Here is a 115,343-nt window from a genome sequence, read left to right on the forward strand (position 1 = left end):
CTGAGCAACGTTGATCTGCTGGTGATCGATGAGATCGGCGTGCAGACCGAATCGAAATACGAAAAAGTGATCATCAACCAGATCGTCGATCGCCGCTCTTCTTCCAAACGCCCAACCGGGATGCTGACCAACAGTAATATGGAAGAGATGACCAAGTTGCTGGGCGAACGCGTGATGGACCGTATGCGCCTGGGTAACAGTTTGTGGGTGATCTTCAACTGGGATAGCTACCGTAGCCGGGTAACAGGTAAAGAGTATTAATCCCCGTTTCTGGCGGTATACTGCGACACAATTCCACCTTGAGTAATGATGATGAAAACTGTTAAACATCTTCTGTGCTGTGCCATTGCCGCCAGCGCATTAATTTCCACCGGGGTGCATGCTGCGTCCTGGAAAGATGCGCTCTCCAGCGCCGCCAGCGAACTTGGCAACCAAAACAGCACGACACAGGAAGGCGGTTGGTCGCTCGCGTCATTAACTAACTTGCTTAGCAGCGGAAACCAGGCCTTAAGCGCAGATAACATGAACAATGCCGCAGGCATTCTGCAATACTGCGCGAAGCAAAAGCTGGCGTCGGTAACCGATGCCGAAAACATCAAGAACCAGGTGCTGGAAAAGCTGGGCCTGAACAGTGAAGAGCAAAAAGAAGACACCAACTATCTGGACGGCATTCAGGGTTTGCTGAAAACCAAAGATGGTCAGCAACTCAATCTGGATAACATCGGAACAACTCCGCTGGCAGAAAAGGTGAAAACCAAAGCCTGCGATCTGGTGTTAAAACAGGGGCTGAACTTCATTTCCTGAACCGCGAAACGCCGCGTTTTAGCTGTTACCCGGCTGACGCGGCTCTCTCCTGCCCTTTTCCCTGCTCCTGGACGGTTTTACCCCTGTTACACGGGAAGTGACCGTAATCAAAAAAGTCTGTTTATAAACTAATTCCTAACAACATCGCATTTTTTTGACACTAGAATTGCAGCAATATGGCGACGCCATTACATTGTGCTTCTCAAAAAGCTTAAACGTTGGCTAAACGGCCCGGTTTAGTGAGGATCGCCCGTTGTCAGAACTACTCTCTTTCGCCCTTTTTCTCGCCTCTGTGCTGATTTACGCATGGAAAGCGGGACGTAACACCTGGTGGTTTGCAGCCACGTTAACGGTGCTGGGGCTATTTGTCGTTTTAAATATCACCCTGTTTGCCAGCGACTATTTTACTGGCGATGGTATTAACGACGCGGTTCTCTATACCTTAACCAACAGCCTGACCGGTGCTGGCGTCAGCAAATACATTTTGCCGGGTATCGGCATTGTGCTGGGGCTGACAGCGGTGTTCGGTGCGCTGGGCTGGATCCTGCGCCGTCGTCGCCATCATCCGCACCATTTTGGTTACAGCCTGCTGGCGCTCTTACTGGCGCTGGGTTCGGTGGACGCCAGCCCGGCATTTCGTCAGATAACGGAACTGGTGAAATCCCAGTCACGCGACGGCGACCCGGACTTTGCGGCTTATTATAAAGAGCCGTCGAAAACTATCCCTGACCCGAAACTCAACCTGGTTTATATCTACGGCGAAAGTCTCGAGCGGACCTATTTTGATAACGAGGCTTTCCCGGATCTCACGCCTGAACTGGGCGCGTTGAAAAATGAAGGCCTGGATTTCAGCCACACGCAGCAGCTGCCGGGAACAGATTACACGATTGCGGGCATGGTGGCTTCTCAGTGCGGCATACCGCTGTTTGCCCCCTTTGAAGGCAACGCCTCCGCCTCTGTCTCCAGCTTCTTCCCGCAGAACATCTGTCTGGGAGATATCCTGAAAAACTCGGGTTATCAGAACTATTTCGTGCAGGGCGCGAATCTGCGTTTTGCCGGTAAAGATGTGTTCCTGAAGTCGCATGGCTTCGACCACTTATACGGCTCAGAAGAGCTGAAAAGCGTGGTAGCCGACCCGCACTATCGCAACGACTGGGGATTCTACGACGATACCGTTCTCGATGAAGCGTGGAAAAAGTTTGAAGAGCTTTCCCGCTCAGGTCAGCGATTCTCACTGTTTACCCTGACAGTCGATACCCATCACCCGGATGGTTTTATCTCTCGTACCTGTAACCGCAAAAAATATGATTTTGACGGTAAACCGAATCAGTCATTCAGCGCGGTAAGTTGCAGCCAGGAGAACATCGCGACGTTTATCAACAAAATCAAAGCGTCACCGTGGTTTAAAGATACCGTCATCGTCGTCTCTTCTGACCATTTAGCGATGAACAACACGGCGTGGAAATACCTCAATAAGCAGGATCGCAATAACCTGTTTTTTGTCATTCGTGGCGACAAGCCGCAGCAAGAGACGCTGGCAGTGAAGCGTAACACGATGGATAACGGCGCGACGGTGCTGGACATTCTCGGTGGCGATAACTATCTCGGACTTGGTCGTAGCAGTTTATCCGGGCAGTCGATGTCGGAAATCTTCCTCAATATCAAAGAGAAAACATTGGCGTGGAAGCCAGATATCATCCGCCTGTGGAAATTCCCTAAAGAGATGAAAGAGTTCACCATCGACCAGCAGAAAAACATGATTGCCTTCTCGGGTAGCCATTTCCGTTTGCCGCTGCTGTTGCGGGTTTCAGACAAACGCGTGGAACCGCTGCCGGAAAGCGAATACTCAGCACCGCTGCGTTTCCAGCTGGCCGATTTCGCTCCACGCGACAATTTCGTCTGGGTTGACCGTTGCTACAAGATGGCACAACTCTGGGCTCCGGAACTGGCACTTTCCACCGACTGGTGTGTCTCGCAAGGGCAGCTTGGCGGTCAGCAAATTGTTCAGCATGTTGACAAAACAACATGGCAGGGCAAAACGGCATTTAAAGATACGGTCATCGACATGGCGCGTTACAAAGGCAATGTCGATACGCTGAAGATTGTTGATAACGATATTCGCTACAAAGCCGACAGTTTCATCTTTAACGTCGCCGGTGCGCCAGAAGAGGTGAAACAGTTTAGCGGGATTTCCCGTCCGGAGTCGTGGGGCCGCTGGTCCAACGCGCAGCTGGGCGATGAAGTAAAAATCGAGTACAAGCATCCGCTGCCGAAGAAATTTGACCTGGTGATTACCGCCAAAGCATACGGCAATAACGCCAGCCGTCCTATTCCGGTACGCGTAGGCAATGAAGAAAAAACTCTTGTGCTGGGCAATGAAGTGACCACCACCACACTGCATTTCGATAACCCAACCGATGCCGACACACTGGTAATTGTGCCGCCGGAACCTGTCTCAACCAACGAAGGGAATATCCTCGGACACTCGCCGCGTAAGCTCGGGATCGGCATGGTGGAAATTAAAGTTGTGGAACGTGAAGGGTAATTTCTGACTGATGTGTAGGTCGCATAAGGTGCGACCTACACATCTTCTCCGGCCTACAAAACATCATTGAGAAACAGAAAAAAAACAGCGCCCAACACTTCCCCGGACGCTGCATGGCAACTTTAATAATCTCGCCTTATCAGAAAGTAATTACACCCTTAATCAACTCACGATTGTTAATCACATCACGCTCGTAGGTTTCTGCCAGCGTGGCGAACGGGTAGCGATGGGTTAACATCATGTCGGCAGTGATTTTCCCTTCCGCCATCAGTCGACCGACTTTAGCGAAATCTTCCGGCGTGGCGTTGCGGCTACCCATCATCGTCGTTTCTTTTTTATGGAATTCTGGATCGGAGAACTGCAACTCACCTTTAAACAGACCGACAAATACCACCGTGCCGCCGTGACGAATCAGATTCACGGTGTTATTCATCGCATGTTGATTACCTGTCGCGTCGATCACTTTCTGCGCCAGAGAACCACCAAACTGCGCCCGCAGCTGCGCGTCAAAATCTTCGGCTGATGGGTCCAGCACGGGCAACTCCAGACGCGTTGCCACATGTTCACGGCGCGCCGGACTGGTATCCGCCACCACCACCTGTGCGCCATCGGCTTTAGCGATTGCCGCCGCGCCCAGACCGATTGGCCCCGCCCCGACCACCAGCACCTGCTCGCCGGGAGCAATGGCTGCGCGACGTACCGCATGAGCGCTAATAGCGAAAGGTTCAATCAATGCTGCCGCCTGCGGGTCAATACCATCTGCGGGCAAAATGTTCGCCACCGGCACGCTCAAATACTCACTAAAACCGCCATCCTGATGCACGCCAATGACTGAAATTTTTTCACAGCAATTGGTACGCCCGCTTTTACACGCCGGGCATTGCTGACAGGCAACATAAGGGATCACCGCTACTTGCTGTCCATTTTTAAGATTTGCAATATTTTTACCCAGCCCAACAATCTCCCCACATATTTCATGGCCTAAAACCCGTGGATAACTAAAAAATGGTTGATTTCCACCCCAGGCATGAATATCGGTACCGCAAATCCCGACAGACTTAATTTTTATTAATGCTTCATTGTCACCCGGAATAGGTATCTCGCGTTGTTTCCAGACTAATTCTTTCGGCTGCTGGCAAATTAAAACATTCATCGTAGACATGATTCGGCTCTCCATTTTTTGTTGCCTTAGATATCAATGAAAATGAAAAATGGCAGCGGAACGGAAAATCTGTTTTGTGAAAACACACGCATAAAAATGTTTTAAATCGGGTTTTAATGGACTCACAAGGAGGAAAATATGAGTCGTTCACAAAATTTACGCCACAATGTGATTAACCAGGTCATTGATGATATGGCGCGGGGTCATATCCCTTCCCCACTTCCATCGCAAAGTGCGCTGGCGGAAATGTACAACATCAGCCGCACTACAGTGCGTCATATTCTCAGCCACTTACGCGAATGCGGCGTCTTAACGCAGGTTGGAAACGACTATGTGATTGCGCGTAAACCTGACCATGATGACGGTTTCGCCTGTACTACCGCTTCAATGAGTGAACAAAACAAAGTGTTTGAGCAGGCTTTTTTCACGATGATAAACCAGCGCCAGTTACGCCCTGGGGAAACTTTTTCTGAACTGCAACTGGCTCGGGCCGCGGGTGTCAGCCCGGTTGTAGTAAGAGAATATCTTTTAAAATTCGGCCGTTATAATCTTATTCAAAGCGAAAAGCGCGGCCAGTGGAGCATGAAGCAATTCGATCAATCCTACGCCGAGCAGCTGTTTGAACTACGCGAAATGCTCGAAACACATTCACTTCAGCACTTTCTCAACCTGCCTGATCATGATCCCCGCTGGCTGCAGGCGAAAACCATGCTCGAACGTCATCGGCTACTGCGTGACAACATCGGCAATAGCTTTCGCATGTTCTCGCAACTTGACAGAGATTTTCACTCCTTACTGCTTTCAGCTGCCGACAATATCTTTTTTGATCAATCTCTTGAGATCATCTCAGTCATCTTTCATTTTCACTATCAATGGGACGAAAGCGATCTTAAACAGCGCAATATCATTGCCGTCGATGAGCATATGACCATTCTCAGCGCTCTGATTTGCCGCAGTGACCTTGATGCCACCCTTGCGCTCCGTAACCATTTGAATTCAGCTAAACAATCAATGATTCGATCCATTAATGAGAACACGCGTTATGCTCATTAAGTACGGATTAAAAACAGCAAACTATTAGCGGGTGCACGGTTTTATCAAAAGATAAATACCGGGAAATTCCCGCTTACCTATGCTCACAATCAGTCGACTAAAAATGTTTTTGTGAGCGGTAGTAAAGTCCTAAAACTTTAACCTGCCGTTAATGTCAACCTTGCGTAATGCACAATTACGTAAACAATTAAAATTATAAATACAGGAGTCCGGCGTGGAAAAAGAAAATATCACCCTCGATCCGCGTTCTTCATTTACTCCATCTTCGTCGGCAGATATTCCCGTGCCACCAGATGGATTAGTTCAACGCAGTACCCGAATTAAACGCATTCAAACCACCGCCATGTTGTTATTATTTTTTGCGGCGGTAATCAATTATCTCGACCGCAGTTCGCTGTCGGTAGCAAATTTAACGATTCGTGAAGAATTGGGATTAAGTGCCACCGAAATCGGCGCTTTGCTCTCCGTGTTTTCACTCGCTTACGGGATTGCGCAACTTCCTTGCGGCCCACTATTGGATCGTAAAGGCCCACGCCTGATGCTGGGACTGGGGATGTTCTTCTGGTCACTGTTCCAGGCCATGTCTGGCATGGTGCACAGCTTTACGCAGTTCGTGTTGGTGCGTATCGGTATGGGGATTGGTGAAGCGCCGATGAACCCATGTGGCGTAAAAGTCATTAACGACTGGTTCAACATCAAAGAGCGCGGACGCCCGATGGGCTTCTTCAACGCAGCTTCTACCATTGGCGTTGCCGTAAGCCCACCGATTCTGGCGGCGATGATGCTGGTGATGGGCTGGCGTGGGATGTTTATTACCATTGGTGTGCTGGGGATTTTTCTCGCCATTGGCTGGTATATGCTCTATCGCAACCGCGAGCACGTAGAACTGACTGCCGTTGAACAAGCTTATCTCAATGCAGGTAGCGTCAATGCCCGCCGAGATCCGCTCAGTTTTGCCGAATGGCGCAGCCTGTTCCGTAACCGCACAATGTGGGGAATGATGCTCGGATTCAGTGGCATCAACTACACTGCGTGGCTGTATCTGGCCTGGCTTCCTGGTTACCTGCAAACAGCCTATAACCTGGATTTAAAAAGCACAGGGTTGATGGCGGCTATCCCTTTCCTGTTTGGGGCTGCCGGGATGCTGGTCAACGGTTACGTTACTGACTGGCTGGTCAAAGGGGGAATGGCTCCGATTAAAAGCCGTAAGATCTGCATTATTGCCGGGATGTTCTGTTCTGCCGCCTTTACGCTGGTCGTACCGCAAGCGACAACATCCATGACGGCGGTTCTGCTGATTGGCATGGCACTGTTCTGTATTCACTTTGCCGGAACATCCTGCTGGGGCTTGATCCACGTCGCAGTTGCTTCTCGCATGACGGCGTCGGTGGGCAGTATCCAGAACTTTGCCAGCTTCATCTGCGCCTCTTTTGCGCCGATCATTACTGGTTTTATTGTTGATACCACCCACTCATTCCGTCTGGCACTAATCATCTGCGGTTGCGTCACCGCAGCGGGAGCACTGGCGTACATCTTCCTGGTTCGTCAGCCGATCAACGACCCGCGTAAAGATTAAACTCCCTATGCCCGATAACATTTTGCTTATCGGGCATTTTTATGGCGATTAAAACGTTTCCCAGTTCTCCCCGCTATCTGCCACTGCCATTTTACGCGGCGTAGCTGGCGTCACGTTTTTTACCACAGCCGATGTTTCACGCTGCTGTTGCTGCTGTTGCTGAATCCGGAACACTGCCACAGCTTCGGTCAGGCGACTGGCCTGCTCTTCCAGCGCGGCGGCGGCAGCGGCAGATTCTTCCACCAGCGCAGCGTTCTGTTGAGTTACCCGGTCCATCTCAGCAACCGCTAAGCCAACCTGATCGATACCACGGCTCTGCTCATCAGAAGCAGAAGCAATTTCGCCCATAATGTCCGTCACGCGGGTCACGGCACTGACAATCTCCGCCATTGTTTCCCCTGCGCTTTCGACCAGCGTAGAGCCAACATCTACTTTCCCCACCGAGTCTTCAATCAGGCTTTTAATTTCACGAGCCGCCTGAGCGCTGCGCTGAGCCAGATTACGCACTTCACCCGCGACCACCGCAAAACCGCGCCCTTGCTCACCCGCGCGCGCTGCTTCAACCGCCGCGTTCAAAGCCAGAATATTGGTCTGGAAGGCAATGCCGTCAATTACGCTGATAATATCGGCGATTTTCTGCGAACTGGTGGAGATATCGCGCATGGTCTGTACTACGTTATCCACCACTTTGCCGCCGCGTTGCGCCGTTTCAGAAGCACTTAACGCCAGATGGCTGGCCTGACGCGCATTCTCGGCGTTCTGTTTCACCGTTGCGGTCAGTTGCTCCATGCTGGCTGCCGTCTCTTCCAGCGAAGCGGCCTGTTGCTCGGTGCGCGAAGAGAGATCGTTATTGCCGGTGGCGATTTCGCTGGCACCGCTATAGATGGCATTGGCCCCGTTGCGCACATCACCGACGGTACGCATCAGCTCTCCCTGCATATGGCGCAAACTCTCTGCCAGTTGCCCCATCTCATTAGAGCCATCCACCTCAATCGGTTTCACCAGATCGCCGCCTGCAATATGACGAATGCTGTCAATCAGGCGATTCATTGGCGCTACCAGCGAGGCTTTAATACCGAACCAGACGGCGAAGATGACCGCCAGTACGACGATCATCACGCCCACCAGAATCCACATCGCCTGGCTGTAGGAGGCATTGTTATCGCTGACGGCGATATCATAGAGCCGATCGTCTTGCTCCATGTAAGCCACATACTGCTTCTCGAAACCGTCCTGATATCCCTGGGTCGGCTGATCAAAGAACTCGTTGATTTTGCCTGCACCTAATAGTTGGATCAGCTCCGCCAGCGCATTGTGATAAATATCGTAATTACGTTTGATCTCTGCCGCTGCGGCGGTGCTCTGACGCGGGTCACGCGGCAACGCTTCGTAATCCGCCCAGTTTTTTTCCGCCTGTTTCAGCGAAATACTGGCACTCTGCATCAGCTCAGCAACGGTTGAACCGCTACCAATATTATTCTGATCCATCATGTAGCGGATACCCGCGCGGTTGAGGGTGTTACGCGTCTGCAACAACGCGACCCAGCTGCCATTCAGCGTGGATTGCTGCTGGCGAATGGTTTGTAAAACAGTGAAATTTTCTTTGTCATTCTTTAAGGCATTAAAGAACAGACCGCCTGATGTCAGTTGTAAAAGGCCAAAAACGGCCAAAACCAGCAGTAAGCTGGTCACAATTTTGATACGTTTTAACATGGTTTCTCTTTCCTGTGGACCGATGCAAGATTTTCGGCCTGGAAAGGAAAAACTTTATGAATATCCCGCGGAGATTACGCCGAGTAATTTTATTCACACTCTGAATTTAAAAAGCCATTATTTACATAAATTATTCACAATATAAATATGTGATATGAATCACATATTTATCGTCACTTAAACGACGCCTTTGCCGCTCAACCGCAAAACTGACCGCTTACATCCCTAAAATAACCACTCAGTTATTTACCTTACTTTACGCGCGCGTAACTCTGGCAACATCACTACAGGATAGCGGTCAATTTACCTCCTCAAACGCAACGCAAACCTAGAACGGCTTCGGCCAACTATTAATCAATACATGCCAGGTTTTACTATGGATACTAAAAAGATATTCAAGCACATACCCTGGGTGATTCTCGGAATCATCGGTGCATTCTGCCTCGCGGTAGTTGCATTACGTCGGGGGGAGCACGTCAGCGCCCTGTGGATCGTGGTCGCCTCTGTATCGGTGTATCTGGTGGCGTATCGCTACTACAGTCTGTACATCGCCCAGAAGGTGATGAAACTCGACCCCACGCGCGCGACGCCTGCGGTTATTAACAACGACGGTCTGAACTACGTTCCGACCAACCGTTACGTGTTGTTTGGTCACCACTTCGCCGCTATCGCCGGTGCTGGTCCGCTGGTGGGTCCGGTTCTCGCCGCGCAGATGGGCTACCTGCCTGGCACGCTGTGGCTGCTGGCGGGGGTCGTGCTGGCCGGTGCGGTTCAGGACTTTATGGTGCTGTTTATCTCCTCTCGCCGTAATGGCGCATCTCTTGGTGAGATGATCAAAGAAGAGATGGGACCAGTACCGGGGACTATCGCGCTGTTTGGCTGTTTCTTAATCATGATCATCATCCTCGCCGTCCTGGCGCTGATTGTGGTTAAAGCCCTGGCCGAAAGTCCGTGGGGTGTCTTCACCGTTTGCTCAACCGTACCGATTGCGCTGTTTATGGGTATCTACATGCGCTTTATTCGTCCGGGGCGTGTGGGTGAAGTCTCTGTCATTGGTATCGTGCTGCTGGTTGCCTCTATCTACTTCGGTGGCGTGATTGCTCACGATCCGTACTGGGGTCCGGCACTGACCTTTAAAGACACCACCATTACCTTCGCGCTGATTGGCTATGCGTTTGTTTCCGCACTGCTGCCGGTGTGGCTGATCCTCGCACCGCGCGACTATCTGGCAACCTTCCTGAAAATCGGCGTTATCGTCGGCCTGGCGCTGGGTATCGTGGTGCTGAACCCGGAACTGAAAATGCCTGCCATGACCCAGTACATTGACGGTACTGGCCCGCTGTGGAAAGGCGCTCTGTTCCCGTTCCTGTTCATCACCATCGCCTGTGGTGCGGTATCTGGCTTCCACGCGCTGATCTCTTCCGGTACGACGCCAAAACTGCTGGCTAATGAAACCGACGCGCGTTTCATCGGCTACGGCGCAATGCTGATGGAGTCCTTCGTGGCGATTATGGCGCTGGTTGCTGCGTCCATCATCGAACCGGGTCTTTACTTCGCGATGAACACCCCGCCTGCTGGCCTTGGCATCACCATGCCTAACCTGCATGAAATGGGTGGCGAGAACGCGCCGATCATCATGGCGCAGCTGAAAGACGTTACCGCACACGCGGCAGCGACCGTCAGCTCCTGGGGCTTCGTGATTTCGCCAGAGCAGATCCTGCAAACCGCGAAAGACATTGGTGAGCCTTCTGTCCTGAACCGTGCAGGTGGTGCGCCGACGCTGGCGGTAGGTATCGCTCACGTGTTCCACAAAGTGCTGCCGATGGCTGACATGGGCTTCTGGTATCACTTCGGTATTCTGTTCGAAGCACTGTTCATCCTGACCGCGCTGGATGCGGGTACCCGTTCTGGCCGCTTTATGCTGCAAGACCTGCTGGGTAACTTCATCCCGTTCCTGAAAAAAACCGACTCTCTGGTTGCCGGTATCATCGGTACTGCGGGCTGTGTGGGTCTGTGGGGCTACCTGCTGTATCAGGGCGTGGTCGATCCGCTGGGCGGCGTTAAGAGCCTGTGGCCGCTGTTCGGTATTTCCAACCAGATGCTGGCAGCCGTAGCGCTGGTACTGGGCACCGTTGTGCTGATTAAGATGAAGCGCACCCAATACATCTGGGTAACTGTTGTTCCGGCTGTATGGCTGCTTATCTGCACCACCTGGGCGCTGGGCCTGAAACTGTTCAGCACCAACCCGCAGATGGAAGGCTTCTTCTACATGGCAAGCCAGTACAAAGAGAAGATTGCTAACGGTACTGACCTGACGGCGCAGCAGATTGCCAACATGAACCACATCGTTGTGAACAACTACACCAACGCAGGTCTGAGTATTCTGTTCCTGATTGTGGTGTACAGCATCATCTTCTACGGTTTCAAAACCTGGCTTGCGGTGCGTAACAGCGACAAACGTACTGACAAAGAAACACCGTACGTTCCAATCCCGGAAGGCGGCGTGAAGATCTCTTCGCACCACTAACCGTGTTTAGCCCCGCTTCGGCGGGGCTTTGTTCTTATCAGAGTGAACTATGTTTGGTAACTTAGGACAGGCAAAAAAATATCTCGGCCAGGCGGCGAAGATGTTGATTGGCATTCCAGACTACGACAACTACGTCGAGCATATGAAGACCAACCATCCCGACAAGCCGTACATGAGCTATGAAGAATTCTTCCGCGAACGCCAGAACGCACGCTACGGCGGCGATGGTAAAGGCGGTATGCGCTGTTGTTAATGGAGAGAGCATGAACCCGATTGCAGTTACCCTACTCACCGGTTTTTTAGGCGCGGGCAAAACCACCCTGCTGCGCCATATTCTTAACGAACAACACGGCTACAAGATTGCCGTGATTGAAAACGAATTCGGCGAAGTCTCCGTTGATGATCAACTGATTGGCGACCGCGCCACGCAGATCAAAACGCTGACCAACGGCTGCATCTGCTGTTCGCGCTCCAACGAGCTGGAAGACGCACTACTCGACCTGCTGGATAATCTCGACAAGGGCAATATTCAGTTCGACCGTCTGGTCATTGAATGCACCGGCATGGCCGATCCCGGCCCGATTATTCAGACCTTTTTCTCCCATGAGATTTTATGCCAGCGCTACCTGCTGGACGGCGTGATTGCGCTGGTGGATGCGGTACATGCCGATGAGCAGATGAACCAGTTCACCATCGCCCAGTCCCAGGTTGGCTACGCCGACCGTATTCTGCTGACGAAAACCGACGTCGCAGGCGAAGCAGAGAAACTGCGTGAACGCCTGGCGCGCATCAACGCCCGCGCACCGGTCTACACCGTTACCCACGGCGATATCGACCTGGGCCTTCTGTTCAACACCAACGGTTTTATGCTGGAAGAAAACGTCGTCAGCACCAAACCGCGTTTCCACTTTATCGCGGACAAACAAAACGATATTTCGTCGATTGTGGTGGAACTGGATTACCCGGTAGATATCAGCGAAGTTTCCCGGGTGATGGAAAACCTGCTGCTGGAGTCGGCGGATAAACTACTGCGTTACAAAGGGATGCTATGGATTGACGGCGAACCTAACCGCCTGCTATTCCAGGGCGTCCAACGCCTCTACAGCGCCGACTGGGACCGCCCGTGGGGCGATGAAAAACCGCATAGCACGATGGTGTTTATCGGGATTCAGTTGCCGGAGGAAGAGATTCGGGCAGCGTTTGCGGGGTTGAGGAAGTAATTTTGGATGATGGCCGCCATGTGGCGGCCTGAATTATTTTTTGTTCTGATCGCGCAGCATCGCTTCACGTAAAATTGCGTTCAGGCGAGTTTGATAGCCTTTACCTGGTCGCTTCAACCATTCCATCACATCAGCATCAATACGCACCGAAGCCTGAGTTTTCAATGGCCGATAAAACTTACCGCGTTCGGCGTTAGACCATTGCTCATCGCTGGAAGGTGGGATATCACTGTAATCAATATCTTCGTCGGATTTATTCGCCAGCGCCTTCAGTTCGGCCTCATGCTGCACATCGAGTGTAGAGGAGGTCCCTCGTTTATGTTTAACCATGCTCATAGCGATTCCTCTCTTTACGATCTGCTTTTCGTGCACTGATGATTCGAATAATTTCATTTCCGCTTTCGAAACGGATGGTATGCGCAACCAGAATAACCACGATGCCGTAAACCAGGCCGATTGTCTGCCAGCGATACTCACCGTTTTCTATGCGTTCTTGCTGTGACAAATGTTGTGGATCATCAAACAATAACACCGCATCTTCAAAGCGGATGCCATGTTTCACCCGATTACTTTTGGCCTTGTTTTCATCCCATTCAAACTCCATTGGCATAATTGCCATCCCTAATTGTATATACAAAAATGTATCTACAATTATTCTGCAATTATAGCGTTGATGTTGGAAATAGCATCACGTTTCGAATAATCAACCATGAAATTGACAATGAGTAAGTTGGACTTGATTCATCCAATAGAATTTCTCGCCTGACATGGCACACTAAACACCTCGCTGTCGGGTAATGACTCCAACTTACTGATAGTGTTTTATGTTCAGATAATGCCCGATGACCTTGTCATGCAGCTCCACCGATTTTGAGAACGACAGTGACTTCCGTCCCAGCCTTGCCAGATGTTGTCTCAGATTCAGATTATGTCGCTCAATGCGCTGAGTGTAACGCTTGCTGATAACGTGCAGCTTTCCCTTCAGGCGTGATTCATACAGCGGCCAGCCATCCGTCATCTATACCACGACCTCAAAGGCCGACAGCAGGCTCAGAAGACGTTCCAGTGTGGCCAGAGTGCGTTCACCGAAGACGTGCGCCACAACCGTCCTCCGTATCCTGTCATACGCGTAAAACAGCCAGCGCTGACGTGATTTAGCACCGACGTAGCCCCACTGTTCGTCCATTTCAGCGCAGACAATCACATCACTGCCCGGTTGTATGCGCGAGGTTACCGACTGCGGCCTGAGTTTTTTAAGTGACGTAAAACCGTGTTGAGGCCAACGCCCATAATGCGTGCACTGGCGCGACATCCGACGCCATTCATGGCCATATCAATGATTTTCTGGTGCGTACCGGGCTGAGAGGCGGTGTAAGTGAACTGTAGTTGCCATGTTTTACGGCAATGAGAGCAGAGATAGCGCTGATGTCCGGCAGTGCTTTTGCCGTTACGCACCACGCCTTCAGTAGCGGAGCAGGAAGGACATCTGATGGAAATGGAAGCCACGCAAGCACCTTAAAATCACCATCATACACTAAATCAGTAAGTTGGCAGCATTACCCGGATTCCATAATGATTCCACGCCCCGTTATGACAAATCTGCCGCCGATCTTGCCTGGCAAAGGACACTGAAATGGTTTGATAAATATCTCTCCTGATAGGTTTATCTCTTACGGGATTACGTCTTAAACAAGCATGAAAAAATAGCGTGCGCAAAAGTCGTTCTTTGCCTAAAACATCGCTATATATGGCGATATATAGCGAATAAGGTGAACGATGAATAACCATTTTGGTAAAGGCTTAATGGCGGGATTAAAAGCAACGCATGCCGCCACGCTGTTTTTCCCGATGGCGTTGATTTTGTATGATTTTGCCGCGTACCTGTCGACGGACCTGATTCAGCCGGGGATCATTAATGTGGTCCGTGATTTTAATGCCGATGTCAGTCTGGCCCCGGCAGCCGTCAGTCTCTATCTCGCGGGCGGTATGGCGTTACAGTGGCTGCTGGGGCCGCTTTCCGACAGGATTGGCCGCAGGCCGGTGCTGATTACCGGGGCGCTAATATTTACCCTTGCCTGCGCTGCGACAATGTTCACAACGTCTATGACACAGTTTCTTATCGCGCGTGCAATTCAGGGCACCAGTATCTGTTTTATTGCCACCGTTGGTTATGTCACGGTGCAGGAGGCGTTCGGCCAGACAAAAGGGATCAGGTTGATGGCGATTATCACCTCCATCGTACTGATTGCGCCGATTATCGGCCCGCTTTCCGGCGCAGCTCTGATGCACTTTGTACACTGGAAAGTCCTTTTTGCCATCATTGCGATTATGGGTTTTATCTCATTTGTTGGCTTACTGCTGGCGATGCCAGAGACGGTGAAGCGCGGCGCGGTTTCATTTAGCGCCAAAAGCGTCTTGCGCGATTTTCGTAATGTCTTTTGCAATCGGCAGTTCCTCTTTGGTGCAGCAACCATCTCTTTAAGCTATATCCCAATGATGAGTTGGGTGGCTGTCTCGCCGGTGATCCTGATTGACGCAGGCGGCTTAACGACCTCGCAGTTCGCCTGGACACAGGTTCCGGTGTTCGGCGCGGTGATTGTCGCGAATGCCATCGTGGCGCGTTTCGTTAAAGATCCGACCGAACCGCGCTTTATCTGGCGTGCCGTACCCATTCAACTGGTTGGCCTCGCGCTGTTGATTATCGGCAATCTGCTGTCACCGCACGTATGGCTGTGGTCGGTGCTGGGCACCAGTTTGTATGCTTTCGGGATTGGTTTGATCTTCCCGACCTTATTCCGCTTTACGCTGTTTTCCAATAACTTACCGAAAGGGACCGTCTCCGCATCGCTGAATATGGTGATCCTGATGGTGATGTCTGTCTCGGTCGAAATCGGCCGGTGGCTGTGGTTTAACGGCGGTCGCTTGCCGTTTCATCTGTTAGCCGTCGTGGCGGGCGTTATCGTCGTTTTCACCCTGGCGGGATTGCTTAATCGCGTGCGCCAACATCAGGCTGCCGAGCTGGCAGAGGAGCAGTGATTTTTGCGCGATCCTGCCGTCAGGCTCTATTCTTAACGTTATGAATAAACTCATTGAACTCAGACGCGCCAAAATGTTGGCGCTCTCTTTACTGCTTATCGCCGCTGCTACCTTTGTCGTTACGCTGTTTTTGCCGCCCAATTTTTGGGTGAGCGGCGTGAAGGCGATTGCTGAAGCGGCGATGGTCGGCGCGCTGGCGGACTGGTTTGCGGTGGTGGCGCTGTTTCGCCGCGTGCCGATTCCGATCATTTCTCGCCATACGGCGATTATCCCGCGTAATAAAGACCGGATTGGCGAAAATCTCGGCCAGTTCGTGCAGGAAAAATTTCTTGATACTCAATCCCTGGTGGCATTGATTCGACGCCACGAACCGGCGTTGCTGATTGGCAACTGGTTTAGCCAGCCAGAAAACGCCCGCCGCGTTGGTCAGCATCTGTTGCAGATCATGAGCGGTTTTCTCGAACTTACCGATGATGCGCGTATTCAGCGCCTGCTTAAGCGCGCGGTCCATCGGGCGATTGATAAGGTCGATCTTTCCGGCACCAGTGCGTTGATGCTGGAGAGTATGACCAAAAACGATCGTCATCAGGTGCTGCTGGATACGCTGATCGCACAGTTGATCGCCCTTCTCCAGCGCGATAAATCGCGCAAGTTTATCGCCCAGCAAATTGTTCGCTGGCTGGAGAGCGAGCATCCACTGAAAGCCAAAATTCTCCCCACCGAATGGTTGGGCGAACATAGCGCGGAGTTGGTTTCTGACGCGGTGAATTCTTTGCTTGATGATATTAGTCGCGATCGTGCGCATCAGATCCGCCATGCGTTTGATCGCGCCACCTTCGCCCTGATCGACAAGCTGAAAAACGATCCGGAAATGGCAGCGCGAGCCGATGCCGTAAAAAGCTATCTGAAAGAAGATGAAGCTTTTAATCGCTATCTCAGTGAATTGTGGGGGGATTTACGGGAATGGCTGAAAGTGGATATCAACAGTGAAGATTCTCGTGTGAAAGAACGCATCGCACGAGCGGGTCAATGGTTTGGCGAAACGTTAATTGCCGATGATGCCTTGCGGGCGTCGTTAAATGGTCATCTTGAACAAGCCGCGCACCGCGTCGCGCCTGAGTTTTCCGCATTCCTGACGCGCCACATCAGCGATACGGTAAAAAGCTGGGATGCGCGGGATATGTCGCGGCAAATAGAGTTAAATATCGGCAAAGATCTGCAGTTTATTCGTGTCAACGGTACGCTGGTTGGCGGTTGTATTGGGCTAATTTTATATTTGCTGTCGCAGCTCCCGGCCTTGTTCCCCCTCGGCAATTTTTAGAAATCCATGAAAAACTAAGTGGCTAACCGCGAGAGAGATCAAATAAACCATACTAAAAGAATGGTAATAATGTGGCCTCTTTTCATTATCTCCCGTGGTACGGGGAAGGAAAATCATGTCACTTGTCACCGATCTACCCGCCATTTTCGATCAGTTCTCTGAAGCTCGCCAGACAGGCTTTCTCACCGTCATGGATCTCAAGGAGCGCGGCATTCCGCTGGTTGGCACTTACTGCACCTTTATGCCGCAAGAGATCCCGATGGCAGCCGGTGCGGTTGTGGTTTCGCTCTGTTCCACCTCTGATGAAACCATTGAAGAAGCGGAGAAAGATCTGCCGCGCAACCTCTGCCCGCTGATTAAAAGCAGCTACGGCTTCGGCAAAACCGATAAATGCCCCTACTTCTACTTTTCGGATCTGGTGGTCGGTGAAACCACCTGCGACGGCAAAAAGAAAATGTATGAATACATGGCGGAGTTTAAGCCTGTTCATGTGATGCAATTGCCCAACAGCGTTAAGGACGATGCCTCGCGTGCGTTATGGAAAGCCGAGATGCTGCGCTTGCAAAAAACGGTAGAAGAACGTTTTGGGCACGAGATTAGCGAAGATGCTCTGCGCGATGCCATTGCGCTGAAAAACCGCGAACGTCGCGCACTGGCTAATTTTTATCATCTTGGGCAGTTAAATCCTCCGGCGCTTAGCGGCAGCGACATTCTGAAAGTGGTTTACGGCGCAACCTTCCGGTTCGATAAAGAGGCGTTGATCAATGAACTGGATGCAATGACCGCCCGCGTTCGTCAGCAGTGGGAAGAAGGCCAGCGACTGGACCCGCGTCCGCGCATTTTAATCACCGGCTGCCCGATTGGCGGCGCAGCAGAAAAAGTGGTGCGCGCGATTGAAGAGAATGGCGGCTGGGTTGTCGGTTATGAAAACTGCACCGGGGCGAAAGCGACCGAGCAATGCGTGGCAGAAACGGGCGATGTCTACGACGCGCTGGCGGATAAATATCTGGCGATTGGCTGCTCCTGTGTTTCGCCGAACGATCAGCGCCTGAAAATGCTCAGCCAGATGGTGGAGGAATATCAGGTCGATGGCGTAGTTGATGTGATTTTGCAGGCGTGCCATACCTACGCGGTGGAATCGCTGGCGATTAAACGTCATGTGCGCCAGCAGCACAACATTCCTTATATCGCTATTGAAACAGACTACTCCACCTCGGATGTCGGGCAGCTCAGTACCCGTGTCGCGGCCTTTATTGAGATGCTGTAAGGAGTGGCAGTGGCATATTCGATTGGCATTGATTCCGGCTCAACCGCCACCAAAGGGATCTTACTGGCAGACGGCGTGATTACGCGCCGTTTCCTCGTTCCAACACCCTTTCGCCCGGCAACAGCAATTACTGAAGCCTGGGAAACTCTGCGCGAAGGGTTAGAAACAACGCCGTTTCTGACGCTCACCGGCTACGGACGGCAACTGGTGGATTTTGCCGATAAACAGGTGACGGAAATCTCCTGTCACGGGCTGGGCGCACGGTTTCTTGCGCCAGCAACGCGCGCAGTAATCGACATCGGTGGTCAGGACAGCAAAGTGATTCAGCTTGATGATGACGGTAACCTGTGCGATTTCCTGATGAATGACAAATGCGCGGCGGGCACCGGGCGTTTCCTGGAGGTGATCTCGCGCACGCTTGGCACCAACGTCGAACAGCTCGACAGCATTACCGAAAATGTCACGCCGCACGCCATCACGAGTATGTGCACAGTATTTGCCGAATCAGAAGTGATCAGCCTGCGCTCAGCGGGCGTCGCGCCAGAAGCGATTCTCGCCGGAGTGATTAACGCGATGGCGCGGCGGAGTGCCAATTTCATTGCTCGTCTCTCCTGTGAAGCGCCGATTCTGTTTACTGGTGGCGTTAGCCACTGTCAAAGGTTTACCCACATGCTGGAAAGCCATCTGGGAATGCCGGTACAAACTCACCCTGATGCGCAATTCGCTGGTGCAATTGGCGCGGCGGTGATCGGTCAGCGGCAGAGAAAACGCGCATGAAAGAGTATCTATTTTTATTTCACTCCACGGTCGGCGTCATACAAACCCGCAAGGCGTTGCAGGCAGCGGGCATGACTTTTCGCGTCAGCGATATTCCCCGTGATTTACGCGGCGGCTGCGGGTTATGCATTTGGCTGACCTGTCCGCCTGGCGAGGAAATTCAATGGGTGATCCCTGGGCATACGGAATCAGTTTATTGTCAGCAGGATGGTGGCTGGCGCTGCATTGCACATTACGGGATTTCTCCGCGTTAAGGATTCATTAAGATCGCTACGTATACTTCTCGATATCTTATTGATTTGCCTTAAAGGGATTACCGTGACAAAAAGTATTTCGTTAAGTAAACGCATCTTCGTTATTGTGATTCTTTTTGTCATTGTGGCAGTGTGTACTTTCTTCGTGCAATCTTGCGCCCGTAAAAGCAATCATGCAGCATCATTTCAGAATTACCACGCCACCATTGACGGCAAAGAAATTGCAGGCATAACGAATAATATCTCTTCGCTGACCTGGTCGGCACAAAGCAATACTCTTTTTAGCACTATCAACAAACCTGCCGCCATTGTTGAAATGACCACCAATGGTGATTTGATCCGCACAATTCCTCTGGATTTTGTTAAGGATCTCGAGACGATCGAATACATTGGCGATAATCAGTTTGTCATTAGCGATGAGCGCGATTATGCCATTTATGTGATTTCACTGACCCCAAACTCGGAAGTAAAAATCCTCAAAAAAATAAAAATCCCGCTGCAGGAATCCCCAACCAATTGCGGTTTTGAAGGATTGGCCTATTCTCGCCAGGATCACACTTTCTGGTTTTTTAAAGAGAAAAACCCGATTGAGGTCTACAAAGTTAACGGGCTATTAAGTAGCAATGAATTGCACATCAGCAAAGACAAGGCACTACAACGGCAATTTACTTTAGATGATGTGTCCGGCGCAGAATTTAACCAACAAAAAAATACGCTTCTGGTGCTGTCTCATGAATCTCGCGCACTCCAGGAAGTAACGCTGGTTGGCGAGGTTATCGGTGAAATGTCACTAACCAAAGGCAGTCGAGGTTTGTCGCATAACATCAAACAGGCCGAAGGGGTTGCGATGGATGCCTCTGGTAATATTTATATCGTTAGCGAACCAAATCGTTTTTATCGCTTTACCCCTCAATCATCGCATTAACAGGCTGGCATGCTTCACCTTTTTGTTATTAACTTGTTAACAACAAAAATGACAAACAAGGTTAAACATGCCTTCGTCCACGCATCCCGTAGAACGCTTTTCTTTCAGCACCGCGCTTTTCGGGATGCTGGTTCTGACCTTAGGTATGGGTTTAGGCCGCTTCCTTTATACGCCTATGTTGCCCGTCATGATGGCGGAAGGATCGTTTTCATTTAGCCAGCTCTCGTGGATTGCCAGCGGCAACTATGCGGGGTATCTGGCTGGCAGTCTGCTATTTTCTTTTGGCGCATTTCACCAGCCATCGCGCCTGCGCCCATTTCTGTTGGCTTCTGCCCTGGCGAGCGGGTTGTTGATCCTCGCAATGGCATGGTTGCCGCCATTTATTCTGGTGTTATTGATTCGCGTCCTGGCGGGTGTCGCCAGCGCCGGTATGCTGATTTTTGGTTCGACGCTGATTATGCAGCACACGCGCCATCCTTTTGTGCTGGCAGCTTTGTTTTCTGGCGTTGGCATTGGCATCGCACTGGGCAATGAATATGTTCTGGCAGGCCTGCATTTTGACCTCTCCTCGCAAACGTTATGGCAAGGCGCCGGGGCGCTTTCTGGCATGATGCTGATTGCACTTACGCTTTTAATGCCCTCGAAAAAACACGCCATCACACCAATGCCATTGGCAAAAACGGAGCAACAGATAATGAGCTGGTGGTTACTGGCTATTCTGTACGGCCTGGCGGGATTTGGTTATATCATCGTCGCGACTTACCTGCCGCTCATGGCGAAAGATGCAGGCTCACCATTGTTAACCGCCCATCTCTGGACGTTAGTCGGCTTATCAATTGTGCCTGGTTGCTTTGGCTGGCTATGGGCAGCAAAACGTTGGGGGGCTTTGCCCTGCCTGACGGCGAATTTGCTGGTGCAGGCTATCTGTGTGCTGCTTACTCTCGCCAGCGACTCGCCTCTCTTGCTTATCATCAGCAGTCTTGGTTTTGGCGGTACCTTTATGGGCACGACATCTCTGGTGATGACTATCGCCCGCCAACTGAGCGTACCGGGAAATCTCAATCTTTTAGGCTTTGTGACGCTCATTTACGGCATTGGGCAAATCCTCGGCCCGGCGCTGACCAGTATGCTCGGCAATGGAACATCGGCGCTTGCCAGCGCCACTCTCTGCGGCGCGGCGGCGTTGTTTATTGCTGCGCTTATCAGCACAGTGCAATTATTTAAGCTACAAGTGGTCACTTCATGAGGGAAGTTTCCCTTACCACTCAAGAAACTCAACCGCAACCGTTGATGTCAGCCAGACCCCGTTTTCCGCTTGCCAGAAAGGGAGGCCTCGTTTCGCCATTTCCTGTGCTTTGACGGTTAAAATAACCGGCGATCCGTGTCTTGCTCCCACTTTGCGTGCCGTTGCTTCATCAGCAGAGAGATGTACGTAGTGACGCTCACCTGCAATCAGCCCCTGTTTTTTTATCTCGTCAAGGAAACGGCTTGCCGTACCGTGGTAGAGAAACTGTGGCGGTGTTTTTTCGGCAAAGGAAATAGCGACCTGCGAAGTCGAATGCCCCTGAACCGCGCGGATGCACCTACCATCACTGGAATAACTAAAACGCTTTTTATCGCTGGTGGCAACCACAGTATCCAGCAATGCACGGGTTAACCGCTTGCCCGCTTTTTGGGCACAAAGTATGAGCTTATCGATATCCGCCCATCCTTCACGGTCCAGTACGATACCAATCGCCTCCGGTTTGTGTCGGAGGACAAAACTTAAAAACTTGCTCGTATCCGCCAGCTCTTTTTCGTTGTACTTTGCCATCGCGTTTTCGTCCCTGGATTATCTGTTTTTTATTTACTATGTCATTGTCACTGGGTTTATGAATTTTCTGCAACTCAATCCTGCGTAGAACCTTTTCCACACAGCGTAATTTTACCGCTATGCAAAAAACGCATAGTCAGAAACATACTTGCATTTTCCCCATACCCACATGGCTGATAAGGTTTTTCAGCTCCAGGAATTTTCCTGGCTCAAGCAACACACAAACACAAAAAAACAATGGGGATTGTTATGACACAACAAGGGGATGCTGTAGCCGGGGAGCTGGCGACAGAAAAAGTGGGCATTAAAGGGTATCTGGCTTTTTTTCTCACCATAATCTTTTTTTCCGGTGTTTTTTCCGGGACAGACAGTTGGTGGCGCGTTTTTGATTTTTCCGTTCTGAACGGATCGTTTGGGCAACTGCCTGGTGCGAACGGAGCCACCACCTCGTTTCGCGGCGCGGGTGGCGCGGGGGCTAAAGATGGCTTTCTCTTTGCGCTGGAGCTGGCACCGTCAGTCATTCTCTCTCTGGGGATTATTTCAATTACCGATGGTCTTGGCGGATTACGCGCCGCGCAGCAGTTAATGACGCCAGTGCTAAAACCGTTGTTGGGCATTCCAGGGATCTGCTCGCTGGCGCTGATCGCTAACCTGCAAAACACCGATGCCGCCGCAGGTATGACCAAAGAGCTGGCGCAGGAAGGTGAAATTACCGAACGCGATAAAGTGATTTTCGCCGCATATCAAACCAGCGGTAGCGCCATTATCACCAACTACTTCTCTTCCGGCGTCGCGGTGTTTGCCTTTCTGGGCACGTCCGTAATCGTACCTTTAGCAGTCATCCTGGTGTTTAAATTTGTCGGAGCCAACATTTTGCGCGTCTGGCTTAACTTCGAAGAACGTCGCAACCCAACGCAAGGAGCGCAAGCATGACAACTCAGGTCCGCAAAAACGTCATGGATATGTTTATCGATGGTGCGCGCCGTGGCTTTACTATCGCCACGACCAACCTGCTGCCAAACGTGGTGATGGCGTTTGTCATCATTCAGGCGCTGAAAATTACCGGCCTGCTCGACTGGGTGGGGCATATCTGTGAACCCGTAATGGCGCTGTGGGGATTACCCGGTGAAGCGGCAACCGTCCTTTTAGCCGCATTAATGAGTATGGGTGGCGCAGTCGGTGTTGCCGCCAGTCTGGCAACCGCTGGCGCATTAACCGGTCACGATGTCACCGTTTTACTGCCCGCGATGTATTTAATGGGCAACCCGGTGCAAAATGTCGGTCGCTGCCTGGGGACAGCCGAAGTGAATGCCAAATATTACCCGCATATCATTACGGTCTGCGTGATTAACGCATTGCTGTCGATCTGGGTTATGCAGCTTATTGTTTAACAAGGAGTTACCATGATTGATTATACCGCAGCCGGTTTTACCCTGCTGCAGGGAGCGCATTTGTATGCGCCGGAAGATCGGGGAATTTGCGATGTCCTCGTCGCTAACGGCAAAATTATCGCCGTTGCCAGTAATATCCCTTCTGACATTGTACCGGACTGCACGGTTGTCGATCTCAGCGGGCAGATCCTCTGCCCAGGTTTTATTGATCAACACGTCCATTTGATTGGCGGTGGCGGCGAAGCAGGTCCCACGACGCGCACGCCGGAAGTGGCGTTAAGTCGTCTGACGGAAGCAGGCGTCACGTCAGTGGTTGGTCTGCTGGGCACCGACTCTATCTCTCGCCACCCGGAATCCCTGCTCGCCAAGACCCGTGCGCTCAATGAAGAAGGCATCAGCGCCTGGATGCTGACCGGCGCTTATCATGTCCCTTCCCGCACTATTACGGGTTCCGTGGAAAAAGACGTGGCGATTATCGATCGCGTGATTGGCGTGAAATGCGCCATCTCTGATCACCGTTCTGCCGCACCGGACGTTTATCACCTGGCTAATATGGCGGCGGAATCCCGCGTTGGCGGTTTGCTCGGCGGTAAACCTGGCGTCACCGTGTTCCACATGGGCGACAGCAAAAAGGCGTTACAGCCTGTCTATGACCTGCTGGAAAACTGCGATGTGCCGATTAGCAAGTTGCTGCCGACCCACGTTAACCGCAACGTTCCGTTGTTTGAGCAGGCGCTGGAGTTCGCGCGCAAAGGCGGCACCATCGATATCACCAGCAGCATTGACGAACCAGTCGCCCCTGCCGAAGGTATTGCCCGCGCCGTTCAGGCGGGTATTCCGCTGGCACGCGTCACCCTCAGCTCCGACGGCAACGGTAGCCAGCCGTTCTTCGATGACGAAGGGAATTTAACCCATATCGGTGTTGCCGGTTTTGAAACGTTGCTGGAAACCGTGCAGGTGCTGGTCAAAGATTATGATTTCAGTATCAGCGATGCCCTGCGCCCGCTCACCAGTAGCGTAGCCGGTTTCCTTAACCTGAGCGGGAAAGGCGAAATTCTGCCAGGCAATGACGCAGACTTACTGGTCATGACGCCAGAATTACGCATTGAGCAGGTATACGCTCGCGGCAAGCTGATGGTCAAAGACGGCAAAGCCTGCGTGAAAGGAACGTTTGAAACGGCATAAACGGTTGTCAGCCGCCCGAATGGACGTAGAATGCCCGCAAGGGCGGCTGACAGAGTAAAACGTAATGGATGACTGTGGTGCGGTTTTGCATAATATTGAAACTAAATGGCTTTATGATTTTCTGACCCTGGAAAAATGCCGCAATTTTTCCCAGGCAGCAGTCAGTCGCAACGTCTCGCAACCGGCATTCAGCCGCCGCATCCGTGCGCTGGAACAGGCGATTGGCGTTGAATTGTTTAACCGCCAGGTGACGCCGCTGCAACTCTCGGAACAAGGTAAAATATTCCATTCGCAGATCCGCCATCTGTTGCAACAGTTAGAGAGCAACCTTGCAGAACTCCGTGGTGGCAGCGATTACGCGCAACGCAAAATTAAAATAGCCGCTGCACACTCTCTTTCCCTCGGGCTGTTACCGTCCATTATCAGCCAGATGCCGCCGCTCTTTACCTGGGCAATTGAAGCTATTGATGTCGATGAAGCGGTCGATAAACTGCGTGAAGGGCAAAGTGACTGTATTTTTTCCTTTCACGACGAAGATTTGCTGGAAGCGCCGTTTGACCACATTCGCTTATTTGAATCTCAATTGTTCCCTGTCTGCGCCAGTGACGAACACGGAGAAGCACTTTTTAACCTCGCGCAGCCACACTTTCCGTTACTGAATTACAGCCGCAACTCCTACATGGGGCGATTGATTAATCGCACCCTGACGCGCCACAGTGAGTTAAGTTTCAGCACCTTTTTTGTCTCTTCGATGAGCGAGCTTTTAAAGCAGGTTGCCCTCGACGGCTGTGGGATTGCCTGGCTGCCGGAGTACGCCATCCAACAAGAAATTCGCAGCGGGCAGCTCGTTGTACTGAATCGGGACGAACTGGTGATCCCGATTCAGGCCTATGCATACCGAATGAATACCCGCATGAATCCAGTTGCCGAACGCTTCTGGCGTGAACTGCGCGAGCTGGAGATTGTACTTAGCTGACATTCTCGAGCGTCGCACTACGCCAACCGCCATTATCCCAGACCAGATCAAACGTTAGCGGTTCATCGTCGTGGTACAGCATTATCTCAAGGCTGATCGCCAGCGTGTGGCTGTACGCTTCTTTCAGATTGACCTGCAACGCCGCAATCCGTGGCTCATGAAATAACAGTGCAGAACGCAGCTGACGGCAATACCAGCTCTGGAGATGTTTGTCGCTCTGGTTATGCACTTGCCACTCGGGCATGCCTGAAACAAGTAATGACGGTAATGCCGAATGAGGAGAATTAAAAAGAGTGAGGAGATCGCTACATATTGATTTACGCAGCGATGACGTTTTATTGCCTGAAATTTCAGGTAAAACAGCCTGACGTGATTGGCGCATCATTTTGCGCACTCCTGACGTTTAGCAACATATGCGGCTTGCCCTGAACACCGGGCACCACTGTATTGATGCTCATTTTCCATAGCCATTCCCTTTTGTTCATTACATCCATGTCAGTCTGAGACAGGCCTGAATCCTGTCAGCAAAGTATAAAACCTTACTTGCCTATGAATATCTACTGACTTTTCAGGAAAAAAGTCATGATTTGATAAAAATCATCAAACTCAAAAAAAAACCGCTAGTATATTCTGAATATTCCGAATAGTTACGTAGATGAAAATACTTGTCACCACCGCTACTTAATTCCGGTGTGAAATTATTTATTTCCGCATAATCAGCCATGTATTATTTGAAACAATTAGTTTGTAAATAATATAAATTGATAACATATCAAATACATCAAAAATACCATTCACAGGCATTATTAATATAGACATCAATATAGCAACATCAAATTCCAATTAGTAATAAGATATGCTTTTAAATTGCATGAAAATAATTTCAAATGAGCGTTTTTTGATACTTTAGAGTGTTTCCTACCCTTTAATATCATCGTGTAGAGTTGATATCACTACAACAGAAACATGCATGTCATTTGTTTACTTCTCATTTTACTACAGAAAAATTTATCTATTTTTCTAAACATCAGTGAAATACTCATAAAAGGTAACTATTATGTCTATGCCATTAAGCAATACCCTTCAGAGCCAAATTATTACAGATAATCACTTCCTTCATCATCCAAAAGTCGACAGTGAGTTAACACGTAAATATGAACGTGCACGCCTGGATACGGAAAATATCTATCTTCTGCCTCTTGCTCGTGGCAATAACCATAATTACGATGGAAAAAGCGTTGTCGAAATTAGAAAACTTGATATTAGTAAAGAGTCCTGGCCATTTAATTATGTGACAGAAGCATGCAGAGAATCCGATGGTATTACAACAACAGGACGTATGCTCTATCGAAACTTGAAAATCACCTCAGCTTTAGACGAAATATATGGTGGCATATGTAAAAAGGCGCATGCTGCTACAGAATTAGCAGAAGGTTTACGGCTAAATTTATTTATGAAGAGCCCTTTCGATCCTGTTGAGGACTATACAGTTCATGAAATAACATTAGGCCCTGGTTGCAATGTTCCAGGTTACGCCGGAACCACGATAGGATATATTTCAACCCTTCCAGTTTCTCAGGCAAAAAGATGGACCAATGAGCAGCCAAGAATTGATATCTATATTGATCAGATAATAACTGTCTCAGGGGTAGCAAATTCTTCCGGATTCGCCCTTGCCGCATTACTTAATGCTAATATTGAGATGGGAAATGACCCAATCATTGGTATAGAAGCCTATCCTGGTACCGCGGAGATCCATGCAAAAATGGGATATAAAGTTATCCCCGGTGATGAAGATGCGCCACTCAAACGCATGACTCTGCAACCGTCATCTCTTCCAGAACTGTTTGAATTAAAAAATGGTGAATGGAATTATATTGGTAAATAGCCACTGAGAAGAATGAGTACTAATATTCAGGTTATACAGATATTTAAACAATACCCTGCAATTTACAAAGCAATACTCATTGCGACTTCTTAATTTAAGAAAGCGCAAGGAACGTTTACCCTTGCGCTTATTATAATAAGTCAGACGTCGACTTTATCCAGCGGCCATGAATCAAACAGATAGCCGTCAAAATAAATATCGTCAACGTTCGAGAATTCCAGCAGACGTTGCTTAACGTTTTCCAGATGCTGCCACATTGCCAGCTTCGCCGCTCGGGCATCTTTTTTGATTAACGCGGCGAGGATCTGTTTGTGATCGCCCAACCACTCTTTGCGATACAGGCTGTCATCCAGATGGCTGTGCAACTGGATCCACATTGGATTGTTTTCCCGCCACTGCCAGGACTGACGGAATAACTCCACCAGCATGCTGTTATGCGTTGCTTCGGCAATGGCGAGATGGAACTGCATATCACCGCTTTCGCTGCTACCCGGCGCGCTGGAAGCCAGTTCACGCTCTTCCAGTTGCAATGCCTGACGCATTTTGACGATATCTTCGCGGGTAGCCTGCAAAGCGGCAAATTCCGCGATGTTACTTTCCAGTAACTGACGCGCCTGTAACAGCTCAAAAGGACCCGCATCATTACAGACGTTGGCATCCGAACTGTCTGTGTTGTGGCTGCCTGAGCTATCAAGAACATAGATACCGGCACCCCGGCGCACTTCCACCAGCCCTTTGATCTCCAGCATGATCAGCGCTTCACGTACCACCGTCCGCGTGACATCAAGCATTTCTGCAATTTCACGCTCCGGCGGCAGCCGTTCGCCAGGATTGTACGGCGTCTTTATGATCAGATCGCGGATCATCGCCCCGACTTCCTGGTAAGGTCTTTGCGCAGAGGTGGCAGATTTCATGGTGTTGTGTCCGTTAGGTGCGGTTAATCAAATTTTTGCCGGATGCGGCGTGAACGCCTTATCCGGCCTACAACGGGCAATTTTACGGCCCCTGTTAATCTCAAACTATACCATTAGCACTGGAAGTTGGCACGTACAGGTGGGCAAAAAAACGAAAACTGGTCAACCAAATATCAGTTTGATTGACCAGTAAGTCTGTAGGGTAATCAGTTAGTTACAGCGCAGCCACACACTCGCGCGCACCGCGTTCGCACAGCTGCTGATATGCCGCCGTCACCGCGCCAACAAAGTCGGCATTCTGCGGCAGATCATCGGCAAAAATACCGCTCAGGCCTAGCAGCGCTTTCACGCGGTCTGCGCCCTGATACTGCGCGTTAATCTTCTGGAACTCGGCCAGCATCGGGTCGACCACGTCAATGGCATTACCCTGCTCATCCACGCCCTGGGTGTAACGCATCCAGCCAGCCACGCCCAGCGCCAGGTGACGCCAGCTGCCGCCGTTTTGCAGGTGCAGACGCACCGGGTCCAGCAGACGCTGCGGTAACTTCTGGCTGCCGTCCATCGCAATCTGCCAGGTACGGTGACGCAGAGACGGGTTGCTGAAACGCTCGATCAGCAGCGTCGCATAGGCGTTCAGGTCCGTACCTTCCGGCATCGACAGCGTTGGCGCTTGTTCCTGCATCATCAGGGCAAAGGCCGCTTTGCGATAATCCGGGTTAGTCATGGTGTCGGCAATAGTTTCATAGCCGCCGAGGTAACCGAGGTACGCCAGGAAAGAGTGGCTACCGTTCAGCATACGCAGCTTCATCATTTCGAACGGCACAACGTCTGCAACGAACTGTGCGCCCACTTTATCCCAGTCCGGGCGACCATTAACGAAATTATCTTCAATCACCCACTGACGGAACGGTTCGCAGGCAATGGCGCACGGGTCGTAAACGCCCAGCTGGTCAGCAATTTCCTGTAAGGTTTCTGGCGTCGCCGCCGGAACGATGCGGTCAACCATGGTGCACGGGAAGGTGACGTTCTCTTCAATCCATGCCGCTAGCTGCGGGTCACGCGCCTGAGCCAGCCCCAGTACCGCGACCTTCGCCACATGACCGTTTTCACGCACGTTATCGCAGGACATCACCGTAAATGCTTTCAGCCCTTTTTCACGACGCAGACGCAAGGCTTCGACGATGTAACCAATCGCGGACTTCGGCGCAGTCGGGTTTTCCAGATCGTGCTTGATCAGCGGGTTATTGAGATCCAGTTGACCGCTTGCCGCATCAGCGCAGTAGCCTTTTTCCGTGACCGTCAGAGAGACAATCGCCGTTTGCGGACGCGCCATCGCGTTGAGAATACCTTCGCAGCCGTCGATTTCCGGGTGCAGCGCTTCTTTCATCGAACCGATAATTTTCAGCTCGGTGCTTTCCGCGCCTTTTTCCGCCACGGTGTACAGCAGTTGCTGTTTTTTCAGGTTTTCGATCAGCACGCGGTCGTTGCCTGGCATCAGGTTAACTTCGCAGATACCCCAGTCGCTGTCGGTGCTTTCCAGCAGATGATGGGTGTACAGCGCCTGGTGCGCACGGTGAAACGCCCCGCAACCGAGATGCACAATGCGTGATTCCAGACGAGAATGATCCCATGACGGGCGGGCAACCGGCAGATTGCTGTCAACAATAGTAGTCATCGTAAACTCCAGAATCCGTCTTCAGAGAGTGACGGCAAGGAAGAAGGAACCGGCACGGCGCGCAGCCATGCCGGTGGATATTAACGGCTAAAGAAAGCGCGCTGGATCGCCAGTTCGACACCGCGAACTTCGGCCAGGCCTTTCAGACGACCAATTGCGGAGTAACCTGGGTTGGTTTTCTTCTTCAGGTCGTCCAGCATCTGATGACCGTGGTCCGGACGCATCGGGATCAGGTCTTCTTTGCCTTCCGCTTTACGACGGTGTTCTTCTTCAACAATCGCTTTCACCACTTCGTACATATCAACGTCACCGTTCAGGTGCGCCGCTTCGTGGAAGGTTTTCGGGTTATCTTCACGCATGGTGGAGCGCAGATGGGTGAAGTAAATACGCGGACCGAACTGCTTGATCATATCAACCAGATCGTTGTCAGCACGCACGCCGTAGGAACCGGTGCACATGGTGAAACCGTTCGCCATGCTATTTACGGTATCAACCATCCACTGCATATCTTCAATGGTAGAAACAATGCGCGGCAGGCCGAGGATTGGGCGCGGCGGATCGTCCGGGTGAACAGCCATACGCACGCCAACTTCTTCGGCAACCGGAATAATCGCCTTCAGGAAGACGGCAAAGTTTTCGCGCAGTTTGGCTTTGTCGATATCTTTGTACAGCTCCAGGTGCTTACGGAACTGGTCGAGGGTGTACCCTTCTTCCGCGCCCGGCAGACCGGCAATGATGTTACGGGTCAGACGCGCTTTGTCTTCGTCGCTCATAGTGGCGAAGCGTTCAGCTGCCTGAGCAATTTCTTCTTCGGTGTAATCCGCTTCCGCACCTGGGCGTTTCAGGATATGCATTTCGAATGCAGCGAATTCGATCTGGTCGAAGCGCAGAGCTTTGGAGCCGTCTGGCAGCACGTATTCGAGGTCAGTACGGGTCCAGTCGAGCACCGGCATGAAGTTGTAGCACACGGTGCGAATACCGCACTGCGCCAGGTTGCGCAGAGTCTGCTGATAGTTAGCGATCCACTGCTCATAGTTGCCAGTGTGGGTTTTGATATCTTCGTGAATTGGCACGCTTTCTACGACAGACCACACCAGGCCTGCATCTTCAACGATAGCCTTGCGTTTGAGGATCTCTTCTACGGACCATACTTCACCGTTCGGGATATGGTGCAAAGCGGTAACCACGCCAGTCGCGCCCGCCTGACGGACATCAGCTAAAGAAACCGGATCGTTTGGGCCGTACCAGCGCCAGGTCTGTTCCATGATTTTTCCTCTTTCACATAGTGGGTTCCACAGCAAAGAGACGCGGAACCCTGGAGTTGTTTAGGTATCCGGATGAACAACCAGACCGCAGCCGTGGCGTTGCATCGGATGAGATGGCGTATAAGTTCTACCTTTTGGTAAGACATGTCAACCCGAATTCTGAAATTGGTTAACCACATCACAAGAATTTCACTCTCCTGGTTGTTGCTGCAAATTGCAGCAAAAGGTAATCGATGGTTATTGATCAGAGGATGTGACATTCATCGCAACAATGGTTGACCAATTTACATAACATGTCGCCCAAAATAACAACGGTTCAACCAGGTAAGGTAAAACGTTATGCATGTGCTTAACATTCTCTGGGTGGTATTCGGCATTGGTCTGATGCTGGTACTGAATTTGAAGTTCAAAATCAATTCAATGGTGGCCTTGTTGGTGGCGGCGCTGTCCGTCGGGATGCTGGCGGGCATGGATTTGATGTCGCTGCTGCACACCATGAAAGCGGGCTTCGGCAACACGCTGGGGGAACTGGCTATCATCGTGGTGTTCGGTGCGGTCATCGGTAAATTGATGGTCGACTCCGGCGCGGCTCACCAGATAGCGCATACGCTGCTGGCACGTCTCGGTCTGCGTTATGTACAGCTGTCGGTGATTATCATCGGCCTGATTTTCGGTCTGGCGATGTTCTATGAAGTGGCCTTTATCATGTTAGCACCGCTGGTTATTGTTATTGCCGCCGAAGCTAAAATTCCGTTCCTGAAACTGGCGATCCCGGCAGTAGCAGCTGCCACTACCGCACATTCACTGTTCCCACCGCAGCCGGGTCCGGTGGCGCTGGTGAATGCTTATGGCGCGGATATGGGGATGGTTTATATCTATGGCGTACTGGTGACGATCCCAAGTGTCATCTGCGCAGGTCTGATCCTGCCGAAGTTCCTCGGCAATCTTGAGCGCCCAACGCCATCATTCCTGAAAGCAGATCAACCGGTAGATATGAATAATCTGCCCTCTTTCGGCGTTTCGATTCTGGTGCCGTTGATCCCGGCGATCATTATGATCTCTACCACCATCGCCAATATCTGGCTGGTAAAAGATACCCCTGCGTGGGAAGTGGTTAACTTTATCGGTTCCTCGCCGATTGCAATGTTTATTGCGATGGTGGTTGCATTCGTACTCTTTGGCACCGCGCGCGGGCACGATATGCAGTGGGTAATGAACGCTTTTGAAAGCGCGGTGAAAAGCATTGCAATGGTGATTCTGATCATCGGTGCAGGTGGCGTGCTGAAGCAGACCATCATCGACACCGGCATCGGCGACACCATCGGCATGCTGATGTCCCACGGCAATATCTCGCCCTACATCATGGCATGGCTGATCACCGTACTGATTCGTCTGGCGACGGGTCAGGGTGTGGTTTCAGCGATGACCGCCGCCGGGATTATCAGTGCAGCAATCCTTGATCCAGCAACTGGTCAGCTGGTTGGCGTGAATCCGGCGCTGCTAGTACTGGCGACGGCTGCGGGTTCCAACACCCTCACCCACATTAACGATGCCTCATTCTGGTTGTTCAAAGGTTACTTTGACCTGTCAGTAAAAGACACGTTGAAAACCTGGGGTCTGCTGGAGCTGGTCAACTCCGTGGTTGGGCTGATTATTGTGCTGATTATTAGCATGGTAGCGTAAAAGAGCACCTGAGCCTGCCATTGGCAGGCTCTGTTCGGATTGTCGGTAAAGTGCGCTTTGTTTATGCCAGATGCGACGCTGACGCGTCTTATCTGGCCTACAAAGGGCTAACGTGCAGGTTTTAGCTTCAGGTAATATTGCGTACCTGCATTAGCAATGCCCTGTGATTTCTTTATTGATAAACAAAAGTCACGGCAATAATCGATTGCACATTCCCTGCAGTCACCTGCCCTCCGGTACGTGCGTAATTTGCCGTTAATCCCAGACTTACCGCCGAAGTCCCTACTGCTCCTAACGATACCGTGTTATTCGCTGGAATAATCGTACCGTTGCGCGTCAACTGTACGCCGACGCCCTGTGCAGGTGAAAACGACGCGGTATTGGTGAAAATCGAGTTGCCCGCATCTGCGGTTGTGCCGGAGAGGTAATACCCCAGGTTTTGGCTTTTCGCACAATAAACGGTAAGAGGAATCGGCACTGAACCAGGGTAGTCCGGCAGAGTAACGGTGACATCACGAGCAGAAACATCGCAGCCGCCAGTGGGCACCACCACATCATTATTGGCGTAAATATTCCACACAAACTGGAAATCATCGCTGTTATAGTTGTTGGTCTGTCGCAAAATAAGCACGGCAATTAATGAGCCAGCTTTAATCACCACCCCGCCCGCACTGCTCACAGGCGTCAAATAAAGCGCCACCGGCCACGGCTTATCCGTTCTCGAATTATAAACAACCCGCGGCGTTTCACTGGTGGTCGGAAATGGATAGCTACTGCCACTATATTTTACGGTCCCGGAAAAATTAGATAACACGCCGCCATAAGCCGAGCCTCGTTGCAGTGTGACATAATCTGTAATGGTTTCCGGGTAATCGTTATGGCAAAAGATTTGCGTCGAAAGATCCACGACCAGGTTTTGCCCCACATTCACGGCGGGCGCAAGGTTTACATAAACATTGGCGCTGCCACCGCCAATAGGGATAGCGGTGCCATTGGCGGTTTTACAGGCGAATGACCAGGCATTTACCGACCAGCCCATCAGCAGTACAGCAAACAGGTTAATAACTCGTTTCATTACAATCATCTCTTCGGCTTCAGCTGTAGGTATAGGTGATGCTAATCACTGCCTGAATGGTTCCCTGAGTGGCTCCGCCATTTACCGTCAATGCTCTGACCTGTAACGGGAAGTGCGCTGATTGTGAGGAATCATCCACCTGAACTGTTTTGGTTGCGCCACTATTCAATGTGTTGCCACTGTCATCCTGTAGCTCTAACTGGATGTTTTGCGCGGTCCCCTGGTTTTTATAATATCCGGTACTGTCGGCTGCCCCGCTGAAGCTGGCAGTGACCCTCGACGTTCCCACCGGACAATTAGTCAACTCAAGCGCAACATCATGCCAGGCCGATGCCGCCCCGGCAGACATCAGACTGAAAGAATAAAGATCGCCGAGATCTACCGTGGCATTGGTGGTGGAAACCGTGCACGGTTTGGCGACGACCTTACCGTTCACCGTGATGGTGACATCGGCTGCCTGTATCGTCGCACTTGCGAGCGCCAATATTGCCGCCAATACATACCCACGTTTGCACCATTTCATGAGCCTCTCCAGTTACTGATATTCAAGAGTGAAGGTAGCCGTGGCATTGATATGCCCCGCAGTGACAGGCACCTGTGTCGCCATTAGCCGGGCGTAAAAATTCAGCGTATTTGGTTTACCCGGCGTCAGGGTCGTCCACGAAATCGCGGACGATGGGGCATTAATGGGTATCTGATTTTGTTGCTCATTCAGAAGCTGTATTCCCAGTCCCGCAACCGCTGACACCGTATTTTCAAGTGCAAGCAGGTTGGCATTGTGGCTATCTGCAACACCGGTAAACCCAACTTTTACGGCAGAAACGGCATTACCACAGGGTGACAGCAAAATACGAAATGGAACGACAGGAGTCGTCGCGCCAATGTTGTTAAATTGCTTCGCCGCGTTTTCCATCAGATCAACAGTAAAATTGGTTGATTCAGCGGCCACACTACAGCCGTTATCTCTGACATAGCCGCGGATAGTAATCGTGCTATCCGCAGCCAAAGCGTGACTTACCGCCAGCCACAAAAAAGCGCACAGAAGATAAAAAGGTTTGTTTCTCATCACGCCCCCTTAACGACATTCAGCTGATAGCTGAGTTAATAACTGCTGCTGACTCTCTGGTGGCAGTTGATAATTGGCGACACAGTGAGCATTTTCCTCTTCTCCCCATTTCACCTGAACTTTTCCCGCTAAAGGCATTCCGCTGAGGTAAACCTGACCATTATCCGCAACAATGCCGCTACTCTGGCTACTCTCTGATGTCACCATCGCCCCAAACGGCAGCGGCTTATTATTGTGGGTTAGCGTCATGAGCAGTTTTATCCCAACGCGCGCTTTAAACTCTGCTCGCACGATCGCCCCACGGGTGGGAACAACGTTAGCGACCGCGTTATCTAAATCGACGTTATCAGCCAGGGTATTGGTATCCAGCGCTACTCTGTTCTCCCGATATTCAGTGGCATAAGGCAGCACGGCATAACCGCGCCAGTCGGTACGCACCCCCGTCTGGTTTTCGACTTTTGCATCTTTTGCGCCAGGCGCTTTAACAAGCACCACCGTATCGTTTAACGGCTGCCCCAGCGTTACGCCATTGGCATGAGCCAGTACCCCACCGCTGACTCCGTAATAGAGCTGCTTAATATCATCGCTATGGCTGTAACCGATGTTGGCATTGCCGTAACCACCGCGATAATTCAGCGTGGCGTAGCCTGTACTTCCGCTATTACCATCACCTCCCCCGGCGTAACCGGTTTGCACGCTATAGCTGAGGTTGTTGTCTTCCAGCAACGTACCGTATACACCGACCAGATTGGTCATCCGACCGTTGAGATCGTGTGACATGCTGTAACTGGCACTGGCATGTCGCCACTGAGATTTACTGTCAGAACGCAGCCAGTGGCTGAAAGGAATATTGACGTTAAGCGCTAACATCTGATCCCGTCCTTTTTGCCAGGCGTTTTTCGTCAGGCTATAGCTGAGCGTCCAGTTGATATCTTCGAATGCAGTATTTAAACCAGCCTGAAATTGCTCATCGACATTACTCGTTCCCCAATAAGTTTGATGGCTACCACTCAAATACAGTGTTGATGTGCGCCCGAGTTGCTGAGTAACGGTGAGTTGTAATTTCCCGCGTTTGTTATAAGCGAGATTGTAATAGTCGGTGAATTTCGGCTTAACCTGAATAACACCATCCTGTGTTTCGATGTTGTAGCCATTCATTCGACTGTATGTTGTATCAGCGAAATTAAAATATCCGCTGGTCGAATAACGGTAACCCACTAACTGAATATTCGTGCCTGATTCATTGAGCGATTTGTTATAGAGAAAACGCACCGATTGTCCGTCATGCTGACTGTCATCGGGAAGTGTGGAATTAGCCTGCGTCATATCCACAGACAGAGCGCCCAGTGCCCCCATGTTTTTCCCGATACCGAAATTAAACGCACGATAACGATCCGCCAGTTGCGTTCCACCATATATTGTCCAGCCAGCCGGAAGGCCGTGGAGTAATGTACTCTGGAAAAAGCGGGGTTTTTCCTGCTGCGCATTTCCACTACGGTATTCTCCTGCCGTAATGGAATAACGAGTATGCCCTTCACGTTGCAAAAGCGGGACTGACGAATAGGGTACGGTAAAGATCTGCGTGCTGCCGTCAGCCTCTTTAATCGTTACCTGCAAGTCACCACTATTACCTGCGGCATAGATATCGTTGATGGTAAAAGGCCCCGGCGGCACCGTACTATTATAAATGTCATACCCATTTTGTTTAATAGTGACCTGTGCAGTACCACGAGCAATACCGTGGATCACCGGAGCAAATCCTCTTTGGCTATCGGGTAACATATTGTCATCTGAGGCCAATTGTGCGCCGCGAAAGTTAATACCATCGAAAATATCGCCCTGGGTATAACCATCACCCAGCGTCAGCCGGGAACGTAACGGAATTATGTCTCGCTCAAGCCAGGTATTGATATGCTGCCATTTATTTTTGCTACCTGATGAACTGTCGCTACTGTTATAACTCCAGGTGGTATTGTCGCGTAAACGCCACGCACCAATATTTAACCCACTCTGTAGGTTTAAATATGCATAATGGCTGTTACCCCCAATCCGATTCTGTACACTATTTCCGCTGAAATTATAATTGAGCAATCCGGCATTAATACCAGGATCCCATAACTCAGGAGGAATATAACCACGCGCGCGATTACTCATAAATGCCTGAGGGATCGTCAGGTTGAGTCGCTGCTGACCAACATCCAGATGCGCAGTAGCGTCATGGATCATTGAGGTTAATGGCACGCAGGCATCATCCGCCAGCAGATTCATACCGGAGACAGAAGCCGTATTCAGCTCCATACTTGCAAGTTGCGCGCGTGTCAGGCAGGGAACAATCCCTTGTTCACTGTCGCCCGTATTAAATGTGACATCACGCGTTGCCATATAACCATTATTCAAATAGATATCGACACGATACGTCCCTGGCGGTAATTCTTGCCCATTTTCAAAACGCGATAAATCGGCCACAGCCTGGGGATCATCCGCTAAAAAGCGCGGATTAAAATAGAGTTCGGCAGATGACAAAGGTGCCTGTGCGGCAAAAGCACAGGCGACAAAGAGCCGGACAAAAAAACCAGCCAAACGATGCTTACGAATATGCAAGCATTGTGTGTTTCGCTGGTAAAGTCTTAAATTCAGATATGACATTATTCCTCCGGTTTAAAATCACCCGGCAGTCAATTCTTTTTATTCAGGCGAAAAATTCCCCCTGCGTTATTCCATTACGCCCGTCATTTTGGGGGTAAGTGCGCCATAATCATTTATTGTTCGGTAAGTAATATTGCTTCCTGCATCAGAAGGCAATTTAACCGTGCTTTCGCCCATTGGAGGCACCAATGCATTTTCAAGAACCCGGGTTCCGGCATTCAACTCTGTTACCGTCAGGTAATAGGGTGTCGGGTTAATCAGAGTCAGAGAATTCGCGCTACGACGAAATCTTAATTTTTCTGCGGCCTGATCGGGTGGCAACGCTAATTTAGCCGGGCGATAGTACAGTTTAATGCGGCTGATAATTGCGAGCTGTAGCGTATTCTCAGTCAATTTTGATTTATCCATTGACGGAATCGCTTTAACGTTCATCCAGAATAAACTTTCCCGATCCTGTGGCAATTGGTTATTTGTTGCATCAAGAATACGTAAGGTATTCTCTTTTTTTCCCTTCATCGCAAACAGAGGTGGCGTCACGATAAAACGACCATCCTTTACACCATCGGCATTTTCCACCCATGATTGAATTAAATAGGTGCTATTTTCATCATTATTTGTCACGGTAAGTTGCACTTGTTTTTGCCCTGCCGGATAAATTACGCGAGTCGCACCTAAGGCCACTCCCGCTTCGGCGCGTCCGGCAACCATCATTGCCATGAACATCAGGATACCTGCCAGCAAGCAGAATGTTATTTCCTGCGATTTCCTTACATTGACGTTTTTATTACTCACTGTCCTGTTCCTGTTATCACATTATCTGCTGAACAATTACTGATAGGTTAAAGAGAACCAGGCCTGGGCATTGGCGATGCCGCCAGTAACCCGACGCCCGGTAGCACGATATTTGGCGATGAAATGTAGCGAAGTAGAGCCTGAGTAAAGCCGTTTCCAGTTTGCTGGAGGACGATTAATCGGTACGAGGTTTCCTTCATCATCAAACAACGCTACGCCAATATTGGTGGCTATCCCTGGCCCCTCTCCCACGGAAAGCACATCTGGATTTTTACCATCCGCGACACCGTGAAACGCCACACCCACACGTTCACTCACCACCGTGCTACATTCCCGTAAATGAATAACAAAAGGCACCGGTGCGCTATCTTCCCCTACCGCATGAAACCGGTTACTGCTGATTTGCCCCATATTGACCGTCATTTGTTTATCACCGGCTTCAATCCGGCAAGTTTCCGCAATAATGACGCCCTGAAATTGCATATTTCCGCCGGGCAGCGTGGTGTTCCATTTATTTCCGGCCAGAGCAAACATTGGCAGCAACGACGCTAATAGAAATAATCTCTTCCTTTTCATCGTTATTTTTATCGCACAAGGGTGGGCATCCCTGCCCGTAATGACGTCCCTGAACCTGGGTAGGTTATTGATACTGAACCTTGAAGGTCGTATCCGCATTAGCAGCACCCGGGGTTGCCTCGCCGATTGCATAATAACGCGCCTGGAACGGAATGGTGTTGGTACCGTTATTCAGGGTTGTTTGTGCACTAAATGTCGCACCGTCCAGCGTCAGCTCATTTCCTGTTCTGTCCAGTATCTGCACACCAACATTTGTTGCGCTACCCGCAGCTGAACTCTGCAGAGCCAGTACTTTAGGATGAGCACTGTCAATCGCAGTCCCCAAGAAGGCAACAGCGGCTTTTGTGGCAACACTGGTATCGCAATCATTCAGCTGAATGTTAAAACCGACAGCAGAGCTGGTTGCTCCAGTCTGCTTCAGACTAGCGGTACGAACCTGGCCCAACTGAACGGTTTGATCAACAGAGCCTGCATCAACTGCGCAAGCGGCGTTAACAACTTCCCCTTTAAAGTGAACGGTCCCACCATTTACCGTCGTGGGTGTAGTTTCAGCCAGAGCCGCTGTAGAACTCAGGGACAGAGCCGACAGAACAACAATTGCCAGAGTTTTAATTTTCATACTGCTTTCCTTTCAAAAAACTATTTCTAAATCGACATGGGCAGTCGTTCCGTACACTTTGTTTTGTCAACGAGTTTGACTGCCAACACTGCACAGTTTCCCCCCAAAAGATGAAACATTTGGGGCCATTTTGACTCATAGAGGAAAGCATCGCGCACAAACTTTTTCAGTTTATTTGTTGGCTTTATATTCTATTGTTATCTTTATTTATAGATTTTTATATTGCATGAGGTGGTTTTTGGAGAGAAGAATGAGGAAGTTGCTTCGAGACACAGAAACGTTAGCTTTACATTTAGCGGAGGTGATGTGAAATTAATTTACAAGAGAAATGATTTACATATCAAACAGTTAGATGCTTTTTGTCGTTTTATAATATTTTTATGCTTGAGAAAAAATACGTAACTTATTTATGATATGGACAGTTTTGGCCCCAATTGTCTTGTATTTATTTGTTTTTTACCTTTACTATCAATAAGTTAAATTAAACCTCTTCTCTTTTTAATTTTTCGTTTATAAGATTATTTCTTTCCCATAATCCGGCAAAACGAGCAGCATTACTGGCGGTATAACGCACAGTATGGCGAATATTTCGATGCCCGAGATAATCCTGAATTAAACGGGTATCTGCACCACGCTCCGCCAGTTCATAACCGCAAGCATGCCTTAACATATGAGGATGAGTCTGCGTTACGGTTCCAGCTTCAATACCGGCATCGCGAATAATGCGATAGGCCTGCTGGCGAGAAAGCCGACTCCCGCGGCGAGAAATAAATATAGCGTCGGTCCGGTCAGCGCCTTTCCAGTTAGCACGTTCCTGGGTCCAGCGTCCACGGCTTCACGCTCATCAAAACGTAACGGGTGAACGGTAGAAAATCCGTTCTTCAGTCGGCGAATATTTATTCGACCTTCATTAAGGTCAAGGTCCTGATAATGCAGATCAAGCAGTTCACTAATACGCATCCCATGCCGATATGCCAACAGAATAAGACAATAATCTCTGGCTCCCGTTGCCCCGTAACAAACCGCCTGCATCATGGCCTGAACTTCTTTACCGGTAAGATAACGACGTTTACTCACAATAGTAGTACTCCTGACTGAGATATATTTGAATGAATACCTATAGGAAACCTCAATCGGTCAAAATTAGCCCAATAGATAAAAAGATAACCACACACGAAGTGATGTGGCTATCAGTCAATTACATTAAATATCATACAAAAATAAAATATCACTGATGTGATAACATCTATTTTCATTGATTTGATTCAATATAACAATAGATTGCAGTGGATTAACTTCCAGTTGCTTAAAAAATAAAGAAAAAATGTGAAAACAGATGAATTTAAGTGATGTGTAAATTTATGAATGATTTTGTTTATTTATTTTGAAGAACATAAACCATTGTATTTTGTATGGATATGGTTAACTTAATGTTTATTATTATAATTAAGAATCACACTTACAATAACATCAATTAATAAATGGTTAATCATTTTTGATATATCGTAAGAATAATGTAGTTTTTAACACCATCCCTGGTATCTCAACTATCTCTATAAAACAGCGTGACGCTGTCGTCCTCTGGCCCTATCCCAGATGCCGTAAAAACGCCCTGCATTGCTGGCGGTATACCAGACAGTATGACGAATATTGCGATGCCCAAGATAATCCTGGATAAGTCGCGTATCTATTCCCATATTCGCCAAAGCAAAACCACACGAATGGCGTAACATGTGCGGATGAATCTCCAGTGACAACCCGGCATTACCACCGGAAGTCGAGATAATATGGTAAAACTGTTGCCGAGAAAGCGGATTCCCCTTACGCGATAAAAATACCCATTCGCTCTCAGCATGCGGGTACGAAGTACGGATACTCAACCAGTTTTTTAAAGCCTGAACTTCTTTGTTCAATAGCGGGTGCGTTGTTGAAAAGCCTTTTTTTAATCGATGGATATAGATACACTTTGCCTTAAGATCAATATCCGAAATCCTCAATCGACAAATTTCACTCGCCCGGAAACCATGAATAAAACAAAGCAAAGTCAGACAATAATTACGTGCTGCATGAGGCCCGGTATTTGCTGCTTTAAGGAGTGATTCGATTTCACTATGGGTCAGGAAGTTCCTTTTTTTGTTATCAGCCTTATTCTTCATCGTTTTCCCTTATAATTACAGACGCGCACTAGCTGTGCTGGGTTAGCAATAATCCAACATTTTAATCCTGATTATGTTTATAAAAGCGAACGTTTGCTTAATAACTAACGTAAGTGGACCAGTTCTTCTGAGTGAACTTAAATGGAGTAGCGATAGTTACTTATAATAACTTTGCCATACAAACGCCATGCTCTTGCATGCTATGTACCTTTATATATTTATAAATCTGATACGAATCGAATAATAACCCTCATCATTAATGCAACTAATCTTATCTATATATCATGTGATATGTTCTGTAACAAGTAAAATCAACATAAAAAATTCAGCAAAATTTAATATTCGTTCAACTAGCCGTCTCACATATGACATTATTAGTCAACTGCATTTGCCACAAAATGGCTATTTCATGGAACGCAGTAATTTCTTAGTGGCTATTATCATGCTAATTCTTAGATCCCTAGCGATTATTCCTGCCTGGTTCGTCAGCTTAGGCCATGAGATTGTTACATTCCCTTTTATCCTGGAGATATGGGGGAACGCAGGCGACGCTTTTTCATCTACATCCGTTGGTAACTATGGCTTTGGTCACTACGACTTAAACCTTCCTCAATCACAGCTATTCGCCGGGCGATACGGCAAACAAACTAAGTGAAACATCATCCTGAAAACACCAACATCAACAAGCCTCTCCAGATCGACATCAGGAGTGACCAGTTACAAGCCACAAACCAAGAAACATATTTCATGATGAGAATTATACTCAGCCTGATGGCGGGTAAACACTTATTTTCACCAAGCTCACTGAGTTAGCTTGCAAAGCTTTCTTTGTTTAGATTCTAAATAAATTATTTACAAAACAGATTGTTAAAAGAAAACCTTTAGTTTTTGAAGACCAATGCAAGTGTTCGTCTGGCTTCACATGGCATCTGCTTCTTAGGAAAAGATCGACATATTTTGTGACACGAATTGCAAATCTGGTTTTGTTGTATGGATTGCGTGATTTTTGATCTGGTATAACAGGTATAAAGGTGCACCGCGATAGTCAATGAGACTGGGCATCTCGTAATCTATGGCAAACATCACTTCAGTTCTTTCTCATCGGGTGATGAAAACGCACTTCAGTCTGAAAGGAATATGAAAATGAGATCAACAGACACTCTATTTTATGACTCTGGGTAAAATGGATTGAGTAAGCGATATAGCTTACGAAAATTCAAATCAATTAAACATCAGCAGAGATTTTATACTCAGGTATTTAATCTGGCCCTCTGTTTATTTAAATAATGTGGAAAGAGATTTTTCACAGGAGATATTATACAAAAAATATAAAATACAGCTACCGGTTGCCAAAGACACTATAAGCCTGGCAAAAAAATATTACACAACATAAATGCTAATTGTTTATGCGGGCTTTGTATTGCTTTCTGTATCCTACAAATGAGTGAAATTTATGAAAAAGGCTAAAATACTTTCTAGCGTATTATTACTGTGCTTTTCGTCCCCATTAATTTCTCAGGCTGCGACACTGGACGTACGTGGTGGATATCGTAGTGGAAGCCACGCCTATGAGACTCGACTCAAAGTCAGTGAGGGATGGCAAAATGGATGGTGGGCAAGCATGGAAAGTAATACCTGGAATACCATTCATGATAATAAAAAGGAAAATGCCGCACTCAATGATGTTCAGGTTGAAGTTAATTACGCGATTAAACTTGATGATCAATGGACGGTGCGCCCGGGAATGTTAACGCATTTTAGCAGCAATGGCACACGCTACGGACCCTACGTAAAACTGTCCTGGGACGCGACAAAAGATCTTAATTTTGGCATTCGCTATCGTTACGACTGGAAAGCTTACCGACAACAAGACTTATCTGGTGATATGTCTCGTGATAACGTTCATCGTTGGGATGGATATGTCACTTACCATATTAATAGTGATTTCACCTTCGCATGGCAAACGACGCTATACAGTAAACAGAACGATTATCGCTATGCAAACCATAAGAAATGGGCGACGGAAAATGCATTTGTTCTACAATACCATATGACGCCCGATATTACGCCATACATAGAATATGACTACCTTGACCGTCAGGGTGTTTACAACGGCAGAGATAATTTATCGGAAAACAGTTATCGCATTGGTGTGTCATTTAAACTGTAGTAGACAGGAGACAGTCACAATGAATAAAACAATAACGGCGCTTACTATCATAATGGCTTCATTTGCCGCAAACGCGTCTGTATTACCGGAAACTCCTGTGCCATTTAAAAGTGGTACCGGAGCAATTGATAACGACACTGTCTACATTGGTTTAGGTAGCGCAGGTACGGCATGGTACAAGCTGGATACACAGGCCAAAGATAAAAGATGGACAGCGTTAGCTGCATTCCCTGGCGGACCGAGAGATCAAGCAACCTCTGCATTTATTGATGGCAATCTGTATGTGTTTGGCGGCATTGGCAAAAACAGCGAGGGCTTGACTCAGGTATTTAATGACGTACACAAATACAACCCCAAAACCAATAGCTGGGTTAAATTGATGTCGCACGCGCCGATGGGCATGGCGGGCCATGTGACTTTTGTACACAACGGCAAGGCTTATGTTACTGGCGGTGTTAACCAGAATATCTTCAATGGCTATTTTGAAGATCTCAACGAAGCTGGAAAAGATTCAACCGCTATAGATAAAATCAACGCCTACTATTTTGACAAAAAAGCAGAAGATTATTTCTTCAATAAGTTTCTGTTGTCTTTTGATCCCTCAACACAGCAATGGAGTTACGCTGGCGAATCTCCCTGGTACGGAACGGCTGGTGCGGCGGTTGTGAATAAAGGTGATAAAACCTGGCTTATTAATGGCGAAGCCAAACCAGGATTGCGAACGGATGCCGTATTTGAACTTGACTTCACCGGTGATAATTTAAAATGGAATAAGCTTGATCCCGTCTCATCACCAGATGGCGTCGCTGGCGGTTTTGCGGGGATAAGCAATGATTCTCTTATATTTGCTGGAGGGGCCGGATTCAAAGGTTCACGAGAAAATTACCAGAACGGTAAGAACTATGCGCATGAAGGCCTGAAAAAATCATATAGCGTTGATATTCATCTTTGGTATAACGGGAAATGGGATAAATCGGGTGAATTATCGCAAGGTCGGGCCTACGGAGTATCATTGCCCTGGAATAATAGTTTATTAATTATTGGCGGTGAAACTGCAGGCGGCAAAGCAGTGATGGATTCAGTTTTAATTTCTGTGAAGGATAATAAAGTCACAGTACAAAACTAACGCTTCAGGGCCCCGGTAAAGGGGCCCTGCTATCAATTTGTCATTTCAATTACGCGAAATTTATATGAACGCAATAATATCGCCTGATTATTACTATATTCTTACCGTTGCTGGTCAGTCTAATGCCATGGCGTATGGCGAAGGACTGCCATTACCGGACAGGGAAGATGCGCCTCATCCCAGAATTAAACAATTAGCGAGATTTGCGCATACGCATCCCGGAGGCCCGTCATGTCACTTTAACGACATTATTCCACTGACTCACTGCCCACACGATGTTCAGGATATGCAGGGTTATCACCATCCTCTGGCAACGAATCATCAAACACAGTACGGCACCGTTGGCCAGGCACTGCATATAGCACGGAAATTACTGCCCTTTATTCCTGATAATGCAGGGGTTCTCATCGTTCCGTGTTGCCGTGGCGGATCGGCTTTTACCGCGGGCAGCGAAGGAACATATTCAGAACGGCACGGAGCCAGCCATGATGCTTGTCGTTGGGGAACGGATACTCCGCTATACCAGGATTTAGTCAGCAGAACGCGAGCCGCACTGGCAAAAAATCCGCATAACAAATTCCTCGGCGTATGCTGGATGCAAGGCGAATTTGACTTAATGACCAGTGACTACGCGTCACACCCTCAACACTTTAATCATATGGTTGAAGCCTTTCGTAGGGATCTAAAACAATACCATTCTCAGCTTAATAATATTACTGACGCACCGTGGTTTTGCGGCGATACCACCTGGTACTGGAAAGAAAATTTCCCTCATGCGTATGAAGTTATTTATGGCAATTATCAAAATAATGTTTTAGCCAATATTATTTTCGTCGACTTCCAGCAACAAGGTGAAAGAGGACTGACGAACGCGCCTGATGAAGACCCGGACGATTTAAGCACGGGATATTACGGTTCAGCGTACCGGTCACCGGAGAACTGGACGACGGCACTGCGAAGCAGTCATTTCAGCACGGCAGCCCGTCGGGGGATTATTTCTGACAAGTTTGTAGAAGCAATTTTGCAGTTTTGGCGCGAAAGGTGAGCGTTCATTAATTTGATTTATTCGCATCCATCAGCGCTTTTAACTGCTCCGGCGTAAACGGTGGTTTGCGTCGGTGCAACATCGCATGGCAATTAGGGTACACAGGCAGCAAATCATTAACTGGATCCAGCTGGTAATCCTCTTTAATGGCTGACAGCGGCACCAGGTGATGCACATGGATAAAGCCTTCAGCGATATCACCATAGATCTTCACCAGATCAACACCGCATACGTTGCACTGGCATCCATGATGTTCGACCGCTTTATCTCGGGCCTTTTTATCGCGTTCATAGCGGTTTACTGTCACCTTTATCGCCGCACCTTCAAGGTATGTCTCCTGCGACGGCAACTCATCCGGGAACAGAACGTCGGCTATGGGAGCCGCAGCGGCTTTATCCAGATGAATATGAAATCCCTGCTCTATGAGTAGCTTGACACATTTAGATTTTATTCCGCCGGTGAAATCCGCAGGGGTAAATTGCGTCCCCGTCATCAATGTCGCTGCGATGCCAGCAATCGCCTTCGAGGGGTAACGTCGGCCATGATATTCAATCTCATACAACCGCGCAGGCTGGAACTGATGAGTTTCTCCCGCATCCCATAAATGGATAGCTTCGATGATATACCGCCGCGGAAGATGATCAGGGAGTTTATTCATGGAGAATGTCCTTATACGTTCTCAGAACAGGCAGCAAAAAAACAAATGAGATCAAGGTAATATATCTTCACTTGCAGGCTTGAACAGCAGAAAATTTGCGAGCATGATCGCAATTATTTCACTGCCAGGGATATCAATAGCTTCCAGTAAATCGCTACAGCAGGCAATTGCCAATATAAAAATCTGGCACAAGGGTGAACAGCGCGCGCCGCATAAGCCATTGTTATTGCTATACGTATTAGCGGGATACCTGAATGGACATCCGCGCCTTTTCGATTATTGTAGTGGAACAGTCTACGAGGATGCAGTTCGAAGTGAGTAAGTAAAGGTTGCTGGAAACGATCAATGCCGCCATACAATGATTTTTTAGGATCAACAATGAGTAATAAAAACTACGAAAGTCACCGCAAAGCGATTGTTAGTAAAGGTATACCACCCGCTCTATTAAATAGGCTCACCAATTCGGATGTTCAGGTGATCAATACCTTCTTAACACGAGTGAGCAAACTGGAACTATCTCAACAAGAGAAAGACTGGATCATAAAAATCATCTCTATGGTTTAGACAATTTCAGCCTTGTAGCCTTTCAAGGGTTTTGTGTGGGTACAAACATTATCGAATCGGGGTATAGCCGCAGCTGTAGCTGTATCCACATCAGTAAGTTGATGTAGGTTGACTTAGGTTGAGCGAAAAATAGCGAAAAGCCTTGTGTGGCGCGGATTTCAGTCATAAAAAAACGTCCGTTGATGTCTATTGATGTTCCGATGGTGCGAAGGTGCGAAGGTGCGAAGGCCGGACTCGAACATGTGACTTAACCTCATGATTTAAAATTGTTAATAATAAACAATATCATCTTATACCAACACAGATACCAACACGAAAAATCACTGGTTTTCGGCATCGAACCAGGACAATCAGCTCCTGATTGAGATACCGAGCTCTGTTACTCGTCATCTTCCTCGACAGGCTTCATTGCATCAAGTAGTACTCGCACCATCGCGATAGAACCAATCCGGATAAAAGCATCTTCTCCATCTATATCTGTTAACTGATATCGCTCACTTGATGCCGGATAAGTGTGTCGATTTGCAGCTGTGTACTCTTTTGTACAGCCAGAATGTGGCTGACTGAGGTGGAGCAGATAATGTCCCCGTTGACCACTTCCGGACGGGAGGCTGTGATTTCAGACATAATTGATATTCCTTTTTGCAGATAAATGAAAACGCCAGCCCTGTTCAGGCTGGCGTCAGTGGAATGAAGTATGGTGAGTAATATTTATCGGTTCTGGTGCAGAAGCTGCAGTTGGCGCAGGGTACGGATACCCTCCCTGGCCTGTTCGATACAGGGCAACAGTGCTGCCGAATCCGTTTTATCCTCATCGTTGTCAAAGATAATTCCCGATTCGCAGTCGATATTGTCCTGCAGCCACACAATCAGAATATCCAGCGCCGTTTCTGTGGTTAATGATTTCATCCTGTGTCTTTTGTCCTGGTTACCAGTTGAAAGTGGGTAAATCCTGCAGACATTCAGCACCGGCATCCAGATGAATGAGACTGACGCCATAACGCCGGATGAGTGTGACAACCAGACGGCGGAACGTTCTGGACAGCCCCAGGCGTTTAAGCCGCAGAACCGGGTATGACCACGCATCGGTACGTAACAGATATCCGCTACCTGTGAAATGAATCCATTCTGATTCGCCGGTGTCATTCGTCTGATTTGACAGCGAGTACAACCAGGCATTGTCCGTTTCCGTGATATGTGCGGTACTGCAGCGTATGCCGGTAAGGGCCGCAGATGGTGGCGTGCGCTCTGCTGATGTCCGGTCAGATTCATCAACAACACGAAGGGAGTAACCGTTATCGCAGACCACGTTAATCAGTTCAGCGAGAGTAACACCATCGACGTCAACGACAATGCGCCCCATGTTCAGTGCCTGCACGTTAATGCTGTCGGCTTCCAGCGTCAGGGCCAGTTTCATTGTTTCGCCCCCGGATGTTTACCCAGGGTAATGTTATTTACCGTTCTGTAATTGTCGCGGGCCATCAGGCCGGTTGCCCGGCGGGCCCGGAGGATATCAATACTGTTTATTAACTGAGAACGAGTACAGGCGCTGAATCCCGGCTGGTCGGTACGCACCAGTGCGTATTTTTCAACGAGAAAGTTCACCGCATCACACAGTGAAATGCCTGCCTCAATATGCTGCTCAATCACACGTTCATCAGCGAACGGTGTGTCATTCAGTGTGAGGCCGTAATGCTGGTCCAGCAGTCGGGTGAGCAGTGTCTGCCAGATGGTGACGGGAGACTGGCAATGCGATGCCTCCCGTACGTGTGTATCGGGTAATGTGTTCATACTGAAGATTTTCCTGATATGCAGAGATGAAAAATGGAAAAGTGGCGTGGTGAAAGCACCAGGCCGGAGAAGAAGGTTATTCTGGAGAGTTACTTTTTCGTTTCGGGCGTCGGATAAACAGCCATATAAACGTAGCCACAACTGCCGAGGGTGTCGGCTTCGCAGGTCAGCCTTTTTGCATACAGCGTGACGGTATGCTGATGGCGGGGATTCAGTTCACCGCTGGTGAGCATGAGTTCCAGTTGTTTCATCAGCAGCGGAAAGGCCTGGTCCAGATGGTACGCATCCGCGTCGCTGAACCGGCCTCTGATACCGGCGCGGTCTGCAAGGTAATGCAACCGGTTACCCTCCTGCACCAGACGTGCCCCAAAACAGGGCGTCACGGTGCAGGGCAGTCCCCACCAGGTGCGGTCGTTATTGTCGTCGGGAAGCGTTGTCCCGGGGAGTGTGTCTGACACGATAAAATCCTCACAGAAAATTGGTTAAGAATGGTCCGGTGGTGGCGATAATTCTGCTCTTCTGAATGCCCTTCCAGACTCAGTTCAGGGTGACGCTCATCAGCCGGACATACGGACCAAAACTGTCCTTACGGCGTTCTGCAAACACAGCCAGCACACCGGGAATATCCTGTACTTCACGGCCGGTATATGTATCCGTGCTACCGTGCCAGCGGTATTTACCGGTACAGAACGGAAAAAGACGGGATGCAGGATGCTGACGGTGAATACGCATGGCTTCACCACGGGTGATGATTTTCATGAGAATAGTCCTCCTGAATGTGAAAGTAAGAAACAGCTGAGAAAGAGAAACTGAAGTGATATGAAGGTGATTGTGACGGTGACGGGTTAAAGCAGACCGTGTTCGGCAAAGGAGAATACCTGGCTGCCACCGACTATCAGATGGTCCGGCACCCGGATATCCACCAGGGCCAGCGCCTGTACCAGACGTTCAGTGATAAGCCGGTCTGCCTTACTGGGGGTGACTTCACCGGACGGGTGATTGTGCGCCAGCACCACGGCAGCGGCATTGTGGTACAGGGCACGTTTAATCACCTCCCGGGGATGGACTTCTGTGCGGTTGATGGTGCCTGTGAAGAGGGTTTCACCCGCAATCAGCTGATTCTGGTTGTTCAGATACAGCACCCGGAACTCTTCCCGCTCCAGTCCTGCCATGTTCAGAATCAGCCATTCCCGTGCCGCATGCGTGGAGGTGAAGGCCACGCCGGACTCATGAAGATGGCGGTCCAGGGTTTTCAGGGCCCGTTGAATGAGGCTGCGCTCGCCGGGCGTCATCTCTCCGGGCAGAAAGGAAAGCTGTTGCATTGTACTTCTCTCCATTCAGTCGATGATGCGCATAATGGCGCTGCATTCCGGATGCTGCAGGGCGTAATCCCGCAGCCGGTAATAATGGACCGTCATAGCATAACACTCCGTACGACAGGCGTGATGACTGTACGCCATCAGACAGGCGGCAATGCCGGCAGCTTCCGGGCTCATTTCAGCGCGGTTACCGTTCATGGCATTGAACAGTACCCATGTTTCGTCATCATCGTCATCCGGTTCGGGTGCCATAAATGCGCCACCGTTGTTCAGGGTGTACAGATTCCAGATACCACCGCAGTAGTCTTCGCACAGACGGTCCATCCAGCCGAAGACACGGGGCTCCAGGGTCACCCACTGTGGAATGAGGCCAAAGTGCTGTGGCCAGAAGCTGATGCGCTGTTCATCAGGGACGGGAGTGGCAACCAGTTGAGACTGGTTATTCCCTGATGCAGTAGTTACGGAAACAGAAGGTGTGGTGGAATTATGCGAAGAGGTTGTCATGAGATTATTCCTTATAAAAAGCAAATGAATGGAAGAATGCCTGGGGACTGGTACAGACGTGAGTCAGGGCTGCACTTTCAGGGAAACAGCATCAGCGCATGCTCTCCAGCAGCGTTTCTGCCATCACCCACAATGCGCGGTTGAGCTTAATATCGGTGTCGATGCTGTGAATGGCACGGGTGTGGATACGTTTTCCTCTGGCACTGCGACCGGAAATTCCGCCTTTCAGCATATTCTCCTGGATGGTCTGATAAGCACTCCACAGGTCCTTACCGTAATCCTCCCGGCGTCGTGGTGTCAGAATGTCGGCAGTGGTGACTGGCTGATGTTTGTCACCATAACGGTAAGTCAGTGCCGCCTGTGCCAGCGCCTGGCGTGCCGGTGGCGGCAGGACCAGCGACTGCATGGCATCACGCTTCTCCTCTATCCGGTCAAAAACCCCCACCACCTCGTAAGCCCCTTCAATAACTTTCTCCACCACATTTCCCCGGTGCGGAACACGCACTTCCCCCAGAGACTGACCACAGACGCATCCGTTCTGGCAGACGAACCTGAAGTAACCCGGCAGCATCTGGTAGCTGGAGGTACCGTCATGAGAGTTGAGCAGAATAATTTCAGGGACATGTTCTCCGTTTATCTCTCCGGCCCGCCGCAGACGCAGCATATGTTTGGTGTATCCCCGGCGGCCCGGGTCGCGCACACGGGTCTGGCAGGCGAAGAACGGCTGAAAGCCTTCCCGCTGCAGACTTTCCAGCACGGTGATGGTGGGGATATACGTATAGCGTTCACTGCGGGAGGTATGCCGGTCTTCCCCAAAAATACCGGGTACATAGTGCATCAGTTCTTCGTATGTCAGCGGACGGTCACGGCGTATCTGATTCGCATAACCAAAACGACTGGCTAATTGCATACTTTGCTCCTTATGAATGAATTAGCGGTATAAACGAAAAGGCCGCGTCTCCCGGAGAAGACGCGGCCTGATGGATGAAATGAAGACGTTTATTGCCTGAGAATTCCCTCACTGGCGAGATACGAATTTAGCTGTTTTCCGGCATCAGGTTCAAAATTCCAGCACCGCCAGCGTAGCTGCCCTTCGGCATTGCGGATAACCAGCCGGAAATGCGTTCCCTGGTCATCTTCAATAAGCACATTGCGGTAAGCTGTTGTGACGGCAACCGCCTGTTCGCGTGAGAAAGGGCCTTCGGGCAATAAAACAGGGTGGCAGTCCTACATACCGGCTATTTTCCGATAAATTCAACGCTGGCGCCGGTGGCATTACCGTCAGCACCAACCGTGACGGTCACTTTGTCGTACGCACGGTCTTCAGGATTGAATACTTCAAACTCAACCTTATTGCCTTTTACTTCGTAAGAGCCAAAATCAGCGGTTTCTGTTGTTTCCTCGTCATATTCCCGGGCGTATGCCTGCCGGGCAGCCTGCAGGACGGAATCTTTATTAATAGTGGTCGTCTGTTTCGGGGAAAAACCGGCAAGTGATGTGACAAATTTCGGACAGACCTTCAGCATATCACCGCGGGTGAATTCCATTCGTACACCAAATGCCTGTAAAACGGACACATCACGCTCTGCTATGGAGTGAACGGCTTTTTTGACCATTTCCGGCGCCTGTCCGATTTCCACCTCAACAGCCCTGAATCCCGTCTGCTGATTACACATTTGTGATGTGGGGATCAGGTTACCGTTAATACTGATACGGCTGCCCAGGAGCGTCTGTACACCATTCGGGCATCCCTGCATCAGGCCGGTAATACCAATCGTGCCATTTTTCAGCATTACCAGCGCCTGACCATCTTCCGTCATGGTCTGACACCAGCCGTTTTTGACAGCCCAGTTGCCGGCGGAGGCGGAGAATGATGCCACAGTGAACAGCAGGGGAAAAAGAGCTCTGGTATTCATGACTGACCTCTGAAATGAACGTACGGTGTTATTGATAATGATGGAAGGTATGCAGTGACTGTTCAGGGAATGACGTAGCCGTATATTTAGTTTTCTGTTCAACATATTGTCTCCATACCTGTCGGGACGGCTTTGGCAGGCCGGCAATCACAGGTTAAAGGTGTTGATAAGTTTATGGATGAAAGAGAAATGTGGCAGGGCGGAGATAAAACGCTCTTCAGCGACCAGACTGTGGATGTGGCCTCTCCGTTCAAACCGTTCTGATGTCAGGCTGACTGATTTGATATCTGCCAGAGGAAAGACCTGCAGTTTTCCCTTCTGTAACGCGATCAGATACCAGCTACCGCTGTAATAAATGAGCCGGCAGGGCTCCAGTGACGGATACCATCGCTCAGTCATCAGAGAGATGTGGATACACTGTCTTATTGCCAGGATGAGTTGCGAGAAACACTCGGGGAACGTTGCAGTGATATCCGGCGCCGGTAGCCAGATAAGGCAGGGAGAGGGCTCCTGGTTGTCGGTAAGACAGGTTATCAGTCGTCCGTTCCGGAGCGGAAGTATCCGTGCGATCCCGGTATTCTGTATAAAAGAAAGCATTTCAGGGATCGCACCTGGGCTGCTCTGTCGTCTGAGGCTGTACCTGCCATTTCTGTACTCTAAATCCAGGTGAACCAGACGCTGATGAAAATCGCGCTGTAAAGTACGTTCTGTAACGCCAAATTCATCTGACAGTGTTTTTAGTGACAGAGATTCTCCGGCCATCAGTCGGCTGATAATGAGTGATAAGCGAACCGCCAGGCGATCATGCCGGGAACGATTATCAGACATAGATGTGCACTCCGTAAGAAAACATCTTTTATTTCATGATGTTATTATGCATCATGATGTTGAAAGGATGTGTCGCATCCGGATAATCAGGAATAAAATGCAGCAGAAAAAATATTCTTTTAATTATCTGATTTTTAAGCATGATTTCATAAAAAGAAGAATGCTCGTTAATCCAGCGACACATCCTGTCGGCGTGAGTGTGTCAGAACAGACGCTCCCACAGTGTGATCAGCAGGTGGATAATGCGGTCCCGGGCTTTACGCAGAAGCTGTAACATCCAGGCCGGAAAACTGAAACGGGCAACGGCGACGTCAAAACTTTTCCCGATGGTTTCACCAAAAGTCTGTTGTGCGTGTTTCTGGGCCTGTTCAGAGCGGTTTTCTCCCCGGATATGTGAATACACCGCGCTGGTTGCCTGTGGTGGCAGTGCGTGGATCATCAGCGACACAAACGCCGGAAGGTTCCAGCCGACAGGTGCAGCAACGGAGAGTACCGGAAATGATGAAGGGAACAGGGTTGCCACCCGGGCTGTCACCGTCGCCAGTGAGAGCGCCTGCTGACGGGACGGGCATTTTTCTGTGGCATTCCATTCTTCAGCAGGAAACACGCGATCGGCATGGCTGAGAACAAACAGAAAACGCGAGGGATCTGCGCCTTCATTCAGTAAAAACTGATGCATGGTAATGTCGGCGGCATACGCGCGTTCATCTGCCCGCAGGATCCAGATAATCAAATCCACTTCCGGCAGTAACTGACGGTAAAGCGCCCGGTATTCCTGATCATGTTGCGGCGTCTCTCCAATGCCGGGCAGATCGACCAGCGTCATTCTGCGTTCACCGATCTGCAGGGTAAGACGATGAGCCTGGCGGGTGCAGCCGTTCAGGGGATGTGTGGCACAGATATGGGACTGAAAAATAGCATTACACAGGCTACTTTTGCCGGTGCCGGATTTACCCATAATGCCAATCACGGGTTCGTAATGAATAACGCTGTGGAGATGTTCAAGAATTTTCTGACGAATTTCTTCAGGAAGAAACGTCAGATATGATTTCACTTGTGCGGAGAGGGAAGAATGGCTGAATGACATACCGGTATCCTGTTGATTTCACTGAACCGGATCACACTAATCCGGTTTATCATTCAGGTAATATGGACGTGAAAAATGATGGAATGTCTGAATTACGGACATTATTGTTAAAGTGTAATGGAGTATGAAGTGAGTTTTTCAGAACGGGAACTAATGACATACTGCGGTTTCAGGAGATGAGAGGATGACCGGACGTAAAAACAAATGCGTCAGAAAAAATTGTAACAATCAGGTTTTCTCAGTAAAAATGGCAGTGGAGAAAAGACTGTGCAGAAAACATTATGAGAGGTTTTGTGAGCTCAAAAAAAGAAGAGAGCAAAATCCTGTTCACAGATTAAATGAAGCATTGCCAAGAAAGATAAAAGGACCCAAAAGTAAGAAAAAATTAGTAAAAGAAAGAGAAATCATTAACAGCAGGAAGAAACATAAACAGGAGCAGGGACCATCGCTGGTTGAACTTAATAAAAAAGTTCGTGAGATACTGAAAACTCCGGCATGGAGAACGCTGGAAACGAGAATTCGAAGAAACGGTATCACATTTAAATCAAAAGCAGAGTTAGATGTACTTTCTGAACTTTATGCAATTTATTCATGGGTTTCATATTGCAAACGGAGCGATAATTATTCTGTGTGGTTTTTGAATTGTCCGGATGTAAATATAAATCTTCATGTGTGCGAATGCAGGTCTTCTGAAAGCGATTGTTATCTACCATCCCGTTTTATTATCCTTCCAGCTCCATTAAGGCAAAAAGTAAAAAGAAAATACCCTGCTAATTCGTCTGGAGTGTCAGGATATAGTGATTCAAAAAGTCTTTATAAGACTGTTTTGTCTGTTTGTGGTGGGAAAAGAGAAACCGAATTGTTCTTTTATTCACTGCCAGTAAAGACTAATCATCATCCTTACTGGATTAAAAGTGGTGTGGTTAAAAGATTTCCGCCTATTTTTGGCTTGTTGTTTTATGAACAGGAAAGGTTAACAGGAGGTGTTTTTCGTTATGTGTTGATAAAGTTTTATAATGCTTTTAAGGAGAATTTGTTTTTTGTTGAGATTATCTCGTGCTGTTTTCTTGTTGAGTTTTTTCATGATATTGATTCATTTTTTATAAATCAACGATTAAGTAAGTTGGAAAGTTTTATAGATAAGTGGAGGGAGGGTAAAGAAATCTGGATAAAAGCATATCTACAACTGATACATAATGCATTGGGAATAACTGAAACAGAAAAACTCGTCAATCTATATAATTCATTTTTTACTGATAAAGTGGTTCTCTGGGATGAATCAGTAAAAAAAGTTAAGTGGATTTATGAGAAATAGCACCATTTAACTGAAAGCTACCATAACGTCTTTTTGATCACACGCATGATAATGCGTCTCATTTAAATTTCGTTTTTTGGGTCATGGAAATTTTCCGAACATCAGTGATAATGAGGGTTTTGTTGTTTTTGTTTCTGCAATGTTTGAGGGCTGTTCCTGGAGACGATTCGTTGCTTGTGAGCAAGTGGTGGTCCGCTTTACTGGACGAGTTTTGCATTTGTTGAGTGGTGAAATGGAAGTAAAAAGAGCCCCTTTCTGGCAATGACTGAAAAAGTCAGTAGCGTGTGACAGTAAAAACTAACATAAAGTGATTATCGTATGATTATGACAATAACTTATAACTTTTATGAAAAGAACAACAGAAACTACGAAGCCATAACAGATTCCTGAGACCATGTTTTCTGAGGTAGAGAAAATAATTCAAGAGTAAACCAGTTTGTTTTTTGGTCAGTAAAGAACCATGCCTGATGTGAAAACGGGTAATCAACATTCAGTCTGCATGGATGTTTGGAAGAGTTGAGAATGTCGGTATGATACTATATACACGTATTTTTACTAAGCATTTCAGTAAGTGTTATACACGTATTTTCATAAACACTTCTACAAGTGTTTTCGTTAAGCATTGCTATACACATCCAGTTTAGTAAATCTTTACGTTAACTAAATCAGTTTAATGCTGCTGTAAAACCTTTCTGCTTCAGCAATCAATCTGCTATTCGATTTTACTTATGTTACGTTTAACCTTTCCTGATATTTCGAGTTTCGACGTTAGCATGAGAAAAGTATCTTTACGCTAAATCAACCCGAACTTTCCTGAAGTAATCTGACGTTCTTTTCGATGTGCTTACGACGATTCTGTTAAACGACTTTCTGGATGTTTTGATAACAATCAGATTTAGGCATTAACGATTCCTGACGTTTTTCTTTTCCGTGTAAGGTCATTGTTTTCGTCATGATGTGACTCTTCTTGCATTGCGAAAGTGTGATGAACGGTTTTGGTGTTTTGATTCAGATGAAGTTTACGTTATCGATGGTTAATCGTTTTTATGGTGCGTAGTGAAACGTAACGCTTTCAGGAAGGGAAAATCGATTCTGATGGGGATGATCGTGTAACGGCGTTATCTGTAAACAGGTTTTAAACATGTCATTCGCATCCGTGATTAAGTTGTGTGATTAAGCTGTAGGTTTTGGCGTTGTTGTTGATTTGCATTACCAGGAAGCGTTCTGGTTGCGTTTCTGGTGTTTTGTTTGAATGTTCTGTGGATCCTTTTCCCTTCTGACTTTTCTCGTTGTCCATGTCGTTTTTAAATCCATTCGCTGTTCTTGAGTGTTTTTACCCTGTGTGTAGGATTATCTTTTTGTTCCGGGATGGTTTGTTCCGTTTCAATCACTCTTAATCAGAAAGTTGTAGCATTGCTCAATGCCGGATGCCGTAAAGTTTTACCGCGGTGATTAATGATGTGAAGTCAATCCAAATCAACGGAGATCTCTCATCATGAATCAACCAATACACAATGCTTACTGGTTATCCCGTTTTGAAAGTATTCTCAACGGTGCCCTGGCGCAACACCGTGCCGTCTCGTTAATCCGGGTGGATTTACGTTTCCCTGAGTATATGCCTGCCACCATCATGGATACCGATTTAGATTCAGCGGTGATTTCTCGTTTTTTTGCATCCCTGAAAGCAAAAATTCAGGCTTACCAGCGGAAAAAACGACGTGCCAACAAGCGTGTGCGTGCAACCACTCTGCGTTATTTCTGGTGTCGGGAGTTTGGCAAGGAAAAAGGCAGGAAACATTATCACGTGATATTACTGCTCAACAAAGATACCTGGTGCTCGCCAGGGGATTTCACCGTTCCTTCTTCGCTGGCGACGCTGATCCAACTGGCATGGTGCAGTGCTCTGCATCTTGAGCCCTGGCAGGGTAATGGACTGGTTCATTTTTCCAGGCGGACGCCTTTCCGTAAACCGACATCATCTGATGCTCGCCCTTCTTCCGATGATACGCCTGTGCCTGGTGGATGTTCTGATACCCGGAAGGATTCTGACAAAAAATCTGGTGGATCCGCTGTGCTCTGGGTCAAGCGTGGTGATGTGGAAGCGATGCAGAAAGCCATGGAGAGAGCCCGTTATCTCGTGAAGTATGAGACGAAGCAGCATGACGGTTCTGGTCAACGTAATTATGGTTGCAGTCGTGGGCTGGGGCGTCTACTGGATGGCAGGTGAACCCTGTAAAACAGCATCCGATGCCTGAGTTTATGCCAACGCCCTTAGCTCGCTTTCTGAAAAGTCGTCCTGAAGTAATGCAATGGATTGCCATCTACTTCCGTTCGTGACACATAAGTCGAAAAACCTTTGGTTGTTCTGGTTATTTGCATTTACTGCCATTCATAGAAATGAACAGATCGATTGGTAGGACTCAAATGTTATAGCGTCTCTCTTCTCATAGTCTGCTTTGTACCAGACGCGGAATCCCCTAATGCTGGTGTACAGGTTCTGACTCATTTCCTCCCCCACTTTCATCCCGTTATACTGTGAAAAAAGGAGGTAGGCGTGAAACTGAAAATGCAGGATTTGAGGCTGTTTAATATTGTGTTCGAGAGCGATCCTGGCTGGATACTGGATTTCTCTAACCGCACCTTGTCTGCTTTTTTCGATGAAGAATTGAACATTGATATTGATGATGAACGTTATCAGAAAGAGGGGACGTCAAAAGCCAAACGAGTTAGATGCTTGCTGAAACAGGTTGATCGTGAGACCGCTCTGCGGGTTCTTGGTGCGCTCTGGCAGTATAAAACGGAATCCATGCCTGAACAGGCTGAACAAAGCCGTAATGACTATCTTGCACTGATTTCCCGCTTAGAAAACGCTGACACCGATGAAGCCAAAGGCGTTAAGCCTGTCCAGGCATGGCATGGTGTTGACTGGCATTCACTTATCGCTGAAATGAACGAGATGAAATCTCTGCCGCCACATCCACGTGGTTTTCGGTTTGAAGCCTGGCTTGCTGAACTGTTCAGTATCTTTAAGCTTGCTCCCCGTTCGTCTTTCCGAAATACAGGCGAACAGATTGACGGAAGTTTCCGACTGAATGATGAATTTTACCTGATGGAGGCAAAGTGGCATCAGAAAAGAACGTCGGCTGCCGACCTCCATGTATTTGAAGGAAAGCTCAGTACCAAGGCAACCTGGACACGCGGTGTTTTTATCAGTTGGATGGGCTTTACGCCTGAAGGCCTGACGGCTTTTGGTAAAGGGAAGCGGGTTATCTGTGTCAGTGGTTATGATCTTTACCACTCACTGAATCATAGGATCCCTTTACCCGACCTTCTGGATGCTAAAACCCGGCACGCGGCTGAAACGGGAGAGCCCTATGCTGAGTTCGACCGACTATATGCACTGAAAGACAAACAGTTCGGCACGCTGAAATAACGGGTTGGGAAGCGATGACCTGCTCCCCGTTGTTTCACACAGAATCGTGTACAGGGTCGAAGTTCTGGCTCAATGTGCTGACTGAACTGAAAAACCGCGGTCTGAACGATATCCTCATCACCTGTGTAGATAGCCTGAAAGGCTTTCCAGATGCCATCAACACAGTATATCCGGAGGCCAGCATCCAGTTATGCATCGTGCATATGGTGCGCAACAGCCTGCGCTTCGTGTCATGGAAGGACTACAAAGCCGTCACTCGCGACCTGAAAGAGATTTAATCAGGCACCCACGGAAGAGACAGGCTAGCAAGCACTAGATAAGTCGGAGCTGGCAGGCTAACTGACCGAATCTTACCACGTTCTTCGCTTATCTGACGGACATTCGCAAAGTGCGCTATACGACGAATGCCATCGAGTCACTAAACAGTGTGATCCGCCATGCGATCAAAAAGCGTAAAGTGTTCCCGACAGACGACTCGGTGAAAAAAGTGGTGTGGCTGGCAATCCAGTCTGCGTCCCAGAAATGGACGGTGTCGTTGAAGGACAGGTGTATGGCAATGAGCCGCTTTATTATCGAGTTCGGTGACTGCCTGTCACTTCTGAAAAAAGGCATTTACACAGAATCCTAAACAGGTTCCGACATTCCCCACTCATACTAAACACCTTGTCACTTGACGCAGGGCTGAACATTTTACAACAACGGTATACCAATATGATATTGGTTTACTAAATTTTTTGGGAATCCCTCAGGGAATTTCTCCCTATACTTCCAGACATCTGTTATCATTTAACCCATTACTGATCCGCTGCCGCATATATACCTGCGGCGAGCGATAACTTAGAACTATGCTGCATTGTAATGTTCGATTGCTACTGCATGGTTATGCAATGCCGTCATTAACATCTGGCTTGGGCATGAACACGATGTAGTCACGCTTTATCGTTTTCACGAAGCTCTCTGCTATTCTGTTACTCTCCGGACTCCGCACCGCCGTGTTCTTCGATTCAAGTCCCAACATCCGAGCGAACTGGCGTGTTTCATTAGCCCGGTAGCATGAACCATTATCTGTCAGCCACTCCACTGGAGACGCCGGAAGCTCGTTGCCGAAGCGGCGTTCCACCGCTCCTGGCATGACGTCCTGTACTGTTTCACTGTTGAAGCCGCCGGTAGTGACCGCCCAGTGCATCACCCCGGCAATAAGGGAGCGTGCGCTATCCACTTTTTGCACGTCCATATTCAACGGCTTCTTTAATGAGTTCATTTTCCATCGTTTTGTTCCGGGCAGGCGCTGGCGTTCTTTAATCTGCCTTATGGCAGCAGCAAGTTCAGAGGCAGGAACGATCTGTTCCCCAGCAGTCACCGCAGTAAGACTTCCCTCCTGGTATTGCTTGCGCCAGAGAAGTAACTGGCTGCTACACCATGTTGCCGGGCAACGAGGGAGACCGTCATTCCTGGTTCAAAGCTCTTCTGAACATTAGCGATCTTTTCCTGTGCAGTATGCCGTCTGAGTTTCTCCGGTCCTGAGGCATCAATCATCTGTTTTCCAATGACCAGTCTAAAAACTAATATTAAGATTATCACTTAAATAAGTGATATTGGTTGACTGGAGATTCAGGGGGCTAGCCTATCCGGGAAAGTTCACTCACTTTGAATGAAGTAAATATTAAGTATCACATTTTGTGATGTAGCCATTATTTTTATAAAAAATCACCTGATAGGATTTATCATAAGTTAATGATAAGCAGAGTATTGATAGATGAGCAAGAAGAAGTTTTCTGTTGAGAATGAAGATCTCTCTACTGTTCGTACATCACTTCTTAATTTCAACCTTGTCCGGAAGTTGATCATGGAAATGTCTGATGAAGACTTCAATCAAGTTAAGGATAACCTTGAAAAGGCCATTGAGCAGCGTAATGAGTTGAAGGATTCTTTGGCAATTATCAAAAAGTACATGGATGACGCAGGTGTAACGGCGGAAGATGTGTATCGTGAATTTGGCAAAAAATTACAGACGGGCAGAAAAAACGATTCAGGAGAGTCTAATAAGTACAGGTATGAGTATAACGGTCAAATAATGTACTGGAGTGGACAAGGTCGTCGGCCTTCTGTTATTGCAGAAGCAATAAAAGCCGGAGGTTCTCTTGATGATTTTCTTATATCTCAGGGCACATCATCATCTTGTTCTGATTATGAGTGATACATCTAATCGGTTGAATGTTGCTGTAATGCTCGCTTTTGATGCTTATATGGCAGCGTTACCGTTTATTGTTTTAGTTACAAATTGGTCGTCATGGACATAACCTGAAATTATAACTATCATCGGGTCTTTCAAGTTGCTTATGCATATAACGCCAGGGAGGAAAACGAGAGTTAAAAAATTGAACTGTTCTCATAGAGACTGTAATTTAAATTGTGTAATTGCCGGTTTTTGATATGTTCACTCCAACAACGTAGACAAGTAGATTGTGGACGAAAAGACGCTTAAAGTCCTTGCGGCTGAACTGGCTAAAGGCCTCAAAACCGGGGCCGATCTCAATCAGTTTTCCCGTATGCTGACGAAATTAACTGTCGAAACGGCGCTTAATGCGGAACTCGGTAACGGCTGCAGATGTTCCTGCTCTGGTGTATGCTCAGCATCCTGTTTTGGTGCGGCGAAGACATGGAAGCGGCGGGAGAACCCCAGCGTATTAACCGCAAAGTTAACTTTGCACCGTTGCCCGGCAACCTCCACCTCAACTTCGCCCTAGTCGTGCTGGAGCTGGTATCCAGGCTGAGTTTCGAAGCGAACTGTTCTTTTTGACGGACGCATTTTACGTTTGGGCTGGATGTAGTAACGCAGCATGGAACGTCCGCCCGTATAACCCATTGCCTGACCGTTCGTTCAGAGCAACCAATCTGAGTCGCAATATCGACAATGTACGCGCCCTGCTGGCGCATTTGCTTTATCATGTAAAAGTCCTCTCTGCTCAGCATGTTGATGTCATTTCTGGTGTGAGAACCTTAAGGAAACAACATGTTGGGTGGAGCGGAAAATCCAAATGGTGACCGTCTTATTATCGCTGGCGCTGACACCTGAGCGATCACCTTTAATATGGTAGCAATTACACTGAATTACTTACAGATTCGTTATAACGAACCTCTGTACATAATTATGAAACAGATTTGTATTTACATAAAACATGGATATTTTTAATTTAGGTTTATTACTATTATTATACTCACTCCCTTTTTGATATAATCTCTATTGTTATTTACTTCCTGTCTTTACTCACTCTCTGTTCCTGTTTTCAGTGAAATAATAATTTATTTTAATTTTATCCATCATGAGCTGTATTTGCTTAACAATGATTGTTTGCCTGATATGTTTTAACTATTCTGGTGAACATCAATTCTCTGTCATCACTGATTAACTGAATGCTTACGCTTTGATAAGGTATCCATGATTCCGTCATGTTTAACAGCGCAGAATAAACAATGAAATTAACAGAGTGAATTCCTGATTATGTTTGTTTCGGGTTGTATTGTTTAAGATGCAGAGTAAAAATCATGCCAGTGGTATTTTTTACTCTGGTAATGTGTGCGGTTAACGTTCATGTCCTTAAGAACAGATTGGATGAGGGCGTATAAGTTTATTGCGTTGGCCTTGTTCACGTTTTTTTAGAACCACTGAGAGCAAGTTTGTAGTTTATGATTGATTGGTCGAAATATATTTCTTAACCTTCTGGTTGTGGGTTTTTATCGCGTGTTTTGCAGTATTTCGTGATGTTTATTGATTCTGTATTTTATTCGCTCCTCGTTTATCTCATCTCTTTAGCAAATACCATCAGATAATCCATTTCTTTCTGCATAATGCTGCGTATCGTTAATAACCCGTCGTATTCATTCTGCTACAGCATGCCTGATAAATACCATCTGTAAGTTATTACCGTTTTAGATCTGATTATGAGCGAAAGCATTAATTCGCTCACAGAGCTTAAAACATCATTAACTTTCAGGAGTCATCAACATGCCTAAATCTTATACACCAAACTGGTTTTTTACCGCTTTACTTGACAATCACATCAATCAAATGATGGCACGCTATTCCTGCCTGCGGGCCTTACGCATGGATTTCTTCTACAGGAAAGATACGCCTGATTTCTTACAACCTGATCATCGCTGGCTTGAATTGCAGTTGCGTATGCTGCTGGAGCAGGTAGAACAATTTGAAAATATCGTTGGCTTCTTCTGGGTGATTGAATGGACGGTTGATCATGGTTTTCATGCGCATGCGGTTTTCTGGATCGATCGTCAGAGGGTTAAAAAAATATATCCCTTTGCGGAGCGGATTACGGAATGCTGGCGGTCTATTACGCATAACAGCGGTTCGGCACACCGCTGTACATATCAGCCGCATTATACATACAACATCAACATTCCTGTGCGCCACAACGATCCTGAAAGCATCAATAATATTCGCGGTGCCCTGCATTATCTGGCGAAAGAAGAGCAAAAAGACGGGCTGTGTGCCTACGGCTGCAATGAAGTTCCTGAACGTCCTGCAGCAGGGCGTCCTCGTAAGCCTCACTTCTGAAAGTTTGAATCATGAGTTTCCTGGCCCGGAAACACTTCGTCGGTAAAAACTTACCTCGATGATTAATGATGTGAACTGAAGTCAACGGAGATCATTCACCCTGAACCTGCATCCGGTGTTCTGTCCCTTATCTTCCCGTTCTGCTTCAGTTCTTCACTTATTCCATCAATCTCATCCGCAAGCCATAACACGTCAGCTCATTCACGGGCAGGGCGCGTTGTGGGTTGCGCATAATGGAGCATATCTTATGAATGCTATCCCTTATTTCGACTATAGCCTGGCACCCTTCTGGCCATCTTATCAGAACAAAGTCATCGGCGTCCTTGAGCGTGCGCTGCGTGAGCAGTCCGGCTCACGGATACGGCGGATCCTGCTTCGTCTGCCGTGGGAACATGACAACGCCTTCAACAGCAGACAGACCTGGTTTGGTATGGATTTTATCGAAACCGTCAGTGCGCTGATGAATGCGAAACCCGGACGCGACCTTTGCTGGCTCCTGACCCGTCATCCGGAAAAGCCGGAATACCACGTGGTGCTGTGCGTCAGACAGGAGTATTTCGACGGCCCCGAACTGGACCGGCTGATTCTGGATGCCTGGAGCAACGTACTGGGCTTCGCGTCACCGGGGGAAGCGGCACCGTACCAGAAACAGATAACCCGGGATGTGGTGCTGGACAGTCGTTCACCGGACTGCGAAGACATCCTCAAAGATTTGATCTGGGCGTTCAGTGATTTCGCCCGCGATCGTCGTGGTGTGTGCGATCCGGAAGCCCGTTGCCTCGCCGGTAATCCCGGCTATCCCGGATCTGCAGGACCGTTCTGAGAATACGGCTCAGCACCTTTCCCCGCATTCGCACAACCTTCATAAATCTCACAGAGGATATTCTGACCATGTTGACCTCAATGACAGGCCACGACTGCGTGTTGCTGCGTGCCGACGATCCCCTGATCGACATGAACTACATCACCAGTTTCACCGGTATGACAGATAAATGGTTTTACAAGCTGATCAGTGAAGGCCATTTCCCGAAACCCATCAAGCTGGGCCGCAGCAGCCGCTGGTACAAAAGTGAAGTGGAGCAGTGGATGCAGCAGCGAATTGAGGAATCACGAGGAGCAGCAGCATGAAACGTGTTGCAATGTCGGCGCTGGTATTGCGGAAATCAGCCCTGTCCCTGGTGCTGGCGACATTACCGTTCATCTTCCTGCTGACCCTCTCCGGTCAGCCAGCAGATTGTAGCTCTTTCCTGACTGATTCGTCATTCCATTCACATTGTTTATAACTGGCATTACACCGGTGTTGATGCGCACCTTCCCGTGTGTCTGCACCGGCTGAACAAAATTCAACAGGGTTTGAAAAGGAACATTTCGTGCAAATAACCGAAGCATTAATTTCAGAGCCGGGAGACATCCGGCGTTTTATTCAGCAGGCGGTGGACCACTGGCCGCATTTGCTGGCATTTTACTTCACACTCCATTCGGCAGAAGGAAATATCAACGGGCAACAGATTCATGCATTCTGTACTTCCTTTTACCGACAGGTGCACGAACGTATTACTGAGCGTAATCACACGGCCAGTCCATCCTCGCCGGTGGTATTACGCTGGTTGCGGGAACAACATGGAGGAGCAACAATACGATGCCTGTTGCTGTTCAGCCAGGAGCTTTTCTGCCATCCGCGAGCCAGTGTGACAGTTGATGAAGAATGTTCGCAAGTGGTGGATTTACTGCAACAGAGCTGGCAGGTGATAAGTGCTGGCGGACAATGCCGGGTGGAAAAGCGTTTTCAGGTCGCCCGGGGTAATACATCTGGCCAGTATGTTGCGTTAAAAACAGTCGCATTGTCTCTGGGGTTACCGGTTGTGACCGCCATTATCTATCGTCCGGTACAGCGCTGTACATTGATTACAGCTCAGTGAATCAGCGCAGTTGTGCAGTCAACGATATTTTCTGGCTTTTCGTCGGTCATTCAGCATCATCAGCCGGGTCTCTGCCTCTTTCTGTTCCTGTGGAGTCACTTCCCCGCACGGCTGCCCCTTCAGGTCATAACGGGCGCCGCCAGCCATTAACGCACGGTAATAGCGCGGAGACCGCACATAAGACGCTACTGCCGCGCGTAATGCACCTGCGCCAAACGCCAGTTCTCTGATGGCGATATCCTGTATCAGGTCGTCAGGTATCTCAACTTTAAGCGGTTGGGGTTTTTCCCGGTTGAATAACTCAGGCCAGAGTTCCACAAGACGATTAATACGCTTACGGTTTTTACGCTGGCGTTTTGTCATATGCCGCCACGGTGTTTTTTCAGCAGAGCAGGGCTCTGTTTATCGTTCAACTGTGGTATCCGTTCCCTGGCCTTCACGTTGTGTGCAGTGTTCGTTTTATCCTGCAGCGGCGTTGCCGGTGACTTACTGAAAATACCCTGCGGTTTACGGTTAATGGTCAGCGTTACCATCAGTATTGTTACCTCGTGCTGTCAATGGAAGTGGTACCTCATCCGGTATCTGAAAATGTTTTCCGGTGGATGGCACAGCGAATGTCATGTAAGACATGCTGTTGCCGGTATTGTTCAGTGCTGTGCGTAGTGAGCGTATTCGTTATCAGACTGTACTGGTTGTGAACGATATGACTATGGTGACCGCTACAGTCGGACCAGCCGTACCAATACATACAGCCATGTGCCCTCTGATGCTGAAAGCCTAAATGATGGTAATGACGACATGCGTATGATAAAATATTACTTGACAAATGATAATGAACACCACTTGCAACAACCAGCAAGACCATTGAATAGAGCTAATTGGCGAGTACATCTGTAGATAGTACACAATTCATTACGTAAAATGCTGTAATTTCTATCTAGGGTTACGTAAAATATCACGTAACTTAATTCATTAAATATTTTACGGATTACAGCATGGCTAGTGTTGATGCAGACTACTGCTACTCGTTTCCGGCTATACGTGGCATTCAGGCAGGCCGCCCCTTCTACATTGCCACATGTCCGATGCGTATCATCCCCAAAATTTTTAGCTTTGATGAAAATGATGTTCCTCCGGAGTTGCGCGCGCAACGCACCCTCAATAAATCTCGCATCCCTGAAATGGTTCGTTATCTTCTTGAAAATCCTAAAGATTATGTATTTTCTGCACTAACAGCATCCATTGCCGTTGACGTCCAGTTTGATGAGTTTCCCGGCACGAATAATCTAGGGACGTTATGTGTACCAATGGACGCGCAAATCTTGATCAACGACGGTCAGCATCGTCGTAAAGCGATTGAAGACGCTTTAGACGCTCGCCCGGAGCTGGGGCAGGATAACATACCTGTGCTGTTTTTTGTCGATGAAGGATTAAAACGCAGCCAACAGATGTTTGCCGATCTGAATAAATATGCTATTCGCCCCAGTCCGTCGTTGGCATCGTTGTATGATCATCGGGATGCCAGTTCAAATTTGGCGCGTTATCTGGCAATGTCCGTAGAGCCGTTTGTCGGAATGACTGAGCTGGAAAAATCCAATATCAGTCAGCGGTCAAATAAATTATTTACGTTAAGCAGCATCAAGCAAGCTACCCGTGCGTTGCTGGGAAAAGATCCGAAAAAGAGCGATTTTGAAGAATGTACCCAGATAGCAACTCGCTATTGGCAAGCTATTTATAATGTAATGCCGGACTGGCAATTAGCCGCAAAAAAGGAAGTTTCACCGGTTCAACTACGTCAGGACTATGTTCACGCTCACGGTATTGGTTTGCAGGCACTCGGACAACTAGGGTATACACTGCTGACAAATTACCCAGAGCAGTGGCCTGATAAAATTGCTGCACTCAAAGTGTTTAACTGGCGCAGAAATAATCCGGATCTTATCAAACGTGCGATGCAGCATGGAAAGTTGAGCAAAACCAGTACGGCAATCCAACTCACCTGCAATGCGCTAAAAAACGCACTCTCAATTCCGCTTACTCCTGAAGAACAGGAGCTTGAAGCCCAAATGGTTGTCTCATGAGTAAATTAGTTCAGGCCTACGATTTGGCCGAATACACAGATTTTATTAATCAGGAGCAGTTTTCTGGACGCCCTCTGGCCGAATATATTTCTGAAGTTCAGAGAATTTATTGTGCGGATAAGCGTCCGTGGGTAATTGGCTATAGCGGTGGAAAAGATTCTTCCGCCGTGATCACGCTGGTGTATCTGGCCCTGCTTGGCCTGCCCCCGGAAATGCGCAACAAAGATGTTTTTGTAGTGTCATCCGATACGCTGGTGGAAACACCAGTGGTAGTAGATTTAATTAAGAAAACGATGTTGCAAATTGAGGCAGGCGCAAAGCGTAATGGCCTGCCGATCACTCAACATGCGGTAACGCCTAAAACTAATGAAACCTTCTGGGTCAATTTACTGGGGAAAGGTTATCCGGCCCCAACCCGCAGTTTTCGCTGGTGTACCGAACGCATGAAAATCAATCCGGTGAGTGACTTTATTAAAGAAAAGGTCAGCCAGTTTGATGAAGTAATTGTTGTCCTAGGTTCACGTAGTAGTGAGAGTGCCTCTCGTGCGCAGGTCATCGCAAAGCACAAAATTGATGGCTCACGCTTGGCCCGGCATACCACACTGGCAAATGCGTTTATCTATACCCCTATTGATACCTGGGATGTAGAAGACGTCTGGAAACTGCTGCGCGGCGCGTTCCGCTATGCTCCTGAATATATCGACGAATGGGAAAGCCCGTGGGGTGGAAACAATCGTCCTCTATGGACGCTGTATATGGACTCTTCCGCACAGGGTGAGTGTCCCTTAGTGATAGACGAAAGTACCCCCTCTTGTGGGAACTCTCGCTTTGGATGCTGGACCTGTACCGTAGTAACCAAAGATAAAGCGATGGAAAGTCTGATCAAAAATGGCGAAGAGTGGATGTCGCCATTGCTGAAATATCGTGATCTGCTGGCGTTTACCACCGATCCGGTGAATAAAGACACCTATCGCAACTATAAACGTCGTACCGGTAAGGTGAGCTATCAGTACGCTAAAGACGGTGAAGATCGCAGTGCAGAGCGTAAGCATGTGCCAGGCCCCTACTGGCTCAAATATCGCCAGCAATGGTTAAAAGACTTACTGGAAATTGAGCGTGATTTAAACGCCCAGGGCCACAGGATTACGTTAATCACCGAGTCGGAACTGCACGCTATCCGCCAAGAATGGTTGAAGGATCCTAATGAACCAGACTGGTACGACACACTACCAGGTATCTACCGTGAGGTGTACCAGCGGGATCTGGATTGGGTCGTTGACGACCAATCACGTTTTGACGCCAGCGATGCCGATTTGCTGGTGCAGATAGCTCAGGGGTTTGATGTTGTGCCAGAGATGGTGATGAAATTGATTGAGCTGGAAGTTTCAATGGAAGGATTAAGTCGCCGTCAGGGGATTTTTGACAAACTTGGCACCATTTTAAAACAGGATTGGGGCAGTCTCGAAGAGATTCAACAACAGCAGGCAGCGCTACAAAAACGTAACGACCGGGATATTCACCAGGAAGAAATCACCAGGCTGGAAGCTGAACTTCAGGTTTTACAACGCAGAATTGTCGATGCCAGCGAATCCTCTGTATTGGTCGGCGAGGAAAACGAACGTGCTCATTAAACAACTGGTATTACATAATTTTCGGGTATTTAACGGTACTCACACGATTGATCTGGCTCCAAGAAAGCGACCACATGAAGTAAACCCTCGTCCGATTGTGCTGTTTGGCGGTTTAAATGGTGCAGGTAAAACGTCTATTCTGTCGGCTATCCGGCTGGCATTGTATGGGCGGCTGGCATTTGGGCTCGCGACTCAGCAACAGGATTATATTGAGCATCTTAGTTCGTTGATTCACAAAGGTGCGTACTATATTGAGCAACCGGAAGAGGCGGCTGTTGAACTGACCTTTACCTATAATAAGGGTGGGCAGGAATCAGAGTTTACTGTTACGCGAACTTGGAAAAAGGGCAAGAAAGATCGCCTTTCTTTACAAAAGGATGGCCAACCACTCAGTGAACTGGATTATGATCAGTGCCAGGGGTTTCTTAATGAATTAATTCCTCATGGTATTGCTGATTTGTTCTTTTTTGATGGCGAAAAAATTGCGGAACTGGCAGAAGATGAATCTGGCAATATTTTGCGCACCGCTGTACGCCGTTTATTGGGCCTGGATCTGATATCCAAACTGCGTAATGACTTAATGATTTTCGTTAAGCGCCAACAATCCAGCCAGTTAGCGGAAACTCAGCAACAGCAGATTGAAGTGCTGGAAAAACAAAGTAGAGACTTAGCTTGTCAGACAGAAGCATTGCTGGAAAAAGCTGATTTTGCCAAATCTAGAATCGAGTTTCTGTCTAAAGACATTATTCGCTATGAAGGCTTGTTGAATGCGCAGGGCGGTGCATTTGCGCAGACAAAAGCGCAGGAGAAGCAGAAAGTTGAAACACTGCTAAAAGATAAGGAGCGCCTGGAAAAAGCACTGCGTCAGGAATGTGATGGATCATTACCTTATGCACTAGCTCCCAATATTTTATCCGAGTTGCTGGAAAAAATTGCTGATGAAACGCAGATCAAACAAGCTCAAAGCTTTGAAAAAGAGTTAAGGCTATTTTTGGCCCAGCTCAGAAACGATATTGCATTACGCTCTCGTACTACCAGTAAAATTGCAGCCGAGGCGATTACTGATAATCTGAACGAATATATGGCAACTAAACCGAAGGGCGATTTGTTGTTTGATATTTCTGAACGTGAAGCCGGCATGCTCCAGCAATCAATAGAGCAGGACAGTAAAAAGGCATGGCAGCGCTTCGAGCTTTACCGTATTCAGTTAGCAGAAATTGAACAGCAACTAGAGCAAGCCGCTGCCAATATTGCCCGCGCTCCGGAAGATGAGCAGTTAATGGATCTTTTTGAAAAGCTGCGCGATCTTGATAAGCAGCGTGAAAATCAGCGGCAAAAATATCTTTCATTGCTGGAAGACGCTAAACGGGTTAAGCAACAGCAACTGGATTGTGTCCGTCAGGTGCAAAAACTGCATGATGCGGCCCGCAGTCAGCATGGCTTTAGTAGCGCCTTCAAAAATGCGCAGGAAACAATTAATTTACTCGATCGGTATAGCGACGTATTAACTCAGGCGAGAGTAAAGACGCTATCTGCTAACTTTGAAGTTGCCTATCGCAAACTGGCTCGTAAAGAAGATATGCAACTGAGTGCTCATATTAACCCAGAGACATTTGACGTTGAGTTAATTGATGAGAAGGGATCTGTCATTAATCGTAAGTTACTATCTGCCGGTGAAAAGCAGATTTATGCCATTGCTATTCTTGAGGCGCTAGCAAAAACTTCTGGTCGTGATTTGCCGGTGATTATTGATACGCCATTAGGACGTCTGGATTCACAACATCGGGATAAACTAATTAACCATTATTTCCCATTTGCCAGCCATCAAGTGGTGCTATTGTCTACCGATACGGAAGTGGATGAACGTTATTTTGTTGACCAATTACGTGATGATATTTCTCATGCTTACGAGATAGTATTTAACACGCATACTAAATCATCAGCGTTGAAGCCCGGTTATTTCTGGGAATTAACTAAGGAGGCTATCTGATGCTCCCGAATCGAATGGTGCTGAATCGTCAGACTGAAGAGCAGCTTAAAAGATTGAAAGGGTATACAGGGATCACACCTAATGTCGCTGCCCGATTGGCATTTTTCCGCTCGGTGGAGAGTGAGTTTCGCTATTCATCAGAACGGGATAATCGGAAACTAGATGGTTCGCTGGTGTTGGATAAGATTACGTGGCTGGGGGAGACATTACAGACTACGGAATTGGTATTGAAGATGCTTTATCCGCAGTTAGCTCAGAAGGATATGGTTAAAGCATGGGCTGCGCATGTGGAGGATGGGATTGCGGCGTTAAGGAATCATAAGAGTCTATTAAACTTTATTAAATCAATAGATTAAGAATTTTTAGGCCATCCAAATTAACAATATGGATGGCCTGAACAAAATTTAGTCAATTTTAAAAATCTGTTTTGACATTTTCGTTTAAATAATCATATATTTTTCGCTGACCCACAGTTGTTGATGTATACTCTGTATTTTTTGTAAACTCCTCAGGATTCACAGTTTTCAATGCAGAGCACAGCTTTTCAATATTTTCTTTGTTAATTTTAGGCATGTCCATCAATTTTTTACGTAGAAACTGAAATAATGCAGAAATACCGACAGATCTAACTAACACTGTGCCTTTCTCAATACATACATTAGCCCAAAAATGATCTTTTATCGCTGAAAAATAAATTTTCAATATTTGCTCTATCGCCTTATCATTGCCTTTTATATAAAACCATCGCAATGGGCTTTTATCCTTGCTGTTTTTATTATCAAGCCTGCCCCTTCCTTTTTCTTTTTCATCCGAATCAATTGCATTGATGGTATATCTATCAGCACGAGGGTTTTTAGATATTAGTGATAATACACCATCAATAAATACAGACGATGATATAGACCAGTCATTTTCAGTAATTTCATTCAATACTCTATTTTTTAATCGTCTGTAGAAAGGATATTCATCTGTTTTATTGAATTTCTCACTAAAATATACAGCAAGCAAATCAGGAGGCCAATACTCTCTGGATATATCATCAAGAGAGTATCCAAAGAGTCTATATGCTAAACTTTTAGGAACTTTTTGTTGGTTAAAATTAATTGTTGAAAATATAGTTGCTTGATTGGATGGTGGTAATGAGTTATAAATTGAACAAGGTAATTGAATATCTTTATTCTTAGCATACTTAAATCCTAATAATCTGTGCTGTCCATCGATAATAGAACATAATCTTAGATTTATATTCGGTATTATTATCTTATATAATCAATTCTCACTTTTTTTAAACTCCCATTTGTCATCTTCCTTTGCAGGTGTACCATCTTCATTATGATTGACAGAGAGTATGATTGAGTTTGGAAATGCAGCCTCATCGGAGTCTATGAATTTTGCTATGTCTAAGGCTCTTGGCATAGACTCTTTCCTCTGCACACCTGATATTTCCCCATCATCCATTTCCGCCTGATTCACATAAATACATTTCAATAAATCTTCGGCAGACATAACCGTCTGAAAGAATTCGCCGTATGGTTGGGTGACCTTAATTGCATGGATCTCAATAGAATTAGACATTTATAGCCCCTCACCTGGCTCATCATTAGAACTCATATTCCTTAATTCATCAGACACTAATGAATCTGGAGTTACAGGGATTTTAAAATCAGGCTTAACAACGGTAATGGAAAACCATAATATTATAGTTATAATAAGTGATGAAATTAACATGAAATTGACGTCATTTTTTAATCCAAAAAATAAAAAAAACAAATGATATGAACCATAAAAATATTGAACAAGATATTCTAACTTGTTTACGGTGCCTTTCAGATAAAGAAATAGGATTTTCGTTCTCGTCATCTCTGGATAAACACTCCGCGGCTAATACGCCCAATGTGGTAATAATAAATGAAAAAATAGAAAAACCCAACTGCGTATTATCTTTTAAAAATAATGGGCCAATCCATATTCCGCAGGTTGATACAAATAATGTCACCAAAGATATAAAAATAAATTTTGGCTGAATGATTCTTGGATATAATCCTAAGATATCTTTCCACAAGTTCACCCAATGTATCATATCATTTCTCGACATGCTTTTTACCCTAACCTTGTACTATCTACAAAAATAATCAAAAAACAAGCTCCCAAAACGCTCTATCTCGCATCTTGCTAACCCGCTTATCCCCATCAACATACAGACTGAAATGTTTTTCAAGCTGCCGAATCTGCCCCATTAACGACTCCTGTTCGCCCTTATCATCCACGTTGAATACAGCCTTGATATCCGCATTTTTAATTTCGGACACACGATGAATAACCCAGGTTAGAATATATGAAGCGTAATTGTTCTCTCCAGTTTTGAAGTGGGTAATTTCCTGCGTTGACAGGATCGCTCCAACACCATATTCACGACCTTCCTTAAGGATCTTCCTCAGACTGGAAAAGTCCTGGCGCATAAAGTTATCTGCCTCATCCACCAGAATCATCTTGGTGAGCTGACGATAATCCCCCTGAATCACTGGCTTGCCGCGTTTTTGCATTTGTGCATAAAACAGATCCAGGGTTAGCGCAACCACCAGGTTTTGAATCTCTGATGAGTAGCCAGCCAATTCGATAACTGTGACACCATCCACCAGATCATACAGACTCGTCATTTTCTCTGGGTCTGTTTCAAATATCTGAAACCCAGCTAAGTTATAAAGCGCGGCGTACAATGAGTCTTCTTCTACTTTTTCCTGAGCCAGATATCGCTGCCACACATCTTCTATGGTCGGTGCTACACGGTTCCAGGTTGAGCGATCATGAGGCACTATTCCTGCTAATTCATAGCACTCCATGATTAGCGTAACCAGTTTCATACGCTGTTTCACACCCAGGTTATAGGCTTTCCCCATTGTTTCAGAAAATGCGATTGCGGTATGTCTGGGTAACATGGGCATATCACCAAACAGTGACAAAGGGTTATAAGGTAGTAACGATAATTGATATTTCTTACCGCCAGTAGCCTTCAGAAAAGCCTCGTCCACATAGTCAGATTTATAATCAAAGATCAGTAAACCAATCGATTTTCCATCAACGTTACAGGATTGGTTACGCATTAATTGTGTCACCAGCGATTTGGTAAATTGCGTTTTCCCGGTCCCCATCGTACCGATGATGCCTGTGTTGGTATTCATAAACTTCGTGGTGTTGGTCGGTTCCCAGAATAACGGGGTTTGCCGTGTAGCGTCATGACCAAATAATACTTGTAAGGGTACAGTGCTGACCTCTGGTGTCGGCTTTGGAATATCAGGTCGTGTGTCTGGCGGTGTCGTTACCTGCACTCCCGATGCTGATGGAGATGGGTGCTCATCACTCTCTGGCTTCAGACGGTATTTATCTGGTACCCGGTAGCGTTCAGCCAATGGCAATTTACCTTCACGGGTAGTGATTAACGAGGATAGTAATGAATAAGGAATTTCGATCTGTAAGATATTCTCTGTCGTCTCTTTATAGGAGAGATCGAAGCAAGATCCGCTGTCTACATGTGCAACAACAAAGCCATTAGCATAGTCTTTTAACTCACCCAACTGATAGTCACCGGTCAACCACCATTCGCGGCGATCCAACAGGGGAGCCAGCTTATCACTGTCCAGCACACCGTACAGCTGAAGTTTCTCTACCTGCATCAGCACCTGTCGAATAAAGAGCGCGCGATAAAGTTGCGATGCCAGTGTATGCGGCTCCAGAATATCCTGCTGTAAATAACGTTTAAGCTCAGCAGCCTGCTGGCCCGCATAGTTGTAATCTGGTCGAGCGCCGGTTTTGACTTCCAGCGGCAGTAAATAGAGACGGTTTTCTTTAAAACCAACAAAGAGCACATCATCAGAGATTGCGCCTTTACGGTACCCCTGTAGATTTCTTGATAAATCGCTTTCCTTCATCTTTAGCCCGACGTTACCAGATACGCGAATCATTTCGGCTACAGATAGCGGTACCCAGCAGATATCAGACTCACTCAGCATGGACTGTACAAATTTATACGCGCCAATGATGCCATATTTCTCTTTGCGCTCTTTTTCACTGGAGCGCAACATCTTCAGCAACCACTCACCGTTAAAAGCATTAAATTCGGCAAGTAGATGCTGGCTATCAACGGCAGATTGCCCGGACTGGCTTTCGGTCTGGAGCAGGCGGAGGAATAGATCGACCTGCTTCGTTACCGTCACTGCATCGTAGCCTGCACAACTAGTGTACTGATCGGAATAGTGGATCAGCACAACATCTTTCTGGCTAGTAAAGAAGTCAAGAGTAACTTTAGGGTCAATAATGGTGGTCCAGAGTGCACTGTTGTAAGAATAATTGAGTAGCTGTTTAAAATTGCCGCTTACGGCCAATCCAATCCCTTGTCCGTGGTATTGACTGTTGCTCTGACGCGCTGGCTGCCACAGGCAGCCCACTAACCGGGCAAGTCGTAGAGCGCAGTAAGATTCAGTATCAACATTCCGCAGGCCAAACGCGGTAAAGTAAGCATCCCCCTGTGTTTCAGCTCCTTCTCCGGAAATCAGCCCATGACACAGTACACCGCTGGCAGCATCCTCAATGCGGATCTGGCGGCAATCCACCGGAGCTGTATTGGTGAAAAACGCCAAATGTGCATAGGCCAATTTGTCGCTTTCTGACGGCAGGACAAATTTGCTGAACGTTAACCGACTGCGTAACAGGTCAATCAGCATATCGGCCTCAGCTCGCCACGCACCGCGGTTCAGGTCAAGGTCGTTTTTAAGCTGTTCATAGCTGCCACTCTCGGCAAAGCGATCAAACATATTTGGCAGCAGGCGTTCATCGTAGCAATTTACATGCACCGAAATAGCATGCTCTTTTTCCTGCTTAAAATATTCCACTAACCCCAGAAACAGTTCTTTCGCTGTTCCCTGATTAATAGCATTAATAATCAATGCATTGTTTCCGGGACTCTGAAATAGCCGGGCGTAGGCTTCGGTAAATTCATTGAGCTTGTCTTTTACCAAACGTTTTACGTAATCGTGGCTCACCTGGCGCTGGGGAACGACATCGATCCAGAAGCGATTTTCTTCCACCGGCTGCAACTGTGCGTATTCGTGTTCACTGTGGTAAACGAATGGCATCAAGCCGGACACCACCAGACGATCAAGCGTAATGGTCGGTAGTGTGGCAAATGACGCTGAGTCGTATTGTTCCTGCTCTGCGCAGATAGTTTGTACCAGTTGTAAATGGTAGGCCAACACTAGGGGATGCAACGGGGAGAGACGTTCATGACTGTCGACATTACAAATACCCAGATGCAGCAGGCGCTTTTCCTGCGCTGTTAACGCTCTGCTCAACTCGATTTGTTGAAGCGCCTGTTCAAAGGTCGTCACTATATGGCTTACCAGCGCGCAGTATTCTGCTGACCACGATACCAGGCTAGGTAAAGTACCGCAGCGCTGGTAGTAGAGGAATAATTGGTCGTAGGCGTTATAGAGATCGGGGTGGATGGCAACGAGTTCATCCAGCGCAAACGCGCTATCGTCATCTCCTGTCCCCAAAAGACGTTGATCAACTAATGAGGCTTCCAGCGCCAGTAACTGCTGGCGAACACCGACAACCTTGTGTTCGGTATTATCAAGAATGATACGACCCTTCAATCGGTTCCAGGACGCATTCCCGTCTTCTTTGAACAGTTTATTGAAACGACTCTGGTCAAAAAGTAGCGGTAAGGTTAACCCTTCTTCGGCTCCCGGCCCTTCGATATTGAATGCCAGACAAGAATCACCTGAAACAAGCTTAAATTGGATCAGATCGCTTTGATTTGCCAGTGTTTCAAAATTCACCAATGCATAATGCTGGCAGTCAATATCACCATTTTCTTCATCCAGTATACAGACTTGGCTACCCGACTCAGCGATTCGTAGTTCGTTGTCTTCGCGTTGGAGTGTGATTTGTGGTTTACCTGGCTCGATACGGAAACAATGCTGAATATCGTCTAGCCAGAATTGTCCTTGTCTGACCAGTAACAGGCGGAACTTGTACTCTTCGGCTGAATTATTGCGATTAGTCAGTTCGAGGCTAAAGAAGCAGGGATTCCCATCGAAAGGAACCGACGCCATAATACGGGAGCTTTTACCCCCTGCACGACTAATTCGCCAGAAACGCTCTTTTTTTAACTGACGATGATGCGCAATTTTTATCTGGTTATCCTGAAGATCGTTGCCCTGAAAGCAAAACTCCAGCTCAGTTTGCGATTGTTCGGGTGGTACCTGTACCAGTAGGCTGATATCGCGCTTGCCTGCTTTACTTGCGCTTTTCGCCCGTTGCCAAATCACGCCATTTTCGACCGTGATATCATCCAGTACCAGTTTTTGTTCGCGGTTCTGTTCTTTTTCGTTTAGATAAACAGCGAAATCAAGCTCGCGCCAGTCGTCTTTATCATTGAAATGTTCCTGAATAAATTTGGCGCTGAATTCAGTTAATACGTTCTCCAGTTGCCCACTGTAGCGTTCAACGCTGTCCTCGATTTGACGAAATAACTTCCTGTTTTCATTCAGTCGGGTATGGAGCTGTTTCTGGCTAAAATTCAGTAGTTCATCATCTTTAAACAGCGATAGCTCGGAGAAATCCAGATTGCCGTCATCCAGCAGGCGATACAACGACGAGAAGCCAAATACGGTCGCACCTTCATCCAGTACCGTTGTTCGTTGATCCTTTAATAAGCAACGCGACAACTCTGAACGGTTGTTGTCCGTCGTGATCAACTTTTCCAATTCATGACTGAAGGTTTCGGGGTGCCAGATAGCTCCCGGTGCCGCGACGTCTTTTGTGCTGTTAATCAGGGTGTCCAGCATGCTGTTATGAATAATCAGCAGTGCAGTTTTGGCAAACACCCCGCTGCGGCCAGCAACTTCATCGCGTAAATGGGATATGTAGTTTTCCGTGAATGCTGGCGCTGCGGCTCCGTGCAGCACCGGAATAAGCTGAATACCATTACAGGAGAGACAGGCAAGGCGCTGCTCTGGCGCAATTTCCAGATGATTGTCACCTGCCAGGTCAACAAAAGCCTGCCAGAGTTGTAGAGCATTGTCAGGGTCAGGAGATTTAAACTGGTAACGCTCACCAGGTTGAATAATGCCACTAACCCATTCAATAAAGGTTTCCGCCAGATAGGTTTCATACTGTTTTACGGACATACACGGCGTCTCCACTGTCACTCATTCGCTCCACATTTCCCATACGTTCATAAAACGCTACCAGCGTTTGTGCCGACTGGTTATCCAGATAAAATCCGCGCTGTTCAAAGCCGCGCAGCAACTCATGCAGGCGTAGTTTGTCATTTTTACCCACAGTGAGATTGGTCAGCAGCAGCAGACGATCCTGATTCAGTACCAGTACTTTTCCCGCCCGACCACGTACCTGAATGAAATCGGTGCAGATCTGGGTTTCAAGCTCGTTGATGTATTTCCGGTTAACTGTCGCACGATCAGATTTCTTATCCTGAAACTGTTCAACAGCAACGGTTAATAATTGTTTAAAAGCTTCTTCCAGCGTAACGGCTTGCGTATACTTCGATGCCGAAAGCTCGCGTTTTTCGATAAACTCCTGCAAATAATTATTGAGATCTTGCAGTAATTGAGATGAGTTATCAGAAAAATTTAAGCAATCCTGATAGACCTGCCAGAGTGGACGCTTCTTATCTCCTTTTATTTGTAGAACTTCCAGCGCGGAGAGTATTGGGAAAAGTTTTTCACTTTGACGAGCGAACCACTTATAACCAAAGCGTTTTATTTGATCCCGTTCAGAACTGGCTTTTTCAGTGTCGAGAATAAAGAAAAGCGACTTACTTTGTGGCTCGCCGTCCTGCCAGTTGTCCAGATTGAGCGCTAGCTGGGCACACCAGCTAAAGGCATATAAACGCAGAGTATTAGTCAGTTCTTGTAACAAATATTGAGGGTGTTCTGCCAAAAACGCCAGATCAGACTGAAAACAAGTCACCAGATAGGGAAGGTAGGGTTGTTCTTCAGAGAATGGGCCTTTTCCCAATAACTTTATTTTTTCATTGAGCTTATTTAGCATTTGCTGCTCAATGAAGTTCAGCTTATCCTGGATAGGATATTCCAAGCTGAAATCTCCCATTAGATTAGCAAACAGAGTGCCAAGGCGTTTATCGGCCATTGAAGCGCCACTTATTTTTTCGCCATCAAACTGAGCATGAAATAGTAAAAAAAGCGGAGATACACGAAAGATATCTTCACTGGAAAAATACATCCGTTCCAGTACAGTCCAGAATGCTGGTTCATCAAGCAATTCTTGCAAATGAGCCTTGCAATCATCGCGAAATTGACTGGGAGTATAGGCATCAATTTTACGCTTCAGGGCGTAACTAAGCACCAATCCGGTGACAAATTGCCAGTTAATATCATTGTTTTTGTTACGTATCGGCAGATAACTATCCAGTTGATTATTACCTACTTTTAACGTCGTTGCGATAGGGTACATTCCACTAACCCTCCATACCGCTAATGGTGATCATGTCGTCGTCCGCTTTAGCGCGATAAACTCGCCGCCCACCAGCATAAAACTTGATTTCGCTGCTGGATTTGGCCTGTTCAGTAATCAAATCAACGATTTCGTCCAGTAGAACAATGGCATTTTTATCGTATTTATTGGGGCGATAGCCATTGTTTAATTTGTTCAAAAGTTCAAATAAATTAAGTCCGATACGAACTGGTAACAGAGAGTTTTGCCCAACTTTTAAATGCACGTCGAAGCCAGTAGGGTGGGCCGTATTTTTATTGCGGATGGCCTCCCAGTCAGGTTTCAATTCGACTGGCGCGGTTATTTTTACCCCACCATATTCACCTAAAAAGAACTCTTCTTTTTGCATACTCAATTCCGGCGCTTTGCGGTTTGCATAGCGCTGAATACCAGCAATAAGTTCGGATGTATAAAACCGGTTCAGTGCTTTTTTCTGCTCTGAGTCAGCGATGTAATTTTTGTGCAGATGCCAGATTTCTGAATAATGCTCAAATAAAGATTCATTGAAGAATACGGAAAATTTCTGATGATAATTATTCCCCAGAGATTCATCCTGCAGCAACCAGAAGAGCCGAATTAATGAAGCCGCATCACCCGGATTAACGCACTGGCGATCAAATCTAATGTGTAATGGCGCGAGTGCAGCTAAAAAATCATCCAGTTCAGGGTCAACCAGGCCCAATTCGTAGCGCAAAATAAACTGATCGATTTCATAGGTGTGCAGCCTAGCAGGATCAAAATCAGAAACTTTTTTAATCAGGTCGTTTTCTGCCCCAGTGAAAAGATTATCAAATAAATACCCCGGCCCCATAAGCAAATGATGCAGAAAATCCAGTAGAGTTCGGGTTGTCACAAACTGATCTTTAATCAGGCGGGCCTTAAAGAGCTGAGTGATGAGAACATCCTGAACACCCGGCAGACAAAGTAATTTATAGTTAGCAACTTCTTTCAGCTCAGGGTTAACGGTCTCATCATGTCGAAAAATAAACTGAAACAAATTACTATCATCATTACGGGTTAAATTATCCAGTAATGTTTTAATAAACGATGAATACTGTTTTTTTTCATTAAACTGGAATTTAGGGTAATGCTCAAAGTCAAAAAAAGAACAATGCCCACTGCGGTATGGGCGGCTTTCTTCCTGATCTGCTGACAAGAAAGAATCGATCGCAGTGCGGATCGCCAGATGGCATTCAGCACCTTCTCTGGCAAAATTGGCGAGCATCCCGGTATTGATGCCTATAAGCAAAGGAGATGAGTATTGGTGATGATTGCTAAATAAATCATTTAAAGCATCAATAGCTGATTGCCGGGGAGCAAAGCTGTGTGTTGCATCCAGATGAAAACTAAAGCGCTGCTGATAACGAGGGTTTGACTTACAACGGGTCAAAATTTCGGACTTTCCATCACCACTACTGCCACACAAAAAGATGATTTCACCGGGCTTAGCAACATCCAGATAACGTTGCAGCTCAGTTTCAATTTCTTGTTTAACAAAGAGTTGTTCTTTTAACTGATCGAACTCATCCTTTTGACGATGCGTTACCGTGGTTACGGAAAACGAAGATGACTTCGCAAGTACACCCAACGCTTTACGTAATGTGATTGCGCTCATAACTTCATGTTCTCAAAAGTAGGATTATACCTATTCTATAAAAGCTATCCGCTGATATCTATAGGCACTTTGAGACATTTATTACGGGCAATTTTAAAATTGTATCTTTTCCATCCGTACACAAAACACATCCAGAGATGGCGGGGAAAATCCATCTATCAACCAGTTCCACTTTGGAAATTGCTTGATTAGTAGTATCTTAATCAAACACATACGCTAAATATTACCCCCGATTGATTTTCGCATAGTCAAACAGCGTAATCGATCTCTCCCTATTCGCATCCAGAAAATCAGCCCACCATACTGCAAATCAGCTCGCGCTCATCCAGATGTTCTGCCTTATGGATATACGCCCCCTTACCGATGTGACTCATCTGACGTTCAGCCGCTTTATCTCATGTTGTTCTGGTCTCAATACTTCCATGCCGTTGCAATTACCTCTTAAACCAGCCCTTACCATTTTTATGGGTACGATAAGAAAACTTTATCGGGCACGATCGATTTTATCGATCGATTCGATCGAAAACATTCCTTTTACCTTATCTTTTTCATGGTTTTAGAATGAGCAACCCCATTTATCGTTCGGGGAAAGTGATAGCGGAGATGATTGAAATGAATAAGGTTATTGCGGTTTCAGCGCTTGCCATGGCAGGCATGTTTTCGACCCAGGCTCTGGCTGATGAAAGCAAAACAGGCTTTTATGTGACCGGTAAAGCAGGTGCTTCTGTTATGTCACTTGCAGACCAGCGTTTCCTGTCGGGGGATGGAGAGGAAACATCAAAATATAAAGGCGGTGATGGCCATGATACGGTATTCAGTGGCGGTATCGCGGCCGGTTATGATTTTTACCCGCAGTTCAGTATTCCGGTTCGTACGGAACTGGAGTTTTACGCTCGTGGAAAAGCTGATTCGAAGTATAACGTAGATAAAGACAGCTGGTCAGGCGGTTACTGGCGTGATGACCTGAAGAATGAGGTGTCAGTCAACACACTGATGCTGAATGCGTACTATGACTTCCGGAATGACAGTGCATTCACACCATGGGTATCTGCAGGGATTGGCTACGCCAGAATTCACCAGAAAACAACCGGTATCAGTACCTGGGATTATGGGTACGGAAGCAGTGGTCGCGAATCGTTGTCACGTTCAGGCTCTGCTGACAACTTCGCATGGAGCCTTGGCGCGGGTGTCCGCTATGACGTAACCCCGGATATCGCTCTGGACCTCAGCTATCGCTATCTTGATGCAGGTGATAGCAGTGTGAGTTACAAGGACGAGTGGGGCGATAAATATAAGTCAGAAGTTGATGTTAAAAGTCATGACATCCTGCTTGGTGTGACTTATAACTTCTGACGACACTGCTCCTGAACGATAATACGTATATTTAGCAATTAAGATAATTGCGTATCTTCTGCAATTAAACAGAAATACCCTGCAGTCTATTACTGCAGGGTTATCTGTTTCACAGATAATTTCTGATTTTTATTATCCTGTTCTCTTCATCATAATGTTGTCGATATACTCCGATGAATATCAGAAAACTGTTTTGTCCGGGAAACACACCCCGGATTTTATTGTTTTTATTCTTTTTTGTTGTTTCTGCAATAACCACAATTGCATGCGGATACACTGAGAAGAATGCCACAGGAAATGTGCTGCTTCTGTTTCTCCTTCTTCTCCTTGCACACAGAAATACCCTCACATCCATTACAGCGCTGTTATTTATGTTCTGTTGTGCACTGTATGCGCCTGCGGGTATGACGTACGGTAAAATCAACAACAGTTTTATTGTCGCGTTGCTGCAGACCACGGCTGATGAGGCTGCAGAGTTTACCGGGATGATTCCTGTTTATCATTTTCTGGTCAGTGCCGCGATTCTGGTATTCATGGTGATTTTCTGGCGGACACACCACCGCGGTCACCGTAACTGGCTGGCACTGCTGCTATTCGTATTATGCTCTGTAAACAGCTGGCCGTTGCGGATGGTTAAAGGAACTGTTGTGGGGACAACTGACACATTGCGTGAAATGCAGCGTTATAAACAACTGAGTCAGCACGGGGCTGATAACTGGAAAATCCTGCCGGGTGTGCCGTTGTATGACACGATTGTTATCGTTACTGGTGAGAGTGTGCGCAGGGATTATATGTCGGTATATGGCTATCCCGTGCCAACCACGCCGTGGCTGAATACTGCTCCCGGTTTATTTATTGACGGCTATACATCGACAGCAGCCAGTACCGTACCTTCCCTGAGCCGGACACTGATTTATGACTATGAGCAGAACCCTGACTCCGGCAACAACGTGGTGGCGCTGGCAGCAAAAGCAGGATACAGCACATGGTGGATATCCAATCAGGGAAAACTGGGAGAGCATGACACACGCATCTCTGTTATTGCTTCTGATGCGGAGCATACCGTTTTCCTCAAGAAAGGCAGCTTCGCTTCCCGTAAAACGGATGACATGTTGTTGTTACAGGAAACAGAACGTGCGCTGGCGGATAAATCCTCGCCGAAGGTGATTTTCCTGCACATGATTGGCTCTCATCCGAATCCGTGTGACCGACTTAACTCCTGGCCGAATTATTACCTGGAGCAGTATCCCCGAAAGATTGCCTGTTACCTCGCCAGCATCAGTAAACTGGATAACTTTCTCGGTCAGCTTGATGGTATCCTTCGCCGGCATTCCCGTCACTTTGCAATGCTTTACTTTTCTGACCATGGGCTGTCGGTCAGCGACAGTGCTAATCCTGTTCATCATGATGGTCATGTGCAGGGGGGCTACAGCGTTCCCCTGATTATTACCGCCAGTGACATCACGTCTCATCAGTCCGTCAGCAGGAAAATCAGTGCCCGTAATTTCGCAGGCATTTTTCAGTGGCTGACCGGTATTCGTACCGAAAATATAACGCCATTCAATCCGCTGACAGACGAAGATAATGAACCCGTTATGGTTTTTAACGGAGAGAAAAATGTGCCGGCAGACAGTCTGAAACCGCAGCCACTTATTCTTCCGGACCACAGGTAATCATATATGGCAAACTGTAATACAGTCTCTTGTACTGAAAAGGATTCTGTATAGAATAGAACCTGTATTCATATCAGCACAAGGGACCACCAAATCCCGGCAACATTCCTTACGTCAGTTATCCCGCATCACCCTGTGGGTGCGGGATTTTTTATGATGTTTCTTTTTATTGAATATATATAAATAACGAATAACTGCGGATTCTGATAATCCACCTGCAGGGAGCAATCCGGTAAACATTTAATACATCAGTTAATATCGTTTTGCCTTTTTAACAAAGAAAATATTCATGGAGTAAGTTCCCGGGCATTTGCCCGGGATGATTACTGTTTTAATGGATTATTAATCTTTGCATATTCAAATGGACTGATAAATTTTTCTCTGTTTGCATCCAGAAAATCGGCCCACCATTGTAGCATCAAGCGGCGTTCTTCCAGATGCTCTGCTTTATGGATATACGCGGCCCTCACTGAATTTCGCTCCATGTGGCTCATCTGACGTTCAACAGCATCACGAGACCACAAACCTGATTCGACCAATGAACTACAGGCCATTGTTCGAAAGCCATGACCACAAACCTCTACTTTTGTATCATACCCCATGACCCGTAACGCACTATTTACCGTATTCTCACTCATGGGTTTGTGCGAATCGTGATCACCAATAAATATCAAGTCATGGGCCCCACAAAACTGTTTTATCTGCTTTAAAATTGCAAGAGCTTGCGTTGAAAGAGGCACTAGATGCGTTGTACGCATTTTTGAGCCTCTATGGGAATGTTTCACTCCAGGAATAGGCTCCCGCTCCGGTGGGATAGTCCATATAGACGCTTCGAAATCGATCTCTGACCAACGAGCAAAACGCAGCTCACTGGACCGAATAAAGATCAGCAAAGAGAGTTCTGTCGCCCATCGGGTTAGCGGCCTACCAGTATAGCTATCTATTTTTGTAAGCAACTCAGGGATGCGCTTTAATTCAAGCGCGGGACGATGTTGTCGATTACAGGAAGCAACCGCCCCAGCCATCTCTTGTGCCGGGTTATAATCAATTAACCCACTTTGCACTGCATAGCGCATGATGGCTGTAGTGCGCTGCTGAAGACGAGCGGCCACTTCAAGACGTCCAGACATTTCTACGGCCTTAATGGGTGCTAATAAATCTCGAGTTTTTAACTCAGCGATATTACGTTCACCAAGCGCTGCAAAAAGATTATCTTCCAGACTTTTTAGCACACGATGGGCGTGATCTTCAGACCACTTTTTATTGGTGCCATGCCACTCAATCGCGACTTCTTTAAAGGTTCGTGCTTTACTCTGTTCAACCTTATCATTTTTCTTTTTGTCTCCCGGATCGACGCCATTCGCAAGCAGCTTACGCGCCTCGTCACGACGTACTCTGGCATCCGCTAGTGTGATTTCAGGATAAACCCCAAGTGCCAGCATTTTTTGCTTTCCCTCATAACGGTACTGCAAACGCCAGTACTTAGAACCATTTGGATGGACAAGCAGATGCATACCGCCACCATCAGTCAGCTTATATTGCTTATCCGTTGGCTTGGCTGCTCTGACTTTGATATCTGTTAATGCCATGCGTATTCCCTCCCTGTTGGTACAAGCATTATCGAACCGGAAATACCATCATCTGTACCAACATATGTTGGTAGATGTACGTTGATATCGGTTGACCTTGAGAGAGTTAATATAGCTGGAAAGGTAGATAAATACTGAATTTTAGGCATAAAAAAAGACCTCAGTTGAGGTCTATTTACATACTTTTGGTGCCGAAGGCCGGACTCGAACCGGCACGTATTTCTACGGTTGATTTTGAATCAACTGCGTCTACCGATTTCGCCACTTCGGCACTGAAGAGGTATGCGGAAAACGTTGTGGATTATACCTGTCGCACGCCACCATGCAAGCGCCAGCTTGCACCCACCTCGCTAAGTGCTGAAATTTTCAGCATTACACTCAGCGATATGTAACCTTTGTCACACTCCAGGCACCCCGCCCTGCCATGCTCTACACTTCCCAAACAACACCAGAGAAGGACCCAAAAATGTCGATGATAAAAAGCTATGCCGCAAAAGAAGCGGGCGGCGAACTGGAAGTTTATGAGTACGATCCCGGTGAGCTGAAGCCACAAGATGTTGAAGTGCAGGTGGATTACTGCGGGATTTGTCATTCCGATCTGTCGATGATCGATAACGAATGGGGATTTTCACAATATCCGCTGGTTGCCGGGCATGAGGTGATTGGGCGCGTGGTGGCACTCGGGAGCGCCGCGCAGGATAAAGGTTTGCAGGTCGGTCAGCGTGTCGGGATTGGCTGGACGGCGCGTAGCTGTGGTCACTGCGACACCTGTATTAGCGGTAATCAGATCAACTGCGAGCAAGGTGCGGTGCCGACGATTATGAATCGCGGTGGCTTTGCCGAGAAGTTGCGTGCGGACTGGCAATGGGTGATTCCACTGCCAGAAAATATTGATATCGAGTCCGCCGGGCCGCTGTTGTGCGGCGGTATCACGGTCTTTAAACCACTGTTGATGCACCATATCACTGCTACCAGCCGCGTTGGGGTAATTGGTATTGGCGGGCTGGGGCATATCGCTATAAAACTTCTGCACGCAATGGGATGCGAGGTGACGGCCTTTAGTTCTAATCCGGCGAAAGAGCAGGAAGTACTGGCGATGGGTACCGATAAAGTGGTGAATAGCCGCGATCCGCAGGCACTGAAAGCCCTGTCGGGGCAGTTTGATCTCATTATCAATACTGTGAACGTCAGCCTCGACTGGCAGCCTTATTTTGAGGCGCTGACCTATGGCGGTAATTTCCATACGGTCGGTGCGGTTCTCACGCCGCTGTCTGTTCCGGCCTTTACGTTAATTGCGGGCGACCGCAGCATCTCTGGTTCTGCTACCGGCACGCCTTATGAGCTGCGTAAGCTGATGCGTTTTGCCGCCCGCAGCAAGGTTGCGCCGACCACCGAACTGTTCCCGATGTCGAAAATTAACGACGCCATCCAGCATGTACGCGATGGTAAAGCGCGCTACCGCGTGGTCCTGAAAGCCGACTTCTGATCCCTTTGCCGGGAGCCTGTCGCCCGGCACTTAAATCTCTTTGGAAGGCGTCTCGCAATCTGCTGAATTTAGCGGTGAAGAGTGCACAGCCGTTGCCTATACTCCAGGCAGGAAACTGGAGGAAATCTCATGAGCGAACCCCTGTTAATTGCCCGCACGCCGGACACAGAACTGTTTTTACTGCCGGGAATGGCTAACCGTCACGGGCTGATTACTGGCGCAACGGGGACGGGTAAAACTGTCACGCTGCAAAAACTGGCGGAGTCTCTATCGGAAATCGGCGTGCCGGTGTTTATGGCCGATGTGAAAGGCGATCTGACCGGTATCGCGCAGGCAGGAACGGCGTCGGAAAAACTGCTCGCAAGGCTTAAAAATATCGGCGTAAATGACTGGCAACCGCATGCTAATCCGGTGGTGGTGTGGGATATCTTTGGCGAGAAAGGCCATCCGGTGCGGGCGACGGTTTCGGATCTGGGGCCGCTGTTGCTGGCGCGGCTGTTGAATCTCAACGATGTGCAATCTGGCGTGCTGAATATCATCTTCCGAATTGCTGACGATCAGGGGCTGTTACTGCTCGACTTTAAAGATCTGCGGGCGATTACCCAGTACATCGGCGATAACGCCAAATCTTTCCAGAATCAGTACGGAAATATCAGTAGCGCATCGGTTGGTGCCATCCAGCGCGGGCTGTTGTCGCTGGAACAGCAAGGCGCAGCACACTTCTTTGGTGAGCCGATGCTGGATATCAAAGACTTGATGCGCACCGATGCCAACGGTAAAGGCGTTATTAATATCCTCAGCGCCGAGAAGCTTTATCAGATGCCGAAACTGTACGCCGCCAGCCTGCTGTGGATGATTTCAGAGTTGTATGAACAATTGCCGGAAGCGGGCGATCTGGAGAAGCCAAAACTGGTGTTTTTCTTCGACGAAGCACATCTGCTGTTTAACGATGCACCGCAGGTACTGCTGGATAAGATTGAGCAGGTGATAAGGCTTATTCGCTCAAAAGGCGTGGGCGTCTGGTTCGTTTCGCAAAACCCGTCTGATATTCCGGATAATGTGCTCGGCCAGCTCGGTAATCGCGTTCAGCACGCTTTGCGGGCTTTTACGCCAAAAGATCAGAAAGCGGTAAAAGCTGCGGCGCAAACCATGCGGGCCAATCCGGCGTTTGATACCGAAAAGGCAATCCAGGAACTGGGGACCGGCGAGGCGTTAATCTCGTTTCTCGATGCAAAAGGAAGTCCTTCTGTGGTGGAACGGGCGATGGTGATTGCGCCTTGTTCGCGGATGGGACCGGTGACGGAAGATGAGCGCAATGGCTTGATTAACCACTCCCCGGTGTATGGCAAGTACGAGGATGACGTGGACCGGGAATCCGCCTATGAGATGTTGCAAAAAGGCGTACAGGCGAGTATTGAACAGCAAAATAATCCTCCAGCGAAAGGGAAAGAGATAGCGGTAGATGACGGCATTCTTGGTGGATTGAAGGATATTTTGTTCGGCACTACCGGACCACGCGGCGGGAAGAAAGATGGTGTGGTGCAGACAATGGCCAAAAGCGCCGCTCGCCAGGTGACGAATCAGATTGTACGCGGGATGTTGGGGAGTTTGCTGGGAGGGAGAAGAAGGTAAGTCAGGCGCGATCTGTCCCCCTCACCCTAACCCTCTCCCCAAAGGGGCGAGGGGACCGATCGAACTCGTATTTGACTTTATCAACAATGTGAAAGGGAGCTTTCGCTCCCTTGCTTGGTTACGATTTTCTCATTAACAGCCACAGGCTGATTAAGAAGAAGCTGGCGCTTGGCAACAGTGCGCCGATAATCGGCGGGATGCCGTAAACCAACGTCAGCGGGCCGAAGATCTGGTCCAGTACGTAGAAGACAAAACCGAAGCTGATACCGGTGACCACACGCACGCCCATCGGTACGCTACGCAGTGGGCCAAAGATGAACGACAGCGCCATCAGCATCATCACCGCCACGGATAGCGGCTGGAAGATTTTGCTCCACATATTGAGCTGATAACGTCCGGCATCCTGACCGCTCGACTTCAGATACTTCACGTAGTTGTGCAAACCGCTGATTGAGAGTGCATCCGGGTCCAGCGCCACCACGCCCAGTTTGTCTGGCGTGAGGTTGGTTTTCCAGGTGCCGCTCACCGTCTGCGAACCGGTGATCTGTTTCGGATTGGTCAGATCAGATTCATCAACCTGCGACAGACGCCAGACTTTATGTTCCGGGTCAAACTTCGCAGTAGCGGCATAGCGTACGGATTGCAGACGACGATTTTCGTTAAAGGCATAAATGCTGATGCCACCTAACTCTTTGTCACCTTTAACCCGCTCAATGTAGACGAAGTTGTTGCCATCTTTCGCCCATAAGCCTTGCTGGGTAGAGAGCAACGAGCCGCCGTACATCGCCTGCGCACGGTAGTTACGCGCCATCTGCTCGCCCTGCGGCGCGACCCATTCGCCAATCGCCATCGTCAGCAAGACCAGCGGAATGGCGGTTTTCATCACCGACAGCGCCACCTGCATACGGGTAAAACCAGAAGCCTGCATCACCACCAGTTCGCTGCGCTGCGCCAGCATCCCAAGACCAAGCAACGCCCCAAGCAGAGCCGCCATCGGGAAGAAGATTTGCACATCTTTCGGCACGCTCAGCAAGGTATACATTCCTGCGCCTAACGCGTCGTAACTCCCCTGCCCGGCTTTTTTCAACTGATCGACAAATTTGATAATGCCCGACAGCGACACCAGCATGAACAGCGTCATCATGATGGTGGTGAAAATAGTTTTACCGATATAGCGGTCAAGTACGCCAAAAGGTTGCATCACACCGCTCCTTTACGCGAAAAACTGGCGCGCAGGCGGCGGACCGGCACGGTGTCCCAAAGGTTGAGAACAATCGCCAAAGCCAGATAAATCAGGTTAACGGTCCACATCCACAGCGTCGGGTCCAGCTTACCTTTACCGCCGTTCGATTTCAGGGAGGTCTGGATCAGGAAGAAAAGTAGATACAGCAGCATGGCTGGCAGCATCGACAGTACGCGTCCCTGACGTGGGTTAACCACGCTCAGCGGTACGACCATAAGTGCCATCATAAACACGGTGAATACCAACGTGATACGCCAGTTCAGTTCTGCGCGAGCACGATCGGTGTCAGTGTTCCACAATGTGCACATGTCCATCTGGTCGGTATCGTTCGGGTCGAGCGCCACCGCCTGGTGACCAATGATCGCCTGATAATCCTGGAAATCCGTAATGCGGAAATCACGTAACAGTGCAGTGCCTTCGAAGCGCGTTCCCTGGTTGAGAGTGACGACCTGGGAGCCGTCGCGCAGCTGGGTTAAATGTCCGGAATCGGCCACCACTACAGAAGGACGTGCATTACCTTTTGGTCGAATTTGTGCGAGGAACACATCTTTGAAATCGCTGCCGTCAACGCTTTCGATGAACAGCACCGAGCTGCCATTAGTCGCTTGCTGGAATTGCCCTTGCGCCAGCGCCGCCATGCCAGGGTTCGCTTTCGCTTCTGCTAACACTTCATCCTGATGACGCGATGACCACGGTCCCGCCCACATCACGTTAACCGCCGCGACGATTGCCGTGAATACCGCAAGGATCATTGCCGCTTTCACCAGAACCGCTTTGCTCAGGCCGCAGGCATGCATTACCGTAATTTCACTTTCGGTATACAGTTTGCCCAGCGTCATCAGCAGCCCGAGGAACAGGCTTAATGGCAGGATAAGCTGCGCCATTTCCGGCACGCCCAACCCGAGAAGGGAGAGCACCAGATTCGCCGGAATATCGCCGTCAACCGCTGCGCCGAGGATCCTCACTAACTTTTGACAGAAGAAGATCAAAAGCAAGATGAAGAGTATCGCCAGCTGGCTTTTGAGCGTCTCCCGCACCAGATATCTTATGATTATCACTTTAAATACGCCCGTAAAAACTCGTCTTTTGCAGGATTTTAGCTTGTTTCATGGCTTAAACGTCATTTATTCTCTTGAGTCGTCGAAATCGTCGCTAAGATAATTATACTCAACGGATTCACCTCTCAGATTTTGTTCTGACGTGCCAATGCCGTAATAACGTTAAGATTAACACGAAGTCATCGCAACAGCGGACATGAGTTACGAAAGCTTGCAATTCTATCTGTAGCCACCGCCGTTGTCTTTAAGATTCAGGAGCGTAGTGCATGGAGTTTAGTGTAAAAAGCGGTAGCCCGGAGAAACAGCGGAGTGCCTGCATCGTCGTGGGCGTCTTCGAACCACGTCGCCTTTCTCCGATTGCAGAACAGCTCGATAAAATCAGCGATGGGTACATCAGCGCCCTGCTACGTCGGGGCGAACTGGAAGGAAAACCGGGGCAGACATTGTTGCTGCACCATGTTCCGAATGTACTTTCCGAGCGAATTCTCCTTATTGGTTGCGGCAAAGAACGTGAGCTGGATGAGCGTCAGTACAAGCAGGTTATTCAGAAAACCATTAATACGCTGAATGATACTGGCTCAATGGAAGCGGTCTGCTTTCTGACTGAACTGCACGTTAAAGGCCGTAACAACTACTGGAAAGTGCGTCAGGCTGTCGAGACGGCAAAAGAAACGCTCTACAGTTTCGATCAGCTGAAAACGAACAAGAGCGAACCGCGTCGTCCGCTGCGTAAAATGGTGTTCAACGTGCCGACCCGCCGTGAACTGACCAGCGGTGAGCGCGCGATCCAGCACGGTCTGGCGATTGCCGCCGGGATTAAAGCAGCAAAGGATCTTGGCAATATGCCGCCGAATATCTGTAACGCCGCTTACCTCGCTTCACAAGCGCGCCAGCTGGCTGACAGCTACAGCAAGAATGTTATCACCCGCGTTATCGGCGAACAGCAGATGAAAGAGCTGGGGATGCATTCCTATCTGGCGGTCGGTCAGGGTTCGCAGAACGAATCGCTGATGTCGGTGATTGAGTACAAAGGCAACGCGTCGGAAGATGCACGCCCAATCGTGCTGGTGGGTAAAGGTTTAACCTTCGACTCCGGCGGTATCTCGATCAAGCCTTCAGAAGGCATGGATGAGATGAAGTACGATATGTGCGGTGCGGCAGCGGTTTACGGTGTGATGCGTATGGTCGCGGAGCTACAACTGCCGATTAACGTTATCGGCGTGTTGGCAGGCTGCGAAAACATGCCTGGCGGACGAGCCTATCGTCCGGGCGATGTGTTAACCACCATGTCCGGTCAAACCGTTGAAGTGCTGAATACTGACGCTGAAGGCCGCCTGGTACTGTGCGACGTGTTAACTTACGTTGAGCGTTTTGAGCCGGAAGCGGTGATTGACGTGGCGACGCTGACCGGTGCCTGCGTGATCGCGCTGGGTCATCACATTACCGGTCTGATGGCGAACCATAATCCGCTGGCCCATGAACTGATTGCCGCGTCTGAACAATCCGGTGACCGCGCATGGCGCTTACCGCTGGGTGACGAGTATCAGGAACAGCTGGAGTCCAATTTTGCCGATATGGCGAACATTGGCGGTCGTCCTGGTGGGGCGATTACCGCAGGTTGCTTCCTGTCGCGCTTTACCCGTAAGTACAACTGGGCGCACCTGGATATCGCCGGAACCGCCTGGCGTTCTGGTAAAGCAAAAGGCGCAACCGGTCGTCCGGTAGCGTTGCTGGCACAGTTCCTGTTGAACCGCGCTGGGTTTAACGGCGAAGAGTAATTGCGTCAGGCAAGGCTGTTATTGCCGGATGCGGCGTGAACGCCTTATCCGACCTACACAGCACTGAACTCGTAGGCCTGATAAGACGCGCAAGCGTCGCATCAGGCAATGCTGTTATTGTCGGATGCGGCATGAACGCCTTATCCGACCTACACAGCACCGAACTCGTAGGCCTGATAAGACACAACAGCGTCGCATCAGGCAATGCTGTTATTGTCGGATGCGGCGTGAGCGCCTTATCCGACCTACACACAGCACTGAACTCGTAGGCCTGATAAGACACAACAGCGTCGCATCAGGCGCTGCGGTGTATACCTGATGCGTATTTAAATCCACCACAAGAAGCCCCATTTATGAAAAACGCGACGTTCTACCTTCTGGACAATGACACCACCGTCGATGGCTTAAGCGCCGTTGAGCAACTGGTGTGTGAAATTGCCGCAGAACGTTGGCGCAGCGGTAAGCGCGTGCTCATCGCCTGTGAAGATGAAAAGCAGGCTTACCGGCTGGATGAAGCCCTGTGGGCGCGTCCGGCAGAAAGCTTTGTTCCGCATAATTTAGCGGGAGAAGGACCGCGTGGCGGTGCGCCGGTGGAGATCGCCTGGCCGCAAAAACGCAGCAGCAGCCCGCGCGATATATTGATTAGTCTGCGAACATGCTTTGCAGATTTTGCCACCGCTTTCACAGAAGTGGTAGACTTCGTTCCTTATGAAGATTCTCTGAAACAACTGGCGCGCGAACGCTATAAAGCCTACCGCGTGGCTGGTTTCAACCTGAATACGGCAACCTGGAAATAATGGAAAAGACATATAACCCACAAGATATCGAACAGCCGCTTTACGAGCACTGGGAAAAGCAGGGCTACTTTAAGCCTAATGGCGATGAAAGCCAGGAAAGTTTCTGCATCATGATCCCGCCGCCGAACGTCACCGGCAGTTTGCATATGGGTCACGCCTTCCAGCAAACCATCATGGATACCATGATCCGCTATCAGCGCATGCAGGGCAAAAACACCCTGTGGCAGGTCGGTACTGACCACGCCGGGATCGCTACCCAGATGGTCGTTGAGCGCAAGATTGCCGCAGAAGAAGGTAAAACCCGTCACGACTACGGCCGCGAAGCTTTCATCGACAAAATCTGGGAATGGAAAGCGGAATCCGGCGGCACGATTACCCGTCAGATGCGCCGTCTCGGCAACTCCGTCGACTGGGAGCGTGAACGCTTCACGATGGACGAAGGCCTGTCCAATGCGGTGAAAGAAGTTTTCGTTCGTCTGTATAAAGAAGACCTGATTTACCGTGGCAAACGCCTGGTAAACTGGGACCCGAAACTGCGCACCGCTATCTCTGACCTGGAAGTGGAAAACCGCGAATCGAAAGGTTCGATGTGGCACATCCGCTATCCGCTGGCTGACGGTGCGAAAACCGCAGACGGTAAAGATTACCTGGTGGTTGCGACTACCCGTCCGGAAACCCTGCTGGGCGATACCGGTGTAGCCGTTAACCCGGAAGATCCGCGTTACAAAGACCTGATTGGCAAATATGTCATTCTACCGCTGGTTAACCGTCGTATTCCGATCGTTGGCGACGAACACGCCGACATGGAAAAAGGCACCGGCTGCGTGAAGATCACCCCGGCGCACGACTTTAACGACTATGAAGTCGGTAAACGTCACGCCCTGCCGATGATCAACATCCTGACCTTTGACGGCGATATCCGTGAAAGCGCCCAGGTGTTCGATACCAAAGGTAACGAATCTGACGTTTATTCCAGCGAGATCCCGGCAGAATTCCAGAAACTGGAGCGTTTTGCCGCACGTAAAGCAGTCGTTGCTGCGGTTGACGCACTCGGCCTGCTGGAAGAAATTAAACCGCACGACCTGACCGTTCCTTACGGCGACCGTGGCGGCGTAGTTATCGAACCAATGCTGACCGACCAGTGGTACGTGCGTGCCGATGTACTGGCGAAACCGGCGGTTGAAGCGGTTGAGAACGGCGACATTCAGTTCGTACCGAAGCAGTACGAAAACATGTATTTCTCCTGGATGCGCGATATTCAGGACTGGTGTATCTCTCGTCAGCTGTGGTGGGGTCACCGTATCCCGGCATGGTATGACGAAGCGGGTAATGTTTATGTTGGCCGCAACGAAGAAGAAGTGCGCAAGGAAAATAACCTCGGTGCCGACGTTGCCCTGCGTCAGGACGAAGACGTTCTCGACACCTGGTTCTCTTCTGCGCTGTGGACCTTCTCTACCCTTGGCTGGCCGGAAAACACCGACGCCCTGCGTCAGTTCCACCCAACCAGCGTGATGGTATCCGGCTTCGACATCATCTTCTTCTGGATTGCCCGCATGATCATGATGACCATGCACTTCATCAAAGATGAAAATGGCAAACCGCAGGTGCCGTTCCACACTGTTTACATGACCGGTCTGATTCGTGACGACGAAGGCCAGAAAATGTCCAAATCCAAGGGTAACGTTATCGACCCGCTGGATATGGTTGACGGTATTTCGCTGCCAGAACTGCTGGAAAAACGTACCGGCAATATGATGCAGCCGCAGCTGGCGGACAAAATCCGTAAGCGCACCGAGAAACAGTTCCCGAACGGCATTGAGCCGCACGGCACCGATGCCCTGCGCTTCACCCTGGCGGCGCTGGCGTCTACCGGTCGTGACATCAACTGGGATATGAAGCGCCTGGAAGGTTACCGTAACTTCTGTAACAAGCTGTGGAACGCCAGCCGCTTTGTGCTGATGAACACAGAAGGTCAGGATTGCGGCTTTAACGGCGGCGAAATGACACTGTCGCTGGCGGACCGCTGGATTCTGGCAGAGTTCAACCAGACCATCAAAGCGTACCGCGAAGCGCTGGACAGCTTCCGCTTCGATATCGCTGCAGGCATTCTGTATGAGTTCACCTGGAACCAGTTCTGTGACTGGTATCTGGAGCTGACCAAGCCGGTAATGAACGGTGGCACCGAAGCCGAACTGCGCGGTACTCGCCATACGCTGGTGACTGTACTGGAAGGTCTGCTGCGCCTCGCGCATCCGATCATTCCGTTCATCACCGAAACCATCTGGCAGCGTGTGAAAGTACTTTGCGGTATCACTGCCGACACCATCATGCTGCAGCCGTTCCCGCAGTACGATGCATCTCAGGTTGATGAAGCCGCACTGGCCGACACCGAATGGCTGAAACAGGCGATCGTTGCGGTACGTAACATCCGTGCAGAAATGAACATCGCGCCGGGCAAACCGCTGGAGCTGCTGCTGCGTGGTTGCAGCGCGGATGCAGAACGTCGCGTAAATGAAAACCGTGGCTTCCTGCAAACCCTGGCGCGTCTGGAAAGCATCACCGTGCTGCCTGCCGATGACAAAGGTCCGGTTTCCGTTACGAAGATCATCGACGGCGCAGAGCTGCTGATCCCGATGGCTGGCCTCATCAACAAAGAAGATGAGCTGGCGCGTCTGGCGAAAGAAGTGGCGAAGATCGAAGGCGAAATCAGCCGTATCGAGAACAAGCTGGCGAATGAAGGCTTTGTCGCCCGCGCACCGGAAGCGGTCATCGCGAAAGAGCGTGAGAAGCTGGAAGGCTATGCGGAAGCGAAAGCGAAGCTGATTGAACAGCAGGCTGTTATCGCCGCGCTGTAATCAACACCGTGATGAAAACGAAGGCCGGAGAATGCTCCGGCCTTTTTTATCTCTTACAGAAATGGTAAAGAAGGCATAATTCCCCGTGAAATACTGGCTAAGAAGCCTTTATCTGGTTGTTCTTCTTTATTGATTAAAGGAAGGTCATCCAAATCGCCCAGCAAATACGTATTTTTTGCCTGCCAGTCAATCATCCATATTTTCAGCAGTGGATAAGCCAGACCGCCCGTAATCCCGGATATCACTACCAACGCACACATGCGATAAAGCATACCGTGGTAAGTTAAAGTTGAGCGAAAACGAATACGCCCATCATTCAGTGACAGGTTGCTCATAAAATGATTTCGCAACGACACCGTTAAATAACTGGTGCTAACAGCAATCCCAAAATAATAGATTAACTGCGCGATTATCATTTTACGTTGCATTTCCATAAATTGCTGTAAATTCTCAATATCATCATTTGCATACACAGAACTATCATACGCATTTAATATTTGATCGAAGATAATATAACCAGCAACAGCGAGAAAAGGTAATAAAGCTAAAAATGCGAGGATGGCATATTTTATACAATACGCAGTATCTAATTTCACCTTGAAACGATGTATACCGAAACTGGTATTGCTCCAGAGAAAACTCATTACCAGGCTATATAAAGTACCATTAAAAATACCAATGGAAACAATACCAACTATTGCCATCAGAACCACAGATATAATAACACTACTTGAACTATTGGCATGTAGCATCTTTGTCGAGATAAAGAAAACAGTCCCCATCCCAATGGCCATTAAAATCGGCAAGAAAAAGGTTACTCACCAGAACCCTTTCATAGAGCAATTAAAACTAAATCTTACGCCGTTGAGACTAGTCATCAAGGCCTGATAACGCAGTCCTTTTGCTGCCATAAATATAAGCAAAACCAACAGTGACAAAGTCAAAACACAGCCAATAAGCGGCATATCTGCTGACACTGTCATTAAGATTGCGAAATAGAAAAAAACAAAAACAAGACAACTAACAAAAACATTCCCACCGGTAATCCCATAAGAAAATCGTTGTCCGTTAACCTCCATATTAGCATAGAGATAACGCTTACATTTCATTAATGCCCATGGTAAATAGATACCTAGCGTTATAATCGTTAACAACACATTCACCACACAAATAAGAAAATATCTCTCACCTGTACCATGAAAAACAAACGAATGGGACGGAACATCCATTTCATTAATAACTTGAGCCATAAAAATTCCCTGAATTAAAAAATCCATTGATATAAGTTATAGATACAGACAGTAAAATGTTCTGCCACGTTACAATACTCTTATCAGTAATAGGCTGGCAAAAACTTTATTGCTTTATAAGATGCTTGCGCACGTAAGAAGAGAGTGGTATTAAACAAATGTATAATTACTTTATTTTTATTGGGTTAAACTATGAATAACATTGCGCCGCAATCACCTGTAATGCGTCGCCTGACGCTGCAGGATAATCCTGCTATTGCCCGCGTCATTCGTCAGGTATCCGCCGAATACGGTCTTACCGCTGATAAAGGCTACACCGTCGCCGATCCGAATCTTGACGAGCTGTATCAAGTGTATAGTCAGCCGGGTCATGCATATTGGGTGGTTGAGTACGAGGGTGAAGTGGTCGGCGGCGGTGGGATTGCGCCATTAGCAGGTAGTGAATCGGACATTTGCGAACTGCAAAAGATGTATTTTCTTCCGGCTATTCGCGGTAAAGGGCTGGCGAAAAAACTGGCCTTAATGGCGATGGAGCAGGCACGAGAGATGGGCTTCAAACGCTGCTATCTGGAAACGACCGCTTTTTTAAAGGAAGCCATTGCGCTTTATGAGCATTTGGGCTTTGAGCATATCGACTATGCGCTTGGCTGCACGGGCCATGTCGATTGTGAAGTGCGGATGCTACGCGAACTCTAAAAAAATGCCCGCTAGTGTGTGCTATCGGGCATTTTAATCAATTAATTAGTGGCGAACCCCGTCATCGTCTTCATCGACAAAATCTTCATCGTCGCCGTCTTCGCCGTTGGGATCTTCAAAGTAAGTGCCCCAACCGTCGTACTCAACGTCAAATTTCTCCGCCAGCGTCATCAGTTGTTCAACCTGGGCATCGATCAGATCGGCATTCAACGCGCACTCGCTGAGGATGTCGCAGCAAATCACGATATCACCATCTTCAACTTCCAGCTCTTCTGGATCGGTCACTTCGTAACCGAGTTTAAACGCTTCAACTGCTGCTTTTTCCAGGGTTTCCAGATCGTCTGCGGAAAGATGGTGTTCGATGGTATACAGCGCGTCCGGATCGCTGCCATCTTCCAGTAATTCTTCAATAATCAAACGTGTTTCTTCACGCTGTTCTTCCAGTTGTTCCGGGTTTGCCATGGCTCATTCCTCTTAATGTCCTGCCGATACTCTTATTGTCACACACCACTGACATTGCCTCCACCTTTGTGACAAAGATTTATGCTTTAGACTTGCAAATGAATAATCATCCATATAAATTGAATTTTAATTCATTGAGGTGTTAGCCACAGGAGGGATCTATGTCCGGGTTTTATCATAAGCATTTCCTGAAATTACTCGATTTCACGCCAGCTGAACTCAACAGCCTGCTGCAGTTAGCCGCGAAGCTGAAAGCCGATAAGAAAAGCGGCAAAGAAGAAGCCAAACTCACTGGTAAAAACATCGCGCTCATCTTCGAAAAAGACTCGACCCGTACCCGATGCTCTTTCGAAGTTGCCGCATATGACCAGGGTGCTCACATTACTTATCTCGGCCCAAGCGGCAGTCAGATTGGTCATAAAGAGTCGATTAAAGACACTGCCCGCGTGCTGGGTCGCATGTATGACGGTATTCAGTATCGCGGCTATGGTCAGGAGATTGTCGAAACACTGGCGGAATACGCTGGCGTGCCGGTATGGAACGGCCTGACCAATGAGTTTCACCCCACGCAGTTGCTGGCGGATCTCCTCACCATGCAGGAGCATTTACCCGGTAAAGCATTCAACGAAATGACGCTGGTCTATGCAGGTGACGCACGTAACAACATGGGCAATTCGATGCTCGAAGCTGCGGCGCTTACCGGTCTGGATTTGCGTCTGGTCGCGCCACAGGCATGCTGGCCGGAAGCTGCGCTGGTTACGGAATGCCGCGCTCTGGCACAGCAAAATGGCGGGAATATTACGCTGACGGAAGATGTAGCTAAAGGAGTTGAAGGTGCTGACTTTATCTATACCGATGTATGGGTGTCGATGGGTGAAGCAAAAGAGAAATGGGCTGAACGCATTGCATTGCTGCGTGATTATCAAGTGAACAGCAAGATGATGCAGTTGACCGGTAACCCGGAGGTCAAATTCCTCCACTGCCTGCCCGCGTTTCATGACGACCAAACGACGCTTGGCAAGAAAATGGCGGAAGAGTTTGGCCTACATGGCGGAATGGAAGTGACTGATGAGGTCTTCGAATCTGCCGCCAGCATTGTATTTGATCAGGCGGAAAACCGCATGCATACTATCAAAGCGGTGATGGTCGCGACGCTCAGTAAATTAAATAATTAATATCTCTATCAAGATGCCGGGAAATACAAAAACATCCCGGCATCACATTATTTTATGCAGTGATAGTTTTTTTCTTCCAGCCAAATTTTTCTATTGCTATACGTAAATTTTCCGGAGGATTTAATTTTCCCAACTGTTCATTATTAATATATTCATATATTTATATATATTGATTTTGCCATTCCGGAGGATTTTCATCATTCTTGTTCTAATTTTTAATTCATTACCCATCTTTTCTTCAAAAATCTTAATGACATAACCCGGAAGTTTTTTTACAATTTCATTTGTTTTTTCTTCATTACCATAAACATATCCTAACTCATTAAGATACAGCTGTTCGCCCTCATACTTCTTAATTAATTGATAGAAGTACCACTTCGCAAAATCAGGTTGCTTCATGAAAAAATCCTTCAAAAAAATATCATTTACTAAAATGCTGACAGGCACTTCATTAAATAGCAACTTAACATCATCAAATAACCTTAGTATTAAGCGTGATTTTTCTTGATTGCTTAAGTTAAAATCATTGACATATACAACCAACTTCTCCCAAATCAATTCCTGTAACTCAGGGCTGTTTTTATAGGGTTCTTTATTGAGGTTGAAAAATAATGTCTCAGCTATTTTAGACTGATCGCAGTTAAAATCAATATGATCGATCACGGAGCGGGCATGCTTTATCTTTGTAGTATCATCAGAATATTGCATACTTTGATTAAAACACCACTCCAGAATTTTTACATCATTAATATATGGCAATTTTAAAAAAGTCTTCAACATCGAATCGATGACCTTTTCGAGATTAACTTTTGCATCATCTAAGGAATCAATAAGAATATTAGACAGGTTAATTTTGATGTTATTAATTTCATCATTACCTTCTGTACCACTAGCAATTCTGGTATCATGTAACGCTTTCAGATCATTTATTTCTTCAAGTATACCACCTTCGCCTAGTAAGTATGGAATCGTGTCATCACATACATGAGGCATTAATAGCAGATGTTCTTTCTTTATTTTTTCTAATGTACTGGCTAATGGCTTTTCTAATAACTCGTTATAATCAATTGCGTCCTTCCAGTTCAACTGATGATTATTTAATAGAAGCGCCATATTCTTGTTAGCTTCGCGTTGGTAACACGCCAGAACCTTGTTAGTAATCAGATGTAATGAACTATCATCTTTTCTTTCAAAAGACTTACCTTCATAACGAAAACTCAAAAAATCAGATTGTGGAAATATAATGGCTGTATGTCCTTGACGAGTCCCCATAGTAGTGGTAGTAGAAAGTGAAATTTCTATAATCACCTTAGATGAATCCGCACGCTCACCTTCAGGATTATTCATAACAAAATTCATTATTTCACTGCCATCATTATTTTTGATATAAGATGAGGACTCAATATGAGCCATCATATTTCTACCCGCTTCGTTGGAGCGTTTGCTAAAATCCACATAACCCAGGGTAAATATTTTTGCCAAAAACTCCAAAAATGCTCCAGGAGATAGAATATTCCTTCTGCTATCCTGCCCCTCGGCATTACGAGCAAAATCATTCATTCCCACACACCAGGTATTTAAGACTTCATTTTTTGGTTTAACATTGTCGGCTGATGCCATGTGTTGATAACAATTCAAATCTGATATTTTTGCCATGACGGACTCCTTGAGTTAATAAGAACGTCTAAGCATTACAAATTCTACTCACAAAAAAATATCAAAAAACGCTCTTTTCACAAACTCGCCGTAAACCTGGAGTTATTTACGGCGAAAAGTCATCACGCCATCAGCATCTTCACTACTGCTTTGCGAACCTGGGCTGGCGCGCCCACTGCGCACAGCGGTTTATGCACTTCCCCCGGATAAAACACAACAAAATCACCTTCATTAAGGATAACTGTTTTCTCATCAACGCCTTCCGGCAAAAATGCGATGTCTTTATCAGCTAACCAGTCGGTATCCGGCGTGCCTGCAGGTTGCGTGCTGAAGGTCATGCCTTCCTGACCTTTTAACACAATCTGAATGTCGAGATAGCGGGCATGATACTCCGCACGGCGAGCTTCGTACGGCTCGGTCATATCTTCCGAGATAAGATAAAACAGACGATTGCCTTCGATATCGTGCTTACCCTTTGGCGTTTCTGCCGTAACGTGCGCTTTGATATGCTCAATCGCCTGGCGTAACTCCTGGGGTAGCCACGGCTGAAGATTATGAATATTTCCGATGATCATCTTTTCCACTCCTTAATTAAAACAATGTTTCATTTCCACCGTTATACGAAAAGATGATCAATTCCGCTAGCCTTAACGCGTGAATTATTGTCTTATCACAACTTATCGGCAGGCGCGTTCCCGCCTTTCGGGTCAAGGCCAGCATCACTCCTTGAGAATAGTTTTTATCGCTTCCCCCGCCAGTGCAGCTGTTGCACAGAGTTGTTCGATGGAGTGCCCCTCCCGTGCCTTCGCAGAAAGCCCTGACATCACGGTACTCATAAAATCAGTCACACATTGTGCGCTTTGTGGATGCCGCCTGGCGATATAGTCATAAATGGTCGTTTCTGCGGCGTGATAATATTGAACGGCAATATCACGCGCTTGTGGATCATGACTATGAATACCTTCAAGAACCATACAGCCAGCGCAGCCGCCGTTTTGGCTATATCTGCGCGCCGCTTCTTTTAATACCTCAACCAGGCACTCGCCTACCGGACGATCATCACGAAGAATATCGGCAAGCGGAATAGCTTCCGTACCGACATATTCATTGAGTACACGGCTAAATAACCCAACTTTACTGCCAAAAGCTGCGTAGAGGCTCGGGGGGTTAATACCAAGATAATCAGTAACTTCAGCAACACTGACAGCATCGAAACCTTTTTGGTGAAAAAGCACTTTTGCCGCAGAGACTGCCTGCTCAGGAGCGAAACGTCTGGGACGACCTGGAACGCGAGATTGTTTTTTAGTGACCATTACAAAACTTGTTGACAGAAAGTTAAAACAGTTTTGTAATGCATGTTACATAATAAATCAAGGAGTCCTTATGGGCGCTTTTACAGGTAAGACAGTTCTCATCCTCGGTGGCAGTCGTGGAATCGGTGCCGCTATCGTACGTCGTTTCGTCACTGATGGGGCCAATGTACGATTCACCTATGCGGGGTCGAAAGATGCCGCTGAACATCTGGCACAAGAGACTGGAGCGACAGCAGTATTTACAGATAGTGCTGACAGAGACGCTGTCATTGATGTCGTTCGTAAGAGCGGCGCATTGGATATCCTGGTGGTAAATGCAGGTATTGGCGTCTTTGGCGATGCCCTGGAATTAAATGCCGACGATATTGATCGCCTTTTCAAAATCAATATTCATGCTCCTTATCATGCCTCTGTTGAAGCCGCCCGGCAGATGCCCGAAGGCGGGCGCATCTTAATCATCGGCTCCGTGAATGGCGATCGTATGCCTGTTGCAGGCATGGCTGCTTATGCCGCCAGCAAATCTGCCCTGCAAGGCATGGCGCGCGGGCTGGCCCGTGATTTTGGACCGCGTGGGATCACCATTAACGTCGTCCAGCCAGGGCCAATTGATACCGACGCTAATCCCGCCAACGGGCCAATGCGCGATATGTTGCATAGTTTGATGGCTATCAAAAGACATGGGCAACCGGAAGAGGTCGCTGGTATGGTCGCATGGTTAGCAGGGCCAGAAGCCAGTTTTGTTACCGGCGCGATGCATACCATTGATGGCGCGTTTGGCGCATAACCGACTACGCTCAATTAAGCCCAGCCATTATCCATGATGTCTGGGTTTTGTTTACTCACGTCGTCCGCTAAAAGCGGCTCCCGGTAAAGAGAAATCTTCTGTTCATGTCGTAAATCTTGAGGATAACCAAATGGTAGAAAGAACCGCTGTTTTCCCTGCTGGCCGACATTCACTGTATGCTGAGCATCGTTATTCTGCGGCTATTCGTTCCGGCGATTTGCTGTTTGTTTCCGGGCAAGTAGGAAGTCGAGAGGACGGAACACCAGAACCCGATTTTCAGCAACAAGTCAGACTGGCATTTGATAATTTGCATGCGACCCTGGCTGCTGCGGGATGCACTTTTGACGATATCATTGATGTTACGAGCTTTCATACCGATCCGGAAAAACAATTTGAAGACATCATGACGGTCAAAAATGAAATATTTAGCGCCCCTCCTTATCCAAACTGGACGGCGGTGGGCGTTACCTGGCTGGCAGGCTTTGATTTTGAAATTAAAGTGATAGCGCGCATCCCTGAGCTGTAAGCAATAGTGTTAGCCGTTCGTTTTCACACTCCGCCCTATAAGTCGGATGAATGGAATAAAATGCATATCTGATTGCGTGAAAGTGAAAAAGAAAAAAGCAGGAAATGTCTGCAATTATTGATACCGAACGACAGTTCTCCTCCAGAATCAAAGCAAATAAAAATGCATACATTTTGACTTTTAATTCAAATAAACCGTTTGCGCTGACAAAATATTGCATCAAATGCTTGCACCGCTTCTGGCTATGAGTATAATGCCGGACAATTTGCCGGGAGGATGTATGGTTCAGTGTGTTCGACATTTTGTCTTACCGCGTCTGAAAAAAGACGCTGGCCTGCCGTTTTTCTTCCCGTTGATCACCCATTCCCAGCCCCTCAATCGAGGGGCTTTTTTTTGCCCAGGCGTCAGGAGATAAAAGATGGCTAATCCGCTATATCAGAAACATATCATTTCCATAAACGACCTTAGTCGCGATGACCTTAATCTGGTGCTGGCGACAGCGGCGAAACTGAAAGCAAACCCGCAACCAGAGCTGTTGAAGCACAAAGTCATTGCCAGCTGTTTCTTCGAAGCCTCTACCCGTACCCGCCTCTCTTTCGAAACATCTATGCACCGCCTGGGTGCCAGCGTGGTGGGCTTCTCCGACAGCGCCAATACATCACTGGGTAAAAAGGGCGAAACGCTGGCCGATACCATTTCGGTTATCAGCACTTACGTCGATGCGATAGTGATGCGTCATCCGCAGGAAGGTGCGGCGCGCCTGGCCACCGAGTTTTCCGGCAATGTACCGGTACTGAATGCCGGTGATGGCTCCAACCAACATCCGACGCAAACCTTGCTGGACTTATTCACTATTCAGGAAACCCAGGGGCGTCTGGACAATCTCCACGTCGCAATGGTTGGTGACCTGAAATATGGCCGCACCGTTCACTCCCTGACTCAGGCGTTAGCGAAGTTCGATGGCAACCGTTTTTACTTCATCGCGCCGGACGCGCTGGCAATGCCGCAATACATTCTGGATATGCTCGATGAAAAAGGGATCGCATGGAGTCTGCACAGCTCTATTGAAGAAGTGATGGCGGAAGTAGACATCCTGTACATGACCCGCGTGCAAAAAGAGCGTCTGGACCCGTCCGAGTACGCCAACGTGAAAGCGCAGTTTGTTCTTCGCGCCAGCGATCTCCACAACGCCAAAGCCAATATGAAAGTGCTGCATCCGCTGCCGCGTGTTGATGAGATTGCGACGGATGTTGATAAAACGCCACACGCCTGGTACTTCCAGCAGGCAGGCAACGGGATTTTCGCTCGCCAGGCGTTACTGGCACTGGTTCTGAATCGCGATCGGGTACTGTAAGGGGAAATAGAGATGACACACGATAATAAATTGCAGGTTGAAGCTATTAAACGCGGCACGGTAATTGACCATATCCCCGCCCAGATCGGTTTTAAGCTGTTGAGTCTGTTCAAGCTGACCGAAACGGATCAGCGCATCACCATTGGTCTGAACCTGCCTTCTGGCGAGATGGGCCGCAAAGATCTGATCAAAATCGAAAATACCTTTTTGAGTGAAGATCAGGTAGATCAACTGGCATTGTATGCGCCGCAAGCCACGGTTAACCGTATCGACAACTATGAAGTGGTGGGTAAATCGCGCCCCAGTCTGCCGGAGCGCATCGACAATGTGCTGGTCTGCCCGAACAGCAACTGTATCAGCCATGCCGAACCGGTTTCTTCCAGCTTTGCCGTGCGAAAACGCGCCAATGACATCGCGCTCAAATGCAAATACTGTGAAAAAGAGTTTTCCCATAATGTGGTGCTGGCCAATTAATTGCGGTTGGTAATAAAAGTCTGGCTCCCTATAATGAGCCAGACTTTTTACCGCTGTAATAAAGGAGAAATCATGAGCAAAACTATCGCGACGGAAAATGCACCGGCAGCTATCGGTCCTTACGTACAGGGCGTTGATCTGGGCAATATGATCATCACCTCCGGCCAGATCCCGGTAAATCCGAAAACGGGCGAAGTACCGGCAGACGTCGCTGCACAGGCACGTCAGTCGCTGGATAACGTAAAAGCGATCGTCGAAGCCGCAGGCCTGAAAGTGGGCGACATCGTTAAAACCACCGTGTTTGTGAAAGATCTGAACGACTTCGCAACCGTTAATGCTACCTACGAAGCCTTCTTCACCGAACACAATGCCACCTTCCCGGCACGTTCTTGCGTTGAAGTTGCCCGTCTGCCGAAAGACGTAAAAATTGAGATCGAAGCGATCGCTGTTCGTCGCTAATCTTGATGGAAATCCGGGCTATCATGCCCGGATTAAATCTGATGACAAACGCAAAATTGCCTGATGCGCTACGCTTATCAGGCCTACGTGATTCCTGCAATTGATTGAATTTGTAGGCCGGATAAGGCATTTACGCCGCATCCGGCATGAACAACGCTCACTTTGTCTGCAATCTGAATCGGGGCTATCGTGCCCAGTTTATTCTTTACTGCCAGCCGTAACGACGGCTATAGAACCCTTTCACCAACTGGGTTAACGTCATATACCCTGCCAGAATCGCAACCAGCCACGGGAAATAGCTTAACGGCAGCGCCTGCAGCTGCAGATAACTGGCCAGCGGTGAAAACGGCAATGCGATCCCGACAATCATCACGATCACGGTCATGATCATTAACGGCCACGATGCACAGCTCTGAATAAACGGCACACGGCGGGTACGGATCATATGCACAATCAGCGTTTGCGACAGTAAGCCCACCACAAACCATCCCGACTGGAACAGCGTTTGCGTTTCCGGCGTGTTGGCATGGAATACCCACCACATCAGGCAAAACGTCAGAATATCGAAGATCGAGCTGATCGGTCCGAAGAAGATCATAAAGCGCCCCAGATCCGCCGGATTCCAACGCTGCGGCTTTTGAATTTGCTCGTCGTCGACGTTATCAAACGGGATCGCCACCTGTGACACATCGTACAGCAGGTTCTGAATAAGCAAGTGTAACGGCAACATCGGCAGGAAGGGCAAGAAAGCACTCGCCACCAGCACGCTGAACACATTACCGAAGTTAGAGCTCGCCGTCATTTTGATGTATTTCAGCATGTTGGCGAAAGTGCGACGTCCCTCAATAACCCCCTCTTCCAGCACCATCAGGCTTTTTTCCAGCAGGATGATATCAGCCGCTTCACGGGCAATATCTACCGCGCCGTCCACAGAAATGCCGATATCCGCAGCGCGTAAGGCGGGCGCATCATTAATACCATCGCCCATAAAGCCAACCACATGCCCTTCGCGCTTCAGTAAGGTCACAATGCGTTCTTTATGCATCGGCGTCAGACGAGCAAACAGCGTGGTGCGCTGTGCGAGATTTGCCAGTTCGTCGTCAGATAGCGTTTCAATATCACTACCAATGACCACCTCTCCCGCGTCCAGCCCCACTTCATGGCACACTTTCGCTGCAACTAACTCACTGTCGCCAGTAAGGATTTTTACGGTAATTCCACTCGCTTTTAATGCCTTCAGTGCCGGAGCAGTTGTCTCTTTTGGCGGATCAAGGAAAGCAATATATCCTTCGAGGATCAGGTCGGATTCATCCGCCCGCTGGTAATCTCCTTCACGCGCTGGCAGGTATTTCGTCGCCACCGCAACCACGCGCAGCCCCTGACGATTCAGCGTATCAGTAACCCGCTTAATCTTACGCAGCATGATGTCATCGAGCGGCACAATCTCGCCATTGTGACGCACCTGCGAACACACATTGAGGATTTCCTGCAATGCACCTTTGCAAACCAGCTGATGGTGCTCGGTATTTTCTGCCACTACCACCGACATCCGGCGACGCTCGAAATCAAACGGAATCTCATCGATTTTTTGCCAACGACTGGCCAGCGAGCGCGCTGACTCTTCATCCGTACCTTCGAGCACCGCTGTATCGAGCAGGTTTTTAAGTCCGGTCTGATAATGACTGTTCAACCACGCGCTATGCAGCACGCGTTCGCTGGTTTTACCGGAGATATCGGTATGATTCTCCAGCACAATTTTGTCCTGTGTCAGGGTGCCAGTTTTATCAGTGCACAGAATATCCATTGCGCCAAAGTTCTGAATAGCATCCAGATGTTTGACGATCACTTTCTGTTTCGACAGCTTTACTGCGCCGCGCGCCAGCGTCGAGGTAACAATCATCGGCAACATTTCCGGCGTTAAGCCTACCGCGACCGAAAGCGCAAACAGTGCCGCTTCCCACCAGTCGCCTTTGGTGTAACCATTGATTAACAGCACCACCGGAGCCATCACCAGCATAAAGCGAATCAGCAGCATACTGACGCGGCTGATCCCTTGCTGAAAGGCATTCGGCTCGCTTTCCTGCTCACTAACACGCCCCGCCAGTTGACCAAACCAGGTATTGGCACCTGTAGCAATCACCATTGCTTGTGCCGTGCCGCTCACCACGGTGGTGCCCATAAAACACAGGGTGTCGCACTCCAGCGGATTGCTGTGCTCCGGCTGGCGAGTGGTAGCTGCTTTTTCTACGGGCAGAGACTCACCGGTTAACGACGCCTGAGCGACGAACAGATCCCGCGCCTGCAAGATACGTAAATCTGCCGGGATCATATCCCCCGCCGCCAGTTTTATAATATCGCCGGGCACCAGCTGGTCGATCGGGATCTCCAGCCAGCCATTTTCGCCTTTGTCGTTAATTACGCGCAGCACCGTCGCAGTATTGCTGACCATCGCTTTCAGGGCATCTGCCGCTTTAGTGGAACGTGCTTCCTGAATAAAGTTCAGCAACGTAGAAATGGCGACCATTAGCGCGATAACGCCCGCGGCAAATAAATCTTCCGTGGCGTAAGAAATAGCGCCGAGAATGGTGAGTAAAATATTAAAGGGGTTGCGATAGCAGACCCATAAATGTACCCACCACGGCGACGGTTGTTGTGCGGGTAATTTATTTTCACCATGTTGTTCGCGGGCAGATTCCACTTCCGCCTGATTTAACCCTTCCGGATGGGTGTCGAACGTTTTCCACAATTCTTCTTCGGGCATCACCGCCATTTTCAGGCAATGCGCACTTAAGGACGGCGGGACCACCGTATTCACTGTCTGCTGCGCGCCAGGCAATGGATCACGATGAACCAGACGGGAAGGTAAATGGCGAATGAGCCGGGTAAAAATTTCTTTAAACATAAGGAGTCCCTCCGCACTGTCTGAAACAGTACAGAAATGTCTTCAGGCGTGGCGAAGCCTTACCTGAAGGTAATAAAGCTGAGCAGGGACGTTAAAACGTCACGGCCTTACGCATCCGGTAACGCCGTGAAAAGACGGGCTTACCGAAAAAGTTTTAATCTCCGTCGAGGGAGAGGCGTGGGATCAGGTTCCATATAACCTCCGGTAAGTGAAAAAAGCGCCGCAAATAATAAGGAGAATCCAATAATATTCGTAGCATTTATGGCGATATAATACCTGCTGGCAACTAAACCAACGATAAACCAGACTTTACCCATTGCTGAATGCACGGGTAAAGTTAGCCTCAAATAATTAAACAACACGTTACGGGACAACAGGATGCAAAATCGGCTGACCATCAAAGACATCGCGCGCTTAAGCGGCGTGGGGAAATCTACGGTTTCCCGGGTGCTGAATAACGAAAGCGGCGTGAGCCAGCGCACGCGCGAGCGCGTGGAAGCAGTGATGAATCAGCATGGATTTTCCCCTTCCCGCTCTGCGCGCGCTATGCGTGGGCAAAGCGATAAAGTGGTCGCCATCATTGTTACCCGCCTGGATTCGTTGTCAGAAAATCTCGCCGTTCAAACCATGCTGCCAGCGTTCTATGAACAAGGTTACGACCCAATCATGATGGAAAGTCAGTTTTCCCCGCAATTAGTTGCCGAACATTTGGGGATCCTAAAACGGCGTAATATCGACGGCGTAGTGCTGTTCGGTTTTACCGGCATAACAGAAGAAATGTTAGCCCACTGGCAGTCATCGCTGGTTCTGCTGGCGCGTGACGCAAAAGGCTTTGCTTCGGTCTGTTATGACGACGAAGGGGCAATCAAGATCCTGATGCAACGGCTCTATGACCAGGGGCATCGTAATATCAGTTATCTCGGCGTGCCGCACAGTGACGTGACGACCGGTAAGCGACGTCACGAAGCCTACCTGGCGTTCTGCAAAGCGCATAAACTGCATCCCGTTGCCGCTCTGCCAGGGCTTGCTATGAAGCAAGGCTATGAGAACGTAGCAAAAGTGATTACGCCTGAAACTACCGCCTTACTGTGCGCAACCGACACGCTGGCACTTGGCGCAAGTAAATACCTGCAAGAGCAACGCATCGACACCTTGCAACTGGCGAGCGTCGGTAATACGCCGTTAATGAAATTCCTTCATCCGGAGATCGTCACCGTAGATCCTGGTTACGCCGAAGCTGGACGCCAGGCGGCCTGCCAATTGATCGCACAGGTAACCGGGCGCAGCGAACCGCAACAAATCATCATCCCCGCCACCCTGTCCTGATCGTTTCCTGAACGATAAATTGTGATCTTCGCTGCGTTTCGGGAACGTTCCCGTTTTTAAATTTTTCCGCGCAATATATTCTGCAGCCAACCAAAAATGTCATCTGCCATGGGGCTTTATGATGAGCAAAATAAACCAAACGGATATCGATCGGTTGATTGAACTGGTCGGCGGGCGCGGCAATATTGCGACGGTGAGCCACTGTATTACTCGCCTGCGCTTTGTCCTCAACCAACCGGCCAATGCCAGACCGAAAGAAATTGAGCAACTCCCCATGGTGAAAGGCTGTTTCACCAATGCCGGGCAATTTCAGGTGGTGATTGGCACCAATGTGGGTGATTACTATCAAGCACTGATTGCGTCAACCGGACAGGCGCAGGTTGATAAAGAGCAGGTAAAAAAAGCCGCCCGGCAGAATATGAAATGGCATGAGCAGTTGATCTCTCATTTCGCGGAGATCTTCTTCCCGTTGCTGCCCGCGTTGATTAGCGGCGGTTTGATCCTCGGTTTTCGCAATGTGATCGGCGATTTGCCCATGAGCAACGGTCAAACGCTGGCGCAAATGTACCCTTCCCTGCAAACGATCTACGATTTTCTGTGGTTGATCGGTGAAGCGATCTTCTTCTACCTGCCGGTCGGGATTTGCTGGTCAGCGGTGAAAAAAATGGGCGGCACGCCGATCCTTGGTATCGTACTTGGCGTAACGCTGGTTTCTCCACAGCTGATGAACGCTTATCTGCTCGGGCAGCAGCTGCCGGAAGTGTGGGACTTTGGCATGTTCAGCATCGCCAAAGTAGGCTATCAGGCGCAGGTGATCCCGGCACTGTTAGCCGGGCTGGCGCTGGGCGTTATTGAAACTCGCCTTAAACGCATCGTGCCGGATTACCTCTATCTGGTGGTGGTGCCCGTCTGTTCGCTGATCCTCGCGGTGTTCCTCGCCCATGCGCTGATTGGTCCGTTTGGACGCATGATTGGCGATGGCGTTGCCTTTGCGGTACGTCACCTGATGACCGGCAGCTTTGCACCTATTGGCGCAGCATTGTTTGGCTTCCTGTACGCCCCGCTGGTGATCACCGGTGTACACCAGACCACGCTTGCTATTGATTTGCAGATGATTCAAAGCATGGGTGGTACGCCAGTGTGGCCGCTGATTGCGCTGTCGAATATCGCTCAGGGCTCCGCCGTGATAGGCATTATCATTTCCAGCCGCAAGCACAATGAACGCGAGATCTCCGTGCCTGCCGCTATCTCCGCCTGGCTTGGGGTCACTGAGCCTGCAATGTACGGCATCAACCTGAAATATCGCTTCCCGATGCTGTGCGCGATGATTGGTTCTGGTCTGGCAGGATTGCTATGCGGCCTGAACGGCGTTATGGCGAATGGCATCGGCGTAGGCGGCCTGCCGGGAATTCTCTCGATTCAACCGAGCTACTGGCAGGTGTTTGCGCTGGCAATGGCTATCGCCATCATCATCCCGATTGTACTCACCTCGTTTATCTATCAGCGGAAATACCGCCTGGGCACGCTGGACATTGTTTAATTTTCTTCGGGGCGCAATTGCGCCCCCTCGCATTCGCAGGAATAACGTAATGACTAATCTTCCCCACTGGTGGCAAAACGGCGTTATCTACCAGATTTATCCAAAGAGTTTTCAGGACACCACGGGTAGCGGTACCGGCGATTTACGTGGCGTTATCCAACGCCTGGACTATCTGCATAAACTGGGCGTTGATGCCATCTGGCTAACCCCCTTTTATGTCTCTCCCCAGGTCGATAACGGTTACGACGTAGCGAACTATACGGCGATTGATCCCACCTACGGCACGCTGGACGATTTTGACGAACTGGTGACGCAGGCAAAATCGCGCGGGATTCGTATCATTCTCGATATGGTGTTTAACCATACCTCTACCCAACATGCCTGGTTTCGCGAGGCGCTGAACAAAGAAAGCCCTTACCGCCAGTTTTATATCTGGCGCGATGGCGAACCAGAAACGCCACCGAATAACTGGCGTTCAAAATTTGGCGGTAGTGCGTGGCGCTGGCATGCGGAAAGCGAACAGTACTATTTGCATCTCTTTGCACCAGAACAGGCGGATCTCAACTGGGAGAATCCAGCGGTACGCGCAGAGCTGAAAAAAGTCTGTGAATTCTGGGCCGATCGTGGGGTCGATGGGTTGCGCCTGGATGTGGTGAATCTGATCTCCAAAGACCCGCGTTTCCCTGAAGACCTGGATGGCGACGGGCGTCGCTTCTACACCGACGGGCCACGAGCACACGAGTTTTTGCACGAGATGAACCGCGATGTGTTTACGCCACGCGGGTTAATGACCGTAGGTGAAATGTCCTCCACCAGCCTTGAGCATTGCCAGCGATACGCGGCACTGGCAGGCAGTGAATTATCGATGACCTTTAATTTTCATCACCTGAAGGTCGATTATCCCGGTGGTGAAAAATGGACGCTGGCTAAACCTGACTTTGTGGCGTTGAAAACATTGTTCCGCCACTGGCAACAAGGAATGCACAACGTAGCATGGAATGCCTTGTTCTGGTGTAACCACGATCAGCCGCGCATTGTTTCTCGCTTTGGTGATGAAGGTGAATACCGCGTGCCTGCGGCAAAAATGCTAGCGATGGTGCTGCATGGCATGCAGGGAACGCCGTATATCTACCAGGGCGAAGAGATTGGCATGACCAACCCGCATTTCACGCGCATTACTGACTATCGCGACGTGGAGAGCCTCAATATGTTTGCCGAGCTGCGCAACGATGGGCGTGATGCCGACGAGTTATTGGCAATCCTCGCCAGTAAATCCCGTGACAACAGCCGCACGCCCATGCAATGGAGCAACGGCGATAATGCCGGGTTTACGGCTGGCGAACCGTGGATTGGCCTGGGCGATAACTATCAACAAATCAACGTAGAAGCCGCGCTGGCCGATGATTCCTCGGTGTTTTACACCTACCAAAAGTTAATCGCACTGCGTAAGCAGGAAGCCATCCTGACATGGGGCAATTACCAGGATCTGCTGCCAAACAGCCCTGTATTGTGGTGCTATCGCCGTGAATGGAAGGGGCAAACCTTGCTGGTCATTGCCAACCTTAGCCGTGAGATCCAACCCTGGCAGCCAGGGCAAATGCGCGGCAACTGGCAGCTTGTGATGCATAACTACGAAGAAGCCTCACCACAACCCTGTGCCATGAATTTACGGCCTTTTGAGGCTGTCTGGTGGTTACAGAAGTAAATCTTCCCTAAGCCCCGGTAATGCCGGTCATTCCGGGGTTTTGTCTGTCAGCATGTTGTTTTTGTTGATTTTTCAACCAGCAAATTCATTAAAAAATTTACATAACGCTGTAGCGCCCGTCATCCGTACGCTCTGCTTTTTACTTTGAGCTACATCAAAAAAAGTTCAAACATCCTTGATGCAAAGCACTATATATAGACTTTAAAATGCGTCCCAACCCAATATGTTGTATTAATCGACTATAATTGCTACTACAGCTC

105 protein-coding genes, 1 tRNA gene and 13 pseudogenes (1 of these 119 running past the window's edge) are annotated in these 115,343 nt (G+C 48.3%); 61 read left to right on the forward strand and 58 right to left on the reverse strand.

The annotated features are described in order from the left end of the window. From dnaC to opgB, 3 genes are all read left to right on the forward strand, one after another. Positions 1 to 261, forward strand: the 3' portion of a protein-coding gene (gene dnaC / locus ACJHWK_RS02090) for a DNA replication protein DnaC (protein WP_000799911.1). Its footprint begins 477 nt before the window's first position; the window shows 261 of its 738 coding nt (coding positions 478-738); its start codon lies beyond the left edge, outside the window; its stop codon occupies positions 259 to 261. A 48-nt stretch (positions 262 to 309) separates the two neighbouring features. Next, the gene (yjjA, locus tag ACJHWK_RS02095; protein ID WP_001308243.1) at positions 310 to 804 is read left to right on the forward strand and encodes a DUF2501 domain-containing protein YjjA; all 495 of its coding nucleotides are present in this window, start codon (positions 310 to 312) and stop codon (positions 802 to 804) included. A 253-nt stretch (positions 805 to 1,057) separates the two neighbouring features. Further along, entirely contained in the window at positions 1,058 to 3,349 is a 2,292-nt protein-coding gene (gene opgB / locus ACJHWK_RS02100; RefSeq protein ID WP_001292678.1) for a phosphatidylglycerol--membrane-oligosaccharide glycerophosphotransferase, read from the forward strand. Positions 3,350 to 3,488: 139 nt separating this feature from the next. On the opposite strand, the gene lgoD is transcribed toward opgB, so the two are convergent. Then, positions 3,489 to 4,511 carry an L-galactonate oxidoreductase gene (lgoD, locus tag ACJHWK_RS02105; RefSeq protein ID WP_000106043.1) on the reverse strand — a complete coding sequence of 341 codons (1,023 nt, stop codon included), beginning with the start codon at positions 4,509 to 4,511 and terminating at the stop codon, positions 3,489 to 3,491. Positions 4,512 to 4,649: 138 nt separating this feature from the next. On the opposite strand from lgoD, the gene ACJHWK_RS02110 reads away from it, so the two are divergent. Together ACJHWK_RS02110 and ACJHWK_RS02115 are read left to right on the forward strand one after the other, a co-directional pair. Beyond that, positions 4,650 to 5,564 (forward strand): GntR family transcriptional regulator, encoded by a 915-nt coding sequence (locus ACJHWK_RS02110; RefSeq protein WP_000091572.1) that lies wholly within the window; start codon positions 4,650 to 4,652, stop codon positions 5,562 to 5,564. Between the two features lie 214 nt (positions 5,565 to 5,778). Next, the gene (locus ACJHWK_RS02115; RefSeq protein ID WP_000410144.1) at positions 5,779 to 7,140 is read left to right on the forward strand and encodes an MFS transporter; all 1,362 of its coding nucleotides are present in this window, start codon (positions 5,779 to 5,781) and stop codon (positions 7,138 to 7,140) included. A 48-nt stretch (positions 7,141 to 7,188) separates the two neighbouring features. On the opposite strand, the gene tsr is transcribed toward ACJHWK_RS02115, so the two are convergent. After that, entirely contained in the window at positions 7,189 to 8,853 is a 1,665-nt protein-coding gene (gene tsr, locus ACJHWK_RS02120; protein WP_000919540.1) for a methyl-accepting chemotaxis protein, read from the reverse strand. Positions 8,854 to 9,229: 376 nt separating this feature from the next. Here tsr and btsT point away from each other — a divergent pair, with 376 nt between their 5' ends. The 3 genes from btsT to yjiA are packed head-to-tail and all read left to right on the forward strand — an operon-like array spanning position 9,230 to position 12,600. Beyond that, positions 9,230 to 11,380, forward strand: coding sequence for a pyruvate/proton symporter BtsT (gene btsT / locus ACJHWK_RS02125; RefSeq protein WP_001295524.1), 2,151 nt, complete (start codon positions 9,230 to 9,232; stop codon positions 11,378 to 11,380). A gap of 49 nt (positions 11,381 to 11,429) precedes the next feature. Then, complete coding sequence (locus ACJHWK_RS02130) at positions 11,430 to 11,633, forward strand: YbdD/YjiX family protein (RefSeq protein ID WP_000467859.1); 204 nt, start codon at positions 11,430 to 11,432, stop codon at positions 11,631 to 11,633. Positions 11,634 to 11,643: 10 nt separating this feature from the next. Next, positions 11,644 to 12,600: a GTPase gene (yjiA, locus tag ACJHWK_RS02135; RefSeq protein WP_001297640.1), complete on the forward strand. Its 957-nt coding sequence runs from the start codon at positions 11,644 to 11,646 to the stop codon at positions 12,598 to 12,600. Positions 12,601 to 12,633: 33 nt separating this feature from the next. On the opposite strand, the gene ACJHWK_RS02140 is transcribed toward yjiA, so the two are convergent. The 3 genes and pseudogenes from ACJHWK_RS02140 to ACJHWK_RS02150 all read right to left on the reverse strand — a co-directional run bounded on the left by ACJHWK_RS02140 (position 12,634) and on the right by ACJHWK_RS02150 (position 14,106). Next, positions 12,634 to 12,936: a BrnA antitoxin family protein gene (locus tag ACJHWK_RS02140; protein WP_000063156.1), complete on the reverse strand. Its 303-nt coding sequence runs from the start codon at positions 12,934 to 12,936 to the stop codon at positions 12,634 to 12,636. Then, entirely contained in the window at positions 12,923 to 13,210 is a 288-nt protein-coding gene (locus ACJHWK_RS02145) for a BrnT family toxin (RefSeq protein ID WP_001297643.1), read from the reverse strand. Before ACJHWK_RS02145 ends, ACJHWK_RS02140 begins: the two co-directional genes overlap by 14 nt. A 198-nt stretch (positions 13,211 to 13,408) precedes the next feature. Then, a pseudogene (locus ACJHWK_RS02150) lies at positions 13,409 to 14,106 on the reverse strand (IS1 family transposase). Between the two features lie 56 nt (positions 14,107 to 14,162). Here ACJHWK_RS02150 and ACJHWK_RS02155 point away from each other — a divergent pair. The 8 genes and pseudogenes from ACJHWK_RS02155 to ACJHWK_RS02190 form a co-directional block, all read left to right on the forward strand. Then, a pseudogene (locus ACJHWK_RS02155) lies at positions 14,163 to 14,258 on the forward strand (dienelactone hydrolase family protein); the annotation flags it as partial. Between the two features lie 145 nt (positions 14,259 to 14,403). Beyond that, a complete protein-coding gene (gene mdtM, locus ACJHWK_RS02160) occupies positions 14,404 to 15,636 on the forward strand; it encodes a multidrug efflux MFS transporter MdtM (protein ID WP_001339512.1) in 1,233 nt (410 codons plus the stop codon). A gap of 40 nt (positions 15,637 to 15,676) precedes the next feature. Continuing rightward, on the forward strand, positions 15,677 to 16,957 hold the full coding sequence (locus tag ACJHWK_RS02165; RefSeq protein WP_001037380.1) for a DUF445 domain-containing protein: 1,281 nt from the start codon (positions 15,677 to 15,679) through the stop codon (positions 16,955 to 16,957). Between the two features lie 115 nt (positions 16,958 to 17,072). Continuing rightward, the gene (locus tag ACJHWK_RS02170; protein ID WP_001300012.1) at positions 17,073 to 18,224 is read left to right on the forward strand and encodes a double-cubane-cluster-containing anaerobic reductase; all 1,152 of its coding nucleotides are present in this window, start codon (positions 17,073 to 17,075) and stop codon (positions 18,222 to 18,224) included. Between the two features lie 9 nt (positions 18,225 to 18,233). Next, on the forward strand, positions 18,234 to 19,001 hold the full coding sequence (gene yjiL, locus ACJHWK_RS02175; protein WP_001301175.1) for a putative 2-hydroxyacyl-CoA dehydratase activator YjiL: 768 nt from the start codon (positions 18,234 to 18,236) through the stop codon (positions 18,999 to 19,001). Continuing rightward, positions 18,998 to 19,255 (forward strand): DUF3343 domain-containing protein, encoded by a 258-nt coding sequence (locus tag ACJHWK_RS02180; protein ID WP_000666413.1) that lies wholly within the window; start codon positions 18,998 to 19,000, stop codon positions 19,253 to 19,255. The genes yjiL and ACJHWK_RS02180 overlap by 4 nt, the downstream gene beginning before the upstream one ends. Positions 19,256 to 19,319: 64 nt before the next feature. Further along, positions 19,320 to 20,180: an SdiA-regulated domain-containing protein gene (locus tag ACJHWK_RS02185; protein ID WP_001300028.1), complete on the forward strand. Its 861-nt coding sequence runs from the start codon at positions 19,320 to 19,322 to the stop codon at positions 20,178 to 20,180. 67 nt (positions 20,181 to 20,247) lie between these two features. Continuing rightward, a complete protein-coding gene (locus ACJHWK_RS02190) occupies positions 20,248 to 21,426 on the forward strand; it encodes an MFS transporter (RefSeq protein WP_001141219.1) in 1,179 nt (392 codons plus the stop codon). Positions 21,427 to 21,438: 12 nt separating this feature from the next. Here the strand turns inward: ACJHWK_RS02190 and kptA are convergent, their stop codons facing one another. After that, the gene (kptA, locus tag ACJHWK_RS02195) at positions 21,439 to 21,993 is read right to left on the reverse strand and encodes an RNA 2'-phosphotransferase (RefSeq protein WP_001151855.1); all 555 of its coding nucleotides are present in this window, start codon (positions 21,991 to 21,993) and stop codon (positions 21,439 to 21,441) included. A gap of 249 nt (positions 21,994 to 22,242) precedes the next feature. Between kptA and ACJHWK_RS02200 the strand changes: the two genes are divergently transcribed. The 4 genes from ACJHWK_RS02200 to hypT all read left to right on the forward strand — a co-directional run bounded on the left by ACJHWK_RS02200 (position 22,243) and on the right by hypT (position 25,545). After that, on the forward strand, positions 22,243 to 22,926 hold the full coding sequence (locus tag ACJHWK_RS02200) for a nucleoside recognition domain-containing protein (protein WP_001295597.1): 684 nt from the start codon (positions 22,243 to 22,245) through the stop codon (positions 22,924 to 22,926). After that, on the forward strand, positions 22,923 to 23,384 hold the full coding sequence (locus ACJHWK_RS02205) for a YjiG family protein (RefSeq protein ID WP_000211971.1): 462 nt from the start codon (positions 22,923 to 22,925) through the stop codon (positions 23,382 to 23,384). The genes ACJHWK_RS02200 and ACJHWK_RS02205 overlap by 4 nt, the downstream gene beginning before the upstream one ends. 12 nt (positions 23,385 to 23,396) lie before the next feature. Continuing rightward, a complete protein-coding gene (gene iadA / locus ACJHWK_RS02210; RefSeq protein ID WP_000568416.1) occupies positions 23,397 to 24,569 on the forward strand; it encodes a beta-aspartyl-peptidase in 1,173 nt (390 codons plus the stop codon). A gap of 64 nt (positions 24,570 to 24,633) precedes the next feature. Further along, on the forward strand, positions 24,634 to 25,545 hold the full coding sequence (gene hypT / locus ACJHWK_RS02215) for a hypochlorite stress DNA-binding transcriptional regulator HypT (protein WP_000340758.1): 912 nt from the start codon (positions 24,634 to 24,636) through the stop codon (positions 25,543 to 25,545). Here hypT and iraD read toward each other — a convergent pair. The 3 genes from iraD to ytiD form a co-directional block, all read right to left on the reverse strand. Next, positions 25,538 to 25,930 carry an anti-adapter protein IraD gene (gene iraD / locus ACJHWK_RS02220; RefSeq protein WP_001297236.1) on the reverse strand — a complete coding sequence of 131 codons (393 nt, stop codon included), beginning with the start codon at positions 25,928 to 25,930 and terminating at the stop codon, positions 25,538 to 25,540. The genes hypT and iraD overlap by 8 nt on opposite strands. Continuing rightward, entirely contained in the window at positions 25,927 to 26,010 is an 84-nt protein-coding gene (gene idlP / locus ACJHWK_RS02225) for an iraD leader peptide IdlP (RefSeq protein ID WP_120795393.1), read from the reverse strand. The genes iraD and idlP overlap by 4 nt, the downstream gene beginning before the upstream one ends. A gap of 115 nt (positions 26,011 to 26,125) precedes the next feature. Further along, the gene (gene ytiD / locus ACJHWK_RS02230; RefSeq protein WP_001297228.1) at positions 26,126 to 26,269 is read right to left on the reverse strand and encodes a protein YtiD; all 144 of its coding nucleotides are present in this window, start codon (positions 26,267 to 26,269) and stop codon (positions 26,126 to 26,128) included. Between the two features lie 333 nt (positions 26,270 to 26,602). Here ytiD and ACJHWK_RS02235 point away from each other — a divergent pair, with 333 nt between their 5' ends. After that, positions 26,603 to 27,433 carry a DUF2686 family protein gene (locus tag ACJHWK_RS02235; protein ID WP_000062589.1) on the forward strand — a complete coding sequence of 277 codons (831 nt, stop codon included), beginning with the start codon at positions 26,603 to 26,605 and terminating at the stop codon, positions 27,431 to 27,433. A gap of 140 nt (positions 27,434 to 27,573) precedes the next feature. Here the strand turns inward: ACJHWK_RS02235 and uxuR are convergent, their stop codons facing one another. The 3 genes from uxuR to uxuA all read right to left on the reverse strand — a co-directional run bounded on the left by uxuR (position 27,574) and on the right by uxuA (position 31,287). Further along, positions 27,574 to 28,347 (reverse strand): Uxu operon transcriptional regulator, encoded by a 774-nt coding sequence (gene uxuR / locus ACJHWK_RS02240; RefSeq protein WP_000833691.1) that lies wholly within the window; start codon positions 28,345 to 28,347, stop codon positions 27,574 to 27,576. Between the two features lie 214 nt (positions 28,348 to 28,561). After that, on the reverse strand, positions 28,562 to 30,022 hold the full coding sequence (locus tag ACJHWK_RS02245; protein ID WP_000208194.1) for a fructuronate reductase: 1,461 nt from the start codon (positions 30,020 to 30,022) through the stop codon (positions 28,562 to 28,564). Between the two features lie 80 nt (positions 30,023 to 30,102). Further along, positions 30,103 to 31,287, reverse strand: a complete 1,185-nt coding sequence (gene uxuA / locus ACJHWK_RS02250; RefSeq protein ID WP_000438582.1) for a mannonate dehydratase — start codon at positions 31,285 to 31,287, stop codon at positions 30,103 to 30,105. 339 nt (positions 31,288 to 31,626) lie between these two features. On the opposite strand from uxuA, the gene gntP reads away from it, so the two are divergent. Continuing rightward, a complete protein-coding gene (gene gntP / locus ACJHWK_RS02255; RefSeq protein WP_000558251.1) occupies positions 31,627 to 32,970 on the forward strand; it encodes a gluconate permease GntP in 1,344 nt (447 codons plus the stop codon). Between the two features lie 172 nt (positions 32,971 to 33,142). On the opposite strand, the gene fimH is transcribed toward gntP, so the two are convergent. The 9 genes and pseudogenes from fimH to fimB all read right to left on the reverse strand — a co-directional run bounded on the left by fimH (position 33,143) and on the right by fimB (position 41,900). Further along, complete coding sequence (gene fimH / locus ACJHWK_RS02260) at positions 33,143 to 34,045, reverse strand: type 1 fimbria D-mannose specific adhesin FimH (RefSeq protein WP_001297233.1); 903 nt, start codon at positions 34,043 to 34,045, stop codon at positions 33,143 to 33,145. A gap of 19 nt (positions 34,046 to 34,064) precedes the next feature. Beyond that, entirely contained in the window at positions 34,065 to 34,508 is a 444-nt protein-coding gene (locus tag ACJHWK_RS02265) for a fimbrial protein (protein WP_306234496.1), read from the reverse strand. 72 nt (positions 34,509 to 34,580) lie between these two features. Next, the gene (fimF, locus tag ACJHWK_RS02270; protein WP_001244828.1) at positions 34,581 to 35,111 is read right to left on the reverse strand and encodes a type 1 fimbria minor subunit FimF; all 531 of its coding nucleotides are present in this window, start codon (positions 35,109 to 35,111) and stop codon (positions 34,581 to 34,583) included. A gap of 9 nt (positions 35,112 to 35,120) precedes the next feature. Beyond that, entirely contained in the window at positions 35,121 to 37,757 is a 2,637-nt protein-coding gene (gene fimD, locus ACJHWK_RS02275; protein ID WP_000120915.1) for a fimbrial usher FimD, read from the reverse strand. 66 nt (positions 37,758 to 37,823) lie between these two features. Further along, positions 37,824 to 38,549, reverse strand: a complete 726-nt coding sequence (fimC, locus tag ACJHWK_RS02280; RefSeq protein ID WP_021542770.1) for a type 1 fimbria chaperone FimC — start codon at positions 38,547 to 38,549, stop codon at positions 37,824 to 37,826. Between the two features lie 36 nt (positions 38,550 to 38,585). Then, positions 38,586 to 39,125: a fimbrial protein gene (locus ACJHWK_RS02285; protein WP_000824114.1), complete on the reverse strand. Its 540-nt coding sequence runs from the start codon at positions 39,123 to 39,125 to the stop codon at positions 38,586 to 38,588. 64 nt (positions 39,126 to 39,189) lie between these two features. Beyond that, positions 39,190 to 39,744 carry a type 1 fimbrial major subunit FimA gene (fimA, locus tag ACJHWK_RS02290; RefSeq protein ID WP_170886141.1) on the reverse strand — a complete coding sequence of 185 codons (555 nt, stop codon included), beginning with the start codon at positions 39,742 to 39,744 and terminating at the stop codon, positions 39,190 to 39,192. Positions 39,745 to 40,225: 481 nt separating this feature from the next. Beyond that, positions 40,226 to 40,821: pseudogene (gene fimE / locus ACJHWK_RS02295) on the reverse strand (type 1 fimbria switch DNA invertase FimE). A gap of 476 nt (positions 40,822 to 41,297) precedes the next feature. After that, positions 41,298 to 41,900, reverse strand: a complete 603-nt coding sequence (gene fimB, locus ACJHWK_RS02300) for a type 1 fimbria switch DNA invertase FimB (RefSeq protein WP_000790583.1) — start codon at positions 41,898 to 41,900, stop codon at positions 41,298 to 41,300. A 1,453-nt stretch (positions 41,901 to 43,353) separates the two neighbouring features. Here fimB and nanC point away from each other — a divergent pair. The 3 genes from nanC to ACJHWK_RS02315 all read left to right on the forward strand — a co-directional run bounded on the left by nanC (position 43,354) and on the right by ACJHWK_RS02315 (position 46,241). Beyond that, entirely contained in the window at positions 43,354 to 44,070 is a 717-nt protein-coding gene (gene nanC / locus ACJHWK_RS02305) for an N-acetylneuraminic acid outer membrane channel NanC (protein ID WP_001360088.1), read from the forward strand. Positions 44,071 to 44,089: 19 nt separating this feature from the next. Next, positions 44,090 to 45,196, forward strand: a complete 1,107-nt coding sequence (gene nanM / locus ACJHWK_RS02310) for an N-acetylneuraminate epimerase (protein WP_001353974.1) — start codon at positions 44,090 to 44,092, stop codon at positions 45,194 to 45,196. Positions 45,197 to 45,260: 64 nt separating this feature from the next. Then, the gene (locus ACJHWK_RS02315; protein ID WP_001295601.1) at positions 45,261 to 46,241 is read left to right on the forward strand and encodes a sialate O-acetylesterase; all 981 of its coding nucleotides are present in this window, start codon (positions 45,261 to 45,263) and stop codon (positions 46,239 to 46,241) included. A 7-nt stretch (positions 46,242 to 46,248) separates the two neighbouring features. Here ACJHWK_RS02315 and ACJHWK_RS02320 read toward each other — a convergent pair whose 3' ends face one another. Continuing rightward, positions 46,249 to 46,899 (reverse strand): HNH endonuclease, encoded by a 651-nt coding sequence (locus tag ACJHWK_RS02320; RefSeq protein WP_001037966.1) that lies wholly within the window; start codon positions 46,897 to 46,899, stop codon positions 46,249 to 46,251. Between the two features lie 136 nt (positions 46,900 to 47,035). Between ACJHWK_RS02320 and ACJHWK_RS02325 the strand changes: the two are divergent. After that, positions 47,036 to 47,185, forward strand: a pseudogene (locus tag ACJHWK_RS02325) (restriction endonuclease); the annotation flags it as partial. A gap of 657 nt (positions 47,186 to 47,842) precedes the next feature. Here the strand turns inward: ACJHWK_RS02325 and ACJHWK_RS02330 are convergent. The 14 genes and pseudogenes from ACJHWK_RS02330 to ACJHWK_RS02395 all read right to left on the reverse strand — a co-directional run. Further along, positions 47,843 to 47,971: pseudogene (locus tag ACJHWK_RS02330) on the reverse strand (transcriptional regulator); the annotation flags it as partial. After that, a pseudogene (locus ACJHWK_RS02335) lies at positions 47,947 to 48,090 on the reverse strand (hypothetical protein); the annotation flags it as partial. The pseudogenes ACJHWK_RS02330 and ACJHWK_RS02335, both read right to left, overlap by 25 nt. Before the next feature lie 84 nt (positions 48,091 to 48,174). After that, positions 48,175 to 48,372: a DUF957 domain-containing protein gene (locus tag ACJHWK_RS02340; protein ID WP_001327226.1), complete on the reverse strand. Its 198-nt coding sequence runs from the start codon at positions 48,370 to 48,372 to the stop codon at positions 48,175 to 48,177. Positions 48,373 to 48,391: 19 nt separating this feature from the next. Beyond that, positions 48,392 to 48,880 (reverse strand): DUF5983 family protein, encoded by a 489-nt coding sequence (locus tag ACJHWK_RS02345; protein ID WP_000761685.1) that lies wholly within the window; start codon positions 48,878 to 48,880, stop codon positions 48,392 to 48,394. Next, complete coding sequence (locus ACJHWK_RS02350) at positions 48,877 to 49,254, reverse strand: TA system toxin CbtA family protein (protein WP_001094443.1); 378 nt, start codon at positions 49,252 to 49,254, stop codon at positions 48,877 to 48,879. The genes ACJHWK_RS02345 and ACJHWK_RS02350 overlap by 4 nt, the downstream gene beginning before the upstream one ends. Before the next feature lie 89 nt (positions 49,255 to 49,343). Next, entirely contained in the window at positions 49,344 to 49,712 is a 369-nt protein-coding gene (locus tag ACJHWK_RS02355; RefSeq protein ID WP_001285607.1) for a type IV toxin-antitoxin system YeeU family antitoxin, read from the reverse strand. Between the two features lie 79 nt (positions 49,713 to 49,791). Next, positions 49,792 to 50,013 carry a DUF987 domain-containing protein gene (locus ACJHWK_RS02360; RefSeq protein WP_000692350.1) on the reverse strand — a complete coding sequence of 74 codons (222 nt, stop codon included), beginning with the start codon at positions 50,011 to 50,013 and terminating at the stop codon, positions 49,792 to 49,794. Between the two features lie 86 nt (positions 50,014 to 50,099). Beyond that, entirely contained in the window at positions 50,100 to 50,576 is a 477-nt protein-coding gene (radC, locus tag ACJHWK_RS02365) for a RadC family protein (protein WP_001186780.1), read from the reverse strand. 15 nt (positions 50,577 to 50,591) lie between these two features. Beyond that, positions 50,592 to 51,077 (reverse strand): antirestriction protein, encoded by a 486-nt coding sequence (locus ACJHWK_RS02370; protein ID WP_000213716.1) that lies wholly within the window; start codon positions 51,075 to 51,077, stop codon positions 50,592 to 50,594. A 91-nt stretch (positions 51,078 to 51,168) separates the two neighbouring features. After that, entirely contained in the window at positions 51,169 to 51,987 is an 819-nt protein-coding gene (locus ACJHWK_RS02375) for a DUF932 domain-containing protein (RefSeq protein ID WP_053271315.1), read from the reverse strand. 89 nt (positions 51,988 to 52,076) lie between these two features. Beyond that, the gene (locus ACJHWK_RS02380; protein WP_032150870.1) at positions 52,077 to 52,286 is read right to left on the reverse strand and encodes a DUF905 family protein; all 210 of its coding nucleotides are present in this window, start codon (positions 52,284 to 52,286) and stop codon (positions 52,077 to 52,079) included. 29 nt (positions 52,287 to 52,315) lie between these two features. After that, positions 52,316 to 52,993, reverse strand: coding sequence for a hypothetical protein (locus ACJHWK_RS02385; protein WP_001097301.1), 678 nt, complete (start codon positions 52,991 to 52,993; stop codon positions 52,316 to 52,318). A gap of 147 nt (positions 52,994 to 53,140) precedes the next feature. Further along, complete coding sequence (locus ACJHWK_RS02390) at positions 53,141 to 53,821, reverse strand: helix-turn-helix transcriptional regulator (RefSeq protein ID WP_001282919.1); 681 nt, start codon at positions 53,819 to 53,821, stop codon at positions 53,141 to 53,143. Positions 53,822 to 54,023: 202 nt separating this feature from the next. After that, a complete protein-coding gene (locus ACJHWK_RS02395; protein ID WP_000010408.1) occupies positions 54,024 to 54,908 on the reverse strand; it encodes a GTPase in 885 nt (294 codons plus the stop codon). A 184-nt stretch (positions 54,909 to 55,092) separates the two neighbouring features. Between ACJHWK_RS02395 and ACJHWK_RS02400 the strand changes: the two genes are divergently transcribed. From ACJHWK_RS02400 to ACJHWK_RS02425, 6 genes and pseudogenes are all read left to right on the forward strand, one after another. Further along, on the forward strand, positions 55,093 to 56,223 hold the full coding sequence (locus ACJHWK_RS02400) for a hypothetical protein (protein ID WP_000147749.1): 1,131 nt from the start codon (positions 55,093 to 55,095) through the stop codon (positions 56,221 to 56,223). Positions 56,224 to 57,718: 1,495 nt separating this feature from the next. Then, positions 57,719 to 58,450, forward strand: a complete 732-nt coding sequence (locus ACJHWK_RS02405) for an inovirus Gp2 family protein (protein ID WP_001075464.1) — start codon at positions 57,719 to 57,721, stop codon at positions 58,448 to 58,450. A 327-nt stretch (positions 58,451 to 58,777) separates the two neighbouring features. After that, entirely contained in the window at positions 58,778 to 59,656 is an 879-nt protein-coding gene (locus ACJHWK_RS02410) for a restriction endonuclease (protein ID WP_000769116.1), read from the forward strand. A gap of 14 nt (positions 59,657 to 59,670) precedes the next feature. Next, positions 59,671 to 59,871, forward strand: a pseudogene (locus tag ACJHWK_RS02415) (transposase); the annotation flags it as partial. After that, positions 59,858 to 59,923 (forward strand): EAST1 family heat-stable enterotoxin, encoded by a 66-nt coding sequence (locus ACJHWK_RS02420; RefSeq protein ID WP_223366084.1) that lies wholly within the window; start codon positions 59,858 to 59,860, stop codon positions 59,921 to 59,923. The pseudogene ACJHWK_RS02415 and the gene ACJHWK_RS02420, both read left to right, overlap by 14 nt. 121 nt (positions 59,924 to 60,044) lie before the next feature. Further along, positions 60,045 to 60,284, forward strand: coding sequence for a transposase (locus ACJHWK_RS02425; protein ID WP_001270905.1), 240 nt, complete (start codon positions 60,045 to 60,047; stop codon positions 60,282 to 60,284). Positions 60,285 to 60,416: 132 nt separating this feature from the next. On the opposite strand, the pseudogene ACJHWK_RS02430 reads toward ACJHWK_RS02425, so the two are convergent. Continuing rightward, positions 60,417 to 61,192 (reverse strand): annotated as a pseudogene (locus tag ACJHWK_RS02430) (transposase). A 220-nt stretch (positions 61,193 to 61,412) separates the two neighbouring features. Between ACJHWK_RS02430 and ACJHWK_RS02435 the strand changes: the two are divergent. Then, complete coding sequence (locus ACJHWK_RS02435) at positions 61,413 to 61,853, forward strand: H-NS family nucleoid-associated regulatory protein (protein WP_000038138.1); 441 nt, start codon at positions 61,413 to 61,415, stop codon at positions 61,851 to 61,853. 268 nt (positions 61,854 to 62,121) lie between these two features. Continuing rightward, positions 62,122 to 62,250, forward strand: a pseudogene (locus ACJHWK_RS02440) (IS256 family transposase); the annotation flags it as partial. Positions 62,251 to 62,273: 23 nt separating this feature from the next. On the opposite strand, the pseudogene ACJHWK_RS02445 reads toward ACJHWK_RS02440, so the two are convergent. Then, positions 62,274 to 62,629: pseudogene (locus ACJHWK_RS02445) on the reverse strand (IS21 family transposase); the annotation flags it as partial. A gap of 1,033 nt (positions 62,630 to 63,662) precedes the next feature. Between ACJHWK_RS02445 and ACJHWK_RS02450 the strand changes: the two are divergent. The 5 genes from ACJHWK_RS02450 (at position 63,663) to ACJHWK_RS02470 (ending at position 66,148) form a co-directional block, all read left to right on the forward strand. After that, complete coding sequence (locus ACJHWK_RS02450; protein ID WP_001126820.1) at positions 63,663 to 64,229, forward strand: inovirus-type Gp2 protein; 567 nt, start codon at positions 63,663 to 63,665, stop codon at positions 64,227 to 64,229. A gap of 247 nt (positions 64,230 to 64,476) precedes the next feature. Continuing rightward, positions 64,477 to 65,052, forward strand: a complete 576-nt coding sequence (locus ACJHWK_RS02455; RefSeq protein WP_000991584.1) for a hypothetical protein — start codon at positions 64,477 to 64,479, stop codon at positions 65,050 to 65,052. Between the two features lie 68 nt (positions 65,053 to 65,120). After that, complete coding sequence (locus ACJHWK_RS02460; RefSeq protein WP_000958149.1) at positions 65,121 to 65,357, forward strand: helix-turn-helix transcriptional regulator; 237 nt, start codon at positions 65,121 to 65,123, stop codon at positions 65,355 to 65,357. After that, positions 65,354 to 65,512: a hypothetical protein gene (locus ACJHWK_RS02465; protein WP_000831911.1), complete on the forward strand. Its 159-nt coding sequence runs from the start codon at positions 65,354 to 65,356 to the stop codon at positions 65,510 to 65,512. Before ACJHWK_RS02460 ends, ACJHWK_RS02465 begins: the two co-directional genes overlap by 4 nt. Positions 65,513 to 65,599: 87 nt before the next feature. After that, positions 65,600 to 66,148 (forward strand): hypothetical protein, encoded by a 549-nt coding sequence (locus tag ACJHWK_RS02470; RefSeq protein ID WP_032152093.1) that lies wholly within the window; start codon positions 65,600 to 65,602, stop codon positions 66,146 to 66,148. A gap of 18 nt (positions 66,149 to 66,166) precedes the next feature. Here ACJHWK_RS02470 and ACJHWK_RS02475 read toward each other — a convergent pair whose 3' ends face one another. Beyond that, positions 66,167 to 66,511 carry a ProQ/FINO family protein gene (locus ACJHWK_RS02475; RefSeq protein WP_000166952.1) on the reverse strand — a complete coding sequence of 115 codons (345 nt, stop codon included), beginning with the start codon at positions 66,509 to 66,511 and terminating at the stop codon, positions 66,167 to 66,169. After that, a complete protein-coding gene (locus ACJHWK_RS02480) occupies positions 66,508 to 66,681 on the reverse strand; it encodes a hypothetical protein (protein WP_000258195.1) in 174 nt (57 codons plus the stop codon). The genes ACJHWK_RS02475 and ACJHWK_RS02480 overlap by 4 nt, the downstream gene beginning before the upstream one ends. 462 nt (positions 66,682 to 67,143) lie before the next feature. Between ACJHWK_RS02480 and dndB the strand changes: the two genes are divergently transcribed. The 4 genes from dndB to dndE are packed head-to-tail and all read left to right on the forward strand — an operon-like array spanning position 67,144 to position 72,206. Next, the gene (gene dndB, locus ACJHWK_RS02485) at positions 67,144 to 68,229 is read left to right on the forward strand and encodes a DNA sulfur modification protein DndB (protein ID WP_000179014.1); all 1,086 of its coding nucleotides are present in this window, start codon (positions 67,144 to 67,146) and stop codon (positions 68,227 to 68,229) included. Further along, positions 68,226 to 69,860 (forward strand): DNA phosphorothioation system sulfurtransferase DndC, encoded by a 1,635-nt coding sequence (dndC, locus tag ACJHWK_RS02490; protein WP_000041168.1) that lies wholly within the window; start codon positions 68,226 to 68,228, stop codon positions 69,858 to 69,860. The genes dndB and dndC overlap by 4 nt, the downstream gene beginning before the upstream one ends. Beyond that, positions 69,850 to 71,850 (forward strand): DNA sulfur modification protein DndD, encoded by a 2,001-nt coding sequence (gene dndD, locus ACJHWK_RS02495; RefSeq protein ID WP_000905896.1) that lies wholly within the window; start codon positions 69,850 to 69,852, stop codon positions 71,848 to 71,850. The genes dndC and dndD overlap by 11 nt, the downstream gene beginning before the upstream one ends. After that, positions 71,850 to 72,206 (forward strand): DNA sulfur modification protein DndE, encoded by a 357-nt coding sequence (gene dndE, locus ACJHWK_RS02500; RefSeq protein ID WP_000937304.1) that lies wholly within the window; start codon positions 71,850 to 71,852, stop codon positions 72,204 to 72,206. The genes dndD and dndE overlap by 1 nt, the downstream gene beginning before the upstream one ends. A gap of 58 nt (positions 72,207 to 72,264) precedes the next feature. On the opposite strand, the gene ACJHWK_RS02505 is transcribed toward dndE, so the two are convergent. The 6 genes and pseudogenes from ACJHWK_RS02505 to ACJHWK_RS02530 all read right to left on the reverse strand — a co-directional run. Then, complete coding sequence (locus ACJHWK_RS02505; protein WP_306295572.1) at positions 72,265 to 73,110, reverse strand: DGQHR domain-containing protein; 846 nt, start codon at positions 73,108 to 73,110, stop codon at positions 72,265 to 72,267. A gap of 9 nt (positions 73,111 to 73,119) precedes the next feature. Beyond that, positions 73,120 to 73,425 carry a DNA sulfur modification protein DndB gene (locus tag ACJHWK_RS02510; RefSeq protein WP_000071509.1) on the reverse strand — a complete coding sequence of 102 codons (306 nt, stop codon included), beginning with the start codon at positions 73,423 to 73,425 and terminating at the stop codon, positions 73,120 to 73,122. A 557-nt stretch (positions 73,426 to 73,982) separates the two neighbouring features. After that, positions 73,983 to 79,037, reverse strand: a complete 5,055-nt coding sequence (gene dptH / locus ACJHWK_RS02515) for a DNA phosphorothioation-dependent restriction protein DptH (protein ID WP_000114120.1) — start codon at positions 79,035 to 79,037, stop codon at positions 73,983 to 73,985. Beyond that, on the reverse strand, positions 79,018 to 80,343 hold the full coding sequence (dptG, locus tag ACJHWK_RS02520; RefSeq protein ID WP_000283233.1) for a DNA phosphorothioation-dependent restriction protein DptG: 1,326 nt from the start codon (positions 80,341 to 80,343) through the stop codon (positions 79,018 to 79,020). Before dptG ends, dptH begins: the two co-directional genes overlap by 20 nt. A gap of 4 nt (positions 80,344 to 80,347) precedes the next feature. Then, entirely contained in the window at positions 80,348 to 81,997 is a 1,650-nt protein-coding gene (gene dptF, locus ACJHWK_RS02525; protein WP_001274542.1) for a DNA phosphorothioation-dependent restriction protein DptF, read from the reverse strand. Positions 81,998 to 82,220: 223 nt separating this feature from the next. Further along, positions 82,221 to 82,386 (reverse strand): annotated as a pseudogene (locus ACJHWK_RS02530) (integrase); the annotation flags it as partial. Positions 82,387 to 82,609: 223 nt separating this feature from the next. Between ACJHWK_RS02530 and ACJHWK_RS02535 the strand changes: the two are divergent. Next, complete coding sequence (locus ACJHWK_RS02535) at positions 82,610 to 83,350, forward strand: outer membrane protein (RefSeq protein ID WP_001477155.1); 741 nt, start codon at positions 82,610 to 82,612, stop codon at positions 83,348 to 83,350. A 173-nt stretch (positions 83,351 to 83,523) separates the two neighbouring features. Next, complete coding sequence (locus tag ACJHWK_RS02540) at positions 83,524 to 85,023, forward strand: phosphoethanolamine transferase (RefSeq protein ID WP_032152094.1); 1,500 nt, start codon at positions 83,524 to 83,526, stop codon at positions 85,021 to 85,023. A 323-nt stretch (positions 85,024 to 85,346) separates the two neighbouring features. On the opposite strand, the gene ACJHWK_RS02545 is transcribed toward ACJHWK_RS02540, so the two are convergent. Together ACJHWK_RS02545 and ACJHWK_RS02550 are read right to left on the reverse strand one after the other, a co-directional pair. After that, entirely contained in the window at positions 85,347 to 86,612 is a 1,266-nt protein-coding gene (locus ACJHWK_RS02545; protein ID WP_001218930.1) for a tyrosine-type recombinase/integrase, read from the reverse strand. A 186-nt stretch (positions 86,613 to 86,798) separates the two neighbouring features. Then, a tRNA-Leu gene (locus ACJHWK_RS02550) sits at positions 86,799 to 86,883 on the reverse strand. 195 nt (positions 86,884 to 87,078) lie between these two features. Here ACJHWK_RS02550 and ahr point away from each other — a divergent pair. After that, entirely contained in the window at positions 87,079 to 88,098 is a 1,020-nt protein-coding gene (gene ahr / locus ACJHWK_RS02555; protein ID WP_000061768.1) for an NADPH-dependent aldehyde reductase Ahr, read from the forward strand. A 129-nt stretch (positions 88,099 to 88,227) separates the two neighbouring features. Next, positions 88,228 to 89,730 (forward strand): helicase HerA-like C-terminal domain-containing protein, encoded by a 1,503-nt coding sequence (locus ACJHWK_RS02560; RefSeq protein WP_001332879.1) that lies wholly within the window; start codon positions 88,228 to 88,230, stop codon positions 89,728 to 89,730. A 118-nt stretch (positions 89,731 to 89,848) separates the two neighbouring features. Here ACJHWK_RS02560 and lptG read toward each other — a convergent pair whose 3' ends face one another. The 3 genes from lptG to ytgA all read right to left on the reverse strand — a co-directional run bounded on the left by lptG (position 89,849) and on the right by ytgA (position 92,144). Next, positions 89,849 to 90,931: an LPS export ABC transporter permease LptG gene (gene lptG / locus ACJHWK_RS02565; RefSeq protein ID WP_410234794.1), complete on the reverse strand. Its 1,083-nt coding sequence runs from the start codon at positions 90,929 to 90,931 to the stop codon at positions 89,849 to 89,851. Next, entirely contained in the window at positions 90,931 to 92,031 is a 1,101-nt protein-coding gene (lptF, locus tag ACJHWK_RS02570) for an LPS export ABC transporter permease LptF (protein WP_000584109.1), read from the reverse strand. Before lptF ends, lptG begins: the two co-directional genes overlap by 1 nt. Before the next feature lie 62 nt (positions 92,032 to 92,093). Continuing rightward, positions 92,094 to 92,144 (reverse strand): protein YtgA, encoded by a 51-nt coding sequence (gene ytgA, locus ACJHWK_RS02575; RefSeq protein WP_211180521.1) that lies wholly within the window; start codon positions 92,142 to 92,144, stop codon positions 92,094 to 92,096. 153 nt (positions 92,145 to 92,297) lie between these two features. On the opposite strand from ytgA, the gene pepA reads away from it, so the two are divergent. The 3 genes from pepA to valS all read left to right on the forward strand — a co-directional run bounded on the left by pepA (position 92,298) and on the right by valS (position 97,461). After that, positions 92,298 to 93,809, forward strand: a complete 1,512-nt coding sequence (pepA, locus tag ACJHWK_RS02580) for a leucyl aminopeptidase (RefSeq protein ID WP_000397144.1) — start codon at positions 92,298 to 92,300, stop codon at positions 93,807 to 93,809. A gap of 353 nt (positions 93,810 to 94,162) precedes the next feature. Continuing rightward, complete coding sequence (gene holC / locus ACJHWK_RS02585) at positions 94,163 to 94,606, forward strand: DNA polymerase III subunit chi (protein ID WP_000786398.1); 444 nt, start codon at positions 94,163 to 94,165, stop codon at positions 94,604 to 94,606. Then, the gene (gene valS, locus ACJHWK_RS02590) at positions 94,606 to 97,461 is read left to right on the forward strand and encodes a valine--tRNA ligase (RefSeq protein ID WP_000416407.1); all 2,856 of its coding nucleotides are present in this window, start codon (positions 94,606 to 94,608) and stop codon (positions 97,459 to 97,461) included. The genes holC and valS overlap by 1 nt, the downstream gene beginning before the upstream one ends. 53 nt (positions 97,462 to 97,514) lie before the next feature. On the opposite strand, the pseudogene ACJHWK_RS02595 reads toward valS, so the two are convergent. Then, positions 97,515 to 98,711, reverse strand: a pseudogene (locus ACJHWK_RS02595) (YjgN family protein). Positions 98,712 to 98,903: 192 nt separating this feature from the next. Between ACJHWK_RS02595 and ACJHWK_RS02600 the strand changes: the two are divergent. Continuing rightward, positions 98,904 to 99,407, forward strand: coding sequence for a GNAT family N-acetyltransferase (locus ACJHWK_RS02600; protein WP_001059398.1), 504 nt, complete (start codon positions 98,904 to 98,906; stop codon positions 99,405 to 99,407). 45 nt (positions 99,408 to 99,452) lie between these two features. Here ACJHWK_RS02600 and rraB read toward each other — a convergent pair whose 3' ends face one another. Next, a complete protein-coding gene (gene rraB / locus ACJHWK_RS02605; protein ID WP_000002953.1) occupies positions 99,453 to 99,869 on the reverse strand; it encodes a ribonuclease E inhibitor RraB in 417 nt (138 codons plus the stop codon). 161 nt (positions 99,870 to 100,030) lie between these two features. On the opposite strand from rraB, the gene argF reads away from it, so the two are divergent. Continuing rightward, complete coding sequence (gene argF / locus ACJHWK_RS02610) at positions 100,031 to 101,044, forward strand: ornithine carbamoyltransferase (protein WP_021579438.1); 1,014 nt, start codon at positions 100,031 to 100,033, stop codon at positions 101,042 to 101,044. A 120-nt stretch (positions 101,045 to 101,164) separates the two neighbouring features. On the opposite strand, the gene ACJHWK_RS02615 is transcribed toward argF, so the two are convergent. The 3 genes from ACJHWK_RS02615 to ACJHWK_RS02625 form a co-directional block, all read right to left on the reverse strand. After that, positions 101,165 to 102,700, reverse strand: coding sequence for a hypothetical protein (locus ACJHWK_RS02615; RefSeq protein ID WP_021579437.1), 1,536 nt, complete (start codon positions 102,698 to 102,700; stop codon positions 101,165 to 101,167). A 122-nt stretch (positions 102,701 to 102,822) separates the two neighbouring features. Further along, on the reverse strand, positions 102,823 to 103,275 hold the full coding sequence (gene tabA, locus ACJHWK_RS02620; protein WP_000583470.1) for a toxin-antitoxin biofilm protein TabA: 453 nt from the start codon (positions 103,273 to 103,275) through the stop codon (positions 102,823 to 102,825). A gap of 144 nt (positions 103,276 to 103,419) precedes the next feature. Then, positions 103,420 to 104,013, reverse strand: a complete 594-nt coding sequence (locus ACJHWK_RS02625; RefSeq protein ID WP_000256681.1) for a TetR/AcrR family transcriptional regulator — start codon at positions 104,011 to 104,013, stop codon at positions 103,420 to 103,422. 70 nt (positions 104,014 to 104,083) lie between these two features. On the opposite strand from ACJHWK_RS02625, the gene bdcA reads away from it, so the two are divergent. From bdcA to ridA, 6 genes are all read left to right on the forward strand, one after another. Further along, the gene (gene bdcA / locus ACJHWK_RS02630; protein WP_000500687.1) at positions 104,084 to 104,797 is read left to right on the forward strand and encodes an SDR family oxidoreductase; all 714 of its coding nucleotides are present in this window, start codon (positions 104,084 to 104,086) and stop codon (positions 104,795 to 104,797) included. Between the two features lie 130 nt (positions 104,798 to 104,927). After that, entirely contained in the window at positions 104,928 to 105,323 is a 396-nt protein-coding gene (locus ACJHWK_RS02635; protein WP_000230273.1) for a RidA family protein, read from the forward strand. A gap of 280 nt (positions 105,324 to 105,603) precedes the next feature. After that, the gene (gene pyrL, locus ACJHWK_RS02640; protein WP_001296693.1) at positions 105,604 to 105,738 is read left to right on the forward strand and encodes a pyr operon leader peptide; all 135 of its coding nucleotides are present in this window, start codon (positions 105,604 to 105,606) and stop codon (positions 105,736 to 105,738) included. Between the two features lie 3 nt (positions 105,739 to 105,741). Beyond that, positions 105,742 to 106,677, forward strand: a complete 936-nt coding sequence (gene pyrB, locus ACJHWK_RS02645; RefSeq protein WP_050010465.1) for an aspartate carbamoyltransferase — start codon at positions 105,742 to 105,744, stop codon at positions 106,675 to 106,677. 12 nt (positions 106,678 to 106,689) lie between these two features. Beyond that, positions 106,690 to 107,151: an aspartate carbamoyltransferase regulatory subunit gene (gene pyrI / locus ACJHWK_RS02650; protein WP_000148581.1), complete on the forward strand. Its 462-nt coding sequence runs from the start codon at positions 106,690 to 106,692 to the stop codon at positions 107,149 to 107,151. A gap of 72 nt (positions 107,152 to 107,223) precedes the next feature. Further along, entirely contained in the window at positions 107,224 to 107,610 is a 387-nt protein-coding gene (gene ridA, locus ACJHWK_RS02655; protein WP_000047539.1) for a 2-iminobutanoate/2-iminopropanoate deaminase, read from the forward strand. Positions 107,611 to 107,815: 205 nt separating this feature from the next. Here ridA and mgtA read toward each other — a convergent pair whose 3' ends face one another. Beyond that, positions 107,816 to 110,512, reverse strand: coding sequence for a magnesium-translocating P-type ATPase (gene mgtA / locus ACJHWK_RS02660; RefSeq protein WP_000471889.1), 2,697 nt, complete (start codon positions 110,510 to 110,512; stop codon positions 107,816 to 107,818). Positions 110,513 to 110,652: 140 nt separating this feature from the next. Continuing rightward, positions 110,653 to 110,706, reverse strand: coding sequence for a mgtA regulatory leader peptide MgtL (gene mgtL / locus ACJHWK_RS02665; protein ID WP_001387276.1), 54 nt, complete (start codon positions 110,704 to 110,706; stop codon positions 110,653 to 110,655). 181 nt (positions 110,707 to 110,887) lie between these two features. Here mgtL and treR point away from each other — a divergent pair. The 3 genes and pseudogenes from treR to treC form a co-directional block, all read left to right on the forward strand. Further along, a pseudogene (gene treR, locus ACJHWK_RS02670) lies at positions 110,888 to 111,838 on the forward strand (trehalose operon repressor TreR); the annotation flags it as partial. A gap of 118 nt (positions 111,839 to 111,956) precedes the next feature. Beyond that, positions 111,957 to 113,378, forward strand: coding sequence for a PTS trehalose transporter subunit IIBC (gene treB, locus ACJHWK_RS02675; protein ID WP_001299664.1), 1,422 nt, complete (start codon positions 111,957 to 111,959; stop codon positions 113,376 to 113,378). A 49-nt stretch (positions 113,379 to 113,427) separates the two neighbouring features. Beyond that, positions 113,428 to 115,083: an alpha,alpha-phosphotrehalase gene (gene treC / locus ACJHWK_RS02680; protein ID WP_001301172.1), complete on the forward strand. Its 1,656-nt coding sequence runs from the start codon at positions 113,428 to 113,430 to the stop codon at positions 115,081 to 115,083. Positions 115,084 to 115,343 lie beyond the last annotated feature (260 nt).

Origin of the sequence: Escherichia sp. WS547, assembly GCF_046486065.1 — a bacterium.
GTDB lineage: Bacteria > Pseudomonadota > Gammaproteobacteria > Enterobacterales > Enterobacteriaceae > Escherichia > Escherichia coli.

Excerpts from the sequence above, each read along its gene's own strand:
- fimD (WP_000120915.1), bottom strand. The coding sequence starts at position 37,757 with ATGTCATATCTGAATTTAAGACTTTACCAGCGAAACACACAATGCTTG.
- ACJHWK_RS02400 (WP_000147749.1), top strand. The coding sequence starts at position 55,093 with ATGACCGGACGTAAAAACAAATGCGTCAGAAAAAATTGTAACAATCAG.
- ACJHWK_RS02600 (WP_001059398.1), top strand. The coding sequence starts at position 98,904 with ATGAATAACATTGCGCCGCAATCACCTGTAATGCGTCGCCTGACGCTG.
- ACJHWK_RS02615 (WP_021579437.1), bottom strand. The coding sequence starts at position 102,700 with ATGGCAAAAATATCAGATTTGAATTGTTATCAACACATGGCATCAGCC.
- ACJHWK_RS02460 (WP_000958149.1), top strand. The coding sequence starts at position 65,121 with ATGTTGACCTCAATGACAGGCCACGACTGCGTGTTGCTGCGTGCCGAC.
- ACJHWK_RS02285 (WP_000824114.1), bottom strand. The coding sequence starts at position 39,125 with ATGAAAAGGAAGAGATTATTTCTATTAGCGTCGTTGCTGCCAATGTTT.
- ACJHWK_RS02200 (WP_001295597.1), top strand. The coding sequence starts at position 22,243 with ATGACACAACAAGGGGATGCTGTAGCCGGGGAGCTGGCGACAGAAAAA.
- tsr (WP_000919540.1), bottom strand. The coding sequence starts at position 8,853 with ATGTTAAAACGTATCAAAATTGTGACCAGCTTACTGCTGGTTTTGGCC.
- iraD (WP_001297236.1), bottom strand. The coding sequence starts at position 25,930 with ATGATGCGCCAATCACGTCAGGCTGTTTTACCTGAAATTTCAGGCAAT.
- fimF (WP_001244828.1), bottom strand. The coding sequence starts at position 35,111 with ATGAGAAACAAACCTTTTTATCTTCTGTGCGCTTTTTTGTGGCTGGCG.
- ACJHWK_RS02360 (WP_000692350.1), bottom strand. The coding sequence starts at position 50,013 with ATGAAAATCATCACCCGTGGTGAAGCCATGCGTATTCACCGTCAGCAT.
- iadA (WP_000568416.1), top strand. The coding sequence starts at position 23,397 with ATGATTGATTATACCGCAGCCGGTTTTACCCTGCTGCAGGGAGCGCAT.
- lptG (WP_410234794.1), bottom strand. The coding sequence starts at position 90,931 with ATGCAACCTTTTGGCGTACTTGACCGCTATATCGGTAAAACTATTTTC.
- ACJHWK_RS02510 (WP_000071509.1), bottom strand. The coding sequence starts at position 73,425 with ATGTCTAATTCTATTGAGATCCATGCAATTAAGGTCACCCAACCATAC.
- rraB (WP_000002953.1), bottom strand. The coding sequence starts at position 99,869 with ATGGCAAACCCGGAACAACTGGAAGAACAGCGTGAAGAAACACGTTTG.
- dndE (WP_000937304.1), top strand. The coding sequence starts at position 71,850 with ATGCTCCCGAATCGAATGGTGCTGAATCGTCAGACTGAAGAGCAGCTT.
- ACJHWK_RS02190 (WP_001141219.1), top strand. The coding sequence starts at position 20,248 with ATGCCTTCGTCCACGCATCCCGTAGAACGCTTTTCTTTCAGCACCGCG.
- ACJHWK_RS02180 (WP_000666413.1), top strand. The coding sequence starts at position 18,998 with ATGAAAGAGTATCTATTTTTATTTCACTCCACGGTCGGCGTCATACAA.
- dptF (WP_001274542.1), bottom strand. The coding sequence starts at position 81,997 with ATGAGCGCAATCACATTACGTAAAGCGTTGGGTGTACTTGCGAAGTCA.
- yjiA (WP_001297640.1), top strand. The coding sequence starts at position 11,644 with ATGAACCCGATTGCAGTTACCCTACTCACCGGTTTTTTAGGCGCGGGC.
- ACJHWK_RS02340 (WP_001327226.1), bottom strand. The coding sequence starts at position 48,372 with ATGAAATCATTAACCACAGAAACGGCGCTGGATATTCTGATTGTGTGG.
- ACJHWK_RS02110 (WP_000091572.1), top strand. The coding sequence starts at position 4,650 with ATGAGTCGTTCACAAAATTTACGCCACAATGTGATTAACCAGGTCATT.
- ACJHWK_RS02370 (WP_000213716.1), bottom strand. The coding sequence starts at position 51,077 with ATGACAACCTCTTCGCATAATTCCACCACACCTTCTGTTTCCGTAACT.
- ACJHWK_RS02375 (WP_053271315.1), bottom strand. The coding sequence starts at position 51,987 with ATGCAATTAGCCAGTCGTTTTGGTTATGCGAATCAGATACGCCGTGAC.
- lgoD (WP_000106043.1), bottom strand. The coding sequence starts at position 4,511 with ATGTCTACGATGAATGTTTTAATTTGCCAGCAGCCGAAAGAATTAGTC.
- ACJHWK_RS02465 (WP_000831911.1), top strand. The coding sequence starts at position 65,354 with ATGAAACGTGTTGCAATGTCGGCGCTGGTATTGCGGAAATCAGCCCTG.
- ACJHWK_RS02245 (WP_000208194.1), bottom strand. The coding sequence starts at position 30,022 with ATGACTACTATTGTTGACAGCAATCTGCCGGTTGCCCGCCCGTCATGG.
- ridA (WP_000047539.1), top strand. The coding sequence starts at position 107,224 with ATGAGCAAAACTATCGCGACGGAAAATGCACCGGCAGCTATCGGTCCT.
- ACJHWK_RS02540 (WP_032152094.1), top strand. The coding sequence starts at position 83,524 with ATGAATATCAGAAAACTGTTTTGTCCGGGAAACACACCCCGGATTTTA.
- ACJHWK_RS02545 (WP_001218930.1), bottom strand. The coding sequence starts at position 86,612 with ATGGCATTAACAGATATCAAAGTCAGAGCAGCCAAGCCAACGGATAAG.
- ACJHWK_RS02450 (WP_001126820.1), top strand. The coding sequence starts at position 63,663 with ATGCCTAAATCTTATACACCAAACTGGTTTTTTACCGCTTTACTTGAC.
- ACJHWK_RS02455 (WP_000991584.1), top strand. The coding sequence starts at position 64,477 with ATGAATGCTATCCCTTATTTCGACTATAGCCTGGCACCCTTCTGGCCA.
- ACJHWK_RS02205 (WP_000211971.1), top strand. The coding sequence starts at position 22,923 with ATGACAACTCAGGTCCGCAAAAACGTCATGGATATGTTTATCGATGGT.
- pepA (WP_000397144.1), top strand. The coding sequence starts at position 92,298 with ATGGAGTTTAGTGTAAAAAGCGGTAGCCCGGAGAAACAGCGGAGTGCC.
- ytiD (WP_001297228.1), bottom strand. The coding sequence starts at position 26,269 with ATGGCTGATTATGCGGAAATAAATAATTTCACACCGGAATTAAGTAGC.
- ACJHWK_RS02390 (WP_001282919.1), bottom strand. The coding sequence starts at position 53,821 with ATGTCTGATAATCGTTCCCGGCATGATCGCCTGGCGGTTCGCTTATCA.
- ACJHWK_RS02385 (WP_001097301.1), bottom strand. The coding sequence starts at position 52,993 with ATGAATACCAGAGCTCTTTTTCCCCTGCTGTTCACTGTGGCATCATTC.
- radC (WP_001186780.1), bottom strand. The coding sequence starts at position 50,576 with ATGCAACAGCTTTCCTTTCTGCCCGGAGAGATGACGCCCGGCGAGCGC.
- dptG (WP_000283233.1), bottom strand. The coding sequence starts at position 80,343 with ATGTACCCTATCGCAACGACGTTAAAAGTAGGTAATAATCAACTGGAT.
- pyrI (WP_000148581.1), top strand. The coding sequence starts at position 106,690 with ATGACACACGATAATAAATTGCAGGTTGAAGCTATTAAACGCGGCACG.
- holC (WP_000786398.1), top strand. The coding sequence starts at position 94,163 with ATGAAAAACGCGACGTTCTACCTTCTGGACAATGACACCACCGTCGAT.
- ACJHWK_RS02170 (WP_001300012.1), top strand. The coding sequence starts at position 17,073 with ATGTCACTTGTCACCGATCTACCCGCCATTTTCGATCAGTTCTCTGAA.
- mgtA (WP_000471889.1), bottom strand. The coding sequence starts at position 110,512 with ATGTTTAAAGAAATTTTTACCCGGCTCATTCGCCATTTACCTTCCCGT.
- mdtM (WP_001339512.1), top strand. The coding sequence starts at position 14,404 with ATGGCGGGATTAAAAGCAACGCATGCCGCCACGCTGTTTTTCCCGATG.
- ACJHWK_RS02345 (WP_000761685.1), bottom strand. The coding sequence starts at position 48,880 with ATGAAACTGGCCCTGACGCTGGAAGCCGACAGCATTAACGTGCAGGCA.
- uxuR (WP_000833691.1), bottom strand. The coding sequence starts at position 28,347 with ATGAAATCTGCCACCTCTGCGCAAAGACCTTACCAGGAAGTCGGGGCG.
- uxuA (WP_000438582.1), bottom strand. The coding sequence starts at position 31,287 with ATGGAACAGACCTGGCGCTGGTACGGCCCAAACGATCCGGTTTCTTTA.
- ACJHWK_RS02145 (WP_001297643.1), bottom strand. The coding sequence starts at position 13,210 with ATGCCAATGGAGTTTGAATGGGATGAAAACAAGGCCAAAAGTAATCGG.
- gntP (WP_000558251.1), top strand. The coding sequence starts at position 31,627 with ATGCATGTGCTTAACATTCTCTGGGTGGTATTCGGCATTGGTCTGATG.
- ACJHWK_RS02475 (WP_000166952.1), bottom strand. The coding sequence starts at position 66,511 with ATGACAAAACGCCAGCGTAAAAACCGTAAGCGTATTAATCGTCTTGTG.
- dndB (WP_000179014.1), top strand. The coding sequence starts at position 67,144 with ATGGCTAGTGTTGATGCAGACTACTGCTACTCGTTTCCGGCTATACGT.
- pyrL (WP_001296693.1), top strand. The coding sequence starts at position 105,604 with ATGGTTCAGTGTGTTCGACATTTTGTCTTACCGCGTCTGAAAAAAGAC.
- ahr (WP_000061768.1), top strand. The coding sequence starts at position 87,079 with ATGTCGATGATAAAAAGCTATGCCGCAAAAGAAGCGGGCGGCGAACTG.
- pyrB (WP_050010465.1), top strand. The coding sequence starts at position 105,742 with ATGGCTAATCCGCTATATCAGAAACATATCATTTCCATAAACGACCTT.
- idlP (WP_120795393.1), bottom strand. The coding sequence starts at position 26,010 with ATGGAAAATGAGCATCAATACAGTGGTGCCCGGTGTTCAGGGCAAGCC.
- ACJHWK_RS02635 (WP_000230273.1), top strand. The coding sequence starts at position 104,928 with ATGGTAGAAAGAACCGCTGTTTTCCCTGCTGGCCGACATTCACTGTAT.
- hypT (WP_000340758.1), top strand. The coding sequence starts at position 24,634 with ATGGATGACTGTGGTGCGGTTTTGCATAATATTGAAACTAAATGGCTT.
- ACJHWK_RS02350 (WP_001094443.1), bottom strand. The coding sequence starts at position 49,254 with ATGAACACATTACCCGATACACACGTACGGGAGGCATCGCATTGCCAG.
- ACJHWK_RS02320 (WP_001037966.1), bottom strand. The coding sequence starts at position 46,899 with ATGAATAAACTCCCTGATCATCTTCCGCGGCGGTATATCATCGAAGCT.
- treB (WP_001299664.1), top strand. The coding sequence starts at position 111,957 with ATGATGAGCAAAATAAACCAAACGGATATCGATCGGTTGATTGAACTG.
- ACJHWK_RS02535 (WP_001477155.1), top strand. The coding sequence starts at position 82,610 with ATGAATAAGGTTATTGCGGTTTCAGCGCTTGCCATGGCAGGCATGTTT.
- ACJHWK_RS02405 (WP_001075464.1), top strand. The coding sequence starts at position 57,719 with ATGAATCAACCAATACACAATGCTTACTGGTTATCCCGTTTTGAAAGT.
- argF (WP_021579438.1), top strand. The coding sequence starts at position 100,031 with ATGTCCGGGTTTTATCATAAGCATTTCCTGAAATTACTCGATTTCACG.
- yjjA (WP_001308243.1), top strand. The coding sequence starts at position 310 with ATGATGAAAACTGTTAAACATCTTCTGTGCTGTGCCATTGCCGCCAGC.
- ACJHWK_RS02130 (WP_000467859.1), top strand. The coding sequence starts at position 11,430 with ATGTTTGGTAACTTAGGACAGGCAAAAAAATATCTCGGCCAGGCGGCG.
- dptH (WP_000114120.1), bottom strand. The coding sequence starts at position 79,037 with ATGTCCGTAAAACAGTATGAAACCTATCTGGCGGAAACCTTTATTGAA.
- fimA (WP_170886141.1), bottom strand. The coding sequence starts at position 39,744 with ATGAAAATTAAAACTCTGGCAATTGTTGTTCTGTCGGCTCTGTCCCTG.
- ACJHWK_RS02140 (WP_000063156.1), bottom strand. The coding sequence starts at position 12,936 with ATGAGCATGGTTAAACATAAACGAGGGACCTCCTCTACACTCGATGTG.
- tabA (WP_000583470.1), bottom strand. The coding sequence starts at position 103,275 with ATGATCATCGGAAATATTCATAATCTTCAGCCGTGGCTACCCCAGGAG.
- ACJHWK_RS02165 (WP_001037380.1), top strand. The coding sequence starts at position 15,677 with ATGAATAAACTCATTGAACTCAGACGCGCCAAAATGTTGGCGCTCTCT.
- kptA (WP_001151855.1), bottom strand. The coding sequence starts at position 21,993 with ATGGCAAAGTACAACGAAAAAGAGCTGGCGGATACGAGCAAGTTTTTA.
- ACJHWK_RS02315 (WP_001295601.1), top strand. The coding sequence starts at position 45,261 with ATGAACGCAATAATATCGCCTGATTATTACTATATTCTTACCGTTGCT.
- ACJHWK_RS02235 (WP_000062589.1), top strand. The coding sequence starts at position 26,603 with ATGTCTATGCCATTAAGCAATACCCTTCAGAGCCAAATTATTACAGAT.
- fimB (WP_000790583.1), bottom strand. The coding sequence starts at position 41,900 with ATGAAGAATAAGGCTGATAACAAAAAAAGGAACTTCCTGACCCATAGT.
- bdcA (WP_000500687.1), top strand. The coding sequence starts at position 104,084 with ATGGGCGCTTTTACAGGTAAGACAGTTCTCATCCTCGGTGGCAGTCGT.
- dndC (WP_000041168.1), top strand. The coding sequence starts at position 68,226 with ATGAGTAAATTAGTTCAGGCCTACGATTTGGCCGAATACACAGATTTT.
- ACJHWK_RS02560 (WP_001332879.1), top strand. The coding sequence starts at position 88,228 with ATGAGCGAACCCCTGTTAATTGCCCGCACGCCGGACACAGAACTGTTT.
- ACJHWK_RS02435 (WP_000038138.1), top strand. The coding sequence starts at position 61,413 with ATGAGCAAGAAGAAGTTTTCTGTTGAGAATGAAGATCTCTCTACTGTT.
- treC (WP_001301172.1), top strand. The coding sequence starts at position 113,428 with ATGACTAATCTTCCCCACTGGTGGCAAAACGGCGTTATCTACCAGATT.
- ACJHWK_RS02480 (WP_000258195.1), bottom strand. The coding sequence starts at position 66,681 with ATGGTAACGCTGACCATTAACCGTAAACCGCAGGGTATTTTCAGTAAG.
- nanC (WP_001360088.1), top strand. The coding sequence starts at position 43,354 with ATGAAAAAGGCTAAAATACTTTCTAGCGTATTATTACTGTGCTTTTCG.
- ACJHWK_RS02625 (WP_000256681.1), bottom strand. The coding sequence starts at position 104,013 with ATGGTCACTAAAAAACAATCTCGCGTTCCAGGTCGTCCCAGACGTTTC.
- ACJHWK_RS02395 (WP_000010408.1), bottom strand. The coding sequence starts at position 54,908 with ATGTCATTCAGCCATTCTTCCCTCTCCGCACAAGTGAAATCATATCTG.
- nanM (WP_001353974.1), top strand. The coding sequence starts at position 44,090 with ATGAATAAAACAATAACGGCGCTTACTATCATAATGGCTTCATTTGCC.
- fimH (WP_001297233.1), bottom strand. The coding sequence starts at position 34,045 with ATGAAACGAGTTATTAACCTGTTTGCTGTACTGCTGATGGGCTGGTCG.
- valS (WP_000416407.1), top strand. The coding sequence starts at position 94,606 with ATGGAAAAGACATATAACCCACAAGATATCGAACAGCCGCTTTACGAG.
- btsT (WP_001295524.1), top strand. The coding sequence starts at position 9,230 with ATGGATACTAAAAAGATATTCAAGCACATACCCTGGGTGATTCTCGGA.